The sequence below is a fragment of the Nonomuraea sp. 3N208 genome, from assembly GCF_052245935.1.
Taxonomy (GTDB): Bacteria; Actinomycetota; Actinomycetes; order Streptosporangiales; family Streptosporangiaceae; genus Nonomuraea.
In genome coordinates this window covers 1-81,849 of sequence record NZ_JBQQBR010000054.1, presented here as the reverse complement: position 1 = coordinate 81,849, position 81,849 = coordinate 1, and the positions used below count along the sequence as shown (strand labels likewise).

The following is an 81,849-nucleotide window of genomic DNA, read 5'->3' as shown; positions in this document are numbered from 1 at the left end:
TGCGTCCTTGGGCTCCTTGCGTGCCACTGCGGCGTCCTCCAGGTCGATCTCCGTCGATGCCTGGATCACAGTACTCATCAGGTGCGTTCTCCTTGATCAGGAGTTACACCGAAAACCGTACAGTCCCAAGGCCTACGCCCTTGGCAGACGATCACAGGCGTCCGGCCCTCCTTCCAGTGATAACAGATCGTGGTTGAGGCATAGCTGGGCGACGCAGCCCTTCCGAATGCGGGAAATCTTCGGAGGTAGTGCCCACATCCCGGCGATACTTGCCATCAAGATCAAGTTGGCGGTGGGTCAGGAGGCGGATCGGTGACGGCGGACCTGGCGGGAATGAGCGAACGTGAGTACTTCGCCCACGTGGCCAAGCGGTTGGGCATGTTCGTGGTGGGGTCGAGGCTTGCTGGGGTTGAGGGTTTCCTGGACGGTTATGACCAGCACGCACTGCGTCATGGAGGTCCTGGACTGAGCGGCTGGCGGGAGTGGCTGGTGGCTCGGCGGGGCCAGGACTGCAACCACGGTTGGCATGGGCAGGTGCGCCATATCGCTCTCCCTGATGGGTGGGAGCAGTGGGAACTGACCCGTGAAGAGGAGGTCAAGGTTATCGAGGTTCTCTTCACGCTGCTGGATGAGTTCCTCGCCGCCCGGGAGGCGTCGGCCGCCCGTGGTGCCTAGACCATGAGAAATGTCAGCTCATGATCGTATTCTTGGCGACCATGACCACCACGCGGACCATGTCGTTCGATCTCCACGTCCATTACCGGCAGGCCTACCTCGCTGACGCATACGACGAGTTCCCGGTCGTGGAGGACCGTCCTGACAACCATCCTGAGCATCCCGTGGGAATTATCCGGGTGGCAGTGGAGGACGGCAAAGCTCTCCTGATCACGGGCCTGCACACGGGTCCGGTTGGCTTCTCGGTGACCGTGGCCGACCAGGACCCGGGAGCTGACACCGACGAATACGAGGACATCGTGGAGATCAGCTTCTTGGCCCAGTCGGAATCGCTCCGCATAGCCGAATGGTGGGGTGAAGACGATCATCTGCTACCCGACTTGCCCTCGGGACCGGGGTGGTATCGGTTGCGATATCACGCCGTGAACGTGGACGAAGGCGCCAAAGTGAACAGTTTGACTTCGCGAGATGCCGTCGTCGACCGCTACCTGCTGCAGATCTGGCCACAACCTGAGTCCCCACCGCGCGTGGTCAAAAGCACGAGCCGCCAGCTCGCCTACTGGTGCGGCGTGGATTGAACGTCCCCGACCGAGACTTCCCGCCAACCCCATCTGCCAAGGATCCAAGGCGGGCCAAGTGCTGGGGCGACGAGCCTTTCCGGATCCACCTTGACGCCCCTTACCGATCTCGGCACCATGCCCGACATGAGTGTCGGGCTGATCATCGCGATGCCTCTCCGTCAGTGGGGGCTCATCGACGCATGCATGGACAATGACGCCAGCGTCGAGACAGTGGATGGCAATCGCCAGCGGGCCGACCTCGCGCGCAGCATCCGAAGGGTCGGTTGGGATCAGATCGCCCACTGGACACCCGGCGTTCCCGGCTCCGGTTCGTGGCCGCCACCGGACGAGATCGTGAAACCCAAACTCACAATCGCCCAATGGCTTCTCACGATCGACGTTCTCGAACGCTGGGCGGCAGCCGCTGACCGCACTGGACGTCACGATAGAGCTGCTCAAGAACGCGAACTCCGAGAGCTGATCATCGCTCGGCTTCAAGCGCACGGCGTTCAGACTCACTGAGGCCCCGCAACATGCTCCCCAACGGGAGGAATCAAAGCGATGACGCAAGTGCCGCCCCCAGACAGGGTGGTATTCGTTGATTGGCACGGTGTGCTTTCCTGTGATCCCTTCTGGTCGTCTATCCGAGACAACGCCGGGCATCCGCTTCACTTGCAACTGGTGGAAAGCCTTGCGCCGATCTTCACCGGCGAGGGGGCCCACGCCTGGATGAAGGGTCAGGTGTCCTCCGCTCAGGTGATCGCAGGCATGGGCATCAAGCTGGACCGCCGGTTCCGCGATGACTTCCTCCAGCGCCGGCTACTGGCCGACTGCGCCCGGATGAGGGTCAACGTTCCGTTGTTCGAGATACTCCGCGAGGTCAAGACGAGTGCCTCGATCGTCGTGTCCACCGACAACGCGGACTGCTTCGCCGACACTTTCAGGCGGGTACGCAAAACCCGGCGCCCGGCAGGCCACCGTCCGGCGGCGACGTTGGCCGAGTGGGCCTTCGTCTGCGACGACATGATCTGTTCCAGCGACGTCGCAGTGCTCAAGAGCGAAGGTATCGTCGCATTCTTCGGGCCTTGGCTGAGCCGGCACGGCATGACCTTCCAAGACGCGCTGCTCATTGATGACTCAGCGAACAACTGCGCCGCCTTCCGAGAGCAGGGAGGAACCGCTCTGTGCTGGAGGATGGGCGCCGACGACATCACCGAGGCCGCAACCGCGCTCAGCCGATGGCTCGACGCGTCGGCCGCATCCGAACTCTCCTACGCTGCCGCTCGCAGTGAGGAGAACGGATAGAGACACCCGTCTGGAGGTTCCGCCGGCAACTTTCGGCCAGATACTTCGAAGCCTGGAGCCATAGCCCTCAACCCACGCGCGCATGATCTTCGGCTGGGTACTGCCAACTTCGATGACGCGAATACCGATATTTCGACACCTGTCGAAATGACAGTGCCCAGGTCAGCCCCAGGCCCCGCTGTCATGTTCAGCGGCGCCAGACACGCCTGTGTCAGAGGCGCTTGCAGATGTCAGTACGGCGCGGGAGGTGTCAGCGGACTTGGCAGTAGGCCATCGGGGATGTCAGTAGGCGCGTCTACGGCAGGAGGTTCAGCCCGGAATGGTGCGGCCCGGCCTCGGCGGTTGGCCCTGGTAATTGCTCCAGTGCCTGGCGAGTCGTTCGCGTCCTGGGTCGATCGGTTGGCGGTACGGAATGGATGCCCGCCGTGGGCGATCGCCGAGGCGTTAGGGCTGGATGTTCGCGGGGTCTCTGGCGATGTCCGCGCGTTGGCGTACGGCATCGTCGCGTCTGCGGAGATGTGCAAGGCGGTTGAGGCCGCTACCGGGGCGGGTGCCGAGATCGTACAGGGAATGCATCTGGAGGTGTTCAACGGCGCGGTCGTGGACCTGACAGGCGTTCATGCAGGAGACAAGGAGTCGGTCCGGCGGTCAGTTGCTCGGGGAGTGGGCGCAGTTCTTCGGTGGCCGGGCCTGCTCGCCGCACATCATGCCCGCCACGATCGAGGCGACCTTCGCCGGCGCGTTGACGCCGTCGGCGGCGGTGATGGCCACGCGCTCGCCAACCAGGGCGTCCAGGTCGTACCGCTCGGCCAGCCGCATCGCCGGGGCCAGCCCGCCGTACGCGATCAGGTGCTCATCGTCGAAGATCGCATCGGTCTTGGCCGCGTCGTGGGCGACAGCGGGGTGATGAAATCTCGAGATTTCGCCGCTCCTCCGCTCCCGGCCCAGTCCATCAGCGCCACAGCCCGATCCAGAGCATCGCACGTCTGCCCGGCCTGTTCCTCGACCCGCCGCAGCGCCTGCTCCGTACAGTTGGACAAGACCTGGCCTGTCGGTCAGGAGGAGTGACAGTGATCATCCAGATTGGAGTGGTTGCGGGACGGGGTGTCGAGCGAGGTAGTCCTGCAGTTCGCGGTGCCGGAATTGGTAGGCGATCCCGGCCGTGCGGATGAGCCCTGCGTGATAGCACCACTGCAAGAAACCTCCTAGCCTGAGTGGGAGCCGCCCCCGCGTGCACAGCAGCAGCGCAAGGTATCTCGTCCCCGCGATTCCGGCCGCGAGTCCGAACGTGACGCTGCCGCCCGCGAGTCCCGCCGCGAGCCCGAATGTGACTCCGGCCGCGAGGTTGATCGCGAGGCCTACCGCCACTCCGTAGGCGATGGCCACGAGCGCGGCCCCGCCTTGGAGTGAGGACCACAACCCGACGGCTGCCGCCGCCATGAGCCCGAACGCGAGCCCGGCCGTGAGCCCGACCTCAATGTCGGATCTCACGACGTCGCGTGGGTTTGTGGCGCCCTCGGCCGCCGGCGCCGTGAGCCCGACGGTGAGCCCGACGGTGAGCGCGGTGATGACTCCAGCCGCGACTCCCAACCAGAGCCCGAAGGTGAGCTCGATGGCGAGCCAGGCCAGGAGCCCGGTCGCAAGCCCGCCCCGGAGCCCGGCCCCGAGCCCCTTCCAGCCCTTGCTGGTGGGCCGTCGTAAGGTGCCCAGACGGGAGGGTTTAGGCCAGGTCGGCCCCCAAGCCGAGAAGCACATATACACCCCGACGGCGATGAAGATCGCCACAAGGTACGGGTTGGACGAGTTGGCCATTCCCCCGGGCAGCAGCGCTCCGCCGAAGGCGAGCCAGACAATGGTGAGCCAGACAATGGCGGTGAGCGCGATGGCGAGAAATCGGGGGCGGTTGCCGGCCAAGGGCCAGAGCTCGTGAAGAATGATGTCGGTGCTCGACAGCGGACGTCCGCCGACGGTGCGGCCGGTGCCGGCGTTGGTGTCCAGGTAGGTGGCCAGCACCGCCAGCCAGGCGTGAACCTTCTCGGGACGGTAGGGTCCGGCAGAGTGCCCGCGGGGTGCCGTGACGGCGGGAATATAAAGCGCGAGGAGATGGTCGCGGATCTTGTCGGGATGGTCCAAGACCGGGCCGGCCAGCTCTGCAGGATCACGGAGGTAGCGGCCGGTGGCGGGGTCGCGTTGCTCATAAACGGTGATGGCCATGGTGAGCCGCCAGGGACTGTCCAGAGCGCGGGAGAGCGGCGCCTCGGGGCGGAAATCGATGGCGTCCAGGACGTCCCGCCAGCGGTCCATGTTCTGGTTGCTGCCGACCCGGCATTCTGTGAACGTCAGCGCCTTGCTTGCGCTGAGCGGGGTAATCTCGACTCGGGCGGCGTTCTCGGCCCACACCTCAGTGCGAGTGAGCGCGTTGTACTGGCCGGTGCGGCAGGTGAGTACGAGCTCGGCCTTCTCCTGGCCGCGCTGATAGTCGTTCAGCGCCTGCAGCGCCTGCGCGGCACGGGAGGTGTAGCCGGGTTCCGGGTCGGTGTCCATCTCGTCGAGGCCGTCGACGACCGGCAGCACCCGCCCGGCAGCGACGAGAGCGGCGGCCGTACGCGGTGCCATCCGATAGGCGCGGGCCAGGTGCCCGGTCAACCAGTCCCGCACCCGAGTGCCTGGATCCCAGGACGCCGCAGACAGGCGAACGGGGATCGGGTCATCAGGTTGACGTCTGGTGAGCAGCCCCAGCATCAGCTCGACCGCCAAGACCGTCTTGCCCGCTCCGGGCGCTCCGGTGATGACCAGCCGCCGGGGCCGCAACTCGCGATAGTAGGCCGCCACCTCTTGCAGGCTTCCCGCCGCAGGGGCGCCGGCGGCGTTGTGCGCCGGTGCGGGCCTGAACACGAAGTCGACGTTGATGGTTTTGTCAGCACGGCCCAGCATCTGGTGCCGCGCTTGAGTCTCGGCCTCCAGGACCGCGTCGGCCAGCCACCTGGACCAGGCGTTCACATCGATGTCGGTGTACCGCTGCGCGAGTACGGCCTGCCGACCGGCCCACACCGCCACAGCCAAGGCCGCCAGTGCGATGATCGCACTCGCCGGATCGACATCTCCCCACGTCGCGCCAGGCAGGCCAAGTATCCCCACCGCAGCCGCCACCACGACCAGGGTCACACATACAGCCGCCCACGCCCAGCGCGCTCCCCGATCCTCACCCATAATCAACCAGCATGCCACCCGCTTACTGCCACGCACACGAATCCGAACCACTGATCAACGGCTAGGCCGCAGCAAGGATTCAACGTTTTCCGGATGAGACATCCCGAGCTGGCAGACCTTGGCACAATCCCTCGAGGATGTGTAGCCAACCAAGGAGACCGGCTGATGTCCGAGCCGAGGCGCCCGCACTTTCGCACGTCGCACACGCGCCCGCCGACGGCCGCGACACCGGAGGAACTCTTCTCCGATCTGCCCCGCACTCCCGGCGGGCAATGGAGCCCGCTGGTCGCACCAGGCTGACATGCTCCGCAGCTTCCACGCCGATCAGCCTGGACACGCCGGACGTGGCCCTGGAACTGCCTACCGGTTCTGGAAAGACTCTGGTGGGCCTGCTGATCGGCGAATGAAAGCGCCAGCGAAGGGGGCAGCGGATCGTGTACGCCTGCCCGACCCGGCAACTGGCACACCAGGCGTACCATGTCGGCCGCGACGATGGCATCCGATCGGTCTGCCTGGTCGGCCCGAACCTCACCTGGACGAGCGCGACCGCGCCCGGTACGAAACCGCGGTCGTGATCGCCGTCACCACCTACAGCCACGTGTTCAACGTCAACTCGGCGTTCCCGGCCGTCCACACCCTCATCTTCGACGACGCCCACGCGGCGGACAAAATACGTCGCCGACGCCTGGTCTGTGACCATCCGCACCCCTCACCCGGTGTTCAACCAGGTCATCGACATTCTCGGCCAGGGATTGGATCAGCACCACCTGGCGCGCATGCTCAGCTCCGCGGGTGGGCCTCGCTCGGAGGCGAGTCTGCTGCCGATAAGTCTCGTGCACCGCTGTGCCGCTCAGCTCGACCGGGCGCTGTCGGCGCTGACCGGAACCAGTGGTTCGGCTTTCTCATGATCCATCTGGAGGCTCCACGGGCACTTTCGGCTAAGCCTGAAGCCATGTTGAGTGGCTCCAGACAGCCTGTCGGGACTCACTCGAACCTTGTCGCAGGTCCTGTTCTTGGCGGATCGGTGGTACGCCTGCTTCAGGAGTGCTGTGGTTGAGTGATGACGGTACGTGACTCTCCGGAAACGCGGTCGGAGTCATGCGGCTTAGAAGAGCTGTTCTCTGTTCACCTGATCAGCGAACGGTCGCGGGACTCGCTGCTGCTGAGCCCGCAGTGGCCACGCCGGTGGAGTGCGTTCGATGGGATGGCCGCGTAGCCCCCGCAAGGTCATGACCCCGGCGGACGAGATCATCGGCAGGACCTACGATCGGCGCATGACAAGCCATGTGATCGCTGTGGACGTGGGCGGGACGGCGATGAAGGGGGCACTCGTCACCCGCGACGGCGATGTGGAGGCCTTCGAGCAACGCCCGACCAGACGCGAGCGAGGGCCGGAGCACGTGCTGAACAGGCTCGGGGACTTCGCGGCGGACCTGGCGGCGCAGGCGTCCGTGCCGCCGCCGGCGGCCGGTGTGGCCGTTCCCGGCCTGGTGGACGAGAAGGCGGGCGTCGCCTCCCGGGCGGCGAACCTCGGCTGGCGGGACGCGCCCATCTCCGCGATGCTCGGCGAGAGGCTGGGCATTCCGGTGGCCCTCGGGCACGACGTGCGGGCGGGCGGCCTCGCCGAGAACGTCTACGGCGCCGGGGCGTACGCGCGGAACTTCCTGTTCCTGGCGATCGGCACGGGCATCGCGGGCGCGATGATCTTGGAGGGCCGGCCGTACGGCGGCGCCGGCGGCCATGCGGGAGAGGCGGGCCACATCCCGGTCCGTCCAGATGGGGAGCCCTGCTCGTGTGGGCGACGCGGATGCCTGGAGACCTACGCCTCGGCCGCCTCGATCGTCCGCCGCTACGGCAAGGGCCGCCTGCGGACGGAAGACGTCCTCGCCCGCGCCGATCAGGGCGACGACCATGCGAAGCGGGTGGTGAACGAGGCGATCGAGGCGCTGGCGACAGGTCTGGCCACGTGCACGCTCCTGCTCGACCCCGAGCTCATCGTGATCGGCGGCGGCCTGGCCGGCGCGGGTGAACGGCTCCTGGATCCGCTGGCGAAGGGGCTGGCGGCCCGGCTGTCGTTCCGGGAGCCGCCGCCCATCTCGCGGGGGGCGCTGGGAATCCGCGCGTCTCTGCTCGGTGCCGGAATCCTCGCCTGGAGTGTGGTGGAATGACCGATCAGATTCTCGCCGGCGCCCGCGTGGTGACCCCCTCGGACGTACTCGAACCAGGCTGGGTCCAGATCAGGGGCGGGCGCATCGCCGGCGTCGGGGCCGGGGCGCCGCCGCGCGACGGCACCCCGATCCGCGATCTCGGCGGCGGCTGGCTCCTGCCCGGGTTCGTGGACATCCACGCGCACGGCGGGGGCGGGGTGTCGGCGATCGACTCACCGGCCGACCTGGCGGCCACCGTGGCCTTCCACCGCTTACACGGAACCACCCGGATCCTGATCAGCCTGGTGTCCTCTCCCGTGGAACAGATGGCCCGGGCCGCCGGTTGGGTGGCCGACCTGATGGCGAGCGAGCCCGGTGTGGCCGGGGCTCATCTCGAAGGGCCGTTCCTGTCCCACCTGCGTTGCGGGGCGCATGATCCTGATCATCTGCGCGCGCCGGCGACGGCGGAGCTGCGCAAGCTCCTGGAGGCCGGACGGGGCGGCATCCGCATGGTCACGGTCGCCCCCGAGCTTCCCGGTGGCCTGGATCTGGTCAGGGAGCTGGTGGCGTGCGACGTCATCGCCGCCGTGGGCCACACCGACGGCGACTACGCCACGTGCCGCGCGGCCTTCGACGCCGGCGCGCGGGTGCTCACCCACACCTTCAACGGCATGCGCGGGCTGCATCACCGCGAGCCCGGGCCGTTCCTCGCGGCCTGCGAGTCGCCGGAGGTCGTCCTCGAGGTCATCAACGACGGCATCCATCTGGCCGATCCCATCGTCAGGCTCATCGTGCGCCAGGCGCCCGATCGCGTCGCCCTCATCACCGACGCGTCGGCCGGGGCCGGCATGGGCGACGGCCGGTACGCGCGCGGCGCGCGGCAGGTGCAGGTGAGCGCGGGGCGCGCGGAGTTGGTCGGCAGCGGATCGCTGGCCGGCAGCACGCTCACCATGGCGCAGGCGGTACGGCGGGCCGTACGCGAGGTCGGGCTGCCGGTGACCGTCGCCTCGGCCGCGGCCTCAGCCGTGCCCGCCCGGCTGCTCGGCCTGGACTGCGGGCGCATCGAAGCGGGCCGCGCGGCGGAGTTCGTGGTCATGACCGACGACTTCGAGGTACGCGAGGTGCTCGCCCATTGACTCGGCCGCGGCCTTAGGTATACCAATGGTCTACTTAAGCCGAGGGAAAGGGTTTCTGTGGCGCGTACGGCGAACAAGGCTCAGATGGTCCGGACCCTGATCGAGGCAAGGTTCATCGCCGTTCCCGGGCCCGCCACCGTGCTTCCCTCGGAGCGCCGGCTCGCCGAGGAGTTCGGCGTCGCCCGCATGACCGTTCGCGCCGCGTTGAAGCTGCTGGAGGCCGACGGGCTGATCCGCTCGGCGCCCGGGGCCAGCTACATGGTGGTTCCTCCGCAAGTGTCCAAGGGCCCGACCCTGTCGTCATTCACCCAGGACGCGCAGAAGCGCGGATGGCGGCCGGGATCCCGGGTCATCGAGCGGACCGCCTTCGACGCCGACGCGCGGCTCGCCGCCACCCTCGGGATCAAGCCCGGCGACGCCGTCTACCAGATCGGCAGGGTACGGACCGCTGACGACACCCCGCTCAGCTACGAGCAGGTGTGCCTGCCCGCCGCCTTCGTCCCCGGACTGATCGACGAGGACCTCACCGGCTCGCTCCACCAGCTGCTCGCCGATCGCTACGACATCCGGATAACCCGGCACGAGCGCACGATCACCGCTGTCAACGTGGACGCGGAACAGGCCGAGCTCCTCGGCGTCAAGGAGGGCACCGCGGCCCTCTGCGTGCCCCACATCGGCTACGACCAGAACGGTCGCCGGGTCGAGCAGGTGCACGCGCTGTACCGCGGTGACCGGTACGAGTTTTCCAGCGTGACCTATCTGCGGGAGACGAACCCATGAGGAAAGTCACCTTAAGCGTGGCGACGACGGCTCTGCTGCTAACGGGAGCCTGTGGCGGCGCGGAACCTCAGGAGTCGTCCGCCGCGGCGACCCTCACCTTCTGGACGCCGCACACCACACCGGCCCGGCTGGCCGTCCAGCAGTCCGTCGCGGCGAAGTTCACCAGCAAGACCGGCATCAAAGTCGAGGTCGTGCCGCTCGAGTCCAAACAGGCCAGCCAGAGCCTGGTCACCGGTGCCGCCTCCGGCAAAGTGCCCGACGTGATCCTTTACAGCCCCAACCTGATCGCGGCCTGGAACGCCCAGGGCCTCATGGACACCGAGGCGCCGCAGCAGATCGTCGATGAGCTGGGAGCCGGCACCTTCACCGAGAGCGCCATCCGGATGGCCACGGTCGGCGGAAAGCTCGGCGCTGTGCCCAGCGACGGCTGGGGGCATGTGATCTCCTACCGCAAGGACCTGTTCAAGAGCGCGGGCCTGGAGGCCCCCGAGTCGGTCGAGGACATCGTCACCGCGGCGCAGAAGCTGGCGAAGGACGGTGTGCGGGGCATCGCGATGGGCACCCAACCAGGCGACGGCTACACCGGCGAGGGCCTGGAGTCGCTGCTGCAGGCCGCCGGCTGCCAGCTCGTGACGAACGGCACCGTCGCCATCGACTCGCCGGAATGCGTCACCGGCCTGGACGCCGTCCAGAAGCTCGGCGCCGCAGCGGGCACCGGGGAGCTCGACGTCGGCGCCGCACGAGCCGCCTACCTCGCCGGAGACGCGGCGATGCTCCTGTTCTCCTCGCACATCGTGGACGAGGTCGCCGGCCTGGACAAGGACAACCCGGTCACGTGCGAGGAATGCAAGAAGGACCCGACATACCTGGCGGAGAACACCGGTTTCGTGACGGCTCTCGGCACGGCTCCGCAGTACGGCCAGACGTCCAACTACGCCATCCCCCGAGGCGCGTCGGTGGAGAACGCCAAGAAGTTCATCTCCTTCGCCATGTCCGAGGGATACGTGGAGATGTTGTCGACGGCCGCCGAGGGCCGGATCCCGATGCGGCCGGGACCGGCGAAGGGGTCCACCGAGTACCTCGACGCGTGGGCCGACCTCCCGGTCGGCAACGACCCGGCCACAAAGAAATCGATCAAGGCGGTCTACGGCGAGGACGTCGTGGACCAGCTCGCGAAGGGCGCAGCGTCGTTCGGCCGCTGGGGATGGGGCACCGACGACGCCACCCTGGCCGGCGTGGTGTTCTCCCAGGGCACCCTGTCGAAGGAGCTCGGGCCCCTGTTCAGCGGGACGTCGCCGGCCGACGTGGCGAAGAAGATGGCGGCAGAGGTCGACTCCGTCAAGCAGGACCTGGGTGAATGACCTCGAAACGGCTGGTGTTCACCCGCTGGGGCCGCCCGCTCAACCGGTCCCAGCGGGATGACCTGCACGGCAGGTTGCTGGTCAGCCCGACCATGCTCGTCGTGCTGGCCTTCGTCGTGCTGCCCTTCCTGGCCGTCCTCGTGCTGGCGTTCGCCGATGTCCGGCTCGTCGACATCCCCCGGCTGTCGCTCGACCGGCTCACGCTGACCCTGGCCAACTTCCGGTCGGCCTGGGGGAGCGACAGGTTCTGGTCCGCGCTGGGCACCACGCTCGCGTACGCGGCCTGCACCACCGCGGGGGCGATCACGGCCGGTCTGGTGGTGGCGATGGCGCTGCGCCGGCCGTTCCGTGGTCGTGGGCTGGTCAGGGCCCTGGTGCTGATCCCGTACGTGCTGCCGGTGGTGGCGGCCACCACCATCTGGAAGACCCTGCTCAACACCGAGTACGGCCTGGTCAACGCCGTCGGCAGGCAGCTGATCGGCTGGGAGGACCCGATCGCCTTCCTCACCACCCGCAGCCAGGAGCTCGGCGGGATCCCGATCCCGGTCGCACTGGTGACCGTGATCGCCTTCGAGGTGTGGAAGACGTTCCCGCTGGCCTTCCTCTTCATCACCGCGCGACTGCAGGTCGCGCCGACGGAGCTGGAGGAGGCGGCGGCGATCGACGGCGCGGGCAAGGTCCGGGCGTTCTTGCACATCGTCCTGCCGCAACTGCGCGGCGTGATCGCCCTGCTGATCGTGCTGCGGTTCATCTGGTCCTTCCAGAACTTCAACGACATCTACCTGCTCACCGGAGGAGCGGGCGGCACCGAAGTGCTGGCCGTACGGGTGTACGAGGAGCTGGTCACCCGGGCCAACATCGGCACGGCCTCGGCTACCGGGCTCCTGATGACCGCCATGCTCCTGGTGCTGCTGTTCGTGTACGCCTGGATGATCAGGAGGGAGCGGACATGAGCGAGCGCAGCGAGCGACCGGGCAAACACAGCCGGCTGCCGTTCATGCTGCCGACGAAGGAGGCGGCATGAACGGCGGAGACCGCATTCTCGGGGTGCTCAAATGGCTGGTCATCACCTTGACGGTCATCGTGTGCGCGGGCCCGCTGGTCTACGCCATCCTGCTGTCGCTGCGGCCGTTCGCGTCGGTCGCCGCGGCGCCGCTGTCGCTGATCCCCTCGGCCGAGGAGGTGACGCTGGAGGCCTACCCCAGGGCGATGGGCGAATACGGACTGGGCGGCTTCATGCTCAACTCGCTGCAGGTCGCTCTGGCGACCGTGGTGCTGGCCGTCCTGTTCAGCGTGCTCGGCGGGTACGCGGCCGTCCGGCTGGACTTCTTCGGGCGCCGCTCCGTCAACGTCCTCTTCCTGGGCGTCTACATGCTCCCCGGCATCGTCCTGGCCGTTCCGTTGTTCGTGCTGCTCAGCCGCGTGGGGCTGACCGGCACCCTGATCGGGCTGGTGCTGGTCTACATCGCCCAGACCGTGCCGGTCGCGCTCTACATGCTCCGCAACTACTTCATCGCCGTGCCCGCGAGCGTGGAGGAGGCGGCGATGATCGACGGTTGCGGGCGGCTGGCTCTCATCCGCAGGGTCGTGCTGCCGATGGCGTTGCCGGGCATCGCCGCCACGTCCCTGTACGTCTTCATGATCGCCTGGAACGAGTACCTGTTCGCGCTGCTGTTCCTCGTGCACGACCGGCCGCGCTGGACGGTGGCGTTGGGCATCTCGCAGCTCACCGAGTTCTCGGTGCCGGCCACCGTGCTGATGGCCGGGTCCATCGCGGTCACCATCCCGGTGGTCGCGGGGTTCTTCCTGGCGCAGCGGTTGTTGATCTCCGGGCTCACCGCCGGAGCGGAGAAGGGATGAAAGACATGCCAGTTCGGCTGGGCGTCCTCGGCGCCGGGAGCCGCGGGAGGGATTCCTACGGGCGATGGATCGTCCGGCATCCCGAGCGGGCGCAGATCGCGGCCGTGGCCGACCCGATCCCGGATCGCCGGGACGGTCTCGCGGCGGTGGCGGGGGTTCCGGACGAGCGCCGCTACCACGACTGGAAGCCGTTGCTGGCCGACGCCGAGCACCTGGACCTGGACGGGGTGATCGTCGCTCTGCCCGACCGTGACCATGTCGCGCCGACGCTGGAGGCGGCCCGCCGCGGCCTGGCCGTGCTCGTGGAGAAGCCCGTCTCGTCGACGCCGGCGGAGCTGGAGCAACTCGCCGACGGCGGCAGCCGCCTGAACGCGCGCATCTCCGTCGGCCACGTCATGCGCTACCAGCCGTTCTGGCAGACCCTGCACCAGCTGGTGGCGGGCGGCGCGATCGGACGCCTGGTCACCATGCGCATCGAGGAGAACATCGGTTTCTGGCACTTCGCTCACTCCTACGTGCGCGGCAACTGGCGAAACTCCTCGACGTCGAGCCCGATGGTGCTCGCCAAGACCTGTCACGACCTCGATGCGATCCGCTGGTTCGCCGGTTCCCCTCCGGAGAGCGTGTCCAGCGTGGGCGAGCTGACCTACTTCCGTCCGGAGAACGCGCCGCCCGGCGCTCCTGAGCGATGCCTGGACGGCTGCCCGCACGCGGACGACTGCCCGTTCTACGCCCCCCGCTACTACGTGGACGCGCTGCGCGACGTGCACGGCTCCCCGGTGGCGCTGCTGGGCGCCGACACCTCGCCGGAGGGACGGCTGCGAGCCCTCGAACACGGGCCGTACGGCCGATGCGTGTTCGCCGGCGGCAACAACGTCGTCGACCACCAGCAGACCGTGATGTCCTTTCCCGGCGGTCTCACCGCGACGCTGTCGACCTCGGCCTTCACCGGGCAGAACACCCGGACGGTGCGGCTGACGGGGAGCAGCGGGGAGATCGCGGGGCATGTTCGGTCGGGGTCGGTGGAGATCGACCTCTTCTCCCCCACCGCGGTCCTGCCGGAGCTGCCCCACGCCAGAGACGTCGTACGCCGCAGGCGGGGCCCCATGCGGCACCAGACGATCGAGCTGCTCGCCGGTCCGGCCGAGGGCGAGACGAAGGATCATCGCGGCCATTCGGGCGGCGACGACGGGCTCATGGACGCCTTCGTCTCCTCGCTGACCGGCGGCGGCGCTCCGTCGACCTCTCTTGAGGCGTCGCTCGACAGCCACCGGATGGCTTTCGCGGCCGAGAGATCGCGGTTGGAAGGCCGCACGGTGCTGTGGGGGGAGGTGTGAGCTGGTGGCGGGGCGCCGCGATCTACCAGGTGTACCTGCGCAGCTTCGCGGACGGGAGCGGCGACGGCGTGGGCGACCTCGCGGGGCTGCGCGCTCGCCTGCCGTACCTGCGCGAGCTCGGGGTGGACGCGCTCTGGCTCACTCCCTGGTACGTGTCGCCGATGGCCGACGCCGGCTACGACGTCGCGGATTACCGCGATATAGACCCGCTCTTCGGGACGCTGGCGGAGGCTGACGCCCTCATATCCGAGGCCCACGACCACAGGCTGCGGGTGATCGTCGACATCGTCCCGAACCACACCTCCGACCGGCATCCGTGGTTTCGAGCAGCGTTGACCGGCGGACCCGGGTCACCGGAACGCGAGCGCTACCACTTCCGCGACGCTCCCAACGACTGGCCGTCGCGCTTCGGCGGACCCGCCTGGACCCGGGTGCCCGACGGCGAGTGGTATCTCCACCTGTTCGACTCGTCCCAGCCAGACCTCAACTGGGAGCACCCCGACGTGCGGGCGGAGTTCGAGTCGATCCTGCGGTTCTGGCTCGACCGCGGCGTGGACGGCTTCCGCATCGACGTGGCCGACCGGCTGGTGAAGGCGGACGGCCTGCCCGACCTCGGTCCCGACCCCGATCCGATGGACCAGCCGCACGCCGACCGCCCGGAGGTCCATGAGATCTACCGCTCGTGGCGCAAGCTGCTCGACTCCTACCCGGGCGAACGGATGTTCGTCGGCGAGATCTGGGTGAGCGACCCCGCCCGCTTCGCTCGGTACCTGCGCCCCGACGAGCTCCACACGGCGTTCAACTTCCCCTTCCTGCGCAGCCCGTGGGAGGCCGGCCGGCTGCGCGCCGTCATCGACTCCACGCTCGCCGCGCACGCGCCCGCAGGGGCGCCTCCGACCTGGGTGCTGTCCAACCACGACGTCACCCGGCACGTGACCCGCTACGGCCGGAGCGACACCGGATACACCCAGCGGACCCGCGACGAGCCCGCCGATCTCGCGCTGGGCACCCGGCGGGGCAGGGCCGCCGCGCTGCTCACCATGGCGCTGCCCGGCGGCGTCTACCTCTATCAGGGGGACGAGCTCGGCCTGTGGGAGGTCCTCGACATCCCAGCGGAGCTGCGACAGGATCCCGTGACCCGCCGTACGAACGGGGCGGAGCTCGGCCGCGACGGGTGCAGAGTGCCGATTCCCTGGGAGGGGGCGCACCCGCCGTTCGGGTTCGGCCCGGCACGCACGTGGCTGCCGCAGCCGCCGGAGTGGCGCCCGCTCACGGTCGCGGCGCAGGAGCGCGACCCGGACTCGATGTTGTCGCTGTACCGGACCGCGCTGCGGATCCGCGGAGACGAGCCCGCACTCGGCGACGGCACGATGACGTGGCTGCCCGCGGGGCCCGACGTGCTCGCCTTCACCCGCGACCCCGGCTTCGCCTGCGTGGTCAACCTGTCGCGGGCGCCGATCGAACTACCCGCGCACACCCGGGTGCTGCTGCTGAGCGGCGACCTGGCCCACGGCCTGCTCCCGCCCGACACGGCGGCCTGGCTACAACAAGGAGAACCGTGACACACTCCCGCGTCCGCGCCCTGCTCGTCGTGCTCATCGCCGTCCTGTCCCTCGCCGCCACCCCGTCCCACGCCGACAGCGTCCGGCAGTTACGCGTCGCCACGTACAACATCCACCATGGCGTGGGCAACGACGGCAAGCTGGACCTCGAACGGATCGCGCAGGTCATCCAGGACTCCGGCGCCCAGGTGATCGGCCTCCAGGAGGTGGACCGCCACCACAGCGTGCGCTCCGACTTCGTGGACCAGGCGAAGTGGCTGGGCACCCGGCTCGGCATGCACGCCGTCTTCGGCGCGAACATCGACCGCGATCCCCCCGAGCCCGGCGCGGAAAGGCAGCAGTACGGCACCGCCATCCTGTCCACCTACAAGATCCGCGAGTGGCGGAACACCCTGCTCCCCCGGCCGCAAGGCGGGGAGCAGCGGGGTCTGCTGGAGGCGCGGATCAAGGTGCGCGGCGTCGACGTCCGCGTCCTCACCACGCACCTCCAGCACAATTCCCAGGTCGAGCGCATCGCCCAGGTGGCCGCCATCCGAGACTTGCTCGCCGAGTCGCCCGACCCCATCATCCTCACCGGCGACACCAACGCCTTGCCGGACTCCGCCGAGATGGTCACGCTCAAGGAGTCCCTGGCCGACGCCTGGGACACGGCCGGCCAGGGCGACGGTCTCACCTACAGCACGGACAACCCGCGCACGCGCATCGACTACGTCATGTCCTCGCCGGACGTCAGGGCGACCTCGGCCACTGTGGTGGACACCGACGCCTCGGATCACTTCCCCGTCGTGGTCGACGTCGAACTGCCGTCACCTGCCTGATGTCCAGGTGACGACGACTGCAACGAGGCCGGACCCACCACCGATCCCACATCTCCCGGACGGAGTGATGCCGCATGCGCTCGACGAGGGCGACGCCGAACGCCTCTGGGATGTCTCCACCGACCGCATGGCCGCCGGCAGGCGCTACAGCGTTATGGCCGTTGACACCCTTGGCGGCCGATGTTTGACTCGGCCCGGTGTCAGCTAGACCCTCGGCTGCTCGCGCGGCAGCGCGGCTGCCTCATGAGCCTGGCGTCTATCGGTTCCGCGACGGGCGCGGCCAGATCCTTTACCTGGGGCGCGCCACCGACCTTCGGAGCCGGGTGCAGTCTTACTGGGGCGACCTGCGCGATCGCCTGCACCTGGCGGAGATGGTCGCCCGAGTCGCCCGAGTCGAGGCGGTAGCGTGCGACTCGGTGCACGAGGCCGCATGGCTCGAGCGCAACCTGCTGGAGGCCGACATGCCGCCCTGGAATCGCACGGGCGGTGAGGAGACGTCGATCTACATCGTGGTCGACGAGCGGCCGCACACCGCGGGGGTGCGAACGAGCCACGTTGCACGGTTCGATGGGGTCGTCGGCTTCGGTCCCTACCTCGGTGGGACGAGAGCACGGCAGGCGATCTCGGGGCTGCACCGAGCGTTCCCGCTGTCATACACGCGTGACCGGCTTACCGCCACCGAACGCGACATCGCAACAAGGCGCGGCGTAGGCCCGCACTCCAGAAAACGGCTGGCCGCGGCCGTCATTTCCGCGCTCGATGGGACGAACACCGAGGCCGCGCGTGAAGTGCTGACAGCGGCGCGCGATCGTGCGGCGGCGGCGCTCAACTTCGAACTGGCCGCTCGGATCCACAGCGAGGTCGCTGCGCTCGAATGGGTGACGAGCGTGCAGCGCGTCACCGTCGAAGGCGGCGGCGACCAAGACGTATGCGGGTGGGCAGACGGCCTCGCCATCACGTTCACCATCCGCGGCGGGCGCCTGAATGGATGGGACCAGCGCGAGTGCAGCCGCTCGGCCGCCGCCCGGGCGAACGCCGTCACGCTGCCTGAATGGGCCGAGTTCGCCCAGCGCAATGCCGAGTTGGCTGCAGCGCTCATCCGAGTCTGACTGGGTCCCTGGAGGTTCCGGACAGCCGTACGCCCTGACCTGTCCCAGTACGGACGAGCCCGCCGGCGACCTGGCGGGCTCGTCCGGGGCCAGGTCGGTGGACCGCATCCCCCACCTCAGGCGGGCCGCGCACGATCGGATGCGCCCGCAGCTTCATCCCCCATGATGAGCGCCGCGCCAGGCGGCGGCGAAGTAGCCGAGCGAGGCGTCCACCTCGCGGAGGGACGGGGTGCGGTTGAGGTGCCCGTGTGGCATTCCGCGGGCCAGGAACGTGCTCACCGGGACGCCGGCTTCGCGCAGCTGGCGTTCGAGCAGTTCGCCGGAGGCTCGGAGGTCGTCGTACTCGGACAGCAGGATGTGGGTGGCGGGCAAGCCGGCGAGGCGGGCGGCGCCGGGGAGCGCGTCGGGCGGGAGGTCGCTGATCCGGCCCACGTAGTTGCGGACCATGCCCTCGATCGCCGCCGTGGGGAATCGCATGAACGGGGGCAAGGCGGTCATCTCGGCGGAGGTCGCGTCGTCGAGGGCCGGGTTGGGGTAATGCGCGAAGGGATAGGCCAGGAGGAGCAGGTCCGCCGCCCTCTGGGCGCGGGCGCGCAGGGCGGTCGCGAGGGCGAGGGCCGCTCCCGCGCTGGCGCCGCCCAGCGCGGCGCGCCGGCCGGGCATGGCCTCCGTCGTGAGCCAGTGCCAGGCGGCGTCGACGTCGTCCAGCGGCACGGGGTAACGCACCCCGTTCTGGGCCAGCCGGTAGCCGACCGAGGCGACGAAGGCGCCGGCCCGGGCGGCCAGTTCGGCGCTCACGACGTGGGCCTCGGGCATCTCCAGGTCGCCACCGGAAAAGCCGCCGCCGTGCGCCCAGAGCAGGGAGGCGGTCGCGGGCCTGCCGATCGGACGATAGGTGCGGATCGGGATCTGGCCGTGGGGCCCCGCCACCTGCAGGTCCTCGACCACCACGTGCGGCGGCAGAGCCCACTCCGACGGGTCACGCATGTAGTCGGCCATCTTCTGCTGGGACGCCGGGTCGGCGGCGAGGTCCTCCCGGGACAGGCCACGTACCAAGTCCAGCTTTTCCGCGAGGAAGGGATCGAACGGCATGGCCCCTTCTTCTACCGTGCGCAGGAAAGGAGCCCGCATGCGGGGTGGGCTAGCGAGCGGGGCCGTGGGCGAGCGGGATGATCACATGATCCACCAGTCGCCGGGCCAGCTCGCGGTCCACCGGCTGGCCGCTGATCAACGCGCGGAAGAAGATCGTGGCGGGCGCGAGCTGCCACAGCAAGTCCTCGTCGGCGTCAGCGGCCAGCTCGCCCCTGGCCCGCGCCCGCTCGAACACGCTCACCACAGCCTCACGCCGCGAGGCGATGAAGTTCTCCTCCATCGCCGTGGCGAGTGCGGGATTGCGGCGCAGCTCACCCAGCAGCCCGGCGATGACGTCCCCGAGCTCGGTCAGCTCCTGCAGCAGCCCGTCGAGCAGGGCGAGCAGGTCGTCGCGCAGGCGGCCGGTGTCGGGTGGCTCCGGGCCGGCCGACACCGCGCCCGCGAAGGCGGCCACCACCAGGTCCGCTTTGGAGGGCCACCGCCGGTAGACGGTCTGCTTGCTGGCCCGCGCCCTGGCCACCACGGCGTCCACGGTCAGCCGGTCGTAGCCGGTCTCGCGCAGCACGTCGAGCACCGCCCCGAGCAGCTCGGCCTCCCTGGCGGGCCCTCCCCTCAGGGGTGTCACGGACATGACCATCAGCGTACGGCCCCGTACACCTCCTCCAGGTAGGCGGGCAGGCTGTCCAGCGGGCCCACGAAGCCGACGTGGCCGTCCGGGCGGATCAGCCGGACCAGCCGGTCCGCGCCGGGCCGCAGGTGTACGCGCACGTCGAGGGGATGGCCGGCGAGCATGGCCGCGGCGTGGTCGCGGTCGGCGGGGGAGGGGGCCAGGAGGTGATGTCGCGGTTCGGGCGGGGCCGTCCCTGGCGAGGCCCGCTCCCCCGGTCCCAGTCCCGGTCCACTCCCCGGTCCCGAGACGATGGGGCTGTCGCGGTAGGTGATCCAGGTTTGGGAGAAAAGGCGGGCGACCCGTTCGCGAGCCGCGCCCAGCCGCAGGACGGGGCCGACGAGCCGGGTGGCCACGTGCGCCCTGAGCCACGTGAGCGCGGGCGACGGGGTGGCCTCCAGCGCGAAACCGCGGTCGGTGCCGCGCAGCACGGTCCTGGCCACGGGGAGACGCTCGGCCTCGTACGAGTCGAGCAGCCGCTCATCTGCCCGCCCTGCGGCCACGAGCGCCAGCTTCCAGCCGAGGTTGACCGCGTCACCGATCCCGAGGTTCATGCCCTGCCCGCCGGCCGGGCTGTGGATGTGCGCGGCGTCGCCGACGAGGAACGCGTTCCCGGATCTGAACCGCTCGGCCATGCGACTGTGCACGCGGAAGAGGGCGGTCCACTCGATGCCGGTGACCTTCGCGCCGACGACGAACAGGTCCTGGAAGCGCTGGATCTCGGCGAGGCTCACCCGCGCGTACGCCTCGTGGGAGACCGCGGCGGAGACATCGGAGGCGACGGTCATGCCGGGCGGGATCGCGCCGAACAATCGGAGGCGGCCGTCGCCCAGGTCGAGCGTGCCCATGAAGCCGCCCCTGGTGAGGTTGAGCCGCAGGATCCCCGGTGGCGGGCTGGTGTCGGTGGTGACATCGGCGAGCAGGCCGGTCTGCTGGTACGTCTTGCCGGCGAAGCCGAGGCCCAGCGCGTGCCGTACCCGGCTGCTCGCCCCGTCGGCGCCCACCAGCCAGCGGGCCGCCATCCGTTCCTCGGCGCCGTCCGGCCCGCGCAGGACTGCGGCGGCGCCGTCCCACGACAGCAGCTCGGTGTTCCATTCCACGGCGCGCCCCCGTTCGGCCAGGCCCTCGACGAGCAGCCGCTCCGTGCGGTCCTGGCTCAGGGCGAGAGGCGCGGCCGCGGGACCGGCCGCCAGCGGGAGCTCGGCGGCCTTGCGCCCACGCTCGTAGACCTCGGCGGCAAGGACGGGTACGCCCTGCGCCATCGCCCGTTCCCGCAGGCCGAGCAGAGCCAGGAGCTCCAGCGTGCGCACATGGACGATGGCCGCCCGCGACTCGCGGACCGGTCCCGGCTTCCGGTCCACGATCCGGAAGGGGATGCCGTGTCCGGCCAGGACGTTGGCCAGAACCAGGCCGCTGGGACCGGCGCCGGCGATCAGAATGCCCATGAGTGGTACGGTACTGTATCGTACTATTACCGTATAGCGCCTATCACCGATTACGCGACGACCAGGCCGCTCGGCAGAACCTGGCAAGGACCGGAAGGCGACCTTGGGGCTCCCCACGATGCCGATCGGCGCACATCGCAGGGACACTGAGGCGTGCTCGACAATCTCCTCCACGAACTGGACACCGTTCCCCCATTCGATCGCTTCGCCACCGTCGATGAGGTCAACGACGGCCTCACGCGGCTGGCGGACGACCATCCCGGTGTGGCGACGCTGCGCCGCATCGGCACCTCGCGCCTGGGCGACCCGCTTCTCTGCCTGACCGTGGGCGACGGGCAGCGGCACGCCATCGTCGCGGCCGGGCCACATCCGAACGAGCCCATCGGCGGGCTGACCGTCGTACACCTCGCCGGGCGCCTGTGCGCCGACGCCGGGCTGCGCCGCGCCGCCGGCTGCACCTGGCACATCGTGGGCTGCCTCGACCCGGACGGGACCCGGCTCAACGAGGGCTGGTTCGCCGGACCGTTCACCCGGACGCACTACGGCAGGCACTTCTACCGGCCGGCCGTGGACGAGCAGGTCGAGTGGACGTTCCCGCTCTCGTACAAGCGGGCCTATTTCGACCGGGTGCTGCCGGAGACGCTGGCGCTGATGCGGCTGATCGACGACACGCGGCCGTCGTTCCTGACCACGCTGCACAACGGTGAGTCCGGCGGCGTCTTCTACTACCTGAACCGGCCGGAGCCGGAGCTCCAGGAGGTGCTCACCTCCCTGCCCGCGCGGTACGGTGTGCCGCTGCACGCCGGCGAGGCCGAGCACCCGTCGGTGAAGCAGCTGGAGCAGGCCGTCTACCTGACGCCCGCGATGGAGGACTTCTACGACTACATGGAGGCCCTCGGACAGGAGCCCACGGAGCACATCAGCGGGGCCGCCAGCGACTCCTACATCAAGAGGTACGGGGCCCTGGGGCTGACGGCGGAGGTGCCCTATTGGACGGACGCCGCCGCCGGCGACACGACCCCGACCGGCCGCGTCTACCGTGACCTGCTGCTCGAGCACGCGGCGGAACTCAAGGCCACCTCCGCGCTCTTGAGCGAGGTGCTGGCGGCGGTCTCCGGGGATCTGGTGAGCCGGTCACCCTTCATCCGCGCCAGCAGCTGCTTCATCCCGATGGTGGCCGGGATGGGCGCCACCGACGAGGGACGAGCCTGGGCCGCGGAGAACGACCGGCCCGCCACGGTCGCCGAGGTGGCCTCGATCCGGGAACACCTGCACAGCGCGCGGCTCAGGTTCGGGGGGATGCTGCTGCGGGCGCTGGAGGGCGAGCTCGCGATCGGCAACACCACCCCCGCCATGCGGGCGTCGGCGGGGCGGCTGGCGGAGACGTACGCGGGGTGGTGCGCGGCGGCGGAGGAGAGCCCCTCCAGCGAGACGATCCCGATCCGCCACCTGGTGTCCATCCAGTACGGCGCGATCCTGGCCGGGGCCACGCACGCCGCCCGGACGGCCCCTTGACTCGAACAGGCGCTCTCCTCAACTCCATCACGGTCGAACGCTTTTTCGAGTAAGCTCTTCGACCATGTCGCGCCCTCTGACGCTCAGTCTGGAGTCCGCAAGGCGGCTGGCCGTGACCTGCCAGCATCTGGCCGGCCCCCGTCCCGGCAACGACCTGGACGGCCTGCGGCAAGTGCTGCGGACGTTGCGGTGCCTGCAGCTCGATCCGGTCAACGTGGTGGCACGGAGTCACCTGCTGGTGCTCTGGAGCAGGGTCGGCGGCTACGATCCGGCCGACGTGGACGTGCTGCTGTGGCGCGAGCGGTGGCTGTTCGAATACTGGGCGCACGCCGCGTCGATCGTGCTGGCCGAGGACTACCCGATCCATCAGGTCATGATGCGCGTCTATCCGGCGGGCGAGTCCGGCTACGCGCGGCAGGTCCGCGACTGGCTGGCGGCGAACGACGCGTTACGGCAGCACGTCCTCGACCGGCTACGAGAGAAGGGCCCGCTGCCTGTCGGCGGGTTCGACGACCTCGCGGCCGTCGCGTGGCGGTCGAGCGGGTGGACCAATGGCCGCAACGTCGAGCGGATGCTGGACTTCCTGTGGTTCCAGGGCCACGTCATGGTGGCGGGCAGGGAGGGACGCACCCGCCTGTGGGACCTGCCCGAGCGCCGGCTGCCGGAGTGGGCCGCGACCGAGCCGCTGCCGCGAGAGGAGGCGGTGACGCGGGCGGCCGAGCATGCGCTGCGCGCGCTCGGCGTGGCCCGAGCGGCCGACATCGAGCGGCACTTCATCCGGACCCGCTACCCCGGCCTCGCCGAGGTGCTGACCAGTCTGGAGGCGTCGGGCCGGGTCGTGCCCGCCGAGGTCGAGGGCGGCGCCGAGCGGTGGTATGTGCACCGCGACGCGCTCGGCCTGCTGGAGCGCGACTGGGAGCCGCGCACCACGCTGCTGTCGCCGTTCGACAACCTCATCTGCGACCGGGAGCGGACCGAGCGCCTGTGGGGGTTCGCGTTCCGGACGGAGATGTACGTGCCCAAGGCCAAGCGGCAATACGGGCACTACATCATGCCGATCCTGCACGGCGACCGGCTGGTGGGCAGGCTGGTGCCCCGCCTGGACCGGCGCCGGGCCCGGCTGGAGGTCGAAGGGCTGTTCCCCGAGCCGGGCACGCCCGCGGACGCGGCGACCGCCGTCGGGCGGGCGGTCGCCGAGCTGGCCGCGTTCGCCGGCGCCCGCGAGATCGCCTACGGGGACAAGGTCCCCGAGCCGTGGCGAGCGGACCTGTCACTCTGACGGGCTCAGTTGCCCTGCTTGTGCGTGCTCCAGTATTCGTCGGCGGCGGCCTGGATGCCGGCGAGGACCTTCTCGTAGGTGTCTGGCTTGGCGACGAAGCCGCTGAAGCCGTCGAGCGCGGCGGCGAGCACGGGTGGCGGCGTGGCCTCGAAATACCGGTTGACCAGCCGATACTCCCCACTGCCCGCGGCCTTGCCGACCTCCGCGATGGCCTGGTCGGCGACGGCGACCTTGGGGTTGGCCGAGACGTCTCCTCTGGCGGTGGCCCACTTCTCCTGCGCGCCGGCGCCCACCCACCACTGGAGGTACTTCATGCTGGCCTCGGGGTCAGGAGCCTTGGCCAGCGAGCAGAGCGGGCCGCTCTCGAAGATCATCGAGGTCTTGGGGAGGGACGCGTTGACGTTCGGGATCACGAAGAAGCCGTAGTCGGTGCCCGCCTTCATGCCACGCTGGGTCATGCTCGTGTTGAACCATGTCCCGAACGACACCATCGCCGCCTTGCCGGTCTTGAGCACGTCGCCGGGGTCGGTCTTGTCACCGGGGTTGTTGAAGTAACCGGCGTCGATCATCGACTTCCAGCGTTTCATCACCTCGACCACGCCGGGATCGGTGTATTTGGCCTGGCCGGTGGACAGGCGGTCATACAGGTCCGGGTCGGTGCCGGCGAGGAGCTGCTCGAACCAGACGAAGGCGAAGAGCACGGAGGTGTGGTAGAAGGCGGGCACGCCCTCCTTCTTCAGCGTGTCGGCGATCTGGATCAGCTCGTCCCAGGTCGCTGGCGGTTTCAGTCCGTGCTCGTCGAAGACCTTCTTGTTGTAGAACATGCCCCAGTAGGCCGCATTCAGCGGCACGCAATACTGTTTGCCGCCGATGGTGTAGTAGGGGGCCAGATCGGCGGACAGGTCGCCGTTCTTGATGGCCTCCTGCCAGATCGCGGTCGTCTCCGCCACCTGCTTCTGGGCGACGATCTCCGCAAGCCGCCCGCCCGTGGTCCAGGTGAACAGGTCGGGTTTCACGTCGGTGCGGAAGGACGCCTTGATGAACGCCTGGTACGTGGGCTCGTCCGTGTAGCCGACCGACTTCATCGACAAGCCGATCTGCTGCTTGGACAGGGCGCCCATCTCGTCGAAGTACTTACTCCAGGCACCCTTGTCGTTGTAGAGCTTCAGCTCGGTCTTGCCGGGCTGCTGGGCGGCGGTGCCGCCGGAGGAGCCGCAGCCGGCGAGTAAGAGGGAGGTGACGGCGGCGATGAGCAGTGGACGCGACCGGATCATGCCCGGCCTCCTGTTTCACTTGTGGTGACGGTGCGGGGTGAAAACGGGCCCGAGGCGAGTCATCTAATCACTTGATATCTTGGGTGTCCATAGCCGCCGGGACCACAGCCCGCCTCGTGGCCTCCCGGTAATCCCGCGGCGCCATGCCGTACTTCCGTTGAAAAAGCCGCCCGAAGTACGACTGGCCGGAGAAGCCGCACCGCTGAGCGATTCTGCCGATGCCGTCGGTGGTCGTGGTCAGCAGCAGCGCGGCGTGCTCCAGCCGCCTCCTCGCCACGAACGCGACGGGCGTGCAGCCGTAGTGCGTACGCATGGTGCGGGCCAGGTGCCCGGAGCTCACGGCGGCCAGCGCGAGCAGCCGGGGCAGCCCTTCGCGCAGGTTCTCCTCACGGCTCATCGCGACGCAGGCCGACACCAGCCAGCCGGGCCGCCGGTCCACGGCCGTGCCGTCCGCACTCTCCAGCAGCGGGACGACCGCCGTCCAGAGCCGCACCAGGTCGAGCACGCGCGGCACGCCGGAATAGGCCCCCAGCACGCGGGCGAACTCGGCCGCGACCGGCCCGTCCAGGTCGGCGCGCGCCGCCGGGGGCAGCTCGCGCCCGTCCCAGTCCGCCGTGCCGGCCAGCCCGGCGAGGTCGGCGAAGGCACGCCAGCGCTCGCTCGGGAAGGCGATGTTGACGAACCGCAGGCCTGTGGCGGTCGTGGCGGCGAACTCGTGCCGGTCGTGCGGGCGTACCAGCACCACGTCGCCGGCGCGTAACGGCATCTCGGCCTCGCCTACGCGCTGGACGCCCTCCCCCACGGTCACGTACACCAGTTCGTGGAAGTCGGCGTGGACGTGCGGCTCGGGCCGGTCGCGGCGGCCGCCGGTCACGGGCACCAGGGCCGCGTGGTACGGCAACCCGGCCGCGAACTCCACCCACCGCAGGATCGTCGGCATGTCAGGAAATTAATAGTTATGGAGCGGCGAATACTAGTAACTCGGGCCGCCACCACCGAAGAATCCGGATCGACGCCCTTCCTTGCAGAGGAGTACATGGTGATCACGGATATCGACCGGACCCTCCAGGACTACGACCGCGACGGCTACACGATCTTCCGGAACGTCCTCGACCGCGACCTGATCGCCGAGGCCGGCGACCACGTCGCCTGGCTCCAGGCCAGGCATCCGGACCGGCTCGGCGAGGACCTGGCCACCGAGCTCGTCGCCGGGGACCCGTTCTGGGTGCGGCTGGTGAGCGACGAGCGGCTGCTGGACATCGCAGAGTTGTTCGTCGGCCCGGACATCGCGCTGTTCGCCTCGCACTACATCAGCAAGCCGCCCTTCTCCGGCATGCCGGTCCTGTGGCACCAGGACGGGGCGTACTGGCCGCTGGAGCCGATGCGGGTTGTCACGCTGTGGCTGGCGGTCGACGAATCCACGCCCGAGAACGGCTGCGTGCGGGTGGTCCCCGGCTCCCACAAGCAGGACCTGCACGCCTTGCGGCAGCGTGACGACATCGACAACGTGCTCGGCTCGGAGAGCGCGGTGACCGTGGACGAGTCGCAGGCGGTGGACCTGGTGCTGGCGCCCGGCGACGTGGAGGTGCACCACCCGAACATCCTGCACGCCTCCAACGCCAACACCTCGCCCCGGCGCCGCTGCGGCCTGACGATCAGGTACATCCCGACCTCGACCCGGATCACCAGCGAGCAGCAACCGTTCGTGTCGGCGCTACTGCTGCGCGGCGCCCCGGGGGTGAACGTCTACCAGCCGTTCCCGACGTACGTCGAGGGCGAGCACATGCCGTTCGCCGGCGCGGACAAGTGGGCCTGACCCACATCGACCCTGCACCTCACGCCATTCGCGCTCCCGGCTCGTGACCTTGAGTCTGTCCTGCCGCCTCCAGCGGTGCTACCGGTAGACCGTCGGTTTCTTCTCCTTGCCGGGGAACACCATGATCAGCAGCTCCACAGCCCCATCAGGCGGATACGGCACCTGGTAGACGAGCTTGCGCCCGCGCAGGTGCACCCGCACCCGGTACGACCCGGGACCGGCGGCCGTCAGGCCGGTCACGCTCGTTCCCTGGGTGTCGGAGAGGGCAAGGGTGCCGCGCGGGCTGTCGTAGCCGACCTCCACCACCTCGTCCCATCCCTTGGTCTCCAGCGGCGGCCGCCTGCGGTAGGACTCGACGGTCACGCAGGCGTGGCCGATCTCGTCGGCCGCCCAGATGGCCAGCGCCCCGAGTTCACTGCCGACCAGCTCCTCTACCAGGTCGGGGTTGGTGCCCACATACTCTCCCTCAAATCCGTGGATGGTCCAGAACTCGGTGAACATGGTGGCGTGCTTCTGCCGTACCGGCTTGATCTTCGGGCGGCGCAGGGGATGCCGGGCGCAGGCCTTCTGCTTCTCCAGGAAGTACGCCGCCACCTCCTGTTGCTTCCGCTCGCCCTCCTGCTCCTGCCACCGCGCCACCGCCGGGCACAGCGAACCCAGCGCGCCCCGCAGTCGCGCGTGCGGCGCGTCCTGCACGGCCGGCACGCTGACGTCGCCGCCGTGCCGGGTGGCCAGGCGGCACAGGTGGTGTCCCTGGGACAGCACCACCCGGTCGGGCGCGTCCGCCCAGCCCTCGATGCCGCCCTGGTCGTAGAAGTCGTTGTAGCCGCGCACATCGCACAGGAACTTCTTCTCCGCCTCGCTCAGCCCTTTGACGGTGCCGTCGCCGAAGCCGGCGCAGTCCAGCTCCCTCTCGGTGCTCACCTTGCCGGAGGGGGCCGCCTGCACCGTGACCAACAGGGTCGCCGCCACCGTCAGGACCGTGGACGCCGTGAGGGCCAAGCGGCCCCGCCGCACGAACGCCCGCGGGGCTCGCACCGCGAGCAGGATCAGCACCGCGGGCACCAGGAAGTACAGGTCCCAGCCGAGTCGCCAGCTCACCAGCTCCGACGGCCCCCAGGCGGCCACGCACTCCGGACCGAGCGCCCCGTCGAGCACGAGCAGCACGAGGCCGGGAAGACGCTGGAGGAGCAGCACCACAGCTGCGAAGCGGGCGACGATCCTGCCGAGCCGGTCCCGCCCGGTCCTGACGCACACATACCAGCCCGCCAAGGCCAGGGCGATCAGCGGTGCGCCGCCGTACCAGAAGAGCGGGACCTGTCCGATCAGGTACTCCGGGATCATCGAGTCGATCTCACGGCCCAGGCACCTGCCAGACGACATGTACGCGTAAAAGCGGCTGCCGTCGTCTCCGGACAGCAGAGACGAGGCCCAGTCGTAGATGCTGGGAGCCAGCGCGGTCAGCAGCGCCGCGGCCCAGAGCACCCATGATCGTCGGGACACGAGAGGGAAGACTAGAGGACGATGGCACCAACCGCCCATACCGGAAGAGGAAAGCCGCATGACCGACCTGGACGCCCTGTCGTTCGAGCCGCTCACCCCGGTCTCCTACCTCGAACGGGCGGCCGCCTCGCACGGTGACCGCGTCGCCGTCGTCGACGGGCCGCGCCGGTTCACCTACCGGGAGCTGCGCGATCGGTGCCGCCGGCTGGCCGGCGGGCTGGCGCCGCTCGCGCGGGGCCGGGCAGTCCGGGCCACCGCGCCGGATCCGCGGGGGCGAGGAGTACGAGGCGCTGCTGGCCGGCGCAACCCCGCAAGCCGTCACGCCGTCCGACGAGCGGGCGCTGCTGTCCATCAACTACACCTCCGGCACCACGGGCCGGCCGAAGGGCGTGATGTACCACCACCGCGGCGCCTACCTGCAGGCGCTGGCGATGGCGGCGCACGCCGGGCTGTCACCGTCCACGGTGCACCTGTGGACGCTGCCGATGTTCCACGGTGCTCTCGATGCTCGCCTACGCCGCCGAGGCGGCACCGCTGGAGCGCACCGTGCGGGTCTCGACGGGCGGCGCTCCCCCGTCGCCGGCGATCCTGCGGCGGATGTCGAGCCTCGGCTTCGACGTCATCCACCTGTACGGGCTGACCGAGACGTTCGGCCCCGCGATGATCTGCGACTGGCGCCCGGAGTGGGATGCGCTCAGCGGCGAGGAGCAGGCACGCCTGAAGGCCCGCCAGGGTGTCGGCAACATGATCTCCTGCACCGCCCGCGTCGTCGACGGGACCGGCGCCGACGTGCCGGCCGACGGCACCACCGTCGGGGAGATCGCCTTGCGCGGCAACAACGTCATGCTCGGCTTCTTCCGCGACCCCGAGGCGACGGCCGCGGCCGCGCCGGACGGCTGGTTCCGCACCGGTGACCTGGGCGTCCTCCACCCTGACGGGTACGTGGAGCTGCGCGACCGCAGCAAGGACGTGATCATCTCCGGCGGAGAGAACACGGAGCGGCGAACGGTTAGGCCCGAGAGCGGTAGCTTGCGTGACCAGCGAGGGCCGAGTGAGCGCGACCATAAGCACGCGTCCGTCGAGGTCGAGCAGGCCATCGCCGAGCATCCGGCGGTCATGGAGGTCGCGGTCGTCGCGGTGCCCGACGAACGCTGGGGCGAGGCGCCGGCCGCGTACGTGACGCTGCGCGAGGGCGCCACGGCCACCGCGGACGAGATCATGGACCATGTGCGGGCCCGGCTGGCGCGGTTCAAGGTGCCGAAGACGGTGGAGTTCGGCGAGCTGCCGAAGATCTCCACCGGGAAGATCCAGAAGTACGTCCTGCGGGAGAAGGCCTGGGCGGGCCGGGACCGCCGCATCCATTGAGACCAGGCTGTTCGGTTCCCAGTCAACCCCCAGAAAAGGCCAGTACTCTCACCCACCATGGAGTTGGAGTACCAGACGTGAAGATCCGGTACATGCTGCTGCACGCCTACGGCATGGGTGGCACCATCCGCACGGTGGTCAACCAGGCCGGCGCGATGGCCGAGGCCGGTCACGACGTCGAGATCGTCAGCGTGGTGGGGAGACGCACCCAACCACAGTTCTCCACCCCCCCACAGGTGTGGGTGTCGGCGCTGGTGGACCAGCGCGACGGGGTGGCGTCCGACTCGCTGGCCCGCAAGGTGTGGCGGCGGGCCCGCGGCAAGATCGTCCCGTACGGCGAGTTCGCCGCCGAATACTTCACCGAACGCGTGGAGGCGGCGACCATGGACTACGTGGCGTCACTGACCGACGGCATCCTGGTCACCACCCGCCCGGCGCTGAACCTGATCTCCGCCCGCCGTGCCTCCCGCAAGGTCATCCGGGTGGCGCAGGAGCACATGAACCTGGCCGCTTACCACCCGGCCGTACGCGAGCAGATCGTCCGCCACTACGACCGCTTCGACGCGGTCGTAGTGCTGACCGAGACCAGCCGCGCCGAGTACCGGGCGCTGCTGAGGCCCGGAACGCCGATCGTGCGCATCCCGAACGCCGTGCACATGGAGCATCGCAAGCACTCCGACCAGAGCAACCCGACGGTGATCGCGGTCGGCCGGCTGGTGCCGCAGAAGGGCTTCGACATGCTCATCCCGGCGTTCGCCGCGGTCGCGGACGCCTACCCGGAGTGGACGGTGCGGATCTTCGGCACGGGACCGTCGCAGCAGCGCCTGCAGGAGCGGATCGACGAGCATGACATGGGCGGGCGGATCCGGCTCATGGGCCGCACCGACCGCATCCACGAGGAGCTGGCCAAGGCGTCGATCTACGCCCTCAGCTCGAGGATCGAGGGGCTGCCGATGGCGATGATCGAGGCGATGGGCCACGCCCTGCCGATCGTCGCCTTCGACTGCCCCACGGGGCCCGCGGACGTGCTGACGCCCGGCCAGGACGGGCTGCTGGTGCCGCCACGCGACGTCGAGAAGCTCGGCGAGGCCCTCGGCCGGCTGATGGGCGACCGCGAGTTGCGCGCGCGCCTGGGCGCCGCCGCGGCGGAGACGGCGCACGCCTACACGCCGCAGGTCGTGATGCCGCTGTGGGAGGAGCTGTTCACCGCCCTGGCCGGCGGCAGGCCGCTCCCCGCCAGCCTCACGCGAAGTCCGTGATGATCGGCACCAGGGTCTGCGGTCCGCGAAACGGGATCATGTGCGGCATTCCCGGCACGACCACCAGCCTGGCCCGCGGGATCAGGCGGGTGACCTGCTCGGCCCAGTCCTGCGAAACCATCCGGTCGTACTCGCCCCTGACCACGAGCGCGGGCACGGCGACGCGGGGCAGCTTGCTCGGCCTCGAGCCAGGAGACCAGGGCGTCGGCGAGCCCGGGCAGGTCGAGCGGGTGTGGCGGTTTCGCGCTCTGCCCGAAGCCCGGCAGGTCCACCGTCCAGGCCGGCAGGTGCTCCCCCAGCGCCGCCACCAGCGGCCGCAGCTCCCTGCTCGACATGCCGGCCCCGTGCACGCAGACCACCGGCGTGGCGTGCTCCCCTCCCGGCGGGATGCGCCGCCAGCCGGTCATCGGCCACTGTCCGGCTTTGACGGTCCGCCGCTCCAGATCCGTGACATCCATGCGTTCACCGGTGCCCGGCTGAGGGCCGCGAAACCACGTTCTGGGAGTCGTCAAATCCCGAGTGCCGGCAGTATGGCGCGGGCCGTACAGGAAAGAGGGCGGAGAGGAGACCTGCAGGAGCAAGGAGGCTGTGATGGTTTCGTCGCAGAGCGTGTTCCGCCGCAAACCGGTCGAGCAGATCGCGGAGGAGCACGAGGGTGAGCTGTCCCGGTCGCTCGGGTTGTGGCAGCTCACCGCGATCGGCATCGGCGGCATCATCGGCGCGGGCATCTTCGCCCTGGCCGGGGCGGTGGCCAACCAGACGGCGGGGCCGGCCGTGCTGGTGTCGTTCCTCGTGGCCGGGGTGGCCAGCGCGGCGGCGGCCTTCTCCTACGCCGAGTTCGCCGGCATGATCCCGAAGGCCGGGTCCGCCTACACCTATGGCTACGCGGTGCTCGGCGAGCTCACGGGCTGGTTCATCGGATGGGACCTGCTGCTGGAGTACACGGCCATCGTCGCCGTCGTCGCCATCGGCATATCCGGATATTTTGGCTTTCTTGTGCAACAGCTGGGCGTCACCCTGCCGCCGTGGATGCTCGGCGCGCCGGGCACCGGGGACGGGCGCGTGGTGGACCTGTTCGCGGTGCTGCTCTGCCTGTTGATCGCCTACCTGCTGAACCTGGGCATCCGGGCGGCCGCCAGGTTCGAGACGTTCGTGGTCGCGATCAAGGTGGCCGTGGTCCTGCTGGTGATCGCGGTCGGGTTCTTCCACATCGACCCGGCCAACTACACGCCGTTCTTCCCCTTCGGCGTCGGCGGGGCCATCACCGGCGCGGCCACCGTGTTCTTCGCCGTCTTCGGCTACGACGCGATGAGCACCGCCGCCGAGGAGTCCAGGGACGCCCGGCGGCACATGCCCAAGGCCATCATCTACTCCCTGGTCATCTCCATGATCCTGTACGTGCTGGCCACGCTCGTGCTCACCGGCATGCAGAACTACCGGGAGATCGACCCGGAGAGCGGATTCTCCTCGGCGTTCGCCTCCGTCGGGCTCTCCGGACTGGCCACCGTGATCGCGGCGGGCGCCGTCGTCGGCATCCTGACCGTCATGTTCACGTTCATGCTGGGCGTGACCCGGGTCTGGTTCGCCATGAGCAGGGACGGGCTCCTGCCCCTGTGGTTCGCCCGGCTGCATCCCGTACGGCGGGTGCCCACGCGCGTCACCTGGATCGTGGGCGTCGCCTCCGCGCTGATCGCCGGGTTCCTGCCCATCAGGGAGGCGGCCGAGCTGACCAACATCGGCATTCTGCTGGCCTTCGTGGTGGTGTGCGCGGCCGTGATCGTGCTCCGCTACCGCCAGCCCGACCTGCACAGGGAGTTCCGCACGCCGGGCATGCCCGTGGTGCCGGCCATCGGCGTGCTCTTCTCCATCTGGCTGATCACCTTCCTTGACCCGGCGACCTGGCTGCGCTTCGCCGTGTGGTTCGCGCTGGGGCTGATCATCTACTTCGCGTACAGCCGCCGCCATTCCGCGCTCAACACCTGACCACGACCAGGGTTTTACCATCGAGAGAGATCCATAAAACGGCCCGGACATAACCTGGGTTGTGGGGCTCGGCATAAAGGGCATGGTGACCCGGGCGCCTGAGTCGATGGAGCAATCATGACCGTGGCCGCGCCGCACGTATCGAGCGGTCTGCCGGCAGAACTCAACACCTTCGTGGGCCGCCGGCACGAAATAGCCGAGGTCAAGCGGCTGCTGTCCGAGGGCAGGCTGGTGACGCTGGTCGGCGTGGGAGGCGTCGGCAAATCCCGGCTGGCGCTGCGCGTCGGATCCGACCTGCGGCGCGCCTTCCACGCGGGCGTGTGGCTGGTCGAGCTCGCCGCGCTGGAGAGCCCCGAGCTTCTCGTCCCGGCCGTCATGGAGCGGCTGGAGATCCAGGACCGTTCCGTACGACCTCCGATCGAGGTGCTCGTCGACCACCTGCGGGACAAGGAAATGCTGGTGCTCCTCGACAACTGCGAGCACCTGCTGGACGAGTGCGCGGCCATGGTCGAGACCCTGATGCGGTCCGCCCCAGGCCTGCGGATCCTGGCCACCAGCCGGCAGGCGCTGGGCGTCGTCGGCGAGCGTACGCTGCCGTTGCCGACGATGTCGGTGCCGGACGCCGACGGGGCGGGGCCGTCGGTCGAGGCGATGGGGCGCTCCGACGCGGTGCGGCTGTTCGCCGAGCGGGCGAAGGCCGTGCTGCCCGGCTTCGAGGTCACCGACGCCAACAGGGACAGCGTCGCGTGGATCTGCCGGCGTCTTGACGGCATGCCGCTGGCGATCGAGCTGGCCGCCGTCCGGCTGCGGGCCATCTCCGTCCAGCAGCTGCTGGACCGGCTGGACGACCGCTTCCGGCTGCTCACGACGGGGTCGCGGACCGCGCTGCCGCGCCAGCAGACGCTGCGGGCGCTGATCGACTGGAGCCACGCCCTGTGCACCGAGCCGGAGCGGCTGCTCTGGAGCCGGCTCTCGGTGTTCTCCGGCGGCCTGGACCTGGAGGCGGCCGAGCAGGTCTGCGGCGGGGACGGCATCGCCGTCGAGGAGATCATCGACCTGGTGAACGGCCTGGTGGACAAATCCGTGCTGGCGCGTGAGGAGCTGCAGAACGGTGTGCGCTACCGGCTGCTGGAGACGATCCGCCAGTACGGCCGCGAGCGGCTGCGGGAGTCCGGCGAAGAGGCGGAGCTGAGGGCCCGCCACCGCGACTGGTACCGGGACCTCGCCGTCCGCGCGCAGGACGGGTGGTACGGGCCCTGCCAGGTGGCCTGGTTCGCCCGCCTGCGTGCCGATCACGGCAACCTCCGCACGGCCATGGACTACTGCCTCACCACGCCCGGCGAGGCGGAGGCCGGCCTGGTCATCGCCTCGGCGCTGCGGTTCTACTGGATCGCGGCCGGCGCGCTGCGCGAGGGACGCAGCTGGCTCGACCGGCTGCTCGCGGGCGAGCCGGCCCCCACCCTCGTGCGCGCCAGGGCCCTGCTGGTCGACGCCAGACTCGCGGTCCTGCAGAGCGACTTCGAGGTGGCCACGGCGATGCTGGCCGAGAGCAAGGATCTGGGCGACCGGCACGGGGACGCGCTGGTCCTCGCCGGTGCCGCCTACGTCTGCGGCCTCGCGGCCCTGATCCAGCGCGACCCGGCCAAGGCCGTGACCCTCCTCGGCGATGCCGTCGAGGCCCACCGCGCCGCGGACGACCAGATGGGCGTGGTCAACGCGCTGATGTACCTCGCCACCGCGCACTCGCTGCTGGGCCACCCCGACCAGGCCGCAGCCCTGTACAAGGAGTGCCTGACGATCTGCGAGGTCCAGAACGAGCACTGGTTCAGGTCGTACACGCTGTGGGTGTTCGGGATCGAGACGTGGAAGCAGGGCGACGCAGCTCGTGCGGTCGAGATGGAGCGCGAGGCCATCCGGCTCAAGCAGCCCTTCGACGACCGCCTGGGCATCGCGCTGTGCATGGAGGCGCTGGCCTGGATGGCCGCCGGCGACTGGCCGGAGCGGGCCGCGGTGCTGCTCGGAGCCTCTCAGGAGAGCTGGCGGTCGTTCGGCGGGCCGCTGTTCGGCTACCTCGCCGCCTTCCACAACACCGCCGAGACGGTGGCGCGCGAACACCTGGGCGCACAAGACTTCGACTCGGCCTTCCGCAAGGGCACCGAGATGGACCCCGCCGAGGCGGTCGCGTACGCCGTGGGCCGCGCCGCGCCGCGAGGCAAGCAGGCGCGCGACACCTCGCCGCTGACCCGGCGGGAGCGGGAGATCGCCGCACTCGTCGCCCAGGGCATGACCAACAAGGAGATCGCGTCCCACCTGGTGATCGCGCAGCGTACCGCCGAGGCCCACGTGGAGCACATCCTGTGCAAGCTCGGGTTCACTTCCCGGACTCAGATCGCCGCCTGGGTATACGAGCAGGGCTCTTCGGGGAACTCGTCATGACCACCGGCCTCTTGACGGACAAGTCCACCTTCGTCGGACGCAGGCGTGAGCTGTCCGAGTCCAGGCGCATGCTCAGCTCGAGCCGGCTGCTCACCCTGACCGGCCCGGGCGGCGTCGGCAAGACCCGGCTGGCGCTCAAGCTCGCCGAAACCCTCCGGAGCAGGTTCCGTGACGGCGTGAAGGTCGTCGAGCTGGCCTCCCTCGAGACCGGCGAGCTTCTCGAGCCGACGGTCGCCGCGGCGCTCGGCCTGCGCGACGCCGGCCCCGACCCCGAGAAAGTGCTGATCGACTACCTGTCGAGCCGGCGGATGCTGCTGGTGCTCGACAACTGCGAGCACGTGCACGATGTCTGCGCGCGCCTCGTGGAGCGGCTGCTGCGGGCCGCCCCCCGGCTGCGGATACTGGCGACGAGCAGACGGACCCTGGGCGTCTACGGCGAGCAGGTGCTGCCCGTCCCCACGCTGCCCGTGCCCGACCCCGAGCACGGGCTGCGGGAGACCGCCCGCCACGACGCCATCCGCCTGTTCGTGGAGCGCGCGGCGCGGGTCCTGCCCGGCTTCTCGCTGCATCCGGGCAACAAAGCGTGCGTGGCGCGGCTGGCCCGGCGCCTTGAGGGCATCCCCCTCGCCATCGAGCTGGCCGCGGCCCGGCTGCGCACGTCGACGCTGGAGGACCTGGCGCGCGAGCTCGAAGAGCGCATCGACGTGCTGGCGGCCGATGCCCCCGCCCTGCTGCCGCGCCATCGCACGCTGCGCGCCACCATGGACTGGAGCTTCGACCTGTGCTCGGCCGGGGAGCGGCGGTTGTGGTCGCGGCTGTCGATGTTCCCCGGTGGGGTAGATCTGGACACCGCCGAATCGGTGTGCGCCGGCGACGGCATCGACGACATCGAGGTGATGGACCTGCTGGCCGGGTTGGTGGACAAGTCCGTCCTGGCCGGCGAGCTGCGGGAGGGCAGAGTCAGGTACCGCATGCTGGAGTGCCTGCGCGCGTACGGGAGCGAGCAGCTGCCGGCCGCCGACCGGCGGCTCCTGCGCTCCCGGTACGTCCGCCACTACCGGGAGCTGGCGGAGCGCAACCGCATCGACCGGCTGGTTCCCGACCAGCTCGAGCGGTATCGGGTGCTGCGCGGAGAACTGCCCAACGTGCGGACGGCGCTCGACGCGTGCCTGAGCGAGCCCGCGCTCGCACCCATGGGGCTGGCCGCCGCGGCGGCGATGTGGTGCTTCTGGTTGCTGGCCGGCTCGCTCACCGAGGGCCGCTACTGGCTGGAACGCGGCCTGCGGCTGGCGCCCGACGGCACCCGCGCGCGGGGGCAGGCGCTGTGGGCGTACAGCCTGCTCGCGTTGCGCCAGGGCGATGTGGCGGCGGCGCTCCCGCCGCTCGCCGAATGCCACGTCCTCGCACGTCAAGCCGGAAACGATGACATCCTGCCACGCGCTCTCATGGCCGAGGGCGTGGCCGCGTTCTCCCAGGGCGACGGCCGCCGCGGTCTCGAGTTGCTGCGCGCCGCCCTGGCGCTCCACCAGGCCAAGGAGGACATCGACGGCGTGCTGTACGACCTCTATTTCGCCGCCGCGTACGGCTCGGTCGAGGACCCCGGCCAGGCCGCCGAGTTCGGCGAGCAACTGCTGGAGCTGTGCGAGCGCCACCACGCGCTGGTCTCCCGCGCGTACGCCCAGATGTCGCTCGGCGTCGCCCGGTGGAACCTCGGTGACTGCTCGCGCGCGGAGGCGCTGGTGACGGCGGCCACCGAGTTCGCCGGCGAGATCGGCGACCGCTGGTGCCTCACCCAGTGCCTGGAGGTGCTGGCGTGGACGGCGGGCGTGCGCGGGAAGCACGCGCGGGCGGCCGAGCTGCTGGGCGCGGCGCACGTGATGTGGCGGGCGGCGGGCTCCGCGCCGGAGCGGTTGTGCTATCACGCGGCCTGGCACGAGCGCTGCGCGGAGCAGGCCCGCCGGGCACTGGGCAGGCGGGCGTTCGCGGGGGCGTTCCGCGCCGGAGAGCGGCTCGGCCTGGACCGTGCCGTAGCGTACGCCTGCGGCCGCGAGGACGCGTGCTCGGGGCGTTCGCAAGCGGCGGCAGCTCGCTAGCATGATGGGGTGCGCGGCCTTCTCCACTCCTTATGGAACGAGCCACGTCCCCCCAACGCCCCACGGCGGGTTTGGCGGGACTGGGCGCTCGTAGGGGTGCTCGTGCCGGTCGCGGTGCTCGAAGGGGTCCTGCGGCCGGATCTTCCGTGGCGGGCCCTGTCGGTCGTCGTCAGCGCCGGGCTGGTGTTCACGTTGTTGTGGCGCCGTACCAGGCCGTTGCTGATGGTTCTGATCATTTTCGCCACCACGAGCCTGGCACCGTTGTTCATGGGCGGCGCGCCCGTCGAGACGTACACGATGGCCTACCTGCTGGTGTCGTTGTACGCGTTGTTCCGGTGGGGATCGGGGCGCGAGGCCGTGATCGGGTTCGCGATCATGGCGGCCGCGGTCTCGATCTCGGTCGCCGTCGACCGCATCGACCCCCCCGACATGGTCGGCGCGTTCGCCGTGATGTTCTCGTCCTTCGCGCTGGGCGTGGCCTTCCGGTTCCAGGCGCGGGCCAGGATGCGCGAGCTCGACCAGGTCAAACTGCTCGAACGCGAGCAGTTGGCCCGCGACCTGCACGACACCGTCGCCCATCACGTCTCGGCGATGGCCATCCGCGCCCAGGCGGGCCTGGCGACGTCGGCGACGCACCCCGGCGCCGCGGCCGAGGCGCTGCGCGTGATCGAGGCCGAGGCGTCGCGCACGCTGGCCGAGATGCGGGCCATGGTCCGCGTCCTGCGCAGGAACGAGCCCGCGGAGCTGGCACCCGGCAAGCACATCGCCGATCTCACGCAGCTCGCCGGCCGGGCCCGCGTCGGCCCGTCCGTCGACGTGGAGATCCGCGGCGACCTCGACGGCCTGCCGCCGTCCGTCGGCGCCGCGATCTACCGCATCGCGCAGGAGTCGGTCACCAACGCCAGGCGGCACGCGCGGCACGCCACGCGCATCGAGGTGAGCGTGGCCGCCGACGACACCTCGGTGCGCCTGCGCGTGAGCGACGACGGCGACAGCAGCTCCACGCGCACGATCTCCTCGGCGGGGTACGGGCTCATCGGCATGATCGAACGCGCCGGCCTGCTCGGCGGCAGCTGCGAGGCGGGCCCGAACCCGGGCCGGGGCTGGACCGTGACGGCCGTGCTGCCACGCACGGGGGTGGTGACATGAGCATCGTCGGCAAGAGCATCCGGGAGCAGAGCATCAGCGAGAAGAGCATCAGCGTCATCGTGGCCGACGACCAGGAGATCGCCCGCACCGGGCTCAGGATGATCCTCGACGCCCAGCCGGACATCCACGTCGTCGGCGAGGCCGGTGACGGGCGGCGGGCCGTCGAGCTCGCCCGGCGGCTGCGTCCCGACGTGTGCCTGTTCGACATCCGCATGCCCCATCTCAATGGCATCGACGCCACCCGCCTGCTGGCGGGTCCGGACGTCGGCGACCCGCTCGCCGTGGTGATCATCACCACGTTCGACCTGGACGAGTACGTCTACGAGGCGCTGCGGGCGGGCGCCCGGGGCTTCCTGCTCAAGGACGCGGGCCCGGCCTTGCTGGCCCAGGCCATCCGGGCGGCCGCGGGCGGCGACGCGCTGATCGCGCCGAGCATCACCGCGCGGCTGCTCGGTGCCTTTGCCGGCGCCGGTCCGGCCGCACCGCCCGCGCAGCCCATCGAGGCGCTCACGGACCGTGAGGAGCAGATCCTGCTCACTGTGGCACGCGGGCGAACCAACAGCGAGATAGCCGCCGAGCTGCACATCTCGCTCAGCACGGTCAAGAGCCACATCGCGAGCCTGATGACCAAGCTCGGCGTGCGCAACCGCGTGGAGATCGCGATGTGGGCGTACGAGACCAACCGCGTCAAGCACTGACCCTGGCCCGCCGCCCGCGGATGGCCCATTCGGCGACGGCGAGGTTGATCGCCCAGCCGGCGCCCATGAGCAGCGCGCGGGTGGTCTCGTCCGGCGTGCCGCCGTGGACGGCGAGCCAGAGGGAAAGGGTGAACGCCTGCGTGCCCGCGCCCATGCCGAGCGCGTAGGCGCGGGTCATCCATGCGCGGTGCGGGGCGACGTCCCGCCGCAGGATGGCGGCCAGGCCGAGCACGAGCGAGAGCGCCATGGTGGTGCCGGCGACGAGCCGGAAGACGGCCAGCAGGTCGCCGTCGCCGGGCGGGCGATCGAGGAACAGGGTCATCCAGAGGCCGGAGAGCGCCACGACGAGCCCGCACGGAATCAGGACGCGCCCAGCCGCACGGTGCCAGGGCCGCCGCCGGCGGCCGAACTGGAACGCGCCCAGCACGCTGTACAGACTGGCGGCGACGATGTGCAGCACTACGGGCATGGGCATGGCGACGAACCGGGCGTTCGCCGGCGTGACGTCCGCGCCGCCGGTCAGCTCGGTCAGGCGGACGGCACCGGCCAGCACGGGAACGAAGCTGAGCGCGATCAACCCGGCAGGCAGGAGCCATGCCGCACGTGCCCTGGTGGTCTGACGGCCTGTCCTGGTCCTGGTGGTCTGGGGGGTCATGCCTCGATCGTGGCCGCCGGGAGGTCGCGCCTCATCGGCGGAAGGGCTCGTGCTGAGCGGCCTATCGGCCACCGCGGAGGTCGTACTTTCGGCCGTTGGCCCGCGGGCGGGTCGTGGTCACACTGACGTTCAGCCACTCCCGGAGGAGAAATGTGATGAAGGCTTTCGTTCTACGCTCGTACGGCCCGCCCGCCGCGCTCCAGCTCGTCGACGTCGACCGGCCCGAACCGGGCCCCGGCGAGGTGCTGGTGCGGGTGCGCGCCACGTCCGTCCAGCCCTTCGACTGGCATCTGATGCGCGGCGAGCCGTACGTCGCGCGCGTCATGCCCGGCGGTCCCGGGCTACGCAAGCCGCAGATCAACATTCTCGGCGCCGACGTGGCCGGGGAGGTCGAGGCGGTCGGGAAGGACGTCACCGAGTTCGCGCCCGGCGACGAGGTGTTCGCGATGTCCAAGCAGGGCGGATTCGGCGAGTACGTCCGCGTCAGAGCGGCCGAGCTGGCGCCGAAGCCGCGGAACCTGTCGTTCGAGGAGGCGGCCGCGGTGCCGCTGGCGGCCAACACGGCCCTGGTGGCCGTCCGCGACCGGGGCGGGGTCAAGCCCGGGCAGAAGGTCCTGATCAACGGGGCCTCGGGCGGGGTGGGGACGTTCGCCGTGCAGCTCGCCAAGGCGTTCGGCGCGCACGTCACCGGCGTCTGCAGCTCCAGGAACGTGGACCTGGTCCGCTCGCTCGGCGCCGACGAGGTCGTCGACTACACCAAGGAGGACTTCACCCGGCTCGGCCGCCGCTTCGAGCTCGTGGTGGACAACGCGAGCAGCCGGCGCGCGTCGGCCTACCGGCGGGTCCTGAAGCCCCAGGGCGTCCACGTCCTCGTCGGCGGGCCGGGCGGCCGCTGGCTGCAGCCAGCCGGGCGGATGTTCGCGACGCTGGCGGCCGGTCTGTTCCTGCCTCACAAGGTGGCCCTGGCGGACGTGATCGCGTGCACGGCGGAGGAGAACAGGCGCAACCTCGTCACGCTCACCCGGCTCATCGAGGACGGCCAGGTCAATCCGGTGATCGACCGGCAGTACCCGTTCGAGGAGATCCCCGCCGCCGTCAGGTATCAGGAGGAGGGCCGCGCCCCGGGCAAGGTGGTCGTCACGGTGTCGGCGTAAGATCGTCCCGATTCTCGCGATCACGCACAGATAGGGCATGCTATAGATCTGTAAGCAACTGCCCGCGATGATCGTGATGAAGGTTCCTGAATATGCCGTTCCTCACCCAGCTCGCCGACGTCGCCCGCCGCACCGGCGGACCGGTGACCGAAGTGGCCGGATGGAAGACCCGCGGTCATGGGCCGCAGCCCGAGGTGCAGGGCATCGTCTGCCACCACACCGCGGGCCCGGCGGGCGGCGGCGACTACCCGTCTCTGGCCGTCGTGCGCGACGGCCGCCCTGGACTGGACGGACCGCTGTCGCACTTCGGTCTCGGCAGGTCCGGCCGGATCTACGTCATCGCCGCCGGACGGTGCTGGCACAACGCCCCGTCGACCTCGCCGCGGCACGACAACTCCAGCTCGATCGGCATCGAGGCGGAGAACAACGGCTTCCAGCCCTGGCCCGTGGCGCAGCTCGAGGCCTACATCCGGCTGTGCGCGGAGCTCTGCCGCGAGTTCGGGCTGCCGGCCTCCCGGGTGAAGGCGCACCGGGAGGTCAACACCGCCAAGCCGGACCCGCACTCCCTCGACATGAACGACTTCCGGGCGTCCGTCGCCGCCATCATCAAGGGCGACCCGGACCCATCCTGGACGGAGAACATCGTGAAGAACCTGCCGCTGATCCGGCTCGGTGACGACAACTTCGACGTCAAGACGGTCAGAGGCTGCCTGTTCGCCCGCGGCCACGTGCCCCCGGGCGCCTACGCCGGCGTCCAGGACGGGCTGGAGGGCTGGCTGAAGTCGACCCGGTGCGACACCGGCCTGGTCGAGCTCGTCCGCGGCTTCCAGCAGGCCGAGGGCCTCGACGAAGACGGCTTCGTCGGGCCCAAGACCTGGCCGTCGCTGCTGCGCGTGTAAGCGGGGTCAGCGGACGATCGTGCGGGCCGCGACGAGCTCGCCGTCCTTGAAACCCTCCACCCGGACCACCTGGGCGGCGGCGATGCCCGGGACTGGGAACGCCATCACCTCATGCGTCAGGTCCGCCGACAGCCGCGGCCGGCCGTCGAGGTAGACGTCGACCCGGTCCACGAGCCGGGTCCGCAGGATCAGCTCGCCTCCCGCGTCGATCTTCGCGTCGAGGCGGCGCGCGGGCCGGCCGGCCAGCAGTTGCCCGGCCCGTTCGAGCAGGTCCGCGTTGCCCTGGAGCACGTCCCTGCGCGTCATGCGGTGGCGGTGGTCGGGCGCGATGCCGAGGTCCTCGACGGGGGTGCCCGCCAGGTCGTGCACGCGCAGGGTCCGGCGGATCGACACCCGCATGTTCGCCTGTCCCGGCAGCGGCTTGTACGGCGTGCCGGGGCTCGGTTCGGGCAACTCCAGCAGCGTTTTGAGCAGCTGGTGCGTCCACACGTTGGCGCCGCCCGCGCCGGTGTTGTCGTCCACGCCGAGGACGGGACCGATCTTGTGGTCCTGGAAGCCGGCGGCGAAGATGTCGGTCGCCGAGTAACAGCGGGCGTCGATGATCAGCACGACGGGGCCGTGGTACTGCTGGCCGATGGCGTTGGCCCCGTCGGCGGGCGTGATGGTGAAGCCGCCGGAGTAGACGGCGCCCGTCTCCAGCGCCTGCTCCATCGATCTGCACCACGGCGTGAGGTCGATCTGGCCTGTCGGGTTGTTCTTGTGCTGCCCGCAGATCAGCAGGTTGAGCGGCGTCGCGATGAACTGCGTCGGCTCCGGGGAGATCGGGTGGGGGGTCAGCGTCTGCAGGAGGAACTCGCTGGCGAAGATGTGCCCGCCGCCGTTGCCGCGTACGTCCACGATGAGCCCGTTCTGCGGCAGCAGCCCGATGAGCCGGACGAACTCCCGTACGAACCCGTCGGGGTCGTTGACGTTGAACGTGAACACGCGGATGTGGCCGTACGTGCCGGACGAGGTGACCACGCTCCTGGCCCGGAACACCGCCGGCATGGACGTCGGGACGTCCGCGCCCGGCGCCGCGGGCTCGGTCGTGAGGTCCGCGACGGCCAGCGACTCCTGAGGCGTGATCGCCTCGGGCACGTACAACATCTTGACGGCGCGGCCGATCTCGTCCGTGCCGAGGTCGAGCCCCTGGGCCACGGCCGCGGTGCTGAGCTCGTCGGCGTCGACGAAGGGCGGCACGTTGTCGGTGATGCGCCACTTCTCCCGCAGCTCCCTGGAGATCCCGTCGCCGTTGACGTAGGTGAGCACCACCCAGTCCTCATCGGGCGGCACGTGGATGCGCAGCGGACGGAGGGTGAGCGACTGCAGGCCGCGCGAGTGCCGCGCCGCCGCGTTGCCGCCCGCGAAGCGCGCCGCGTTGACCGCGACCGCCCGCTCGATCGGCACCCCGTTCCAGTGCGTCACCTCCACGCCGGGGCCGAACCCCGGAGCGGAGAAGCCCTCGACGACCCTGGTCACCACGTAATGGGGCTCGTCGCCCGCGAAGTACTCCTCGATCTGGTACGGCAGGTACGCGATCTTGCCGGAGAACGGCAGTGGCAGCAGGTAGTTGGTGTGCAGGTCGCGCATCGAGTGGAAGATCTCTGACAGCTCCTGGTGGAAGCGCCACTCCGGGTCCGTGGTCGTCTCGGTCTGCCGGCTGAGCCGCAGGCCCAGCAGCCTGAGCCGCTGGACCGGGTTCACGGCGTGCATCGCGACCTTGAGCGGCAGGTGCACGTAGTTCTGCTCCACGAGCACGAGCGCCTGCTGGACCAAGGTACGCCGGTCGGCGAGCGTCAACGTGCCCGCCGTGCGCAGGAAGTCCCGCAGCTCCATCGCATCGGCCAGTCGCTTGGCCATCGTCTCTGATGCCTCGGTCATGCCTCTGCCCACCCCCAGGCGTCGTGGCGCGGCCCCGCCGGCCTGAATGGGCCCCTGCGACCGCGCGCATCGGATCCCAGCAGGCTGACACGGAATGACCGGCGGCCGCCTCGGGAGCCGCCCTAGGGCTTTCCCTAGGTCTCACCCCACGGGTACGGGCCGGGTGTCGCGTGCCCGGATGAGCAGCAGCGAGATCGCCACGCCGGCCAGCCCGGCGGCGGCGGCAACCAGGCAGGTGGTGGCCAGCGCGCCGGTGAAGGCGTTCCTGGCCGCCTCCTGCGCGGACTGGCTCACCAGGTCGAACCGGCCGCCGGCCACTACCGCGGCCTGCCCGGGGAGCTCGGCCCCGATCCGGGTCGTGAAGATCGCCCCGAACGCGGCCACACCGGTGGCCGTGCCCAGCGGGAAGAACGTGTTGGACAGGCCGGAGGCCATGCCTGCCCGTTCGCGGGGCACGACGTCGAGCGTCACGCCCATCAGCGGCGGGAAGGCCAGAGCCCCGCCGACGCCGAGCAGCACGAAGCCGGGGAACGCGACGAGCCAGGAGCTGTCCGGCCCCACCCTGGCCATGAGGAGGAAGGCGACCGCGATCAGCGCGAAGCCCCCTGCCATCAGCTGGGACGCGGGGATCTTCTCCCCCAACCGCCCGGCCAGCGGGGCGACGATCAGGATGGGCACGGTCAGGGCCAGCAGCCGCAGTCCGGTCTCCAGCGGCGAATGGCCGAGCATGCCCTCCAGCCAAAGGATCAGGTACGGCAGGATGCCGAAACTGGTGATCCTGGCCAAGAACGTCAGCAGCACCGCGCCGGTGAACGACGGCATCCGGAACAACCGCACGTCCAGCACGGCGTACGGGCGGCGGGCCTGCACCGCGACGAACAGGCCGAGCAGCAGCAGGCCCGCGACCAGCGCGGCCAGCACCCTGAGCGAGCCCCAGCCCTGGCCGGGACCGGCGATGAGCGCGTAGTTGAGCGCGAAGAGCATGGCGACGGCCAGCACCGCGCCGGCCACGTCGACCCGGCCCGCGGGCGCCTCCCTGGCCGGCTCGCGCAGCCGCAGCAGTGCCCCGGCCAGCAGGATCGCCCCCACGGGCAGGTTGATCCAGAAGATCCACCGCCAGCCGAGCGTGTCCACCATCAGGCCGCCGACCAGCGGCCCCAGCCCGGCGGCCGCGCCGCCCGCGGCGGAGAACGCACCGATCGCGCCCTGCCGGGCGCGGCCCGCCGGGTAGGCGCCGGCGATGAGCGCCATCGCGGTGCCCATGACCATCGCGCCGCCGATGCCCTGCGCGATGCGGAAGGCCGTCAGGGCACCCGGGCTCCAGGCCGCCCCGCAGGCCGCGGAGGCGGCGGTGAACACCGCGACCCCGGCCGTGAAGATCGCGCGGCGGCCGACGCGGTCGGAGACCGATCCCGCGGTGAGCAGCAGGGCGGCGAACGCGAGCGTGTAGCCGTTGATGGCCCACTGCAGGCCGTCCAGGCCGGCCGACAGCTCACCCGCGATCTCGGGGAGCGCGACGTTGACGATCGTGATGTCCAGGGTGAGCAGAACCGCGGCCAGGCAGACCACGGCCAGGGTCCACCCGGCCTTTGGAGACTGAGTCATGCGTACAAAGTACACAGAAATTAGGCAAACCTAAATACAAGTCCGGGAGCGATGGGCTCAGCGGGCCGCCAGCGCGTCCACGAGGGCGCGGAGCCCGTGCAGGAAGGCGGCCTCGTGATCGAAGGAACGCAGCGCGCGGCGGACCCGCTCGGGGTCGTCGACCGAGGAGGCGAGCAGCTGCTCGCGAGCGGCGCGCCGCTCGGGCGCCACGCCAGGCAGGTAGGACAGGTGGCCGAGGACGTACCACCACAGCGCGGCGTACCCGTCGGTCCCCTGGCGGTCGTCCTGTCCCAGCTCGGCGAAGCGGTCCAGGGTCCAGGTGAACAGGGCGGCGGCGCGCGGCGCGAACTGCTCGCCCTGGCGCAGGATCTCCACGACCCAGGCGTGCTGGGCGAGGTAGGCGTCCACGGCGGCGAAGGCGGCCACCAGCCGCTCCCGCGGGGTCCCCTCCTCGCCCGGCAGCGGTGGCAACCCTTCGGCCACGTCCTCGAGCAACGCGAGGATGAGCGCCTGTTTGTCGGCGACGTGCCGGTAGATCGCCATCGGGGCGGCGCCCAGCTCGGCCGCGACCCGCCGGATGGTCAGCCCGCCGACGCCTTCCGACTCGGCCACTCGCCGGCCCGCGGCCACGACGATCGCGCGGGTGAGGAATTGGCGACGTCCGCCGGAGCTCGTACGCGTGACCACGCCTTTCACTGTAGTGCCCGCCTCCGGCCACCCGTGATCGACTTCCGCGTGGGCCCGTAGCGTGCTGCCGGGGCGTGCGGTAAAGGCGTTGTTCATGGAGATTTAATCAGCGGCGCCGACTGATCCCGGCTGGCGGGGTACGGGGACACCCATGCTCGGACACCTCACTCGTACCCTGCACCGTTTGACGGACGCGGTCGGCGCTCTCGGCGGGCGCTCCACCTGGACATATCCGGGCCGCATCCATCTGGAGCTGCTGCGCGAGCCGGTCCTGGAGGCCGAGATCGAGAGCAGGCTGCAGGCGGTCCCGGGGGTGCGGTGGGCGCGGGCGAACGTGCCGCTGCGGCGCGCCATCGTCGCGCTGGACGACCCGCCCGCCGACACCGGCGAGCTGATGAGGGCGCTCGACGAGGCGGAGTCCAAGAGCGAGTCGCGGGTGGCCGCCGAACCCCCGCCCGGACTGATTCTCGCGACGGACCTGGGCGGCATCGTGGCGACCGTCGTGGAGACCGTGATCCGCCACACGCCGCTGCCCGCGGAGGTCCCCGGCCTGGTGTCGCTGGTGGACAACCTGCCGCGGCTGCGGGAGGCGATCAGCGATGCCCTCCTCCTGCCCGAGCTGAAGACGTGGCTGCCCGTGGCGAGCGCCGCCGCGAAGGGGCTGGCGCCGGGCATGACCGGGCTGGTGGTCGACGTGGCCCAGCGCATGGTACAGGTGAGGGAGAACCACGCCGTGGACAGCGCGTGGGAGGCCGTCCAGGAGCGTCTGCTAGGGACGCCGGAGCAGGCCGCCGCCTCCGAGATCCCTGCGGAGCGGCCCGTCCCGTTGCCGTCCGGCCCGGCCGAGCGCTACGCCGACCAGCTGCTCGCCGGCGCGCCGCTCGGCGGCCTGGTCGGCGCGTTGATGAGCATGAACGCCCGGCGCGGCCTGCAGACGGCGATGATCTGCACACCCAAGCCGGCGTTCGCGGGGCGGGAGACGTTCGCGGCCGAGCTGGGTTTCGTGTTGTCGCGCCGGGGCGTGCTGATCGCCGACCGGGACGCGCTGCGGCGGCTCGACCGGATCGACACGGTGGTGTTCGACGAGGACGTGCTGCTGTCGCCGCGCAGCGCGGTGGGCGAGGTGAAGCCGGCCGCAGGCGCCGACCACGAGCAGGTCGCCACGTGGCTCTACCGGCTGTTCGACCCCGACCGGCCGGCGGCCGCGCAGGAGGACGGGCCGTGGCGGCTGGAGGCTCGCGGCGCGAAGCTGACCTTGACCCGGGACGGCGAGCGGCAGGCGACGGCCGAGACGGTACGGCAGCGCTCTCCGGACGCGGAGGCCGCGGTCGCCGCCGCTCGCAAGGCCGGGCTAGGCGTGATCGTGCGGCCGGGCGTGGACGCCGAACAGGTGCGGCGGCTGCAGGCCGACGGGGCGGGGGTGTTGCTGGTGTCCTCGGACCCGCGCGCCCTGGCCCAGGCCGACTGCGGGGCGGGGATGGCCGACAGCCCGCCTCCGTGGGGCGCCCATCTGCTGCTGGGCGACGATCTGCGGCCCTTGGTCCCGCTGATCGCGGCCGTCCCGGCGGCACGCGACGTGTCCGCCGGCGGGGTGACGCTGGCCCGCGGTGGAACCGGCGTCGGCGCGTTGTTCGCCCTCACCTCCCCCGCCCGGACCTCCGCGGTCAACGCCTTGACGGCGACGCAGGTCGCGACCTGCCTGTCGATGGGCCACGGTGCCTGGCGCGCCTGGCGTACCACGCAGACGCCTGTCCTCGCCCCTGCCGACCCGCGGCCGTGGCACGCGATGCCGGTCGAGACGGTGCTGCGCGAGCTGGACACCGGCCCCGGCGGGCTGAGCCCCGCGGAGGCGGCCCGCAGGCGGACACCGGTCCCCGCCGCCGCAGGCGCGCGGCTCTCGCTGCTGCGCGAGACGGCGGCGGAGCTGGCCAACCCGTTCACGCCGGTGCTCGCGGCCGGCGCGGTGGGCTCGGCCGCGGTGGGCTCGCTCGTGGACGCCGCCCTGGTGTCCAGCGTGGTCGGGCTGTCGGCGCTGGCCGGCGGCGTGCAGCGGCTGGCCACCGCCCGGACGCTGGCCGAGCTGGCCGGACACGTACGCGTGCGCGCGCGGGTCCTGCATGACGGCGAGGAACACGAGGTCGACGCCCGCAACCTGGTGCCCGGCGACGTGGTGGTGCTCTCGGCGGGGCAGGTGGTGCCCGCCGACTGCCGGATCGTGACGGCGGACGGGCTGGAGGCCGACGAGTCGGCGCTGACCGGCGAGTCCCTGCCCGTGGCCAAGAACGCGGTGCCGGTCTTCGCCAGGGACGTGGCCGACCGGCGGTCCATGCTGTACGAGAGCACGTCGATCGCGGCGGGCAAGGCCACGGCCGTGGTGGTGGCCGTGGGCGAGGCCACGGAGACGGGCCGCGCCCTGGCCGCCGCCGAGGAGCGGGCCCCGCGCAGCGGGGTGGCCGATCGGCTGGCGCAGATCACCCGCGCCACCACGCCGATCGCCGGCGGCGCGGCGGCGGCGCTGACGCTGACCGGGCTGGTACGCGGCCGGCCCCTGCGCCAGGCCCTCGGCGAAGGAGTCAACCTCGCGGTGGCCGCCGTCCCCGAAGGACTTCCGCTGCTGGTCAGCGCGGCCCAGCTCGCGGCCACCCGGCGTCTGTCCGCGCACGGCGTGCACGTACGCGATCCGCGGACGATCGAGGCGCTGGGCCGAGTGGAGGTGCTGTGCTTCGACAAGACGGGCACGCTCACCGCCGGCGAGATCCGGCTGACCCGCGTCAGCGACGCCCGCCGCGAGGCGTCCGCGCCGGACCTGGGCGATCTCGACGCGGTCCTGGCCGCCGGGCAGCGCGCGACGCCCCATCGGGAGGGCAACGGCGTGCACAGCCACCTGACCGACGCGGCCGTCTCCACCGGGGCCAAGGCGGCGGGGGTGAGCCGCAAGACGGGCGCGCGGGGCTGGCGTGAGCTGGCGGCGCTGCCGTTCGAGCCGTCCAGGGGTTTCCACGCCACCCTCGGCCGGACCGGCCGGACGCTGCTACTCAGCGTCAAAGGCGCGCCCGAGACCGTGTTGCCGCGCTGCGCCCGGGTGCGTGTGGACGGCGAGGACCGGCCCCTTGACGACAAGGAGCGGCGCCGCATCGAGCAACGCGTGGAACGCCTGGCCGCCTCGGGCCACCGTGTGCTGGCCGTGGCCGAACGCCGGCCGACGGGGCTGGTCGAGCTCGACGACGGCGACGTCACGGACCTGACCTTCCTCGGGCTGCTCGGCCTGGCCGACGTGGTACGGCTCACCGCCAGCCCTGCCGTGACCCGCCTGCGCGCGGCCGGCGTGCAGATCGTCATGATCACCGGGGACCATCCCAGCACGGCGGCCGCCATCGCCGCCGAGCTGATCGAGGCTGAGCCGCGCGTGCTCACCGGCGCGGAGCTGGACGAGCTGGACGACGCGGGGCTGGACGAGCGGCTGCCGGCCATCGACGTGGTGGCTCGGTGCACGCCAGAGCAGAAGGTCCGGGTCGTGCGCTCGTTCCAGCGAATCGGCAAGGTGGTGGCGATGACCGGCGACGGCGCGAACGACGCCGCCGGGATCCGGCTCGCCGACGTCGGCATCGCGCTGGGCCTCACCGGAACCCCGGCGGCGCGGGCCGCCGCCGACATGATCGTGAGCGACGACCGGCTGGAGACCATCGTCTCGGCGCTGGCCGAGGGCCGCGCCATGTGGGCCTCGGTCCGCGAGGCGCTGGCCATCCTGGTGGGCGGCAATCTGGGCGAGATCGGCTTCACCCTGATCGGCGGGCTCACGTCGGGCGACTCCCCGCTGTCGGCCCGCCAGCTGCTGCTGGTCAACATGCTCACGGACCTGGCGCCCGCGCTGGCCATCGCGCTACGCGCCCCTTCGCCCGAGGAGGCGGCGAACCTGCTGCAGGAGGGTCCGGAGAGCTCGCTGGGGCACGCGCTCACGCGGGACATCGTCCGGCGCGCCGTGGTCACCTCGGTCGGCGCGGGGCTCGGCTGGACGCTGGCCAGGTTCACCGGCACGGCGGCGCGAGCGCGTACGGTCGGGCTAGTCGCCCTGGTCGGCACCCAGCTGGCCCAGACGGTGCAGACCGGGGGACGGGACCGGACCGTGCTGTTCAGCGCACTCGGCTCGGCGGCGGCGCTGGTCGCGATCGTCCAGACGCCCGGCGTCAGCCATTTCTTCGGCTCGAGACCGCTGGGCCCGGTGGCGTGGCCGATCGCGCTGTTCGCGGTGGCGGCGGCGCTGGTCTTCGACAAGGCCGCGGAGCGTCCGTTGAACGGAATTATGGACAGGTTCATGCCGAATTAGCGCGATGGGACGCGCCCCCAGGCACATACCTGGTGTGCGTATCGTGCGGTTAGCGAACTTCGTCACTCCTACGTCGGGCGGCTTACGGACCGCCCTGAATGAGCTCGGCGCCGGATACGCGGCGGCGGGACACGAGCCCGTGCTGATCATCCCGGGCGAGACGGCCGGCGACGAGGTCACCCCCGCCGGGCGGATGATCACCCTGCCCGGCCCCGTGGTGCCCGGACTCGGCGGCTACCGGGTCATCACCGGCCGGCGACGGCTGTGCAGGCTGCTGGAGGAGCTGGCGCCCGACCGGCTGGAGGTGTCCGACCGCACCACGCTGCGGTGGACGGGCGCGTGGGCGCGGGCCGCGGGCGTGCGCTCGGTCATGGTGTCGCACGAGAGCCTGTCCGCGCTGCTGCGCCTGTACGGCCCTCTCGACCGGCTCGCCGGCCCGCTGAACCGCGCCACGGCGGCCGCGTTCGACACCGTGGTGTGCACGACCGGGTGGGCCGCGGCCGAGTTCACCAGGCTGGGCGTGCCGAACCTGGTCCGGGTACCGCTCGGGGTGGACCTGGCCACGTTCGGCCCGGAACACTACGACCCGGGGCTGCGCGCCCGCCTGGCGGCCACGGGCCGGCCGCTGCTGGTGCACTGCGGCCGTCTGTCCCCGGAGAAAAGACCGGACCGCTCCATCCACGCGCTGGCCGAGCTGCGCCGCCGGGGCCTGCCCGCGGTGCTCGTGGTCGCCGGCGACGGTCCGCTGCGGCCCAGGCTCGAGCGCCAGGCCGAGGGGCTGCCGGTGCGTTTCCTCGGCCACGTCGCCGGCCGCGGCGAACTGGCCGCGCTGCTCGCGACCGCGGACGTGGCCATCGCACCCGGCCCGGTCGAGACGTTCGGCCTGGCCGCGCTGGAGGCGCTGGCCAGCGGGACCCCGGTCGTCGTGGCACGCGACAGCGCTCTGCCCGAGGTGATCGGCCCGGCGGGGGCGGCGGTAGGCGACGACCCGGCGGCATACGCGGACGCGATCGAGGCGCTCCTGTCCGACCCGGCACGCCGGAGCCCGCACGGGGCGGCCCGCGCCCAGGCCGAGCGGTACGGCTGGCCCGCGGCGGTCCAGGGCTTCCTCCGCGCGCACGGGCTCATCGACACGGAGGCGGGAACACGATGATCCGCATCGCCCCACGGCGCCCGCATCCGCGATGTGGTACGCGACCAGTTGCCGCGCGCTCTGGCGGTGCGCCCGTCCGTCACCACCGTGCTGGCCGGGGTGAACGACACACGATCGTGACCGGCCTCGTCGCGCGGGAGCTCTGGGCGCAGGTTGACGGGGATGGGGTTGACGGGAATTCGCCTTACGGGCGGCTGCCGGTGACCTGCACGTCGCTCTGGGAAGGGATGAAACAGGACATGAGGGTCGCCATCGTGGCCGAGTCGTTCCTGCCCCAGGTGAACGGGGTCACGAACTCGGTGTGCCGCATCCTTGACCATCTGGCCGCCACCGGGCACGACGCCCTGGTGATCGCCCCGGATCCCGCTCCCTTCGACTACGCCGGCTTCCCCGTCCACGCAGCCCCCAGCCTCACGCTGCCGTTCTACCGCTCCGTCAGGGTCGGCCTGCCCGGCCGGGGCATCGCTCGTACGCTGGCCGGGTTCAAGCCCGACCTCGTCCACCTCGCCTCGCCTGCGGTGCTCGGCGGGGCCGGGCTGGCCGCCGCACGCCGGCTCGGCGTGCCGACCGTCGCCGTGTTCCAGACCGACCTGGCGGGGTTCGCCCGCCAATACGGCATCCGCGGCGGCGACCCGATCATCTGGTCCTGGCTGCGCCGTCTCCACCGCGGCGCCACCCGTACCCTCGCTCCGTCGACACCGACCCTGCACGAGCTGGCCGGGCGCGGCATCCCGCGGCTGGCCCTGTGGGGGCGCGGCGTCGACCTCGGGCTCTTCCATCCCGGCCACCGCTGCCGGCGCTTGCGCGATCGGCTCGCCCCGGGCGGCGAGACCATCGTCGGCTACGCGGGCCGCCTGGCCGCCGAGAAGCAGCCCCAGCTGCTCGCCGCGCTGGCCGACCTGCCGGGAGTCCGGCTCGCCGTCGTGGGAGCGGGTCCTCTGGAGGGGCGGCTGCGGCGGCTGCTGCCGCACGCGGAGTTCTTCGGCCTGCGTATCGGGGCCGAGTTGGCGCGCGTCCTCGCCTCACTCGACGTCTTCGTGCACACCGGCAGCAGCGAGACGTTCTGCCAGGCCGTGCAGGAAGCGCTCGCGTCCGGCGTGCCCGTTGTCGCACCGGATGCGGGCGGGCCGCTCGACCTCGTCGAACCCGGCGCCAACGGCCTGCTTTACCCGCACGGCGAGCCCGCAGCGCTACGCGCCGCCGTCGCCGCGCTCGCCGCGGACCCCGATCTGCGCGACCGCATGGCGCGGCAGGCCAGGGAGTCCGTGCGTGAGCGCGACTGGGCGAGCATTTGCGAGGAGCTGCTCGGCCACTACCGCGACGTCCTGGCGGGCTCGCCTGCCGCCTCCTACCACCCGGCGGCGTGATCGGCGGGGGACGCGCTCGGCCCGGCGACCGGCCGGCTCGACGGCGACCGGCCGGCCCAGGGGACGGCGGCGCGGGCTGCGGCCTACTTGTGTGTGCGGACCTGCTGGTCGAGGCCGGTGATTTCGCCGGTGATGCGGTGTGCGGCAGCGCGGCGGCCGGCGGTGGTGACCCAGAACGCGTTCGCACGCATGGCGCACGTGGTGTGTACCATACACATGGTGGTGAGGAGGGCTGTTCTGACGGCCGACGGGGAGGCTTTCGTGCGCAAGGAGATCGCCGACATCGAGCGCGAGCTCATGCTCATCGGCCGCTTCAAGGAGCTGGCGACCCCCGGGGGCTCCGCGGAGCAACGGCTCGAACGCAGCAGCTACATCCTGCTCAGGCGGCTCGACGCCGAGGGGCCGATGTCCATCGGCCAGCTCGCGCAGGCGTTCGCGCTCGACACCTCCACCGTCAACCGGCAGACGGCCGTGCTGCTGCGCGGCGGCCTCGCCGAGCGCATCCCCGACCCGGAGGGCGGCATGGCACGCAAGCTCCGCATCACCGAGGAAGGGCTGCGGCGGGTGGCGGCGGAGCGCGACTTCCGGCTCGGCGGCCTGGCGACGGTGTTGAAGGACTGGACCCCGCAGGAGCTCGCCTCGTTCGCCGCGGGCCTGGCCCACTTCAACGCCAGCATCGAACCGTGACCCCCACCGCCCAGCCGACCGCGTCGTCAGGTCGGAGGGGAACCTTCCTTCACTCCATGCCGGTTCCGTCGTTGTGCTCGCCCGCGAAAACCCTCAGCTGCATGGCCAGCGTGCCGTAGTAGCCGACCAGCGCAGTCAGTTCGAACAGGCCCCGCTCCCCCAGCGCCGCCACCGCGCCGGCATACTCCTCGTCGGTCAGCTCGCCCGCGGCAGCCAACGCCGCGGTGGCCCGCACGGCGGCCTGCTCGGCGGGGTCGTCCAGGGCGGGCGGCCGGCCCTGGCGTAGCGCGGTCAGCTCGGCCTCCGTGAGGCCGCAGGTCCGGCTCACCGCCTCGTGCGCCTCACGTTCGAACTCGCTGCCCCAGTGCGCGGCCACGGTCAGGATCGCCATCTCCCTGATCCGGCCGGTCAGGACCGAGCCGTAGCGGACCGCCGTGCCCAACGCCTGCAGTGCCAGGCCGACGGGCGGGCTCAGCAACATCGCGTTGAACGGTCCCCGCAGCCGCCCTTGTGCGTCGGTGAGCGCAAACACCTGCGGCCCTGCCGCCCGCGGACCCCCCGCGATGGCGCGGTAGACCTCGGCCTGCTCCTCATTCAGGTCCTCGGGCAGCAGCCCGGGCAGCCGGGCCTTACGGTCGGACATGGAGCCTCCGTACGGGTGCGGGCTGATCGCTTAGATCCGTATTACACCCTTCACCGTCTACGGCATCACCCTCGGCGTCCCCCACCTCCAGCGGGTCGCCCAAGGCGGAGAGGCCGGGCGGGTGAGGAGGGCCGCGCCTGCACGAGCACGGCAGCGCGCGACCGTCACGGACGGGTCGTCATTGTCGGACGTCGTGAGGCATCTGGCGAGCCGGCTGGTTGCCGCCGGCTCTCGGCGTAGGACCGCAGCCGCATCAGGTCCTGGCGCAGCTTGCGGGCGGGGTTCGCGCCGAGCAGCCGCGCCACGGCGTGGCCGGCGGCGCCCACCACCGGGTTGTAGGCGAGCCACACCTGGACACGGGTCCTGCCGTCGCCCTGCTCGACCAGGCTCAGGGAGCCGGTGTGGGCGATGAGTTCGCCTTCGACCGACTGCCACGCGATCTCCCGGCCCTCTTCGCGCCGGGTCTCGGTGGCGTCGAACCGGATCGGCGTCCCGACGGGCCCGCTGATCGTCCAGTGGGACGTCCGGCCGTCTTCGGAGCGGCGTACCTCGAGCACGTCCGGCATGAAGCGGGGGAAGACCGAGTAGTCGCTCACCAGCGCCCACACGGTCGCGGCTGGCGCGTCGATCGAGATGCCCTCGGTGATGTCGATGGCGTGCCGGCCGGCTTTGAGCCCGGTCAGGCGCCGAAGTGGCAGGTTCGTCGCCGCGCGGGCGGCCAGCAGCGCGCCTGCGCCGCGGATGGCCCAGGCGACGGGGCGCGGCAGCCCGCCCGGCAATGTGATCATGCCGGCGGCGGCCGTACCGGCCAGGAACCTGGCGGTCGGCGACCACTGTTGCTGCAGCAGCTCGGGCACCGGCTCGCGACGCCTGCCCGCGCCTTGGAGCCGCGGTGACTCCGCCGCGTCACGGTATGTGGACCATTGCGCGTCGACGCCTTTGACGCCGGGGATGTGCCGGATCGCCCGCCTGGTGCGCTCGTCCTCGGTGTCGAGGACGTCGCCGTCGAGCCTCACGACGCGGTCTTGGACGTGGACCTCCACCGCGTGCGGGTAGCTGACGTGGCGGCCCAGCTCCGCTCGTACGCGCTCGTAGAGCACGCGGTCGTCGGCCGACCGGCCGGCGACGCGGTAGCGTACGGCGGCGGCCGAGCCCTTGCTGCGATTGGCCATGTCCCGGCTGAGGACACCCAGGCTGTCGCGCAGCTCATGGGTCGCGTGGGCCGCCTTGTCGCGGCCCTTGGCCCGGCGCGAGCGTCCCCGTGCCGGATCGAACAGGTACGCGACCGTGGCTCCTACACAGAAGCCCAGCCCGGCGGCGGCCGCTCTCCCCGCCAGGTGCGTCTGCCGCCCCCTGGCTCTCATGTCAGCATTTTTCGCGCGCATAGCGATCTACCCCTCATCATCGCCTTCGAGCAGGTCGGCTACCCGGCGCCCCCGCCCCCTAACAGCCGCCTGCCGGAGGTCCCGCCCACGCGGGCCGAGCAGCGCGCGAGAGGCGGCCGGAAGGCGGGCCCCGCACCGGCACGACCGACCAGTGTGCGCTTCCGCAGCGTCACGCCCAAGCGGGCGAGGGCCCAAGCGGGCCAGGACCGGGGGATCAAGGGGCCGGGCGGATCAGGGTCCAGGGAGTCCCACATGGCCTCGTCGTGCCAGTAGCCGCTGTGGGCGCCGATCCTGGGCAGGGCGTCGCCGTCACCGTAAACCACCGTTCCCGTCGCTCGACCCGCTCAGCCCCCGGCATCCCGCACGCCGTCGCCCACTGGGGCCGCGGCGGCCGGCCCGTCTCCGTGGTCCACGACCGCCAGACGACGCTGACCGAGGAACGCGTCGCTCAGCTGCGCCGGCTTATCCCCGCCTGGCCGGGCTGCGGCTTGGGGCGACGACCGGAGCTGGACCTTGCTCAATCGCCCAGGCGCAGTCATGACCCGGTAAAGCGCCCACCCCCGCCCGAATCACCACAAAGCGTGACGTTAGAGTGACGAATTGTGAACGACTCGAAGCGTGTGGAAATAGCCTGGCCCGCCCTCGGGATCACCGTGGCGGCCGAACTCGACCAGCGCAACCCGGCCCTGGCCCAGTGCTTCTGGGACGCGTTGCCATACCGCAGCCTGCAAGGCCACGCCCTGGTCGCAGGCCATCACCTGTACCACGTCGCACCGGTCCATTCGCTGCTGCACGCGCCCGCGGCGTACCGCGTGGACCGGCGCACCGTGCCTGACGGGACGCTGTTCTGCTCGCGGCTGCAGCATCTCGGCATCAAGTACGGCGAGCTGACGGAACCCATGACCGCCACGCCCATCGGCCAGGTCGTCCCGGAGGATCTCGACGCTCTCGTCGAGGCCGGCCGCGAGGTGTGGCAGTCCGTCTACACCACCAAGGAGCCGATCATCGCCGAGGTGCGCCGGGCCGGCGAGCCGGGCGGCCATGATCTGCCCCGGCTGCCCGTCGGCGACCCGCAGCTCAACGACCTGATCGCCGACGTGCACGCCGAGACCGAGCGCATCTGGCTCCGCCCGCCGCGCGAGCTGGTCGACCTGCACGCGGGCCGGATCCCGTCGCAGGCCGGCAGCTACGACACCGTCCTGACCACGCTGCTGTTCGTCAACGGCGAGACCCGCCCGCTCGGCTACAGCTGCTACGGCGGTCTCGTGCGCGCCGCCCTGGACGGCATGCCGCTGCCGTGGCTGCGCCAGATGACCCATCAGCTCGCCCACACCCCGGCGGAGTTCCTCGGCTACTGCGGCCTGGACACGCTCTGGGGCTTCACCAGGCGGCTCATGGACGGCCTGGAGCGCCTCAACAGCCATGCCGACTACATCTCGGCCATGGCCCACATGGCGCTCTACTGCAACTGCCTGGGCGGCTGGAACCTGCACCTGTTCCCGTGGCACGCCGGCGACCGCCTGCGCCGCGTGGAGGCGACGGTATGAGTGAGCGAAGCGAACGACCAATCAACACAGCCGACCGTCGCTCATGCGACCCGACGAAGGAGGGCGCATGAGTGAGCGAAGCGAACGACCAATCAACACAGCCGACCGTCGCTCATGCGACCCGACGAAGGAGGGCGCATGAGTGAGCGAAGCGAACGACCAATCAACACAGCTGACTGTCGCTCATGCGACCGACGAAGGAGGGCGCATGAGTGACACACGTGTGGCGGTGATCGGCGGCGGCGTGATCGGGCTGTCGATCGCCTTCCACCTCGCGGAGGCCGGCGTCGAGACCATGCTGCTGGAACGCGGCGCGCTCGGCTCCGGCGCCTCGCGGGCCACCGCCGATGTGGTCCGGTCGTACTTCGCCGGCAACGCCGTCAGCTCGGCGCTGGCCGTGCGCAGCCTCGACGCCTACCGCGCGTTCCCGGCCAGGCCGGGCGCCTCTCTGCCGCTGCGGCAGGTGGGCTACCTGGTGTTGTTCAGCGAGCCCGAGCAGGTGACGGCCTTCGAGGCCGACCTGCCTGGCCAGCTGGACGCCGGCGTGGACGTGGGCCTGATCAGCGTGGAGGAGGCCAGGGAGCGCAATCCGCTCATCGGCGACCTGCCGCTGCTGGCCGCCGCCTACTCGCCGCAGGCCTACGTCTCCGACACCACCGCCATCGTCAACGCCTACGCCGACGCCGCCCAGCGGGCGGGCGCCACGCTGCGCACCGGCTGCCCGGTCACCGGGCTCGACACGCTGGGCGGCCGGGTGTTCACGGCGGACGGCGAGATCACCGCCGACGCGATCGTGTGCGCCGCCGGCGCGTGGTCGGCCTCGCTCGTGCGCTGCGCGGGCGTGGACCTGCCGCTGATGGAGCCGACCGAGCAGGAGCTGCTGGTCACCGACCCGCTGCCGCCTGGCACGCCGAACATCCCGGTCACCCTGCACGCCGCCAGCGGCCTGCTGGTACGGGTCCGCGGCGAACGCCTGCTCATCGGCATGGGCTATCCGGGCCCCGACCGGGAGGCCTGGCGGCGCGGCGTGGCCGCCCAGCTCGCGGTGACGTACCCGAGTCTGGCCGGCGTGCCCCTGCACACGGCCGTCACCGGCCTGCGGGACGCCAGCCCGGACCGGACGGCCTTCATTGGTCACCAGCCGGGGCCTCCGGCGTTCCTGTACGCGACCGGGTTCTCCGGCCACGGCCTGTGCAACGCGCCGGCCGCCGGCGAGCTGGTCCGCGACCTCTACCTCGACCAGGACCCCGGCATCGACGTGGCCGCGCTGTCGGTCGGCCGGCAACGGACGGGCTGACCCATGACCGAGCTGATCCGCTTCGTCATCGACCCGGCGACCCGCGACCTGCACGCCGACAACGAGCGGCTGCGGCAGGCCGGGCCGCTCGTGCCCGTGACGGCCGAGGGCGTGGATGCCTGGGCCGCCACCCGGTACGCGACCCTGCTGTCCGTGCTGACCCATCCGGACATGACCAGGGAGATCCGCTATTGGGACCCGGCAGAACGCGGCAGCGCCCCGCCCGGGACCGCGATCACCCGCATCGTCACCGACATCTCCATGCTGAACGCCGACGGCGAGGAACACCGGCGGCTACGCGCGCCGCTGGCCGCCGGGTTCAGCCCGCGCCGGATCGAGCAGCTGCGACCCAAGATCGCCGCGATCACCGGCGACCTGATCGACCGGCTCGCGGAGATGCCGCCGGACGAGCCGGTGGACCTGCGGCGGGACTTCGCCTACCCACTGCCGCGCGAGGTGATCTCCGAGATGATCGGCATCCCGCGCGCGCACCAGGACAGGCTGCACGAGCTCACCGACGCGGTCGCGCAGGTCAGTAGCGACCTCGAGGACGGCCCGGAGGTACGCCGCACCCTGCACACGTTGCTCCACCAGATCATCGAGGAGCGCCGGCAGACACCCGGCGAGGACCTGATCACCGATCTGATCAGGCTGCGGGAGAAAGACGGCGGCAGGTTGTCGGAGTCGGAGCTGTTCGCCACCATCGACCTGCTGTTCATCGCCGGGCACGTCACCACCGTCAACCTCATCACCAACGCCATCGGCGCCCTGCTCAACGCGCCGGGGCAAGTCGATCTGCTGCGCTCGGGCCAGTGCCCGTTCAGCGCGGCCGTGGAGGAGACGCTGCGCTGGGACTCGCCGATCGCCTACTTCCCGTTCCGGTACGCCATGCGCGACGTCGAGATCGACGGCGTGCACCTGCGGGCCGGGGAGCCGGTGCTGGCCTGCTTCGCCTCGGCCGGGCGCGATCCCGACCAGTACGGGCCCGACGCGGATCGGTTCGACATCAGCCGTCCGCCGGCCTCGCACCTGGCGTTCGGGCACGGGCCGCACTTCTGCCTCGGCGCGCCCCTGGCCAGGGTCGAGGCCGAGGTGGCGCTGGAGGCGTTGTTCGCGGCGTTCCCGGCCATCAGGGCCGCGGCCCGGCCCGAGGAGCTGCGCCCGTTGGACAATCTGCTGGGCAACAGCACCCGCAGCATGCCCGTCATTCTCGGCCCGCGCGCCTGCTAGCCGGCCCGCCGGTCACAGTGCCGCCTCCATCCCGCCAGGGAGACGTAGGGACGTGCCCTCGGATTCAGGCGGGCCGGCCGCGGTCGAGAACCTGCCGCGTGGCGGCGGCCTCTTCCGGGGTGAGCACGGGATGGGAGTAGATGTCGAGAATCGCCCGCAGGAGCTTGGCCTCGCCCTCCGGTGTGGCCAGGTCGACGCCCATGCCGCGCGAGACGTCGTCGTAGAGGACGACGACCGACAGCGCCATGGCGGCCATCAGCGCCGAGCGGGACCTCGGGTCCACGTCCGGAGGGTCGGGGCGGGTCTTGTCGGCCGCCGCCAGCCACCGCTCGCCGGCCGCCACCATCTCGTCGAACACGGGCGCCGCCCACCCCTCCGTCAGGGCCCTCGCCAGGTATTGCCGGTAGGGGCCCATGACGGCGACCGGGTTGAGCGCGCCGGGCGGGGTCTCGGCCCGGGCGTGCAGCCGGCGCATCGTCTTGATGAGGTGCTCGTCGCAGGCCTCGCGTAGCGCCTGCTTGGAGCCGTAGTGATGGCGCACCAGGCCGAGGGACACGCCCGCGCTCTCCGCGATGTCGCGGATGGTCGCCCGTTCGAAACCGTGCTCGCCGATGTGCTTGATCGCGGCGTCTCTGATCCGCGCGCGGGCCGTAAGGTCCTCGGCATCCGGTACGGTCGTCGCTCCGCGCTCCTGTTCACCCGTACAACGTGCTGCACAACCGTATAGCACCGCCGGTCCGCGATAGTCTTACGGCCGTGCACGCCCCTATGCGCCTGGCCACCAGCATCCGCCCCTACGACTGGGGCTCGGTGACCGCCCTGCCGGAACTGTTCGGGACAGAGCCGACCGGACAACCTCAGGCCGAACTCTGGATGGGCGCCCACCCGGGCGCTCCCTCGACCGTCGGCGGCGTCCCGCTCGGAGAGCTCATCGCCGCCGACCCGGCCGGCACGCTCGGCGAGCCGTCCGCCGCCCGATTCGGCCCCGCGCTGCCCTATCTGCTCAAGGTCCTGGCCGTCGCGCGACCCCTGTCGCTGCAGGTCCACCCCACCACCGAGCAGGCGCGGGCCGGGTTCGCCGACGAGACGGCGCGCGACATCCCCCTCGACGACTTCTCCCGCACATACAAGGACGCCTCGCACAAACCCGAGATGGTCTGCGCGGTCACCCCGTTCCACGGGTTGTGCGGCTTCCGCTCGCCCGCCGTCACCGCCGGCCTCCTCGACCGGCTCGGCGTGCCCGGCCTGCGGTCCTGGATCGACACGCTCAGGGCTGCGGCGCCCGGGGACGCGTTGCGCCGCGTGTTCGCCGAGATGCTCGACGACGCCTCCCGGCCGCTGCGCGCAGAGGTCGAGCGGGCCCTGCTCGACGCCGACGACGCCGAGCTCGCGGTCTACGCCGACGTCGCCCGCGCCTGCCCCGGCGACCGGGGTGTGGTCGCGGCGCTGCTGCTCAACCACGTGAGCCTGCGTCCCGGCGAGGCCCTCTATCTCGGGGCCGGCGTGCCGCACGCCTATCTAGGCGGCGTCGGCGTGGAGATCATGGCCAACTCCGACAACGTGCTGCGATGCGGGCTCACCACCAAGCACGTGGACGTGCCCGAGCTGATGCGGGTCGTGGACTTCACGCCGGGCGAGCCGCACCTGGTCCGGCCTGAGCCCGGCGAGCCCGGCGCGCACCACTATCGGCCGCCCGCGCCCGAATTCGCCCTCAGCCGCCACGACCTGGACGGGGAGAGCGCGCACGAGCTGCCGGGCGGCCTGCCGCAGATCGTCGTGTGCGTCGAAGGCGAGGCCGTGCTGGGCGACGCGCTGACGCTACGGCCGGGAGAGTCCGCCTTCATTCCGGCCAGCGTGCCGTCGACGCGGCTCGGCGGCAAGGGGACCGCCTACCGCGCGCTCCCGGGATCCTCCACGTAGAGCGGATCTCCTCCGTTCCGGCCACCAGCGGAGGTGAGCCGCTGATGGCCGGTGAGCCGGTCACGGCAGTCTGCGGAGCTTGAGCACGTTGTCATTCCTGGCGCCCGGCCGGCCGTCGGGGCCGTTCTGCGTGCGCTCGAACTCCTCGCTTCGGAGCACCTCCCACGCCCCCTCCGTGAGCTCCAGCGCGTCGAGGACCTCCTGCGGAGTCGGGAAATGTACGTCCGCGTGCGGGTTGTGCTCCCAGGACGGCCAGTACGCGTGGCCCACGACGAGCAGCACCCCGCCGGGCGCGACGGCCGCGGCGGCGGCGCGCAGGATCTTCTCGCGCGGCAGGTCCATGGGAGCGTGCAGGTAACAGGCGGAGACGAGGTCGTAGGAGCCCTCGGGGAAGGACATGTCCAGGTCGTGGCGCTGCCAGTCGACGCGATCGGCGACCTCGGCGGCCTTGGCGTGCTCGGCCGCCCGCTCGAGCGCCACGTGGGAGATGTCGGCGGCGGTGACCCGCCAGCCGCCGCGGGCGAGCCAGATCGCGTCGGCGCCCTCGCCGCATCCCAGGTCGAGAGCGGTGCCGGGCTCGAGCCCGTCGGCCTCGCGGACGAGGGCGGCGTTGGGGTTGCCGCTCCAGACCTGCGCCTTCTCGGCATAGAAGGTGTCCCAGAACTCCTCCGGAGGGACGGAGACCCCGTGCCATCCCGCTCCGCCGTGGGACTCGGTGCGCGGGGCATGGGCGCGGCGGGCGGTGACGGCGCGGCGGGTCTCCTCGGCGATCAGGTCGGCGTTGATGGCCGCGGCCACCCGCACGGCGTTCGCGGCCGCGACGATGACCTGATCGGTCACGTTGGCCGCGTTCCCCACGACCCACACGCCGGGGACGTTCGTCGCGCCCGTCGCGTCGGCGGGGATGCGGGTGCCGATCACGTGGCCGCCCATCTCCTGTTCCTCGGTCTCCAGCCCCAGCCCGGCGAGCAGGTCCGTGCGGGCGGTCATACGGGTGCCGACGGCGAGCGCCCGGCAGGCCACCACGGTGCCGTCGTCCAGCCGCACTCCGGCGAGCCGATCCTCGGTCACCTCCAGGCCGGCCACCCGCCCCTCGACCACTGTGACGTCCCTGGCCGCCAGCTGCTCGCGCTGGTCCGCGTCCGGCTCGGGCCCGGTGTGCAGGAAGAGCGTCACGTCGTCGCTCCACTGCCGCCACAGCAGCGCCTGGTGCACGGACAGCGGCCCGGTGGCCAGCACACCGATGACCTGGTCGCGGACCTCCCAGCCATGGCAGTACGGGCAGTGCAGCACGTCGCGTCCCCACCGCTCGGCCAGTCCCGGCACGTCGGGTAGCTCGTCGACCAGGCCGGTGGCCAGCAGCAGCCGGTCCGCCACGACCGCCGACCCGTCGTCCAGCGCCACCCGGAAGCCGTCCTCGACGCGCTCGGCGGCCACGACCGTGCCGGTCACGATCTCGCCGCCGTACCCGATGACCTCCTCGCGGCCGGCGGCCAGCAGCTCGCGCGGCGGCGTGCCCTCCCGCGTCAGGTACGTGTGCACCCCCGCCGCCGGCGCGTTGCGCGGCCGGCCCGCGTCGATCACCAGCACTTTGCGGCGCGCCCGGCCCAGGGTGAGCGCCCCGCTCAGCCCGGCGGCCCCACCGCCCACGATCACCACGTCGTACTTCGTGTCCACAGCTCGGCTCCTCTCCATTCATCCGATGCGCCACTGTCCGTCCTCCGCTGCCCATTTGACAAATAACGTTGCCGTAATGGCAAAGTATCCGCATGGACCTCGAAGAGACGCTCCAGGCGGTCGGGCCGCGGCTGCGGGCGCTGCGCCAGGAGCGCGGCGCGACGCTGGCGCAGCTGTCCAAGAGCACCGGCATCTCGGTCAGCACGCTGTCGCGCCTGGAGTCGGGGCAGCGCAAGCCGACCCTGGAGCTGCTGCTCCAGCTGGCCCGCGCCCATCAGGTCCAGCTGGACGAGCTGATCGACGTGCCGGTGACCGGCGACCCCCGTGTGCACATGCGGCCGTTCAAGCGCCACGGCACGACGTTCATCCCGCTGAGCCGACGGCCCGGCGGGGTGCAGGCGTACAAGCAGATCTATCCGCCGCACTGGCCGGGGTGCGAGCTGGAGCAGAAGGTCCATGAGGGCTACGAGTGGCTGTACGTCCTGTCGGGGCGGCTGCGGCTGCTGCTCGGTCCGCACGACGTGATCCTGACGCCGGGCGAGGCGGCGGAGTTCGACACGCGCGTCCCGCATGGCTTCGCCAACCCCGACCCTGAGCCGGCCGAGGTCCTGGGGTTGTTCGGGCCGCAGGGCGAGCGCATCCACGTCAGAGCCCGCCCCGCCGCCAAGTGACCGCACGCACGTCAGAGCCCTTCCTGCCGTCAAAAGAGCGGCATGCTCCCGTCAGGGCCCTTCCTGCGGCCAATCGAGCGCGTGATCGGCGCCGACCGGCTGGAGGCCACCGGGCTGCTGGTGGCGGTCCTGCTGGTGCTGACCGCCGAGTGGCCGGCGGTGGCGGCCGGGCGGCTCTGTGTTCCCGCCCGAGCCTGACCGCGCGACCAGCCTGGCGAGCAGGTCGGCGCCGGCCACCAAGGTTCTCAGGATCCTCGCCATGCGCCATCCCTGTGCTCGGCTGTCCCCATCGTGCCAGAGACGGCGCCGTGCCTCCCGATTCGCCGGGATTCTCCTCCATGCGTTCGCCCACCGGCTTTGACGATGGTCCGCCGCCGGTCTCGGGTACGTCCTAATGTCAGCAGGACGCGATCCGCAGCCCCAGGAGGTCCGTATGAGACCACGTATCGAGAGTGCGCTGCCGTTGCTGATCGCGCTCGGGCTGGCCCTGGCGGGATGCGGCGATGCGTCACCACGCGAGACTCCTGCTGCGACGGCCTCGCCGCCGCCGACCGCCCCGACAGCCACGCGACCGGAGACGCCGCCGACGCCCGAGGCGACGCGGTCACCGGCATCGTCTCCCAGCGCGACGGGGACGCCCGGTGAGGAGGACCGGCTGGTCGCCGGCTACTACCAGCCGCTGTGGCCGTTCGCCACGCTGGCCGAGGCACAGGAGTGGCAGCGTGGCCAACGGGCAGACCGCCGCGGCGCCTGGCATCTGGACCCGCGCCGAACCGCGCTGGCCTTCACCCGCGACTACCTCGGCTTCAAAGAGATCGACCGGGCCGTGAAGACCGTGAGCGAGGGGCGGCACTCGCGCGTGCACGTCGGCTTCCGCGCCGAGGAGGGCCCGCGGCCGCTGGTCGCCGCCATCGTCCACCTGGTCAGGTACGGCTCCGGCCGGGACGCGCCGTGGGAGGTGGTCGGCACCGACGACACCTCGCTGACGCTGACCACGCCCAAGTACGGCGCCGCGGTCGTCTCTCCGCTGACCGTGGGAGGCCGCATCACGGGCGTGGACGAGAGCATCAGAATCCAGGTACGCGGCAGGTCCGTCCTGGGCGAGCAGTGCTGCCTGCCCGCAGGCGGCGAGAACGCTCCCTGGTCGGCCAGGGTCTCCTTCACCCCGGCGCCGGTCCGCACGCTCACCATCGTGGCCTCCACTGGCGGCCATGTCGCCGACGTCGAGCGCTTCGCGGTGACGGGCGTGACGGTGTCGCGCTAGAGATTCCCGCGCGGCACTGCCGTAGGATCTGGTGGTCTTTCAGGGCCCGCGATGGCGCGACCAGGCCCTCGTGGCGGCCGTGCACCGCGACCACGAGCCGGCCGCCAAGGGCTCGATCACCGTGCCCGAGCTGGCCGGGGTGCCGCTGATCGGTCGGACGCGCCGAAGAGCCCGGCCGCGCGGGCGTTCCTCGGCCATGCCCGGCGCCACCTGCCGGACCTCGGCTGATAGTTTACGAACGGCGATTCATTAATTGGGGGAGGCCGTCATGGGCAGGCCGCGCACGACCAGCGACGAGGCGATCCTGCAAGCGGCTGCCCGCGCGATCGGGCGGCACGGCCCGCAGGGCCTCACGCTCGCCGCCGTCGCCCAGGAGGCCGGGCTGTCCCCGGCCACACTGGTGCAGCGGTTCGGCTCGAAGCGGGGGTTGCTGCTGGCGCTCGCCGACCACTCCGCCGAGATCGTCCCCGCGCCGTTCCTGCGGGCCCGCGAGGCGCACGACTCGCCGCTGGCCGCCCTGCACGCCGCCCTCGCCGAGCTGTCGGAGGGTGTGTCGACGCCGGAAGAGCTCGCCAACAGCCTCGCCTTCCTGCAGCTGGACCTGACCGACCCCGAGTTCCGCGCCCGCGCCGCCGAGCACGCCCGACGCACCCGAGCCGAGATCGCCGGGCTGCTGGCCGACGCGGTGGCGGCGGGCGAGCTGGCCGGCCGGGTGGACCCTGGCCGGCTGGCCAGGGCGGTCCAGATCGCCTACAACGGCGTGCTGATCCTGTGGGCGCTGACCGGCGACGGCCCGCTCGAGGCCGCGATGCGCGACGCGCTCGACGAGACGCTGCGGCCGCACCTGGCGGGCTGACGGCGGGGACCATCCGCAACGCTCCCCTGGAAATCTGGACCAACGCCCACAGTGGCAAGGGATGATCGGACTGCTGACGACCCACCGAGCATCGAGGTGCCCATGAGCCAACTGGAAAACACTTCACAGGACAGCGGGTCGCTGGCCGAACTCGCCAAGAAGTACGGGCTCCGCCCCGCCATAGCGCGCCCGCGATTCCCCGTCTATGTGCGCCAGCTGTGGCAGCGGCGGCATTTCATCCTGACGTACGCGACTTCGCGCAATGTCTCGAAATACTCCGGCTCGGCCCTGGGCCAGCTGTGGCAGGTCATCACCCCGCTGCTGAACGCGGCGATCTACTACGTGATGTTCGGCCTGATTCTGGGCGGCAGCAAGAACATTCCCAACTACCCCGCCTTCCTGCTGACGGGCATGTTCGTCTTCACGTACACGCAGCGGACGGTCACAGCGGGCGCCAAGTCGATCTCCGGCAACCTGTCGCTGATCCGGGCCCTGCACTTCCCGCGGGCTTCGCTGCCGCTGGCGTACACGATCCAGGAGCTGCAGCAGCTGGTCATCTCCATGGGCGTGCTCCTCGTCATCGTGGTGATCACGGGAGAGCTGCCCACCTGGCTGTGGCTCATGATCCCCGTGGTGCTGCTGCTGCAGACGCTGTTCAACATCGGGGCGGGCCTCATCATGGCCAGGCTGGGGGCCTCGATGCGCGACCTCAACCAATTGCTGCCGTTCATCATGCGTACGTGGTTGTACGCCTCGGGCGTCTTCTTCGCCATTCACGACAAGGTCGTCAACAGCGCGGGGTTGCCCGAATGGGTGGCCACCGCCATGTACCTCAACCCCGCCGCCTCCTACATCGAGTGGATGCGGGACCTGCTCATCGGCGGCCACACGCCCCCGCGGATGGTGTGGGTGTCGTGCCTGTGCTGGGCGGTGGTCGCGCTCTGCGCCGGGTCCTGGTACTTCTGGCGGGCCGAGGACAGGTACGGCCGGGGGTGACGGCGACCGGGTCGTTGACCGGCCGCCGTCCACGGCGAGCGTCACGGGCCGGCGGTGATGGCGGCTGTCACGAGCCGCCGCCCCCGCATCCGCCGCCCCCGCCGCATCCGCCGCCGCCCCCGCCGCCCCCTCCGCCTCCGTCGCCGCCTCCAAAGGAGCCGCCCCCAAAGGAGCCGCCCCCGTCGCCGCCTCCGAAGGAGCCGCCGCCGAACGAGCCGCCGCCGAAGTCGAAGAACCCGCCATCGGACCATCCGCCGCCGCATCCGCCGCCGCCGGACCCGGCGTGCGAGCTGCTGTACGACCCGCAGTGGCCGGGGGCGCAGCACGTGGCGGTCCGGCCCGTTCTGACCCGGGTGTCGCGCCCCAGCGTGTCGGCCAGCTGCCGGTCGGGCAGCTTGGTCAGCCCGTGCAGCGCCACCAGCCGGATGTCGCCGGAGCTCGACGACGACCCGCCTGGCCCATCACTCACGTGCGCCAGCTCGCGCACGTCCACCTGCTCCAGCGCGGCCTTGCCCGCCTTCGTCACCGGGTTCACCAGGGCACGGCGCAGCCAGAAGCCGGTGGCCACGCCCACCACTGCCGCCGCGGCCGCGATCACGATCGCGGCCACCGGCGCCCGCAGGAACAGCCCCGCCACGGCCACGGCCGCCGCCAGCGCGGCGAGGAGGATCAGCCTGCTCGTACGTCGCCGGGACCGCACCCGGTCGGTAGGCGACATGAGGAGCCCGTTGCGCCACAGCGGCGTGGTCAGCCGCCGCATCGTGTGATCCTCGACCGTGCTGTGCCGGACCTGCGCCGTCGTGCGCCCGCCCGGCGCCGACCTGACGTGCTTGAACACCGCCCGCTCGACCGGCATCTGCTTGTTCGGCCGGAACCCCTGCACCGGCGTGACGACTCCCTCGCTCGACACCCGGACCCCGCCCTGCGAGACGAGCGAGACCAGCGCCGTGTTGACGACCCGGCGCGGCCCGCCCGCCAGATACGCCGTCTCGTAGAGGTCGAGCTGCTGGCGCATGGCCGAAGCCGTGGTGGAGCGGGCGAGGAATAACGCCATCCGGGTCCTGATCGCGGTCATCGTGATGAGCGCGAACAGGGCGATGGCGACCCCGAAGAAAACCACGTTCATGGGCGTCCCCCTGACAGGAAAATGCTGGAAAACCCCGTTTGCTCAAAAGACGTTTCCTGCCGGGGCGACGGTTCCCGGGAAAGTTTTCAAAATGAGCAAAAGGTGCCCGCCGACGGCCGGACCTGCGACATGACGGGAGAAATGGCAGGGCGGGGATGAACGCGTACGGCGAGCGGGTTGCCGTAGGGGAACGAACGTCCTGGCTTGCACCCGGAGGAGAACCATGAGCACGCACGCCGAACCCGAGGGCGGCCGCCGTCCGGTCCGCCAGCTCCGTCTGGTGGTCGAGGCAGACGACTACGAGGCCGCCCTGGCCTTCTACCGCGACGTCCTGGGGCTTCCCGAGCAAGCCGCGTTCTCGAGCGAGGACGGGGCCCGCGTGGCGATCCTGGACGCCGGGCGGGCCACGCTGGAGATCGCCAATCCGGCGCAGAAGAAGATGATCGACGAGGTGGAGGTAGGTCGGCAGGTGGCACCGAAGATCCGGGTCGCGTTCGAGGTGGACGACGCCCGTGGCACCACCGGGCGGCTGGTGTCGGCGGGCGCGACCGAGGTGGCGCCGCCCACGGTCACTCCGTGGGAGTCGCTCAACGCCCGCCTCGACGCCCCCGCCGGGCTGCACATCACCGTCTTCCAGGAGCTGCGCACGCTGGAGGAACGGGAGTCCTTGGAAGGGTTCGGCACGGACGACAGCCGCGACCCGACCTCCTGATCCCCCTGCGCGTTGGCGCGCCGTGCGCCCACGGCGCGGCACGCTCCGGGACTGACGCATAGGACCGATACCGCAGGCAGACCCCTGTGGAGTAACGTCTTCGGATCTCTGTGTTCATCGGCGCTCATCCCCGGCGAGAGCTGCGGCCGGTTCGCCTACAAGGTGCCGGAGCCCAGCCCCCTGGAGACGGAGCCCCGCTGAGCGATGCCACCCGGGTGAGCAGCACAGGCACGGCGCGCAGGGCGGGCTCGACCACCTGCTCGGGTTCGGCGGCCAGGGCTGGGGGGCGTTTGCGCGGGTAGCGTCCAGGCATGGCCACCTTCGACCTGACCAGGCTCCGCGCCGCCGTCTTCGACACCGACGGCGTGGTCACCGACACGGCGCGGGTGCACGCTGCCGCGTGGAAGCACGTGTTCGACGGCTTCCTGCGCAGCCGCGGCTCGGCGCCGTTCGACGTGCGCGCCGACTACCTGGCGTACGTGGACGGGCGGCCGCGGCTGGACGGGGTGCGTACGTTCCTGGCCTCCCGGGGCATCTCGCTGCCCGAGGGCGGGCCGGGCGACGAGCCGGGTGCGGCGACCGTGCACGGGCTGGGGCGGGCCAAGGACGCGTTGTTCGTGGCGGAGATCGACAAGCACGGCGTGGCGGCGTACCCGTCCACCGTGGCGCTGCTGCACGAGCTGCGGCGCCGCGGCTGCCGTACGGCGGTGGTCTCGGCCAGCAGGCACTGCCGCGCGGTGGTGTCGTCGGCGGGCCTGCTGCATCTTTTCGACGTGCTGGTGGACGGCACCGACGCCGCCCGGCTCGGTCTGCCGGGCAAGCCGGACCCCGCGCTGTTCCTGGAGGCCGTCCGCCGCCTCGAGCTGCCGCCGGCCGAGGTGGCGATCGTGGAGGACGCGCTGCCCGGCGTGGAGGCGGGCCGCAGGGGCGGCTTCGGGCTGATCGTCGCGGTCGACAGGAGCGGCACACGGGAGCCGGGCACTCCTGCTGCCGAGGCGGACGGGAGCGGATCGCGGGTAGCGGGCACGCCTCCTGCCGAGGCGGACAGGAGCGGGTCGCGGGCGGATGCGATGCGGGCTGCCGGGGCGGACGTCGTCGTCGACGACCTGGCCGAGGCGAGTGTGGCGGGCCGGGTGCCCGTGGGGCGGCTATGAACGCCTGGACGCTCGTCTACGACGGCTTCGACCCCGGCGCCGAGGGGCTGCGCGAGGCCTTGTGCACGCTGGGCAACGGCAGGTTCGCCACGCGCGGCGCCACGCCGGACGGCGAGACTCGCACGCCCGGCACGTACGTGGCCGGCTGCTACAACCGGATCGACTCCGTCGTAGCAGGCCGTACCGTGACGAACGAGGACATCGTCAACCTGCCCGACTGGCTGCCGCTGACGTTCGCCACGCCGGACGGCGACTGGTTCGCGCCCGAGCGGGCCGAGCTCCTGGCCTACCGCCACGAGCTCAACCTGCGTCAAGGCGTGCTGACGCGCGAGCTGCGCTGGTGCGACCACGCGAGCCGGATCACGGCGGTGCGCCAGCGCCGGCTGGTGTCGATGGCCGATCCCTACCTGGCGGCGATGGAGACCACCTTCACGGCCGAGAACTGGTCGGGGCCGCTCCACGTGCGGTCGATGCTGGACGGGCGGGTGGCCAACGACGGCGTGGCGCGCTACCGCGACCTGCGCGGCGACCACCTGTCCTGCCACGACACCGGAACGCAGGACGACATCGCCTGGCTGACCGCCATCACCCGCTGCTCCCGCATCACCGTCGCCCTGGCCGGCCGGATCGACGCTCCCCGGGAACCGGGCTCCCTCCGGCGGCAGGCCGACCACATCACCTGGGAGCACGTGCTGGACCTCACCGGGGGCCGGCCCGCCGTACTCACCAAGACCGTGGCCTTGACCACGTCACGTGACCACGCGGTCCACGACGCCCGCTCGGCGGCGCTGCGCCACGCGCGCCGCGCTCCGCCGTTCGACGACCTGCTGACCCGGCACGCGGCCGCCTGGGAACGGCTGTGGCAGTGTGCCCGCCTCGACGTGGGCGGCTCCGAGTTGTCGCGGATCGTGCACCTGCACATCTTCCACCTGCTGCAGACGCTTTCCCCCCACACCGCGGACCTCGACGCCGGCGTGCCGGCCCGCGGCCTGCACGGCGAGGCGTACCGTGGCCACGTCTTCTGGGACGAGCTGTTCGTCCAGCCCTGGCTGAGCCTGCGTTTCCCCGAGATCTCGCTCGGCCTGCTGCGTTACCGCTGGCGGCGGCTGCCCGAGGCACGGGACGCCGCCCGGGAGGCCGGGTACGGCGGCGCGATGTTCCCCTGGCAGAGCGGCAGCGACGGCCGCGAGGAGACCCAGATCCTGCACCTCAATCCCCAATCGGGCCGCTGGCTGCCCGACCACTCGCACCTGCAGCGGCACGTCGGCCTGGCCATCGCTTACAACGTCTGGCAGCACTACCTGGCCACCGGCTCCATGCCGCCGTGGTGCGCCGAGCTGCTGCTCGACATCACCAGGTTCTTCGCCTCGATGGCGGTGCGGCACGGCGACCGGTACGAGATCCGCGGCGTCATGGGCCCCGACGAGTACCACGACCGCTACCCCGGCGCCCCCGTACCCGGCGTGGACAACAACGCCTACACCAACGTCATGACCGCGTGGCTGCTGCTGCGCGCCGGCGAGACCGCCCGCCTGGCGCCCGACCTGGTGCCCGACCCGGCCGAGCTGGACCGCTGGGACGAGATCGGCAGCTGCCTGCGGGTCGACTTCCACGACGGCGTCATCAGCCAGTTCAGTGGGTACGCCGACCTGGAGGAGCTCGACTGGCACCGCTACCGCGGCGTGCGCCGCCTGGATCGTGCCCTGGAGGCCGACGGCGACGACGTCAACCGCTACAAGGCGTCCAAACAGGCCGACACGCTCATGCTCTGCTACCTGCTGACCGGCGATGAGCTGACCGGCATCCTGCGACGGCTCGGCTACCCCGTCGAACCCGGCCTGATCCCCCGCACGGTCTCGTACTACCTGGAGCGCACCAGCCACGGCTCGACCCTCAGCGCGGTCGTGCACGCCTGGGTGCTGGCCCGCGCCAACCGCGCCCAGTCCTGGCGGTTCTTCACCGAAGCGCTCCACAGCGACATCAAGGACGTCCAGGGCGGCACCACCGCGGAAGGCATCCACCTGGGCGCCATGGGCGGCACGCTCGACCTCTTGCAGCGCTGCTACCTGGGTTTGGAGCTGCGGCGGGACGGGCTGCGGCTGGACCCGCTGCTGCCCGGCCGGCTCGGCGTGTTGTCCATGCCGATCCGCTTCCGCGGGCGGCAGCTGTTCATCGACGCCGACCATCGGCAGGCGCGCGTCAACGGCGTCGCATGCCGGTTGTACAGAGGAGGAGAAGCGATCATGACTGGGACGGGGGATCTCGGGCGTCGCCTCATCCATCACCGCGCGCGCCTCGGCCTGACCCGCGAGGAGGTCGCCGAACGCGCCGACATGTCGCCGGGCTATCTGACGTACCTGGAGGAACACCCCGACATGCCGGACACCGGCGCGCTCTACCGCCTGGCCGACGCCTTGGGGACGACCGTGGAAGAGCTCCTCGGCGGGGGCAGGGAACGACCGCCGGGACACGGTCCCGCCATGGCCAATCCGACACTGGAGGTGCTCGACGAGGAGGAGTGCCTGCAGCTGATCGGCCCCGGCGGGATCGGGCGGGTGGCGTTCAACGGCTCGCACGGGCCGACCGTGCTGCCGGTCAACTACAAGATGCACGGCGGCGCCATCGTCTTCCGCACCGCCGCCGGCGGCCCCATGGACAGGGACCTGCGTACGGGGCTCGAAGGGGTCGACATCAAGATCGCCTTCGAGGTCGACCTCATCGACGAGACCAACCGGGAGGGATGGAGCGTCCTGGTGCAGGGGCCGGCCCACCACGTGCCGCCGGAGGAGGTGCCCGAGGTGTCCCGCGCGGGCGTCACGCCGTGGGCGGGCGGCGAGCGGGCTCTCTACATCCGCATCGCCTGCCAGGAGATCACCGGCCGCCGCATCCACGCGCTGTAGCAGCCGGCCCCGGTCCCCGGCCGCCTCGGGGACGGCGGCCGGTGACGCACAGGAACGCCGTTTGCGGGCCGGCGCCGGGCGGCGTCAGCGGCAGCCGGTGGCGCCGAACGCCAGGAACTGCGTGACCTCCTGCTGGTTGAAGTTGTCGTCCGACCCGATCACCAGCGTGCACTCACCGCTCACCAGGCGCGGGCCCCAGGCCATGCTCTCCAGGTTCTGCACCGGCGCGGTGACCGAGCTCAGGTCGTGGACCAGGCGTTTGGCCACCGGCCGGTACGGCCTGCCGCCGTCAGGAGAGCCCCTGTCCAGTACGTTCGGGGCGCTCTCCAGAGAACGCCTGTCCAGCACGTTCGTGGCGCCACGCAGGTCGATCTCGTACAGCCGTACCCGGTAGTTGACGCCCTCGATCCAGGCACGTTCGAGCGCCAGATAGCGATGATCGTCGATGGGCAGGATCTCCGACACCCCGCTGTCGGCCTCCCCGCCGGGCGGGACGGGGGCGACGGGCAGCGGGTCGAGCGGATAGACGAACTGCGCGCGGAGCCCGCCCGCCCGGTGCCACACGGTGAGCCGCGCGGGAGCGCCGCGCTCCACCGTCGGCAGCGGCCCGTCCTCATAGCGCGGGCCCTCGGTCACGGCGGTGATCGTACGGGCCGTGACGGCCAGCCCTTCGAAGCCGAAGTTGCGGCGCGGACCGCTCTCGGCGCCGGTCAACCGCAGGTTCCGCGGCAGCCGCAGCTCGCCCAGGTGCCGTCCCTGCAGGTCCATCGACCGCACAGCCGATAGGGAGATCGGGATGGCCGGGTTCCTGGCGTCCGGCCGGTCGCCTTCGTCGCCCCACAGCAGCCGGCCGCTGCGCCGGTCGAACCTGATCGTCTCGGGGTCGGCCGACTCCGGCTTGCCGTACCCCGGGTACGGCGTGCCGTCGGACCTGGTGAGGGTCGTGACCCCGGTCAGCCTGACCCCGTTGAACGCCCCCGTCACCCGGTCGATGTCCAGGTGGCCGGTGTAGAAACGGGCCGGGTTGTAGCGCCAGCGGTCGTCGGAGATGAAGTACCAGGTGCCGGTGCTTGGATCCCGGTCGATCCCGGACAGTCCGCCCACGGTGGTGCCGTCCAAGCGCGTCATGTGCGGCACCTGCTGCTCCCCCAGGAAACGGGTGATCCGCACCGGATCCCGCCGTCCCGCCGCATTCGCCGGCGGCGCGGCATTCGCCGCCACCACCGCGAATGCGACGGCAACTGCCATTGTTCTCCGCCTAAGAGCCATTTTCTCCCCCAAAATGGAAGGGCCCACCGACTGGACTGACGGAGAAAATGAAACCGCGAATGAAGAAGGAAGTCCATGCAGGCAGGGCACCAAAATAAACGCACGCCACCCGCAAATCAGGGCAAATTCCGGCAGTTTTTCCTTATGGATGTCTCGTGCCGGCGATGCCGTCGAGAATGAGCCGCAGCCCGTGCGCGAACGCCTCGTCACTGGTGGGCGCGCCGCTCTCGCGCACACCGGCGACCGTGAGCGGGAACTCGGCGGCGTACTCGGCGAGGTCGTGGCCGGCGCCGCGGGCATGACGCTCGCGTCGTCCCTGCTCGTTCAGCACGAAGCCGAGCGTGTAGTGGCTGAGGGAGCCGATCGCGTGCAGGCCCTCGGCGGGTGTGAACCCGAACCCGGTCAGGATCGCGAGCTCCTTCTCGAAGGCCTGAGCCACCGCCGGCCCCGGATCGCTCACGGCGACCAGCCGCGCCCCGTCGCGGTGGCTCAGCAGCATGCGCCGGTAGCGGTGCGCCCGGCGGGCGAGCCAGTCGCGCCAGGTCTCCCCGTCGCTCGGGCCGCCCATCGTGGGGCCGAGCAGCTCGCCGGCCATCTCGTCGAGCAGCTCCTGCTTGTTGCGGAAGTGCCAGTAGAGCGCGGGGTTCTGCACGCCCAGGCGGGCGGCCAGACGGCGGACGGTCAGGCCGTCCAGCCCCACCTCGTCCAGTAGCTCCAGCGCGACGCGGACAACGCTGTCGCGGGCCAGTCCCTTCTGTGCCATCGCCGTCACCTTAACATCGCTAAGGGAGGGTGCCGATGACGGCGGTGGCGTCCAGCTCGTCGGAGCCGGCCGCGCGGGCCACCAGGCCGGCGAGCTCGACGGCGCGCACGGTTTCCGCCGCCTGGCGGGCACTGGTCTCGACCAGGAGGTGACCGCCGGGAGCGAGCCATTCCGGGGCCCGCTCGATCACCCGGCGTACGAGGTCCAGCCCGTCGTCGCCGCCGTCGAGAGCCACGCGCGGCTCGTACAGCCGGGCCTCGGGCGGCAGCAGCCCGACGGACCCGGACGGCACGTAGGGCGGGCTGGCGATCAGCAGGTCGACCCGGCCGCGCAGCGTGGCGGGGAGCGGCTCGTACAGGTCGCCCTCGTAGACGTGCCCGCCGGGCAGGTTGCGCCGGGCACAGCGCACGGCGGCGGGGTCGAGGTCGGCGGCGTGCAGCTCGGCCGGGCGCGCCAACCCGGCGGCCAGCGCCGCGCCCATGGCCCCTGTGCCGCAGCACAGGTCCAGCACGACCGGGGTCCCTGGGACCTCGCGGGCGAGCGCGACGGCCTGCTCGATGAGGAATCGGGTACGGGGCCGCGGCACGAACACCCCTGGCTCCACCACCAGCCGCAGGCCGCAGAACTCGGCCCAGCCGAGCACGTGCTCGAGCGGCTGGCCGGAGACCCGTCGCTCCACCATGGCGGCCAGCTCGCCGGGGGTGCGGGCGGTGGCGACGATCAACTCCGCCTCGTCCTCGGCGAACACGCAGCCGGCGGCGCGGAGCCTGGCCACGATGTCAGGCATCGGGGCGGATGACGAAAAGACCGACATGAGCGTCTTTCCTACCAGAGCCCGCCCGCATCCCCGCAGGCCGCCCCCAGGTGGGCTGCCTTCGGGATGTCGCCGTGCAGGTGCGGCCCGGGCATCGTCCTCCTCGATTGCCGTTCTCGCCAAAAGTAAGATACCGTGACCATTCAGATGATGACATCATTTGAAATCCTGGAGTGGCGATGGCCGACGTGCCTGAGATGGACCTGACCGACGAAGCGGTGCTGCGCGACCCCTTCACCGCGTATGCGCGAGCCGGAGCGGAGTCTCCCGTGGCGCGGCTGGTGGCACCCGGGTACGCGTTCTGGGCCGTGCTGCGGCACCAGGAAGCCCGGGCCATGCTGGCCGACCCGCGGCTGGAGACCAACGAGAGCAGCTACCAGCGCCCCGGCGTGCCGGCCGGCTGCCTGCCGTACATGCGCACCATGTCCGAGATGAACGGCGGCGAGCACACGCGGCTGCGCAAGCTGGTGGCGCCGGCGTTCACGCCGCGCAAGGCCGCGGAGTTCGGGCCGCGGATCGAGCGGATCGTCGAGAGCCTGCTCGACGAGCTGCCCGGGCACGCCGCCGCGGACGGCACGGTCGACCTGCTGGCGCATTTCGCGCGGCCGCTGCCGATGGAGGTGATCTGCGAGATGGTCGGCATCCCGGCCGCCGACCGCCCCCGGTGGCGCGAGTACGGCGTCGGCGTCCAGGCCGGCCACGGCGACGCGTTCGCGCAGGCCATCCCGCGGATTCTGGAGGACGCCAAGGCCGCGGTGGCCAGAGGGAAGGCCGAGCCGGGCGCCGACCTGATCTCCGAGTTGGCCCGCATCCAGGAGGAGGACGGCGACCGGCTCTCCGACACGGAGCTGATCACCATGGTCTGGCAGCTCGTCCTGTCCGGCCAGACGCCCACAAACCTCATCGCCAACGCCGTCGTGGCCCTGCTCGGCCACCCCGGGCAGCTGGCGGCGCTGCGCGCCGACCCCGGCCTCATGCCGCGCGCCGTCGAGGAGCTGATCCGCTGGTGCGGGCCGCAACTGCTGACCATCCCCCGCTTCACCACGGAGGAGATCGAGATCGGCGGCGTGCCCGTGCCCAAGGGCGTGCCCGTCACGGCCGCGATCCCGGCCGCCAACCGGGATCCCCGGGTGTTCGAGGAGCCGGACAGGTTCGACATCGGGCGGGAGCCGTCGGGGCACCTCGGGTTCGCGCATGGTCCGCACTTCTGCGCCGGGGCGTCGCCGGCGCGCGTGCAGACCGGGATCGCGCTCGGCGCCCTGCTGCGCCGCTTCCCCGATCTGGCGCTCGCCGGGGAGCCGCAGCGCACGCCCGACCCCGGCACATGGCGGCTGCTCTCCCTGCCCGTGACCCTGTGACCGGCGGGCCGAGCGTGCGGCACGGCGCACGCTCGGGTCCGCTACGTGCGGGGCGAGAGGTCCGTGACGTCGCCGAGCGACTCCAGCAGGTCGCGGAGCGTGCCCGCGAGTGCGTCGCGCCGCTCCCCGCTCAGCGCGGCCAGCACCCGGTGCTCGGTCGCGACATGGTCCGGCAGCACGCGATCGATCAGCGCGAAACCCTCCTCGGTGAGCGTCACGTAGACGCCGCGCCCGTCCGACTCGCTGGGCGTGCGCGTCACCAGCCCGCGCTCCTCCAGACGGTCAAGCCGCTGCGTGATCGCGCCCGAGGTGACCATGGACGCGCGCATCAGCTCGGCGGGTGTCAGCCGGCGCGGGGGATCGCTGCGGCGCAGCGTGGCCAGCACGTCGAACGAGGCCCGGTCGAGCCCGTGCGCGGCGAACGTGCGCCGCAGCTCCGCGTCGATCAGCCGGTACAGCCGCGACAGCCGGCCGATCACGGCCATGGGGGAAACGTCCAGGTCAGGGCGCTGGGCGTCCCATTGTCTGAGGACGAAGTCGACGTGGTCTGCCACGTACTCCACCCTACCGATGTCTTAGCGGTGAGGTAAATCACTGGCGAGGTCGCTTAGCGCTGAGATACTTTGTCTTAGTGCTAAGTAATCGACTGGGCGTCGTCCTGCTGACCGCGCTGCCCCCCGCCATCTGGGGGACCACCTACCTTGTCACCACCGAGCTGTTGCCGCCCGGCCGCCCCCTGCTGGCGGCCGTGGTACGGGCTCTACCCGCCGGGATCCTGCTCGTCGCCATCACGCGCCGCCTGCCTCAGGGAATCTGGTGGTGGCGGGCGCTGGTGCTGGGGGCGCTCAACATCGGGGTGTTCTTCGCGTTGTTGTTCGTGGGCGCCTACCGGCTGCCCGGCGGGGTGGCCGCGACCGTCGGCGCCATCCAGCCGCTGCTCGTCGCCCTGCTGTCGGCCGGGCTGCTGCGCGAGCGGCTGACCCCGCGCACCCTGGTCGCCGCCGTGGCGGGCGTGGCCGGGGTCGGGCTGCTCGTGTTGCGGGCCGACGCGCGGCTGGACGCCCTCGGCGTCGCCGCCGCGCTCGGCGGGGCGGCCGTCATGGCCGCCGGCGTCGTACTGAGCAAGCGATGGCCGTCTCCCGCGCCGCTCCTGGCCACCACCGGCTGGCAGCTCGTGGCGGGAGGACTCCTGCTGCTCCCTGTGGCGCTCGCCGTCGAAGGGCCGCCGCCGGCCACGCTGACCGCCGCCAACCTCGCCGGGTACGCCTATCTCACGACCATCGGTGCCGCGCTCGCCTACGCCCTCTGGTTCAGGGGGCTCCGCATCTTGTCGGCGACCAAGGTCACCTTCCTCGGACTGCTCAGCCCGGTGGTCGCCACCGCGCTCGGCTGGGCGGTGCTCGGCCAGCGGCTCACCGCGGCCCAGGCGCTCGGCGCGGTCATCGTGCTGGGCGCGCTCGTGGCCGCCCAGCTCCAACCCACCCGCACGCGGCCGCTGCCCGAGGCGGCGGCGCCCCGCGTACTGATCGGAAAGGAATCCTGACACCATGCGCATCACCGTCTTCGGATCGGCCGGAGCCGTAGGCGGCCGACTGGACGTACCTGAGCCCGCCGGCGCTGCTGGAGCGGTGGCGCTGCTGGACGAGGCCGCGCTGCCCTGGCACCGCCGCACCAGGTTCACGGTCGCGTACTGACCCGGCTCTGGCAGCATGATCGGTACGTGGCCCCCGCGAGCGTCGAGGAGACCGGCATGACCATCGCCCCGTACACCGTGACAGACCCCGTCGCCGAGCATGGGGAGGGACCTGTGTGGTCCGGCCGCTGGGGCGGGCTGCGCTGGGTCGACATGCTGGCCGGCGACGTGCTCGCGCTCGACCCCCAGGGCGTGGTACGCCGCCGCCACGTGGGCGCGGTGGCCGCCGTCGTGCGGCCGCGCGTGTCCGGCGGCTACCTGGTGGCGGCCGAGCGGGAGCTGCTGCTGTCCGACTCCGACGACCTGGACGCCCCGCTGCGCTCCCTGGGCGAGGCGTGGACCGATCCCTCGATCAGGATGAACGAGGGCGGCTGCGACCCCGACGGCCGCTTCTACATCGGCAGCATGGCCTATGACGCGGCCCGCGGGCGCGGCTCGTTCTACGTTGCCGAGCCCGGCGGCGCCCTGCGTGTGGTGCTCCTGGAGGTGACGATCTCCAACGGGTTCGGCTTCAGCCCGGACGGCGCCCTGGCCTACTACGCCGACACCGAGACCGGGCGGGTGGATGTGCTCGACTACGACCCGGAGAGCGGGCTCGGCGGGCGCCGCCCGTTCGCCGTCATCGATCCCGCGCAGGGGGCTCCCGACGGGCTGACGGTCGACGCCGAGGGCGGGGTATGGGTGGCGCTGTGGCAGGGCGGGGCCGTGCACAGGTACGACGCCGGCGGCCGGCTCGACGCGGTCATCAGCCTGCCCGTGCGCAAGGTCACCGCGGTGACCTTCGGCGGCGAGCACCTCGACCGGCTCTTCATCACCACGTCGGCGCTGGACGTGGACCGGACCGAGCAACCGGAGGCAGGCGCCGTCTTCGCCGCCGACCCGGGCGTGCGAGGCCTGCCGGTCCTGCCGACGACGCTCTGACGGCCGGGCATTTGGTGGGGGCGACGTCCATCCCGCGCCGGCAAGCGGGAAGGGCCGCCCGCGGCGTCATCCGGCTCCAACGTGGTCACCGGTGTGAACGTCGCCCATAGCTTGGACAGCCCGGCGACGCCCGGCGGTTCCCTGCTCCAGGGAAAACCTTCGGCGGCTGATCACGTTGCTGATTCGCCGGATGTGCCTAAGATGCCGCAGCGGCTTGATCGCCGCCGTGCGGCCAGGCAAGCGATTCCCCGGCGGTCGGCTCCTGTCCCGCCGGACGTTTCAGCGGATCTCCCTTTGATCGCGGCCGCTGACGCATCACCACGTGCAGGCACCGCCCTTGGACGACCAGGTGGCCGCCCTGCACGCGGCCGCCGCCCGCACGAGCTGCTGCCGCTGTCCGGTGTCGCGCACTCGCCCACGTCCGACCCCGACGTCTTCGAGGGCCTGCTCCTGCACCAGCTCGGCTTCCTGCGCAGACACCTCTGATCAGCGGCGGCGGGAGCGTCGTCCCGTCCCCCGCGGTGCGCTCCGCTCGCCCGGAACGCGTCTGGGGCGGGGCTGCGGTCCCGGCTCACTGCGGGTGTCCGGCCAGTGCGAGGGGCGGGTGAGGGATGGGGAAAGACGGGTGGCGGTGTCGCCCATGGCGGCGTTGAGCTGGGGCTGGGTGAGGAAGATGCTGCCGGTGAGGTCCGCGCCCGCCAGGTCGGCGCCGCGCAGATCCGCCCCGATCAGGTCGGCCTGCCGCAGATCCGCGCCCCGCAGGTCGGCCCCGATCAGGTAGGCGCCCCGCAGGTCGGCCCCGCGCAGGTCGGCGCCCCTGAGCCGGGCTCCGACCAGGTCGGCACTCCTGCGGTCCTTGCCGCGGAGCCCCGCCCTGACGAGCTCGCTCGCCCGCAGCAGCAACGTGTTGACCCCGGCCCGGTGCGCCGGCACGTCCAGTTGCTTCAGGGCGTCGACGCTCTCGCGGGTGAGCCGCTCGGTCTCGTCGAGCGCCTGGCGCAGCTCGGCGTGGATGGGCCCGGCGGCCTCCAGCGTCAACGCCTCGGCCACGTACCACAACAGCTCGTGCAGCTGCCGCACGACCGGGAACACCGCGTACATCTGGCTAGCCGTCTCCGGCGCCTGCCGCCAGCTCGTGCCCCCGAACGTGACCTGCGAGACCTTCTGCCCGGCTCCGAAGCAGTCGTACACGGTGCAGCCCGGGTAGCCGCGTTGCCGCAGCTGCGCGTGGATGGCGCAGCTGAAGTCGTCGCGCAGGTTACGGCAGGGATCGCCGGCGGCCTTGTCGGCGGCGAAGTCGGCCGAGGCCGAGAACGGCAGCGCCACGCAGCACAGCCCGAAGCAGTTGGCGCAGTCGGCCAGCAGGCCGAGCTCACGCGGGTTCGTTCCTGGCAACGTGCTGACTCCTCGCCGTGATGGCAGATCAAGGGTATGAACTGTTACGGGCACTCACTATGCGAACCTATGGCTACCCATAGAACGGCGGGTTTCTCTGGGCCGGGGAGAGCGTCCGGCGGGGCGGTGGCCCAAGAGCCGCACTCCCTCCATGAATGCGCAATCAGGCCCCGACAACGCGGCTCTCAGCCACGGTCCGCCCGGCCCGCCGGACGGACGCGGCAACGGCTTCCACCGGATCGCCTCCCGACTTCGGCGGGTAGGCGACGAGGCTACGCTGATGTCCATTTTACTACTCATGTGAACACAGAGATCCGAAGACGCTACTCACGGATGGGTGTGTACGGCGTCGGTGTGGTAGGGGCCAAAACCA

Annotated in this window: 72 protein-coding genes and 3 pseudogenes; 50 read left to right on the top strand and 25 right to left on the bottom strand. The window is 71.3% G+C overall.

Annotation, left to right across the window (positions count from 1 at the left end; translation table 11 throughout):
- Window positions 1-312 precede the first annotated feature (312 nt).
- The 4 genes from ACTWPT_RS50945 (at window position 313) to ACTWPT_RS50930 (ending at window position 2,540) form a co-directional block, all read left to right on the top strand.
- Complete coding sequence (locus ACTWPT_RS50945) at window positions 313-675, top strand: hypothetical protein (RefSeq protein ID WP_443184798.1); 363 nt, start codon at window positions 313-315, stop codon at window positions 673-675.
- A 41-nt stretch (window positions 676-716) separates the two neighbouring features.
- Window positions 717-1,253, top strand: a complete 537-nt coding sequence (locus ACTWPT_RS50940) for a hypothetical protein (protein ID WP_443184797.1) — start codon at window positions 717-719, stop codon at window positions 1,251-1,253.
- A gap of 126 nt (window positions 1,254-1,379) precedes the next feature.
- The gene (locus tag ACTWPT_RS50935; RefSeq protein WP_443184796.1) at window positions 1,380-1,757 is read left to right on the top strand and encodes a hypothetical protein; all 378 of its coding nucleotides are present in this window, start codon (window positions 1,380-1,382) and stop codon (window positions 1,755-1,757) included.
- Window positions 1,758-1,796: 39 nt separating this feature from the next.
- Window positions 1,797-2,540, top strand: coding sequence for a hypothetical protein (locus ACTWPT_RS50930; protein ID WP_443184795.1), 744 nt, complete (start codon window positions 1,797-1,799; stop codon window positions 2,538-2,540).
- A gap of 648 nt (window positions 2,541-3,188) precedes the next feature.
- Here ACTWPT_RS50930 and ACTWPT_RS50925 read toward each other — a convergent pair.
- Both ACTWPT_RS50925 and ACTWPT_RS50920 read right to left on the bottom strand, forming a co-directional pair.
- Window positions 3,189-3,524 (bottom strand): hypothetical protein, encoded by a 336-nt coding sequence (locus ACTWPT_RS50925; RefSeq protein ID WP_443184794.1) that lies wholly within the window; start codon window positions 3,522-3,524, stop codon window positions 3,189-3,191.
- A gap of 90 nt (window positions 3,525-3,614) precedes the next feature.
- Window positions 3,615-5,705, bottom strand: coding sequence for an NACHT domain-containing protein (locus tag ACTWPT_RS50920; protein ID WP_443184793.1), 2,091 nt, complete (start codon window positions 5,703-5,705; stop codon window positions 3,615-3,617).
- Between the two features lie 210 nt (window positions 5,706-5,915).
- Between ACTWPT_RS50920 and ACTWPT_RS50915 the strand changes: the two genes are divergently transcribed.
- From ACTWPT_RS50915 to ACTWPT_RS50860, 12 genes are all read left to right on the top strand, one after another.
- Entirely contained in the window at window positions 5,916-6,050 is a 135-nt protein-coding gene (locus tag ACTWPT_RS50915; protein ID WP_443184792.1) for a hypothetical protein, read from the top strand.
- Window positions 6,051-6,442: 392 nt separating this feature from the next.
- Window positions 6,443-6,658, top strand: coding sequence for a hypothetical protein (locus ACTWPT_RS50910; protein ID WP_443184791.1), 216 nt, complete (start codon window positions 6,443-6,445; stop codon window positions 6,656-6,658).
- Window positions 6,659-7,024: 366 nt separating this feature from the next.
- Complete coding sequence (locus ACTWPT_RS50905) at window positions 7,025-7,918, top strand: ROK family protein (RefSeq protein WP_443184790.1); 894 nt, start codon at window positions 7,025-7,027, stop codon at window positions 7,916-7,918.
- Window positions 7,915-9,033: an N-acetylglucosamine-6-phosphate deacetylase gene (gene nagA / locus ACTWPT_RS50900; protein WP_443184789.1), complete on the top strand. Its 1,119-nt coding sequence runs from the start codon at window positions 7,915-7,917 to the stop codon at window positions 9,031-9,033. The genes ACTWPT_RS50905 and nagA overlap by 4 nt, the downstream gene beginning before the upstream one ends.
- A gap of 84 nt (window positions 9,034-9,117) precedes the next feature.
- On the top strand, window positions 9,118-9,813 hold the full coding sequence (locus tag ACTWPT_RS50895) for a GntR family transcriptional regulator (protein ID WP_443184788.1): 696 nt from the start codon (window positions 9,118-9,120) through the stop codon (window positions 9,811-9,813).
- Entirely contained in the window at window positions 9,810-11,174 is a 1,365-nt protein-coding gene (locus ACTWPT_RS50890) for an ABC transporter substrate-binding protein (RefSeq protein ID WP_443184787.1), read from the top strand. The genes ACTWPT_RS50895 and ACTWPT_RS50890 overlap by 4 nt, the downstream gene beginning before the upstream one ends.
- A complete protein-coding gene (locus ACTWPT_RS50885) occupies window positions 11,171-12,127 on the top strand; it encodes a carbohydrate ABC transporter permease (protein ID WP_443184786.1) in 957 nt (318 codons plus the stop codon). The genes ACTWPT_RS50890 and ACTWPT_RS50885 overlap by 4 nt, the downstream gene beginning before the upstream one ends.
- Before the next feature lie 67 nt (window positions 12,128-12,194).
- The gene (locus ACTWPT_RS50880; RefSeq protein ID WP_443184785.1) at window positions 12,195-13,034 is read left to right on the top strand and encodes a carbohydrate ABC transporter permease; all 840 of its coding nucleotides are present in this window, start codon (window positions 12,195-12,197) and stop codon (window positions 13,032-13,034) included.
- A 5-nt stretch (window positions 13,035-13,039) separates the two neighbouring features.
- A complete protein-coding gene (locus tag ACTWPT_RS50875; protein WP_443184784.1) occupies window positions 13,040-14,371 on the top strand; it encodes a Gfo/Idh/MocA family protein in 1,332 nt (443 codons plus the stop codon).
- Window positions 14,368-15,933, top strand: a complete 1,566-nt coding sequence (locus ACTWPT_RS50870; protein WP_443184783.1) for a glycoside hydrolase family 13 protein — start codon at window positions 14,368-14,370, stop codon at window positions 15,931-15,933. The genes ACTWPT_RS50875 and ACTWPT_RS50870 overlap by 4 nt, the downstream gene beginning before the upstream one ends.
- Window positions 15,930-16,751, top strand: coding sequence for an endonuclease/exonuclease/phosphatase family protein (locus ACTWPT_RS50865; RefSeq protein WP_443184782.1), 822 nt, complete (start codon window positions 15,930-15,932; stop codon window positions 16,749-16,751). The genes ACTWPT_RS50870 and ACTWPT_RS50865 overlap by 4 nt, the downstream gene beginning before the upstream one ends.
- Window positions 16,752-17,167: 416 nt before the next feature.
- On the top strand, window positions 17,168-17,860 hold the full coding sequence (locus tag ACTWPT_RS50860; protein ID WP_443184781.1) for a hypothetical protein: 693 nt from the start codon (window positions 17,168-17,170) through the stop codon (window positions 17,858-17,860).
- A gap of 153 nt (window positions 17,861-18,013) precedes the next feature.
- Here the strand turns inward: ACTWPT_RS50860 and ACTWPT_RS50855 are convergent, their stop codons facing one another.
- The 3 genes from ACTWPT_RS50855 to ACTWPT_RS50845 are packed head-to-tail and all read right to left on the bottom strand — an operon-like array spanning window position 18,014 to window position 21,064.
- The gene (locus tag ACTWPT_RS50855) at window positions 18,014-18,952 is read right to left on the bottom strand and encodes an alpha/beta hydrolase fold domain-containing protein (RefSeq protein ID WP_443184780.1); all 939 of its coding nucleotides are present in this window, start codon (window positions 18,950-18,952) and stop codon (window positions 18,014-18,016) included.
- 49 nt (window positions 18,953-19,001) lie between these two features.
- Complete coding sequence (locus ACTWPT_RS50850) at window positions 19,002-19,583, bottom strand: TetR/AcrR family transcriptional regulator (protein WP_443184779.1); 582 nt, start codon at window positions 19,581-19,583, stop codon at window positions 19,002-19,004.
- Window positions 19,584-19,588: 5 nt separating this feature from the next.
- Window positions 19,589-21,064: an FAD-dependent monooxygenase gene (locus tag ACTWPT_RS50845; protein WP_443184778.1), complete on the bottom strand. Its 1,476-nt coding sequence runs from the start codon at window positions 21,062-21,064 to the stop codon at window positions 19,589-19,591.
- Between the two features lie 153 nt (window positions 21,065-21,217).
- On the opposite strand from ACTWPT_RS50845, the gene ACTWPT_RS50840 reads away from it, so the two are divergent.
- Together ACTWPT_RS50840 and ACTWPT_RS50835 are read left to right on the top strand one after the other, a co-directional pair.
- Window positions 21,218-22,579 carry a M14 family zinc carboxypeptidase gene (locus tag ACTWPT_RS50840; RefSeq protein WP_443184777.1) on the top strand — a complete coding sequence of 454 codons (1,362 nt, stop codon included), beginning with the start codon at window positions 21,218-21,220 and terminating at the stop codon, window positions 22,577-22,579.
- A 64-nt stretch (window positions 22,580-22,643) separates the two neighbouring features.
- Entirely contained in the window at window positions 22,644-23,858 is a 1,215-nt protein-coding gene (locus ACTWPT_RS50835) for a winged helix-turn-helix domain-containing protein (RefSeq protein WP_443184776.1), read from the top strand.
- A 5-nt stretch (window positions 23,859-23,863) separates the two neighbouring features.
- Here the strand turns inward: ACTWPT_RS50835 and ACTWPT_RS50830 are convergent, their stop codons facing one another.
- The gene (locus ACTWPT_RS50830; protein ID WP_443184775.1) at window positions 23,864-25,132 is read right to left on the bottom strand and encodes an ABC transporter substrate-binding protein; all 1,269 of its coding nucleotides are present in this window, start codon (window positions 25,130-25,132) and stop codon (window positions 23,864-23,866) included.
- Between the two features lie 67 nt (window positions 25,133-25,199).
- Window positions 25,200-26,072 (bottom strand): AraC family transcriptional regulator, encoded by an 873-nt coding sequence (locus ACTWPT_RS50825; protein ID WP_443184774.1) that lies wholly within the window; start codon window positions 26,070-26,072, stop codon window positions 25,200-25,202.
- 96 nt (window positions 26,073-26,168) lie between these two features.
- Between ACTWPT_RS50825 and ACTWPT_RS50820 the strand changes: the two genes are divergently transcribed.
- Window positions 26,169-26,948, top strand: coding sequence for a phytanoyl-CoA dioxygenase family protein (locus ACTWPT_RS50820; RefSeq protein ID WP_443184773.1), 780 nt, complete (start codon window positions 26,169-26,171; stop codon window positions 26,946-26,948).
- A 78-nt stretch (window positions 26,949-27,026) separates the two neighbouring features.
- Here ACTWPT_RS50820 and ACTWPT_RS50815 read toward each other — a convergent pair whose 3' ends face one another.
- Entirely contained in the window at window positions 27,027-28,451 is a 1,425-nt protein-coding gene (locus ACTWPT_RS50815; protein ID WP_443184772.1) for a hypothetical protein, read from the bottom strand.
- Here ACTWPT_RS50815 and ACTWPT_RS50810 point away from each other — a divergent pair.
- The 4 genes and pseudogenes from ACTWPT_RS50810 to ACTWPT_RS50795 all read left to right on the top strand — a co-directional run.
- Window positions 28,390-28,620, top strand: a pseudogene (locus tag ACTWPT_RS50810) (hypothetical protein); the annotation flags it as partial. The gene ACTWPT_RS50815 and the pseudogene ACTWPT_RS50810 sit on opposite strands and share 62 nt — an antisense overlap.
- A pseudogene (locus tag ACTWPT_RS50805) lies at window positions 28,586-28,888 on the top strand (AMP-binding protein); the annotation flags it as partial. The pseudogenes ACTWPT_RS50810 and ACTWPT_RS50805, both read left to right, overlap by 35 nt.
- 67 nt (window positions 28,889-28,955) lie before the next feature.
- Window positions 28,956-29,816 carry an AMP-binding enzyme gene (locus tag ACTWPT_RS50800; protein WP_443184771.1) on the top strand — a complete coding sequence of 287 codons (861 nt, stop codon included), beginning with the start codon at window positions 28,956-28,958 and terminating at the stop codon, window positions 29,814-29,816.
- Window positions 29,817-29,893: 77 nt separating this feature from the next.
- On the top strand, window positions 29,894-31,075 hold the full coding sequence (locus ACTWPT_RS50795) for a glycosyltransferase family 4 protein (RefSeq protein WP_443184770.1): 1,182 nt from the start codon (window positions 29,894-29,896) through the stop codon (window positions 31,073-31,075).
- Here ACTWPT_RS50795 and ACTWPT_RS50790 read toward each other — a convergent pair.
- Window positions 31,059-31,292 (bottom strand): annotated as a pseudogene (locus ACTWPT_RS50790) (alpha/beta fold hydrolase); the annotation flags it as partial. The gene ACTWPT_RS50795 and the pseudogene ACTWPT_RS50790 sit on opposite strands and share 17 nt — an antisense overlap.
- 374 nt (window positions 31,293-31,666) lie before the next feature.
- Here ACTWPT_RS50790 and ACTWPT_RS50785 point away from each other — a divergent pair.
- From ACTWPT_RS50785 to ACTWPT_RS50765, 5 genes are all read left to right on the top strand, one after another.
- Complete coding sequence (locus ACTWPT_RS50785; protein WP_443184769.1) at window positions 31,667-33,058, top strand: amino acid permease; 1,392 nt, start codon at window positions 31,667-31,669, stop codon at window positions 33,056-33,058.
- Window positions 33,059-33,175: 117 nt separating this feature from the next.
- The gene (locus tag ACTWPT_RS50780; RefSeq protein WP_443184768.1) at window positions 33,176-35,494 is read left to right on the top strand and encodes an ATP-binding protein; all 2,319 of its coding nucleotides are present in this window, start codon (window positions 33,176-33,178) and stop codon (window positions 35,492-35,494) included.
- Complete coding sequence (locus tag ACTWPT_RS50775) at window positions 35,491-37,587, top strand: ATP-binding protein (protein ID WP_443184767.1); 2,097 nt, start codon at window positions 35,491-35,493, stop codon at window positions 37,585-37,587. The genes ACTWPT_RS50780 and ACTWPT_RS50775 overlap by 4 nt, the downstream gene beginning before the upstream one ends.
- A 9-nt stretch (window positions 37,588-37,596) precedes the next feature.
- A complete protein-coding gene (locus tag ACTWPT_RS50770; RefSeq protein ID WP_443184766.1) occupies window positions 37,597-38,736 on the top strand; it encodes a sensor histidine kinase in 1,140 nt (379 codons plus the stop codon).
- Window positions 38,733-39,434, top strand: coding sequence for a response regulator (locus tag ACTWPT_RS50765; RefSeq protein ID WP_443184765.1), 702 nt, complete (start codon window positions 38,733-38,735; stop codon window positions 39,432-39,434). The genes ACTWPT_RS50770 and ACTWPT_RS50765 overlap by 4 nt, the downstream gene beginning before the upstream one ends.
- Here ACTWPT_RS50765 and ACTWPT_RS50760 read toward each other — a convergent pair.
- Entirely contained in the window at window positions 39,424-40,089 is a 666-nt protein-coding gene (locus ACTWPT_RS50760; protein ID WP_443184764.1) for a DUF2306 domain-containing protein, read from the bottom strand. The genes ACTWPT_RS50765 and ACTWPT_RS50760 overlap by 11 nt on opposite strands.
- Window positions 40,090-40,244: 155 nt before the next feature.
- Between ACTWPT_RS50760 and ACTWPT_RS50755 the strand changes: the two genes are divergently transcribed.
- Together ACTWPT_RS50755 and ACTWPT_RS50750 are read left to right on the top strand one after the other, a co-directional pair.
- The gene (locus tag ACTWPT_RS50755; protein ID WP_443184763.1) at window positions 40,245-41,243 is read left to right on the top strand and encodes an NAD(P)-dependent alcohol dehydrogenase; all 999 of its coding nucleotides are present in this window, start codon (window positions 40,245-40,247) and stop codon (window positions 41,241-41,243) included.
- A gap of 92 nt (window positions 41,244-41,335) precedes the next feature.
- Entirely contained in the window at window positions 41,336-42,142 is an 807-nt protein-coding gene (locus ACTWPT_RS50750; RefSeq protein ID WP_443184762.1) for a peptidoglycan recognition protein family protein, read from the top strand.
- Between the two features lie 6 nt (window positions 42,143-42,148).
- Here ACTWPT_RS50750 and ACTWPT_RS50745 read toward each other — a convergent pair whose 3' ends face one another.
- The 3 genes from ACTWPT_RS50745 to ACTWPT_RS50735 all read right to left on the bottom strand — a co-directional run bounded on the left by ACTWPT_RS50745 (window position 42,149) and on the right by ACTWPT_RS50735 (window position 46,354).
- Window positions 42,149-44,062, bottom strand: a complete 1,914-nt coding sequence (locus tag ACTWPT_RS50745; RefSeq protein ID WP_443184761.1) for a S41 family peptidase — start codon at window positions 44,060-44,062, stop codon at window positions 42,149-42,151.
- 141 nt (window positions 44,063-44,203) lie between these two features.
- Window positions 44,204-45,667, bottom strand: a complete 1,464-nt coding sequence (locus tag ACTWPT_RS50740; RefSeq protein WP_443184760.1) for an MFS transporter — start codon at window positions 45,665-45,667, stop codon at window positions 44,204-44,206.
- 57 nt (window positions 45,668-45,724) lie between these two features.
- On the bottom strand, window positions 45,725-46,354 hold the full coding sequence (locus ACTWPT_RS50735) for a TetR/AcrR family transcriptional regulator (RefSeq protein WP_443184759.1): 630 nt from the start codon (window positions 46,352-46,354) through the stop codon (window positions 45,725-45,727).
- 184 nt (window positions 46,355-46,538) lie between these two features.
- On the opposite strand from ACTWPT_RS50735, the gene ACTWPT_RS50730 reads away from it, so the two are divergent.
- From ACTWPT_RS50730 to ACTWPT_RS50715, 4 genes are all read left to right on the top strand, one after another.
- On the top strand, window positions 46,539-50,678 hold the full coding sequence (locus tag ACTWPT_RS50730) for an HAD-IC family P-type ATPase (RefSeq protein WP_443184758.1): 4,140 nt from the start codon (window positions 46,539-46,541) through the stop codon (window positions 50,676-50,678).
- A gap of 43 nt (window positions 50,679-50,721) precedes the next feature.
- Window positions 50,722-51,831 carry a glycosyltransferase gene (locus tag ACTWPT_RS50725; protein ID WP_443184757.1) on the top strand — a complete coding sequence of 370 codons (1,110 nt, stop codon included), beginning with the start codon at window positions 50,722-50,724 and terminating at the stop codon, window positions 51,829-51,831.
- A gap of 239 nt (window positions 51,832-52,070) precedes the next feature.
- On the top strand, window positions 52,071-53,198 hold the full coding sequence (locus ACTWPT_RS50720; RefSeq protein WP_443184756.1) for a glycosyltransferase family 4 protein: 1,128 nt from the start codon (window positions 52,071-52,073) through the stop codon (window positions 53,196-53,198).
- A gap of 222 nt (window positions 53,199-53,420) precedes the next feature.
- Window positions 53,421-53,885 carry a MarR family winged helix-turn-helix transcriptional regulator gene (locus tag ACTWPT_RS50715; protein ID WP_443184755.1) on the top strand — a complete coding sequence of 155 codons (465 nt, stop codon included), beginning with the start codon at window positions 53,421-53,423 and terminating at the stop codon, window positions 53,883-53,885.
- A gap of 49 nt (window positions 53,886-53,934) precedes the next feature.
- On the opposite strand, the gene ACTWPT_RS50710 is transcribed toward ACTWPT_RS50715, so the two are convergent.
- From ACTWPT_RS50710 to ACTWPT_RS50700, 3 genes are all read right to left on the bottom strand, one after another.
- On the bottom strand, window positions 53,935-54,528 hold the full coding sequence (locus ACTWPT_RS50710; protein ID WP_443184754.1) for a carboxymuconolactone decarboxylase family protein: 594 nt from the start codon (window positions 54,526-54,528) through the stop codon (window positions 53,935-53,937).
- 164 nt (window positions 54,529-54,692) lie between these two features.
- Window positions 54,693-55,892, bottom strand: coding sequence for an SRPBCC family protein (locus ACTWPT_RS50705; RefSeq protein WP_443184753.1), 1,200 nt, complete (start codon window positions 55,890-55,892; stop codon window positions 54,693-54,695).
- A gap of 59 nt (window positions 55,893-55,951) precedes the next feature.
- Entirely contained in the window at window positions 55,952-56,236 is a 285-nt protein-coding gene (locus ACTWPT_RS50700) for a hypothetical protein (RefSeq protein WP_443184752.1), read from the bottom strand.
- Between the two features lie 279 nt (window positions 56,237-56,515).
- Here ACTWPT_RS50700 and ACTWPT_RS50695 point away from each other — a divergent pair, with 279 nt between their 5' ends.
- From ACTWPT_RS50695 to ACTWPT_RS50685, 3 genes are all read left to right on the top strand, one after another.
- On the top strand, window positions 56,516-57,460 hold the full coding sequence (locus tag ACTWPT_RS50695) for a cucumopine synthase-related protein (RefSeq protein ID WP_443184751.1): 945 nt from the start codon (window positions 56,516-56,518) through the stop codon (window positions 57,458-57,460).
- 208 nt (window positions 57,461-57,668) lie between these two features.
- Window positions 57,669-58,757, top strand: coding sequence for an NAD(P)/FAD-dependent oxidoreductase (locus tag ACTWPT_RS50690; RefSeq protein WP_443184750.1), 1,089 nt, complete (start codon window positions 57,669-57,671; stop codon window positions 58,755-58,757).
- 3 nt (window positions 58,758-58,760) lie between these two features.
- Window positions 58,761-59,987, top strand: coding sequence for a cytochrome P450 family protein (locus tag ACTWPT_RS50685; protein ID WP_443184749.1), 1,227 nt, complete (start codon window positions 58,761-58,763; stop codon window positions 59,985-59,987).
- A 64-nt stretch (window positions 59,988-60,051) separates the two neighbouring features.
- Here the strand turns inward: ACTWPT_RS50685 and ACTWPT_RS50680 are convergent, their stop codons facing one another.
- On the bottom strand, window positions 60,052-60,717 hold the full coding sequence (locus ACTWPT_RS50680; protein WP_443184748.1) for a TetR/AcrR family transcriptional regulator: 666 nt from the start codon (window positions 60,715-60,717) through the stop codon (window positions 60,052-60,054).
- 26 nt (window positions 60,718-60,743) lie between these two features.
- Here ACTWPT_RS50680 and manA point away from each other — a divergent pair, with 26 nt between their 5' ends.
- Entirely contained in the window at window positions 60,744-61,907 is a 1,164-nt protein-coding gene (gene manA / locus ACTWPT_RS50675) for a mannose-6-phosphate isomerase, class I (RefSeq protein ID WP_443184747.1), read from the top strand.
- A 60-nt stretch (window positions 61,908-61,967) separates the two neighbouring features.
- Here manA and ACTWPT_RS50670 read toward each other — a convergent pair whose 3' ends face one another.
- Window positions 61,968-63,584, bottom strand: coding sequence for an FAD-dependent oxidoreductase (locus ACTWPT_RS50670; protein WP_443184746.1), 1,617 nt, complete (start codon window positions 63,582-63,584; stop codon window positions 61,968-61,970).
- Between the two features lie 92 nt (window positions 63,585-63,676).
- Between ACTWPT_RS50670 and ACTWPT_RS50665 the strand changes: the two genes are divergently transcribed.
- The 5 genes from ACTWPT_RS50665 to ACTWPT_RS50645 all read left to right on the top strand — a co-directional run bounded on the left by ACTWPT_RS50665 (window position 63,677) and on the right by ACTWPT_RS50645 (window position 67,371).
- On the top strand, window positions 63,677-64,255 hold the full coding sequence (locus ACTWPT_RS50665; protein WP_443184745.1) for a helix-turn-helix domain-containing protein: 579 nt from the start codon (window positions 63,677-63,679) through the stop codon (window positions 64,253-64,255).
- Between the two features lie 42 nt (window positions 64,256-64,297).
- On the top strand, window positions 64,298-64,453 hold the full coding sequence (locus tag ACTWPT_RS50660) for a hypothetical protein (protein ID WP_443184744.1): 156 nt from the start codon (window positions 64,298-64,300) through the stop codon (window positions 64,451-64,453).
- A 235-nt stretch (window positions 64,454-64,688) separates the two neighbouring features.
- Window positions 64,689-65,519, top strand: a complete 831-nt coding sequence (locus ACTWPT_RS50655; protein ID WP_443184743.1) for a hypothetical protein — start codon at window positions 64,689-64,691, stop codon at window positions 65,517-65,519.
- A 268-nt stretch (window positions 65,520-65,787) separates the two neighbouring features.
- The gene (locus ACTWPT_RS50650; protein WP_443184742.1) at window positions 65,788-66,375 is read left to right on the top strand and encodes a TetR/AcrR family transcriptional regulator; all 588 of its coding nucleotides are present in this window, start codon (window positions 65,788-65,790) and stop codon (window positions 66,373-66,375) included.
- A gap of 102 nt (window positions 66,376-66,477) precedes the next feature.
- Window positions 66,478-67,371, top strand: coding sequence for an ABC transporter permease (locus tag ACTWPT_RS50645; protein ID WP_443184741.1), 894 nt, complete (start codon window positions 66,478-66,480; stop codon window positions 67,369-67,371).
- Window positions 67,372-67,438: 67 nt separating this feature from the next.
- Here ACTWPT_RS50645 and ACTWPT_RS50640 read toward each other — a convergent pair whose 3' ends face one another.
- Window positions 67,439-68,497 (bottom strand): TIGR04222 domain-containing membrane protein, encoded by a 1,059-nt coding sequence (locus ACTWPT_RS50640; protein WP_443184740.1) that lies wholly within the window; start codon window positions 68,495-68,497, stop codon window positions 67,439-67,441.
- Between the two features lie 223 nt (window positions 68,498-68,720).
- Here ACTWPT_RS50640 and ACTWPT_RS50635 point away from each other — a divergent pair, with 223 nt between their 5' ends.
- From ACTWPT_RS50635 to ACTWPT_RS50625, 3 genes are all read left to right on the top strand, one after another.
- A complete protein-coding gene (locus tag ACTWPT_RS50635; RefSeq protein WP_443184739.1) occupies window positions 68,721-69,209 on the top strand; it encodes a VOC family protein in 489 nt (162 codons plus the stop codon).
- 311 nt (window positions 69,210-69,520) lie between these two features.
- Window positions 69,521-70,363: an HAD family hydrolase gene (locus ACTWPT_RS50630; protein WP_443184738.1), complete on the top strand. Its 843-nt coding sequence runs from the start codon at window positions 69,521-69,523 to the stop codon at window positions 70,361-70,363.
- Complete coding sequence (locus ACTWPT_RS50625; RefSeq protein WP_443184737.1) at window positions 70,360-73,263, top strand: pyridoxamine 5'-phosphate oxidase family protein; 2,904 nt, start codon at window positions 70,360-70,362, stop codon at window positions 73,261-73,263. Before ACTWPT_RS50630 ends, ACTWPT_RS50625 begins: the two co-directional genes overlap by 4 nt.
- A gap of 84 nt (window positions 73,264-73,347) precedes the next feature.
- Here ACTWPT_RS50625 and ACTWPT_RS50620 read toward each other — a convergent pair whose 3' ends face one another.
- The 3 genes from ACTWPT_RS50620 to ACTWPT_RS50610 form a co-directional block, all read right to left on the bottom strand.
- Complete coding sequence (locus ACTWPT_RS50620) at window positions 73,348-74,511, bottom strand: esterase-like activity of phytase family protein (protein WP_443184736.1); 1,164 nt, start codon at window positions 74,509-74,511, stop codon at window positions 73,348-73,350.
- A 163-nt stretch (window positions 74,512-74,674) separates the two neighbouring features.
- Window positions 74,675-75,295 (bottom strand): TetR/AcrR family transcriptional regulator C-terminal domain-containing protein, encoded by a 621-nt coding sequence (locus ACTWPT_RS50615; RefSeq protein ID WP_443184735.1) that lies wholly within the window; start codon window positions 75,293-75,295, stop codon window positions 74,675-74,677.
- A gap of 19 nt (window positions 75,296-75,314) precedes the next feature.
- The gene (locus ACTWPT_RS50610) at window positions 75,315-76,082 is read right to left on the bottom strand and encodes a putative protein N(5)-glutamine methyltransferase (protein WP_443184734.1); all 768 of its coding nucleotides are present in this window, start codon (window positions 76,080-76,082) and stop codon (window positions 75,315-75,317) included.
- Window positions 76,083-76,288: 206 nt separating this feature from the next.
- Here ACTWPT_RS50610 and ACTWPT_RS50605 point away from each other — a divergent pair, with 206 nt between their 5' ends.
- Window positions 76,289-77,467 (top strand): cytochrome P450 family protein, encoded by a 1,179-nt coding sequence (locus tag ACTWPT_RS50605; RefSeq protein WP_443184733.1) that lies wholly within the window; start codon window positions 76,289-76,291, stop codon window positions 77,465-77,467.
- A 41-nt stretch (window positions 77,468-77,508) separates the two neighbouring features.
- Here ACTWPT_RS50605 and ACTWPT_RS50600 read toward each other — a convergent pair whose 3' ends face one another.
- Complete coding sequence (locus ACTWPT_RS50600) at window positions 77,509-78,021, bottom strand: MarR family winged helix-turn-helix transcriptional regulator (RefSeq protein ID WP_443184732.1); 513 nt, start codon at window positions 78,019-78,021, stop codon at window positions 77,509-77,511.
- Window positions 78,022-78,098: 77 nt separating this feature from the next.
- On the opposite strand from ACTWPT_RS50600, the gene ACTWPT_RS50595 reads away from it, so the two are divergent.
- The 3 genes from ACTWPT_RS50595 to ACTWPT_RS50585 are packed head-to-tail and all read left to right on the top strand — an operon-like array spanning window position 78,099 to window position 80,081.
- Window positions 78,099-79,010, top strand: a complete 912-nt coding sequence (locus ACTWPT_RS50595) for an EamA family transporter (RefSeq protein ID WP_443184731.1) — start codon at window positions 78,099-78,101, stop codon at window positions 79,008-79,010.
- A gap of 4 nt (window positions 79,011-79,014) precedes the next feature.
- The gene (locus tag ACTWPT_RS50590; protein ID WP_443184730.1) at window positions 79,015-79,161 is read left to right on the top strand and encodes a hypothetical protein; all 147 of its coding nucleotides are present in this window, start codon (window positions 79,015-79,017) and stop codon (window positions 79,159-79,161) included.
- A gap of 26 nt (window positions 79,162-79,187) precedes the next feature.
- Window positions 79,188-80,081: an SMP-30/gluconolactonase/LRE family protein gene (locus ACTWPT_RS50585; RefSeq protein WP_443184729.1), complete on the top strand. Its 894-nt coding sequence runs from the start codon at window positions 79,188-79,190 to the stop codon at window positions 80,079-80,081.
- A 315-nt stretch (window positions 80,082-80,396) separates the two neighbouring features.
- Here the strand turns inward: ACTWPT_RS50585 and ACTWPT_RS50580 are convergent, their stop codons facing one another.
- Complete coding sequence (locus tag ACTWPT_RS50580) at window positions 80,397-80,561, bottom strand: hypothetical protein (protein ID WP_443184728.1); 165 nt, start codon at window positions 80,559-80,561, stop codon at window positions 80,397-80,399.
- A 6-nt stretch (window positions 80,562-80,567) separates the two neighbouring features.
- Window positions 80,568-81,476 carry a pentapeptide repeat-containing protein gene (locus tag ACTWPT_RS50575; RefSeq protein ID WP_443184727.1) on the bottom strand — a complete coding sequence of 303 codons (909 nt, stop codon included), beginning with the start codon at window positions 81,474-81,476 and terminating at the stop codon, window positions 80,568-80,570.
- Window positions 81,477-81,849: the final 373 nt, after the last annotated feature.

Excerpts from the sequence above, each read along its gene's own strand:
- ACTWPT_RS50845 (WP_443184778.1), bottom strand. The coding sequence starts at position 21,064 with ATGGGCATTCTGATCGCCGGCGCCGGTCCCAGCGGCCTGGTTCTGGCC.
- ACTWPT_RS50655 (WP_443184743.1), top strand. The coding sequence starts at position 64,689 with ATGAGACCACGTATCGAGAGTGCGCTGCCGTTGCTGATCGCGCTCGGG.
- ACTWPT_RS50800 (WP_443184771.1), top strand. The coding sequence starts at position 28,956 with ATGCTCGCCTACGCCGCCGAGGCGGCACCGCTGGAGCGCACCGTGCGG.
- ACTWPT_RS50745 (WP_443184761.1), bottom strand. The coding sequence starts at position 44,062 with ATGACCGAGGCATCAGAGACGATGGCCAAGCGACTGGCCGATGCGATG.
- ACTWPT_RS50720 (WP_443184756.1), top strand. The coding sequence starts at position 52,071 with ATGAGGGTCGCCATCGTGGCCGAGTCGTTCCTGCCCCAGGTGAACGGG.
- ACTWPT_RS50685 (WP_443184749.1), top strand. The coding sequence starts at position 58,761 with ATGACCGAGCTGATCCGCTTCGTCATCGACCCGGCGACCCGCGACCTG.
- ACTWPT_RS50710 (WP_443184754.1), bottom strand. The coding sequence starts at position 54,528 with ATGTCCGACCGTAAGGCCCGGCTGCCCGGGCTGCTGCCCGAGGACCTG.
- ACTWPT_RS50690 (WP_443184750.1), top strand. The coding sequence starts at position 57,669 with ATGAGTGACACACGTGTGGCGGTGATCGGCGGCGGCGTGATCGGGCTG.
- ACTWPT_RS50780 (WP_443184768.1), top strand. The coding sequence starts at position 33,176 with ATGACCGTGGCCGCGCCGCACGTATCGAGCGGTCTGCCGGCAGAACTC.
- ACTWPT_RS50590 (WP_443184730.1), top strand. The coding sequence starts at position 79,015 with ATGCGCATCACCGTCTTCGGATCGGCCGGAGCCGTAGGCGGCCGACTG.
- ACTWPT_RS50930 (WP_443184795.1), top strand. The coding sequence starts at position 1,797 with ATGACGCAAGTGCCGCCCCCAGACAGGGTGGTATTCGTTGATTGGCAC.
- ACTWPT_RS50610 (WP_443184734.1), bottom strand. The coding sequence starts at position 76,082 with ATGCCTGACATCGTGGCCAGGCTCCGCGCCGCCGGCTGCGTGTTCGCC.
- ACTWPT_RS50905 (WP_443184790.1), top strand. The coding sequence starts at position 7,025 with ATGACAAGCCATGTGATCGCTGTGGACGTGGGCGGGACGGCGATGAAG.
- ACTWPT_RS50620 (WP_443184736.1), bottom strand. The coding sequence starts at position 74,511 with ATGGCAGTTGCCGTCGCATTCGCGGTGGTGGCGGCGAATGCCGCGCCG.
- ACTWPT_RS50750 (WP_443184762.1), top strand. The coding sequence starts at position 41,336 with ATGCCGTTCCTCACCCAGCTCGCCGACGTCGCCCGCCGCACCGGCGGA.
- ACTWPT_RS50915 (WP_443184792.1), top strand. The coding sequence starts at position 5,916 with ATGTCCGAGCCGAGGCGCCCGCACTTTCGCACGTCGCACACGCGCCCG.
- ACTWPT_RS50660 (WP_443184744.1), top strand. The coding sequence starts at position 64,298 with ATGCTCCCGTCAGGGCCCTTCCTGCGGCCAATCGAGCGCGTGATCGGC.
- nagA (WP_443184789.1), top strand. The coding sequence starts at position 7,915 with ATGACCGATCAGATTCTCGCCGGCGCCCGCGTGGTGACCCCCTCGGAC.
- ACTWPT_RS50785 (WP_443184769.1), top strand. The coding sequence starts at position 31,667 with ATGGTTTCGTCGCAGAGCGTGTTCCGCCGCAAACCGGTCGAGCAGATC.
- ACTWPT_RS50640 (WP_443184740.1), bottom strand. The coding sequence starts at position 68,497 with ATGAACGTGGTTTTCTTCGGGGTCGCCATCGCCCTGTTCGCGCTCATC.
- ACTWPT_RS50665 (WP_443184745.1), top strand. The coding sequence starts at position 63,677 with ATGGACCTCGAAGAGACGCTCCAGGCGGTCGGGCCGCGGCTGCGGGCG.
- ACTWPT_RS50940 (WP_443184797.1), top strand. The coding sequence starts at position 717 with ATGACCACCACGCGGACCATGTCGTTCGATCTCCACGTCCATTACCGG.
- ACTWPT_RS50740 (WP_443184760.1), bottom strand. The coding sequence starts at position 45,667 with ATGACTCAGTCTCCAAAGGCCGGGTGGACCCTGGCCGTGGTCTGCCTG.
- ACTWPT_RS50935 (WP_443184796.1), top strand. The coding sequence starts at position 1,380 with ATGAGTGTCGGGCTGATCATCGCGATGCCTCTCCGTCAGTGGGGGCTC.
- ACTWPT_RS50850 (WP_443184779.1), bottom strand. The coding sequence starts at position 19,583 with ATGTCCGTGACACCCCTGAGGGGAGGGCCCGCCAGGGAGGCCGAGCTG.
- ACTWPT_RS50635 (WP_443184739.1), top strand. The coding sequence starts at position 68,721 with ATGAGCACGCACGCCGAACCCGAGGGCGGCCGCCGTCCGGTCCGCCAG.
- ACTWPT_RS50775 (WP_443184767.1), top strand. The coding sequence starts at position 35,491 with ATGACCACCGGCCTCTTGACGGACAAGTCCACCTTCGTCGGACGCAGG.
- ACTWPT_RS50630 (WP_443184738.1), top strand. The coding sequence starts at position 69,521 with ATGGCCACCTTCGACCTGACCAGGCTCCGCGCCGCCGTCTTCGACACC.
- ACTWPT_RS50650 (WP_443184742.1), top strand. The coding sequence starts at position 65,788 with ATGGGCAGGCCGCGCACGACCAGCGACGAGGCGATCCTGCAAGCGGCT.
- ACTWPT_RS50820 (WP_443184773.1), top strand. The coding sequence starts at position 26,169 with ATGGTGATCACGGATATCGACCGGACCCTCCAGGACTACGACCGCGAC.
- ACTWPT_RS50825 (WP_443184774.1), bottom strand. The coding sequence starts at position 26,072 with ATGCCGACGATCCTGCGGTGGGTGGAGTTCGCGGCCGGGTTGCCGTAC.
- ACTWPT_RS50605 (WP_443184733.1), top strand. The coding sequence starts at position 76,289 with ATGGCCGACGTGCCTGAGATGGACCTGACCGACGAAGCGGTGCTGCGC.
- ACTWPT_RS50645 (WP_443184741.1), top strand. The coding sequence starts at position 66,478 with ATGAGCCAACTGGAAAACACTTCACAGGACAGCGGGTCGCTGGCCGAA.
- ACTWPT_RS50835 (WP_443184776.1), top strand. The coding sequence starts at position 22,644 with ATGTCGCGCCCTCTGACGCTCAGTCTGGAGTCCGCAAGGCGGCTGGCC.
- ACTWPT_RS50890 (WP_443184787.1), top strand. The coding sequence starts at position 9,810 with ATGAGGAAAGTCACCTTAAGCGTGGCGACGACGGCTCTGCTGCTAACG.
- ACTWPT_RS50880 (WP_443184785.1), top strand. The coding sequence starts at position 12,195 with ATGAACGGCGGAGACCGCATTCTCGGGGTGCTCAAATGGCTGGTCATC.
- ACTWPT_RS50885 (WP_443184786.1), top strand. The coding sequence starts at position 11,171 with ATGACCTCGAAACGGCTGGTGTTCACCCGCTGGGGCCGCCCGCTCAAC.
- ACTWPT_RS50765 (WP_443184765.1), top strand. The coding sequence starts at position 38,733 with ATGAGCATCGTCGGCAAGAGCATCCGGGAGCAGAGCATCAGCGAGAAG.
- ACTWPT_RS50615 (WP_443184735.1), bottom strand. The coding sequence starts at position 75,295 with ATGGCACAGAAGGGACTGGCCCGCGACAGCGTTGTCCGCGTCGCGCTG.
- ACTWPT_RS50755 (WP_443184763.1), top strand. The coding sequence starts at position 40,245 with ATGAAGGCTTTCGTTCTACGCTCGTACGGCCCGCCCGCCGCGCTCCAG.
- ACTWPT_RS50830 (WP_443184775.1), bottom strand. The coding sequence starts at position 25,132 with ATGATCCGGTCGCGTCCACTGCTCATCGCCGCCGTCACCTCCCTCTTA.
- ACTWPT_RS50705 (WP_443184753.1), bottom strand. The coding sequence starts at position 55,892 with ATGAGAGCCAGGGGGCGGCAGACGCACCTGGCGGGGAGAGCGGCCGCC.
- ACTWPT_RS50875 (WP_443184784.1), top strand. The coding sequence starts at position 13,040 with ATGCCAGTTCGGCTGGGCGTCCTCGGCGCCGGGAGCCGCGGGAGGGAT.
- ACTWPT_RS50895 (WP_443184788.1), top strand. The coding sequence starts at position 9,118 with ATGGTCCGGACCCTGATCGAGGCAAGGTTCATCGCCGTTCCCGGGCCC.
- ACTWPT_RS50625 (WP_443184737.1), top strand. The coding sequence starts at position 70,360 with ATGAACGCCTGGACGCTCGTCTACGACGGCTTCGACCCCGGCGCCGAG.
- ACTWPT_RS50760 (WP_443184764.1), bottom strand. The coding sequence starts at position 40,089 with ATGACCCCCCAGACCACCAGGACCAGGACAGGCCGTCAGACCACCAGG.
- ACTWPT_RS50855 (WP_443184780.1), bottom strand. The coding sequence starts at position 18,952 with ATGCCGTTCGATCCCTTCCTCGCGGAAAAGCTGGACTTGGTACGTGGC.